At 55.1% G+C, this 115,343-nt stretch carries 96 protein-coding genes, 1 pseudogene and 1 riboswitch (1 of these 98 running past the window's edge); of the genes and pseudogenes, 74 read left to right on the top strand and 23 right to left on the bottom strand.

What is annotated here, in order from left to right:
- Positions 1-500: the 5' end (the start) of an Ig-like domain-containing protein gene (locus QMG93_RS11800; RefSeq protein ID WP_281936600.1), read on the bottom strand. The gene continues 3,433 nt to the left of window position 1, outside the view; 500 of the gene's 3,933 nt are visible here — the first part of the coding sequence; its start codon is at positions 498-500; the stop codon falls past the left edge of the window.
- A gap of 194 nt (positions 501-694) precedes the next feature.
- Between QMG93_RS11800 and QMG93_RS11795 the strand changes: the two genes are divergently transcribed.
- From QMG93_RS11795 to QMG93_RS11775, 5 genes are all read left to right on the top strand, one after another.
- Positions 695-1,372: a response regulator transcription factor gene (locus QMG93_RS11795; protein ID WP_281936598.1), complete on the top strand. Its 678-nt coding sequence runs from the start codon at positions 695-697 to the stop codon at positions 1,370-1,372.
- Entirely contained in the window at positions 1,369-2,754 is a 1,386-nt protein-coding gene (locus QMG93_RS11790; protein WP_281936596.1) for a sensor histidine kinase, read from the top strand. The genes QMG93_RS11795 and QMG93_RS11790 overlap by 4 nt, the downstream gene beginning before the upstream one ends.
- A 364-nt stretch (positions 2,755-3,118) precedes the next feature.
- Positions 3,119-6,226 carry an efflux RND transporter permease subunit gene (locus QMG93_RS11785; protein WP_281936594.1) on the top strand — a complete coding sequence of 1,036 codons (3,108 nt, stop codon included), beginning with the start codon at positions 3,119-3,121 and terminating at the stop codon, positions 6,224-6,226.
- Between the two features lie 21 nt (positions 6,227-6,247).
- Positions 6,248-7,564 carry an efflux RND transporter periplasmic adaptor subunit gene (locus QMG93_RS11780; protein ID WP_281936592.1) on the top strand — a complete coding sequence of 439 codons (1,317 nt, stop codon included), beginning with the start codon at positions 6,248-6,250 and terminating at the stop codon, positions 7,562-7,564.
- Positions 7,565-7,591: 27 nt separating this feature from the next.
- Positions 7,592-9,505, top strand: a complete 1,914-nt coding sequence (locus tag QMG93_RS11775; protein WP_281936590.1) for a hypothetical protein — start codon at positions 7,592-7,594, stop codon at positions 9,503-9,505.
- 88 nt (positions 9,506-9,593) lie between these two features.
- On the opposite strand, the gene QMG93_RS11770 is transcribed toward QMG93_RS11775, so the two are convergent.
- The gene (locus QMG93_RS11770) at positions 9,594-11,138 is read right to left on the bottom strand and encodes an ATP-binding protein (protein WP_281936588.1); all 1,545 of its coding nucleotides are present in this window, start codon (positions 11,136-11,138) and stop codon (positions 9,594-9,596) included.
- Between the two features lie 400 nt (positions 11,139-11,538).
- Positions 11,539-11,730, bottom strand: a complete 192-nt coding sequence (locus QMG93_RS11765; RefSeq protein WP_036686913.1) for a hypothetical protein — start codon at positions 11,728-11,730, stop codon at positions 11,539-11,541.
- A 213-nt stretch (positions 11,731-11,943) separates the two neighbouring features.
- Between QMG93_RS11765 and QMG93_RS11760 the strand changes: the two genes are divergently transcribed.
- The 8 genes from QMG93_RS11760 (at position 11,944) to QMG93_RS11725 (ending at position 24,413) form a co-directional block, all read left to right on the top strand.
- Positions 11,944-13,845 carry a DUF2334 domain-containing protein gene (locus QMG93_RS11760; protein WP_281936585.1) on the top strand — a complete coding sequence of 634 codons (1,902 nt, stop codon included), beginning with the start codon at positions 11,944-11,946 and terminating at the stop codon, positions 13,843-13,845.
- A 382-nt stretch (positions 13,846-14,227) separates the two neighbouring features.
- Positions 14,228-16,378, top strand: coding sequence for a sensor histidine kinase (locus tag QMG93_RS11755; RefSeq protein ID WP_281936583.1), 2,151 nt, complete (start codon positions 14,228-14,230; stop codon positions 16,376-16,378).
- Positions 16,379-16,413: 35 nt separating this feature from the next.
- Positions 16,414-17,139, top strand: coding sequence for a response regulator transcription factor (locus tag QMG93_RS11750; protein WP_281936581.1), 726 nt, complete (start codon positions 16,414-16,416; stop codon positions 17,137-17,139).
- Between the two features lie 160 nt (positions 17,140-17,299).
- Positions 17,300-19,150, top strand: a complete 1,851-nt coding sequence (locus tag QMG93_RS11745) for a sensor histidine kinase (RefSeq protein ID WP_281936575.1) — start codon at positions 17,300-17,302, stop codon at positions 19,148-19,150.
- Positions 19,125-20,759, top strand: a complete 1,635-nt coding sequence (locus QMG93_RS11740; protein ID WP_281936573.1) for a response regulator — start codon at positions 19,125-19,127, stop codon at positions 20,757-20,759. The genes QMG93_RS11745 and QMG93_RS11740 overlap by 26 nt, the downstream gene beginning before the upstream one ends.
- Positions 20,760-21,116: 357 nt before the next feature.
- The gene (locus QMG93_RS11735) at positions 21,117-22,499 is read left to right on the top strand and encodes an ABC transporter substrate-binding protein (protein WP_281936571.1); all 1,383 of its coding nucleotides are present in this window, start codon (positions 21,117-21,119) and stop codon (positions 22,497-22,499) included.
- 111 nt (positions 22,500-22,610) lie between these two features.
- Entirely contained in the window at positions 22,611-23,519 is a 909-nt protein-coding gene (locus tag QMG93_RS11730; protein WP_281936569.1) for a carbohydrate ABC transporter permease, read from the top strand.
- 18 nt (positions 23,520-23,537) lie between these two features.
- Entirely contained in the window at positions 23,538-24,413 is an 876-nt protein-coding gene (locus QMG93_RS11725) for a carbohydrate ABC transporter permease (RefSeq protein WP_281936567.1), read from the top strand.
- A 332-nt stretch (positions 24,414-24,745) separates the two neighbouring features.
- Here QMG93_RS11725 and QMG93_RS11720 read toward each other — a convergent pair whose 3' ends face one another.
- Positions 24,746-26,341 carry a stalk domain-containing protein gene (locus QMG93_RS11720; RefSeq protein ID WP_281936565.1) on the bottom strand — a complete coding sequence of 532 codons (1,596 nt, stop codon included), beginning with the start codon at positions 26,339-26,341 and terminating at the stop codon, positions 24,746-24,748.
- A gap of 162 nt (positions 26,342-26,503) precedes the next feature.
- A riboswitch (cyclic di-GMP riboswitch) is annotated at positions 26,504-26,595 on the top strand.
- A 109-nt stretch (positions 26,596-26,704) separates the two neighbouring features.
- Here QMG93_RS11720 and QMG93_RS11715 point away from each other — a divergent pair.
- The 11 genes from QMG93_RS11715 (at position 26,705) to QMG93_RS11665 (ending at position 36,421) form a co-directional block, all read left to right on the top strand.
- Positions 26,705-28,024, top strand: coding sequence for a globin-coupled sensor protein (locus tag QMG93_RS11715; protein WP_281936563.1), 1,320 nt, complete (start codon positions 26,705-26,707; stop codon positions 28,022-28,024).
- Between the two features lie 74 nt (positions 28,025-28,098).
- Complete coding sequence (locus QMG93_RS11710; protein WP_281936561.1) at positions 28,099-28,374, top strand: hypothetical protein; 276 nt, start codon at positions 28,099-28,101, stop codon at positions 28,372-28,374.
- A 218-nt stretch (positions 28,375-28,592) separates the two neighbouring features.
- The gene (locus QMG93_RS11705; protein WP_281936560.1) at positions 28,593-29,477 is read left to right on the top strand and encodes a BglG family transcription antiterminator; all 885 of its coding nucleotides are present in this window, start codon (positions 28,593-28,595) and stop codon (positions 29,475-29,477) included.
- A gap of 3 nt (positions 29,478-29,480) precedes the next feature.
- Complete coding sequence (locus QMG93_RS11700) at positions 29,481-29,981, top strand: PTS glucose transporter subunit IIA (protein ID WP_281936558.1); 501 nt, start codon at positions 29,481-29,483, stop codon at positions 29,979-29,981.
- A gap of 29 nt (positions 29,982-30,010) precedes the next feature.
- Positions 30,011-31,477 carry a PTS transporter subunit EIIC gene (locus QMG93_RS11695; protein WP_281936556.1) on the top strand — a complete coding sequence of 489 codons (1,467 nt, stop codon included), beginning with the start codon at positions 30,011-30,013 and terminating at the stop codon, positions 31,475-31,477.
- 68 nt (positions 31,478-31,545) lie between these two features.
- On the top strand, positions 31,546-31,827 hold the full coding sequence (locus QMG93_RS11690; RefSeq protein ID WP_281936554.1) for an HPr family phosphocarrier protein: 282 nt from the start codon (positions 31,546-31,548) through the stop codon (positions 31,825-31,827).
- Between the two features lie 2 nt (positions 31,828-31,829).
- Positions 31,830-33,566, top strand: coding sequence for a phosphoenolpyruvate--protein phosphotransferase (gene ptsP, locus QMG93_RS11685; RefSeq protein ID WP_281936552.1), 1,737 nt, complete (start codon positions 31,830-31,832; stop codon positions 33,564-33,566).
- 115 nt (positions 33,567-33,681) lie between these two features.
- Entirely contained in the window at positions 33,682-34,095 is a 414-nt protein-coding gene (locus QMG93_RS11680; protein ID WP_025849161.1) for a BlaI/MecI/CopY family transcriptional regulator, read from the top strand.
- A 3-nt stretch (positions 34,096-34,098) separates the two neighbouring features.
- On the top strand, positions 34,099-34,947 hold the full coding sequence (locus QMG93_RS11675) for a M56 family metallopeptidase (protein WP_281936546.1): 849 nt from the start codon (positions 34,099-34,101) through the stop codon (positions 34,945-34,947).
- Between the two features lie 191 nt (positions 34,948-35,138).
- Complete coding sequence (locus QMG93_RS11670; RefSeq protein WP_281936544.1) at positions 35,139-35,543, top strand: DoxX family protein; 405 nt, start codon at positions 35,139-35,141, stop codon at positions 35,541-35,543.
- Between the two features lie 212 nt (positions 35,544-35,755).
- Complete coding sequence (locus tag QMG93_RS11665) at positions 35,756-36,421, top strand: MBL fold metallo-hydrolase (protein ID WP_281936828.1); 666 nt, start codon at positions 35,756-35,758, stop codon at positions 36,419-36,421.
- Between the two features lies 1 nt (position 36,422).
- On the opposite strand, the gene QMG93_RS11660 is transcribed toward QMG93_RS11665, so the two are convergent.
- A complete protein-coding gene (locus QMG93_RS11660; protein WP_281936542.1) occupies positions 36,423-37,646 on the bottom strand; it encodes a hypothetical protein in 1,224 nt (407 codons plus the stop codon).
- Positions 37,647-37,873: 227 nt separating this feature from the next.
- Between QMG93_RS11660 and QMG93_RS11655 the strand changes: the two genes are divergently transcribed.
- Positions 37,874-38,320, top strand: a complete 447-nt coding sequence (locus tag QMG93_RS11655; RefSeq protein WP_281936540.1) for a hypothetical protein — start codon at positions 37,874-37,876, stop codon at positions 38,318-38,320.
- A gap of 74 nt (positions 38,321-38,394) precedes the next feature.
- Here the strand turns inward: QMG93_RS11655 and QMG93_RS11650 are convergent, their stop codons facing one another.
- Entirely contained in the window at positions 38,395-39,759 is a 1,365-nt protein-coding gene (locus tag QMG93_RS11650; RefSeq protein ID WP_281936538.1) for an MATE family efflux transporter, read from the bottom strand.
- Between the two features lie 129 nt (positions 39,760-39,888).
- Between QMG93_RS11650 and QMG93_RS11645 the strand changes: the two genes are divergently transcribed.
- From QMG93_RS11645 to QMG93_RS11635, 3 genes are all read left to right on the top strand, one after another.
- On the top strand, positions 39,889-40,758 hold the full coding sequence (locus tag QMG93_RS11645) for a helix-turn-helix transcriptional regulator (RefSeq protein WP_281936537.1): 870 nt from the start codon (positions 39,889-39,891) through the stop codon (positions 40,756-40,758).
- A gap of 309 nt (positions 40,759-41,067) precedes the next feature.
- The gene (gene glyA / locus QMG93_RS11640; protein WP_281936826.1) at positions 41,068-42,312 is read left to right on the top strand and encodes a serine hydroxymethyltransferase; all 1,245 of its coding nucleotides are present in this window, start codon (positions 41,068-41,070) and stop codon (positions 42,310-42,312) included.
- Between the two features lie 17 nt (positions 42,313-42,329).
- Positions 42,330-43,526, top strand: a complete 1,197-nt coding sequence (locus QMG93_RS11635; RefSeq protein WP_281936535.1) for an acetylornithine transaminase — start codon at positions 42,330-42,332, stop codon at positions 43,524-43,526.
- A gap of 61 nt (positions 43,527-43,587) precedes the next feature.
- Here the strand turns inward: QMG93_RS11635 and QMG93_RS11630 are convergent, their stop codons facing one another.
- Complete coding sequence (locus QMG93_RS11630) at positions 43,588-44,484, bottom strand: LysR family transcriptional regulator (protein WP_281936533.1); 897 nt, start codon at positions 44,482-44,484, stop codon at positions 43,588-43,590.
- 106 nt (positions 44,485-44,590) lie between these two features.
- On the opposite strand from QMG93_RS11630, the gene QMG93_RS11625 reads away from it, so the two are divergent.
- The 8 genes from QMG93_RS11625 (at position 44,591) to QMG93_RS11590 (ending at position 51,114) form a co-directional block, all read left to right on the top strand.
- On the top strand, positions 44,591-45,349 hold the full coding sequence (locus QMG93_RS11625) for a type 1 glutamine amidotransferase (RefSeq protein WP_281936531.1): 759 nt from the start codon (positions 44,591-44,593) through the stop codon (positions 45,347-45,349).
- An 18-nt stretch (positions 45,350-45,367) separates the two neighbouring features.
- The gene (gene pdxS / locus QMG93_RS11620) at positions 45,368-46,249 is read left to right on the top strand and encodes a pyridoxal 5'-phosphate synthase lyase subunit PdxS (protein ID WP_281936529.1); all 882 of its coding nucleotides are present in this window, start codon (positions 45,368-45,370) and stop codon (positions 46,247-46,249) included.
- A 427-nt stretch (positions 46,250-46,676) separates the two neighbouring features.
- Positions 46,677-47,171 (top strand): hypothetical protein, encoded by a 495-nt coding sequence (locus tag QMG93_RS11615; protein WP_281936528.1) that lies wholly within the window; start codon positions 46,677-46,679, stop codon positions 47,169-47,171.
- Complete coding sequence (locus QMG93_RS11610) at positions 47,168-48,937, top strand: ATP-binding cassette domain-containing protein (RefSeq protein WP_281936527.1); 1,770 nt, start codon at positions 47,168-47,170, stop codon at positions 48,935-48,937. The genes QMG93_RS11615 and QMG93_RS11610 overlap by 4 nt, the downstream gene beginning before the upstream one ends.
- A 24-nt stretch (positions 48,938-48,961) precedes the next feature.
- Positions 48,962-49,420: a TlpA family protein disulfide reductase gene (locus QMG93_RS11605; RefSeq protein WP_281936525.1), complete on the top strand. Its 459-nt coding sequence runs from the start codon at positions 48,962-48,964 to the stop codon at positions 49,418-49,420.
- A gap of 312 nt (positions 49,421-49,732) precedes the next feature.
- A complete protein-coding gene (locus QMG93_RS11600) occupies positions 49,733-50,134 on the top strand; it encodes a hypothetical protein (protein WP_281936524.1) in 402 nt (133 codons plus the stop codon).
- 51 nt (positions 50,135-50,185) lie between these two features.
- Positions 50,186-50,686, top strand: a complete 501-nt coding sequence (locus QMG93_RS11595; protein WP_281936522.1) for a MauE/DoxX family redox-associated membrane protein — start codon at positions 50,186-50,188, stop codon at positions 50,684-50,686.
- Positions 50,687-50,688: 2 nt separating this feature from the next.
- The gene (locus QMG93_RS11590) at positions 50,689-51,114 is read left to right on the top strand and encodes a hypothetical protein (protein WP_281936520.1); all 426 of its coding nucleotides are present in this window, start codon (positions 50,689-50,691) and stop codon (positions 51,112-51,114) included.
- Between the two features lie 114 nt (positions 51,115-51,228).
- Here QMG93_RS11590 and QMG93_RS11585 read toward each other — a convergent pair whose 3' ends face one another.
- A complete protein-coding gene (locus tag QMG93_RS11585; protein WP_281936518.1) occupies positions 51,229-53,526 on the bottom strand; it encodes an excinuclease ABC subunit UvrA in 2,298 nt (765 codons plus the stop codon).
- Between the two features lie 67 nt (positions 53,527-53,593).
- Complete coding sequence (locus QMG93_RS11580) at positions 53,594-54,040, bottom strand: MarR family winged helix-turn-helix transcriptional regulator (protein WP_281936516.1); 447 nt, start codon at positions 54,038-54,040, stop codon at positions 53,594-53,596.
- Positions 54,041-54,325: 285 nt separating this feature from the next.
- On the opposite strand from QMG93_RS11580, the gene QMG93_RS11575 reads away from it, so the two are divergent.
- The 15 genes from QMG93_RS11575 to QMG93_RS11505 all read left to right on the top strand — a co-directional run bounded on the left by QMG93_RS11575 (position 54,326) and on the right by QMG93_RS11505 (position 69,463).
- Complete coding sequence (locus QMG93_RS11575) at positions 54,326-54,748, top strand: DoxX family protein (protein ID WP_281936514.1); 423 nt, start codon at positions 54,326-54,328, stop codon at positions 54,746-54,748.
- A gap of 81 nt (positions 54,749-54,829) precedes the next feature.
- A complete protein-coding gene (locus QMG93_RS11570) occupies positions 54,830-55,159 on the top strand; it encodes an ArsR/SmtB family transcription factor (protein WP_281936512.1) in 330 nt (109 codons plus the stop codon).
- On the top strand, positions 55,156-55,575 hold the full coding sequence (locus tag QMG93_RS11565; protein WP_281936510.1) for an SRPBCC family protein: 420 nt from the start codon (positions 55,156-55,158) through the stop codon (positions 55,573-55,575). The genes QMG93_RS11570 and QMG93_RS11565 overlap by 4 nt, the downstream gene beginning before the upstream one ends.
- 182 nt (positions 55,576-55,757) lie before the next feature.
- Positions 55,758-56,180, top strand: a complete 423-nt coding sequence (locus QMG93_RS11560; RefSeq protein ID WP_281936508.1) for a hypothetical protein — start codon at positions 55,758-55,760, stop codon at positions 56,178-56,180.
- Positions 56,181-56,417: 237 nt separating this feature from the next.
- Positions 56,418-57,710, top strand: a complete 1,293-nt coding sequence (locus tag QMG93_RS11555) for a maltose ABC transporter substrate-binding protein (RefSeq protein ID WP_281936506.1) — start codon at positions 56,418-56,420, stop codon at positions 57,708-57,710.
- Positions 57,711-57,753: 43 nt separating this feature from the next.
- The gene (locus QMG93_RS11550; RefSeq protein ID WP_281936504.1) at positions 57,754-59,052 is read left to right on the top strand and encodes a sugar ABC transporter permease; all 1,299 of its coding nucleotides are present in this window, start codon (positions 57,754-57,756) and stop codon (positions 59,050-59,052) included.
- An 18-nt stretch (positions 59,053-59,070) separates the two neighbouring features.
- Positions 59,071-59,904, top strand: coding sequence for a sugar ABC transporter permease (locus tag QMG93_RS11545; RefSeq protein ID WP_063181504.1), 834 nt, complete (start codon positions 59,071-59,073; stop codon positions 59,902-59,904).
- A gap of 32 nt (positions 59,905-59,936) precedes the next feature.
- On the top strand, positions 59,937-61,679 hold the full coding sequence (locus tag QMG93_RS11540) for an alpha-glycosidase (protein WP_281936499.1): 1,743 nt from the start codon (positions 59,937-59,939) through the stop codon (positions 61,677-61,679).
- A 63-nt stretch (positions 61,680-61,742) separates the two neighbouring features.
- On the top strand, positions 61,743-62,660 hold the full coding sequence (locus QMG93_RS11535) for a LacI family DNA-binding transcriptional regulator (protein WP_281936497.1): 918 nt from the start codon (positions 61,743-61,745) through the stop codon (positions 62,658-62,660).
- A 23-nt stretch (positions 62,661-62,683) separates the two neighbouring features.
- Positions 62,684-64,027 (top strand): alpha/beta hydrolase-fold protein, encoded by a 1,344-nt coding sequence (locus tag QMG93_RS11530; protein ID WP_281936495.1) that lies wholly within the window; start codon positions 62,684-62,686, stop codon positions 64,025-64,027.
- A gap of 5 nt (positions 64,028-64,032) precedes the next feature.
- Positions 64,033-65,385, top strand: a complete 1,353-nt coding sequence (locus tag QMG93_RS11525) for an alpha/beta hydrolase (protein WP_281936493.1) — start codon at positions 64,033-64,035, stop codon at positions 65,383-65,385.
- Between the two features lie 6 nt (positions 65,386-65,391).
- Positions 65,392-65,973, top strand: a complete 582-nt coding sequence (locus tag QMG93_RS11520; RefSeq protein WP_281936491.1) for a hypothetical protein — start codon at positions 65,392-65,394, stop codon at positions 65,971-65,973.
- Positions 65,974-66,225: 252 nt separating this feature from the next.
- Positions 66,226-66,825 carry a class I SAM-dependent methyltransferase gene (locus QMG93_RS11515; protein WP_281936489.1) on the top strand — a complete coding sequence of 200 codons (600 nt, stop codon included), beginning with the start codon at positions 66,226-66,228 and terminating at the stop codon, positions 66,823-66,825.
- A gap of 209 nt (positions 66,826-67,034) precedes the next feature.
- Entirely contained in the window at positions 67,035-68,759 is a 1,725-nt protein-coding gene (gene acsA, locus QMG93_RS11510) for an acetate--CoA ligase (protein ID WP_281936488.1), read from the top strand.
- Between the two features lie 41 nt (positions 68,760-68,800).
- Positions 68,801-69,463, top strand: a complete 663-nt coding sequence (locus tag QMG93_RS11505; protein ID WP_281936486.1) for an adenylate kinase — start codon at positions 68,801-68,803, stop codon at positions 69,461-69,463.
- A 182-nt stretch (positions 69,464-69,645) separates the two neighbouring features.
- Here QMG93_RS11505 and QMG93_RS11500 read toward each other — a convergent pair whose 3' ends face one another.
- A complete protein-coding gene (locus tag QMG93_RS11500; RefSeq protein WP_281936484.1) occupies positions 69,646-71,925 on the bottom strand; it encodes a transporter substrate-binding protein in 2,280 nt (759 codons plus the stop codon).
- A gap of 342 nt (positions 71,926-72,267) precedes the next feature.
- Between QMG93_RS11500 and QMG93_RS11495 the strand changes: the two genes are divergently transcribed.
- The 4 genes from QMG93_RS11495 to QMG93_RS11480 all read left to right on the top strand — a co-directional run bounded on the left by QMG93_RS11495 (position 72,268) and on the right by QMG93_RS11480 (position 76,198).
- Positions 72,268-73,314, top strand: a complete 1,047-nt coding sequence (locus QMG93_RS11495; RefSeq protein ID WP_281936482.1) for an aliphatic amidase — start codon at positions 72,268-72,270, stop codon at positions 73,312-73,314.
- A 1-nt stretch (position 73,315) separates the two neighbouring features.
- Positions 73,316-74,449 carry an AAA family ATPase gene (locus tag QMG93_RS11490; protein WP_281936479.1) on the top strand — a complete coding sequence of 378 codons (1,134 nt, stop codon included), beginning with the start codon at positions 73,316-73,318 and terminating at the stop codon, positions 74,447-74,449.
- Positions 74,446-75,060, top strand: coding sequence for an AmiS/UreI family transporter (locus tag QMG93_RS11485; protein ID WP_281936477.1), 615 nt, complete (start codon positions 74,446-74,448; stop codon positions 75,058-75,060). Before QMG93_RS11490 ends, QMG93_RS11485 begins: the two co-directional genes overlap by 4 nt.
- A 166-nt stretch (positions 75,061-75,226) precedes the next feature.
- Positions 75,227-76,198, top strand: a complete 972-nt coding sequence (locus QMG93_RS11480) for a DUF3829 domain-containing protein (RefSeq protein WP_281936475.1) — start codon at positions 75,227-75,229, stop codon at positions 76,196-76,198.
- A gap of 44 nt (positions 76,199-76,242) precedes the next feature.
- On the opposite strand, the pseudogene QMG93_RS11475 reads toward QMG93_RS11480, so the two are convergent.
- The 3 genes and pseudogenes from QMG93_RS11475 to yhbH all read right to left on the bottom strand — a co-directional run.
- Positions 76,243-76,326 (bottom strand): annotated as a pseudogene (locus QMG93_RS11475) (putative holin-like toxin); the annotation flags it as partial.
- Positions 76,327-76,442: 116 nt separating this feature from the next.
- Positions 76,443-77,873, bottom strand: a complete 1,431-nt coding sequence (locus tag QMG93_RS11470) for a SpoVR family protein (protein ID WP_281936473.1) — start codon at positions 77,871-77,873, stop codon at positions 76,443-76,445.
- A complete protein-coding gene (gene yhbH / locus QMG93_RS11465) occupies positions 77,870-79,030 on the bottom strand; it encodes a sporulation protein YhbH (RefSeq protein ID WP_281936471.1) in 1,161 nt (386 codons plus the stop codon). Before yhbH ends, QMG93_RS11470 begins: the two co-directional genes overlap by 4 nt.
- Before the next feature lie 530 nt (positions 79,031-79,560).
- Between yhbH and QMG93_RS11460 the strand changes: the two genes are divergently transcribed.
- From QMG93_RS11460 to QMG93_RS11450, 3 genes are all read left to right on the top strand, one after another.
- Positions 79,561-79,692, top strand: coding sequence for a zinc-ribbon domain containing protein (locus QMG93_RS11460; RefSeq protein ID WP_413789288.1), 132 nt, complete (start codon positions 79,561-79,563; stop codon positions 79,690-79,692).
- A gap of 111 nt (positions 79,693-79,803) precedes the next feature.
- Positions 79,804-80,826: a DUF6930 domain-containing protein gene (locus QMG93_RS11455; RefSeq protein WP_281936467.1), complete on the top strand. Its 1,023-nt coding sequence runs from the start codon at positions 79,804-79,806 to the stop codon at positions 80,824-80,826.
- Between the two features lie 55 nt (positions 80,827-80,881).
- Positions 80,882-81,607 carry a Fic family protein gene (locus QMG93_RS11450; RefSeq protein ID WP_281936464.1) on the top strand — a complete coding sequence of 242 codons (726 nt, stop codon included), beginning with the start codon at positions 80,882-80,884 and terminating at the stop codon, positions 81,605-81,607.
- Positions 81,608-81,673: 66 nt separating this feature from the next.
- On the opposite strand, the gene QMG93_RS11445 is transcribed toward QMG93_RS11450, so the two are convergent.
- A complete protein-coding gene (locus QMG93_RS11445; protein WP_281936462.1) occupies positions 81,674-82,531 on the bottom strand; it encodes a formate/nitrite transporter family protein in 858 nt (285 codons plus the stop codon).
- 456 nt (positions 82,532-82,987) lie between these two features.
- On the opposite strand from QMG93_RS11445, the gene QMG93_RS11440 reads away from it, so the two are divergent.
- From QMG93_RS11440 to QMG93_RS11385, 12 genes are all read left to right on the top strand, one after another.
- Positions 82,988-89,809, top strand: coding sequence for a non-ribosomal peptide synthetase (locus QMG93_RS11440; protein WP_281936460.1), 6,822 nt, complete (start codon positions 82,988-82,990; stop codon positions 89,807-89,809).
- Between the two features lie 84 nt (positions 89,810-89,893).
- On the top strand, positions 89,894-90,334 hold the full coding sequence (locus QMG93_RS11435) for a DinB family protein (protein ID WP_281936458.1): 441 nt from the start codon (positions 89,894-89,896) through the stop codon (positions 90,332-90,334).
- 70 nt (positions 90,335-90,404) lie between these two features.
- Positions 90,405-90,578: a hypothetical protein gene (locus tag QMG93_RS11430; protein ID WP_010492398.1), complete on the top strand. Its 174-nt coding sequence runs from the start codon at positions 90,405-90,407 to the stop codon at positions 90,576-90,578.
- A gap of 381 nt (positions 90,579-90,959) precedes the next feature.
- Positions 90,960-91,313 (top strand): DUF3870 domain-containing protein, encoded by a 354-nt coding sequence (locus tag QMG93_RS11425; RefSeq protein ID WP_216793244.1) that lies wholly within the window; start codon positions 90,960-90,962, stop codon positions 91,311-91,313.
- A 131-nt stretch (positions 91,314-91,444) separates the two neighbouring features.
- Complete coding sequence (locus tag QMG93_RS11420; RefSeq protein ID WP_253407825.1) at positions 91,445-92,269, top strand: M55 family metallopeptidase; 825 nt, start codon at positions 91,445-91,447, stop codon at positions 92,267-92,269.
- 15 nt (positions 92,270-92,284) lie between these two features.
- The gene (locus QMG93_RS11415; protein ID WP_281936452.1) at positions 92,285-93,217 is read left to right on the top strand and encodes an ABC transporter permease; all 933 of its coding nucleotides are present in this window, start codon (positions 92,285-92,287) and stop codon (positions 93,215-93,217) included.
- 2 nt (positions 93,218-93,219) lie between these two features.
- Positions 93,220-94,137 carry an ABC transporter permease gene (locus QMG93_RS11410; RefSeq protein WP_281936450.1) on the top strand — a complete coding sequence of 306 codons (918 nt, stop codon included), beginning with the start codon at positions 93,220-93,222 and terminating at the stop codon, positions 94,135-94,137.
- 5 nt (positions 94,138-94,142) lie between these two features.
- Complete coding sequence (locus QMG93_RS11405) at positions 94,143-95,198, top strand: ABC transporter ATP-binding protein (protein ID WP_281936449.1); 1,056 nt, start codon at positions 94,143-94,145, stop codon at positions 95,196-95,198.
- A gap of 36 nt (positions 95,199-95,234) precedes the next feature.
- On the top strand, positions 95,235-96,857 hold the full coding sequence (locus QMG93_RS11400; protein ID WP_281936447.1) for a peptide ABC transporter substrate-binding protein: 1,623 nt from the start codon (positions 95,235-95,237) through the stop codon (positions 96,855-96,857).
- Between the two features lie 719 nt (positions 96,858-97,576).
- Complete coding sequence (locus QMG93_RS11395; protein WP_281936445.1) at positions 97,577-98,506, top strand: S66 peptidase family protein; 930 nt, start codon at positions 97,577-97,579, stop codon at positions 98,504-98,506.
- A 21-nt stretch (positions 98,507-98,527) separates the two neighbouring features.
- Complete coding sequence (locus QMG93_RS11390; protein ID WP_281936443.1) at positions 98,528-99,631, top strand: mandelate racemase/muconate lactonizing enzyme family protein; 1,104 nt, start codon at positions 98,528-98,530, stop codon at positions 99,629-99,631.
- Positions 99,628-100,548, top strand: coding sequence for a C40 family peptidase (locus tag QMG93_RS11385; protein ID WP_281936441.1), 921 nt, complete (start codon positions 99,628-99,630; stop codon positions 100,546-100,548). The genes QMG93_RS11390 and QMG93_RS11385 overlap by 4 nt, the downstream gene beginning before the upstream one ends.
- 68 nt (positions 100,549-100,616) lie before the next feature.
- On the opposite strand, the gene QMG93_RS11380 is transcribed toward QMG93_RS11385, so the two are convergent.
- Positions 100,617-101,555, bottom strand: coding sequence for a response regulator (locus QMG93_RS11380; RefSeq protein WP_281936439.1), 939 nt, complete (start codon positions 101,553-101,555; stop codon positions 100,617-100,619).
- Positions 101,556-101,562: 7 nt separating this feature from the next.
- Positions 101,563-102,852 carry an ATP-binding protein gene (locus tag QMG93_RS11375; RefSeq protein ID WP_281936437.1) on the bottom strand — a complete coding sequence of 430 codons (1,290 nt, stop codon included), beginning with the start codon at positions 102,850-102,852 and terminating at the stop codon, positions 101,563-101,565.
- 134 nt (positions 102,853-102,986) lie between these two features.
- Here QMG93_RS11375 and QMG93_RS11370 point away from each other — a divergent pair, with 134 nt between their 5' ends.
- On the top strand, positions 102,987-104,273 hold the full coding sequence (locus QMG93_RS11370) for a cation:dicarboxylate symporter family transporter (RefSeq protein WP_281936434.1): 1,287 nt from the start codon (positions 102,987-102,989) through the stop codon (positions 104,271-104,273).
- 89 nt (positions 104,274-104,362) lie between these two features.
- On the opposite strand, the gene QMG93_RS11365 is transcribed toward QMG93_RS11370, so the two are convergent.
- From QMG93_RS11365 to QMG93_RS11335, 7 genes are all read right to left on the bottom strand, one after another.
- Positions 104,363-105,424, bottom strand: a complete 1,062-nt coding sequence (locus QMG93_RS11365; RefSeq protein WP_281936433.1) for a DUF6612 family protein — start codon at positions 105,422-105,424, stop codon at positions 104,363-104,365.
- A gap of 160 nt (positions 105,425-105,584) precedes the next feature.
- Positions 105,585-106,427, bottom strand: a complete 843-nt coding sequence (locus QMG93_RS11360) for an RnfABCDGE type electron transport complex subunit D (protein ID WP_281936431.1) — start codon at positions 106,425-106,427, stop codon at positions 105,585-105,587.
- A gap of 12 nt (positions 106,428-106,439) precedes the next feature.
- Positions 106,440-107,342, bottom strand: a complete 903-nt coding sequence (locus QMG93_RS11355) for a YqaJ viral recombinase family protein (protein WP_281936429.1) — start codon at positions 107,340-107,342, stop codon at positions 106,440-106,442.
- 44 nt (positions 107,343-107,386) lie between these two features.
- On the bottom strand, positions 107,387-108,328 hold the full coding sequence (locus QMG93_RS11350) for a hypothetical protein (protein WP_413789287.1): 942 nt from the start codon (positions 108,326-108,328) through the stop codon (positions 107,387-107,389).
- A gap of 37 nt (positions 108,329-108,365) precedes the next feature.
- Positions 108,366-109,961 carry a M2 family metallopeptidase gene (locus tag QMG93_RS11345; RefSeq protein WP_281936427.1) on the bottom strand — a complete coding sequence of 532 codons (1,596 nt, stop codon included), beginning with the start codon at positions 109,959-109,961 and terminating at the stop codon, positions 108,366-108,368.
- Between the two features lie 25 nt (positions 109,962-109,986).
- Positions 109,987-111,321, bottom strand: coding sequence for an aspartate aminotransferase family protein (locus QMG93_RS11340; RefSeq protein ID WP_281936426.1), 1,335 nt, complete (start codon positions 111,319-111,321; stop codon positions 109,987-109,989).
- 42 nt (positions 111,322-111,363) lie between these two features.
- Entirely contained in the window at positions 111,364-112,266 is a 903-nt protein-coding gene (locus QMG93_RS11335; RefSeq protein WP_413789285.1) for a glycosyltransferase family 2 protein, read from the bottom strand.
- A 269-nt stretch (positions 112,267-112,535) separates the two neighbouring features.
- On the opposite strand from QMG93_RS11335, the gene QMG93_RS11330 reads away from it, so the two are divergent.
- Genes QMG93_RS11330 through QMG93_RS11320 form a run of 3 tightly spaced genes read left to right on the top strand, consistent with a single transcriptional unit; the run spans position 112,536 to position 114,962 of the window.
- Positions 112,536-112,880, top strand: a complete 345-nt coding sequence (locus QMG93_RS11330) for a VOC family protein (RefSeq protein ID WP_281936422.1) — start codon at positions 112,536-112,538, stop codon at positions 112,878-112,880.
- A 17-nt stretch (positions 112,881-112,897) separates the two neighbouring features.
- Positions 112,898-113,737, top strand: coding sequence for a phytanoyl-CoA dioxygenase family protein (locus tag QMG93_RS11325; RefSeq protein WP_281936420.1), 840 nt, complete (start codon positions 112,898-112,900; stop codon positions 113,735-113,737).
- 31 nt (positions 113,738-113,768) lie between these two features.
- Positions 113,769-114,962: an aminoacyl--tRNA ligase-related protein gene (locus QMG93_RS11320; RefSeq protein WP_281936418.1), complete on the top strand. Its 1,194-nt coding sequence runs from the start codon at positions 113,769-113,771 to the stop codon at positions 114,960-114,962.
- Positions 114,963-115,343 lie beyond the last annotated feature (381 nt).

Raw genomic sequence — 115,343 nt, 5'->3', positions numbered from 1 at the left:
CAATATCCGCTCGGGGACACGCCACCGAAGCCTGGGCTGCCAGACATGCGGGTCGCCGGATTGAAATACCGCATAAATTTCTCGGCGCTGTTATTGCGCTGGTCATCCCATTGCGATTCGTTAATATCGTGATTTCCGGCCACATAGCCGTAAGGAACGTGGTATTTGTCGAGCCATTTCATCGCCTCGTCGGCAGCCTGCCATTCGTAATCTTGATTTCTTCTGTCTACGATATCTCCGACGTGGGCTGTGAATGCAATGCGTTCGTTGAACTGATTTTTTGCGATCCACTCGGTTTGCGACAAGAAAATTTCTTTTTTGTAGCGGGCATACATTTGCGTGTCAGGAAGAACGGCAAGCTGGAAGCTTCCCGCAGATGACGAGCTTGCGGCTAATGCCGACTGGTCTGCGGCCGGTACGAGAACGGCTGTCATCAGCATGACGGCAGCACTGATCAGCGCCAGCAGTTTACCGCTTTTTCTTACAAATCGGGTTAACATCGTGTTCGCTCCTTTAACGGTGTCTTGGGTTATAGATGGCAACCTTTTCTAGTTTAAAAAAGAACTGTTCGTCAAGTGTTAATTGGTTTTTAAAGTTTTGTTTAGATTAGGTTTGCTTGAAATACGGCCTGCGGGTCCATTATCATGAAGGTACTGTGATTTACCGGATTTTTCGGTTTTTGGGGGGACTGTCGATGATTACCGTATTGATCGTGGATGACGACCGGCATATTCGGGAGCTGATCCGAGTCAGTCTGCGCGAGGAGGGCTATCGCCTGCTGGAAGCGGAGAACGGGCAGGACGCATGGAAGCTGCTGCAGGAAAACCGGGTGGATCTGGTCATCCTCGACATTATGATGCCGTTTATGGACGGCTGGGAGCTGAGCCGTCATATTCGGATGCAGCAAACGGACCTTCCGCTGCTGATGGTAACCGCCAAGGGCGAGACGGGAGACAAGGTTAAGGGATTCGAGCTGGGAACGGACGATTATTTGGTCAAGCCGTTCGATCCGCTGGAACTGGTCGTGCGGGTGAAGGCGCTGCTGAAGCGATACCGGATCCATGCGTCGGATACCGTGCAATTCGGCCGGATCGAGCTGAACAAGAAAAGCCATGAGGTTCTGAAAGGCGACGAGAAGTTGACGCTTCCGCTCAAAGAATTTGAGCTGCTCTACAAGCTGGCGAGCCACCCGAACCAAATTTTTACGAGGAACCAGCTTATCGAACAAATCTGGGGGCACGATTATGAGGGAGACGACCGTACCGTGGACGTTCATATCAAGCGGCTCAGAGAACGGTTTGCGGACGAGACGGACAGCTTCTCCATCCGCACCATCCGGGGGCTTGGCTACAAGCTTGAGGTGAACGGATGATCAAAACGCTCTACACGCGGATGGTGCTTGTTTATTTGGCGGCGGTCATCTTCGGATTGGTCGTCGCCTTTGTGATTATGGGTCTTGTTTTCTCGGAGAGGCTGAACGCGCAGCTTCGGGAAGACATGACCCTGGTGGCGCAAGATTTGATCGAAACCTATGAAGCGACGGACAACGTCGATTTCGACTCGTATATGACTAACCGCAAGCTTGCCAAGCCTTTCTTCATCAGGGTATACGATGAGGCAGGCAACGAAGCGTTATACGGATATACCGACGTCGAGACGAGGAAGGCTATTACTCCGCAGGAAATTGCTCAGGTGCTGCGCGGGGAACAGCTTTGGAATGAGTCGAGCATGGATGTCAGCATACTGGGTTACCCGGTGAAGATCCAAGGGCATTCGTATGCGATGTTCTTGCAGCCGGCCTCGAACAAGTCCGACCGGCTCCTGCAAAGCTATTTGAACATCTCGCTGATCAACGCCTTGATTATCGGCAGCGTCTTCATTATGGTGGCCGGCCGCTATTTGGTTAAACCGATCAAGCGCATGACCAAAGCGGCCAGGCGGATGGCCAAGGGCGATTTCAATATCGGCTTCGATTGGAAATTTCGTAAGGACGAACTGGGTGAGCTTGCCCAAAGCTTCACCGAGATGGCCGGAGAGCTGAAGCAGATGGAGCGGATGCGGCAGGATTTCGTGTCCAATGTCTCGCACGAGATTCAGTCTCCGCTTACATCGATCGCCGGATTTTCCAAGCTGCTGCGGGAGAAGGTGATGTCGGAGGAGGAACGAAGGCAATATCTGGAGATCATTCAGACGGAGGCGGAACGGTTGTCCCGGCTCAGCGAGAACTTGCTCAAGCTCGCATCGCTTGAATCGGAGCATCATCCGTTTCACCCGACGACGTATGCGCTGGATGAGCAGCTTCGCAGCGTCATCGTAGCCACGGAGCCAATCTGGTCAGCCAAAAAGCTGGAGCTAGATTTGAGGCTGCCCACGGCGAAAATTTATGCCGATGCGGATCAGCTCAGCCAAGTGTGGATGAATCTGATCACCAACAGCTTGAAGTTCACACCGGAGGGCGGCATGGTGAGGGTACGGCTGCTTCCGGCCACCGACCGGATTCAGGTGCGGATCGGCGATACGGGCATCGGGATCTCCGAGGAGGATCAGGCCCGCATTTTTGAACGGTTTTATAAGGCGGACCGGGCCAGGAACCGGGAGAAAAGCGGCAGCGGATTGGGACTTGCCATCGTAAAAAAGATCGTCGATCTGCATCGCGGCACGATCGAGGTGCGCAGCAAGCCCGGGCAGGGCACCGTCTTTACGGTTACGCTGCCCAGCTTCTCCGGCAAACGTCACGCTCCGGACAAGAAATAACAGCGTGAAAGATCAACCCAAATCGGGTTGATCTTGAGCTTGTTGAGAAAGTGGTCTAAGCAAAAATAGAGAAACATACGTACGTGGGGTATCTACTGGAGAAGCGATAGCGGCCGCCTTTGTCTTCGGGAAATGTCCGCTAGTAAGCGGCTTCCAATCAAATTTCCCGAAGACAAGAGTGGTCGGAAGTGGATACCCCACCCCTTCGTTACCTCTATAATCCCGTTTGACCACTTTCTCAACACTCTGAAGATCAACCCAAAACGGGTTGATCTTTTTTTGTCCGGTTCACGCTCCGTTCATAATTGCAAGGTAAAGTATTTTCCAGAATCGGATGGACATTTATAAAGGAGCGAGGAGTGGAATGAACGGACTGATTAAATTTTCGATGAAGAACGTCGCGGCAGTGATCATCATCGTCGCCATGCTGTTTGGCGGCGGGATGTATTCGGCTACGAAGCTGAAGCAGGAGAACTACCCTAACATCTCGTTCCCTGCGGTTTTCATCAGCACGACCTACCCGGGATCGCCCAAAGATGTGATGGACAACGTGACGAAGCCGATCGAAGATAAGCTGGCGAACATACCGGATCTTGACCAACTGACTTCGACCTCTAACGACAACAATTCTTTTGTTCAGGTGATGTTCAAACATGGAGTAGACCTGGACAAGAAAAAGCGGGAAGTCGAAAACTTGATCCAGGAGGTCAGCTTGCCTTCGACGGCACAAAGGCCGAAGGCTATGACGTTCGGGTTTTCGTCGATGCCGGCCTATTATCTGGTCGTGTCGGCGAACGAAGGAGTAAGTCAAACCGAGCTCGACAAGCTGTATAAGGACAAAATCAAGCCGGCGTTCGAAGGCATTAAAGGCATCGACCATATCACGGCCATTGGCAACCGGGAAACGACGATGGACATCCAACTTAATGCCGACGCGCTGAGCGCCTTTGGCTTGACCCCCTCACAGGTGGCTACTTCGATCGAATCCGCGCTGTCCAAAGGCCCGATCGGTTCCGTCGAGCTGAGCGGTAACGATAAGATGGCCCGCATATCCGGCGATTTAGAAAGCTTGTATGCTTTGGAACAGTTGGAGTTGACCGTGAGCTCCGGTGGAACGGTCCTCTTATCTCAGGTGGCGAAAGTTTCCGCTGTGACGGAATCCAAATTCATGGCCAGACTCGACGGCAAGGCAGCGCTTGGCATTCATTTGTTTAAAACAAGCGGTGCGAACGCTGTGGAATTCTCGGATGCTGCCGACAAGCTGATGAGCGATTGGAAGACGACGATGCCGAACGTCACCTTCCGCTCGATCTTTAATACGGCGGACGAAGTAAAGGAATCGATCAGCGGCATGCTGCGGGAAGGCGTGATGGGGGCGATACTTGCTTCGCTCATGATTCTCATCTTCCTGCGCAACGTCCGGATGACGCTCGTGGTACTCGTCTCGATTCCGCTGTCCATGCTGATCACGCTGATGCTGCTGCATTATTTAAACATCACGCTCAATATGATGACGCTCGGCGGCATGTTCATCGCTGTCGGACGGGTCGTAGACGATTCGATCGTCGTTATCGAGAATATCTATACGTCGCTGGAAAAAGCGCAGGAGCGAAACGAATCGGTCATCCTGATGGCGACCAGGCAGGTGGCCATGGCCATTACGTCCTCGACGATTGCAACCGTAGCCGTATTCGCTCCGATCGGGATGGTCAGCGGGATGGTAGGTGAATTTTTCCGGCCGTTCGCCATTACGATAGCCGTTGCCTTGATGGCTTCGTTATTGGTGGCGTTAACCGTCATTCCGATGCTTGCCAAGCTGCTGGTGCTGCGAGGTAAGTTCAAAGCGCACGACGAAACGAAAGTCGGCCGGTTTACCTCGATGTACGAATCGGTTCTGGAGTGGTCTTTGACGCATAGGATCAAGTCGCTGCTCATATCGGGCCTCCTGTTTATCCTTTCGATTGTCATCGTCGTACCTAATTTGGCTATCGCGCTTTTTCCGGACGGTGCTCAACCGCGCAATATTTATTATACCGTGAAGCTGCCCTACGAGACTTCCTATGCCGCGACCGATCTCAAATCCAAGGAATTGGAAAAGATGCTGATGGAGAGCAAGGATTCGAACGGCGATCCCGTATTCCGTTACGTGGAGGCGCTCGTCGGGTATAACGGCGGAGAAGGAGTTAATAACGACCGGGTGCCATATGCGTTCCAGCTCTTTGTGGAAATGAACGAGAACGTGAAGCCCGATCAAGTCAGGGATCAATTCAAGAACGCGATTTTGGCCGAGCTGCCGAAGGGCTCCGAGGTTCTCCCTTCTTCCCTCGGCGGAGGAGGTCCGGCGACGACGGACTTCGGGTACACCTTGTACGGAAACAATCAGAAGGATTTGATTGCTGCGGCAGGGATCGTCAAGAAGAAGCTGGCGGAGTTCCCGGAGCTTTACGAAGTGAAGGACGCGTTAAGCGACGCCAAAACCGTAGTCGATATCGTCGTGGACCAGAAAAAGGCGCGAACGTACGGCTTGGATGTCAGCACGATCCGCGAAACGGCGCGGGGCTGGGTTCAGAAGCAGCAGCTCGGCGATGTTAAGCTGGACGACGTAACGTACAAGACGACCGTTTCTCTTAGCAAAAAGGACAAAGATACGCTTGAGAAGCTTGGCCGGCTTCCGATATCTACGAAAACGGGAACCGTCTATTTGAACGAAGTGGCCAAAATCCGCGAGGTGGAGGCTCCGGCGAGCATTTCCCGGAAAACCCAAAAGCAAGAGGTCTCGATCACGGCGAAAATTAATGGCGCGAACAAAAACGGCGTCAGTCTCCAGGTGAACGAGGCTCTGAAGACCCTTGAGCTCCCGGAGGGGGTAACCCGCGAGCTTGGAGGAGTCAACAAGGACACCGACGAAAACTTCGGCCAACTGTATATGGCGATGAGCGTTGCGGTATTTATCGTGTATCTGGTCATGGTGCTGGCCTTCGGCAACGCCTCGGCGCCGTTCGCCATTCTGTTCTCGCTGCCGCTTGCGGCCATCGGCGGTCTGCTGGCGTTGCTCATAACAAGGGAATCGCTCAATATCACGTCGATGATTGGCTTTTTGATGCTGATCGGGATCGTCGTTACGAACGCCATCGTATTGCTCGAACGGGTGCAGCAGCTCCGGGAAGAAGGGTACACGGTGCGCCACGCGCTGATGGAAGCGGGCAAGGTCCGCTTGCGTCCGATTATTATGACCGCCGCGGCTACGATCGTGGCTCTGCTGCCGCTTGCGCTCGGATTTGCGCATGGCACCTTGATTTCCAAAGGGCTTGCGGTTGTCGTTATCGGCGGTTTGACGACTTCGACCATTCTCACGCTGGTCGTCGTGCCGATTGTCTATGAAATGATTGAGAACTGGAAAAACCGGATTTCCGGTTGGTTTAATCGAAAAAAACCAGACGACGGTTCGAAGCCGGCGACAATAGAGATGTAACGAAGGAGGAGGCACGGAAAGATGAGAAAGGTTAGAAAAGACGTTGCGATGAAGAAAGCCCTCACGCTTCGGGTCTTCGCCTTATTGGCAGCGGCTGCCCTGCTTGCGGCAGGCTGCTCGGCCCCGGGCGCCAAGGGAGAATCCACGGTTGACCTCAAGCTGGATAACCGCCCGGTGAAGACGGAGGCGATCGCCAAGCGCAAAATAAGCGATCCGCGCGAGCAGGTGGCGGAAGTGGCGGGGATGTCCGCCATGGACATTATCCCGAAGGCGAGCGGTCAGATTACGCAAGTCTTGAAGAAACGCGGAGATGTTGTGCAGGCGGGCGAGGTGCTGTTCCGAATCGACAATCGCGAGGCCGAAACGTCCTTGAAAAAAAGCCAGCTCAAGGTGAAGAGCTCGGAGCAGACGCTTGCGAAAACAGTGGAGGACAACGCCAATTCCCGCCGCAATTTGCAGGACGAGATTATGAAGGCGGAGCAGAAGGCGAGCGACGCGGAGAAAGACTACAACAAATTGCGCAATGATTTTGACGGTGGCGCAGCAACGCAGCGGCAGGTGGAACAGGCCGAGCAGGCGCTGAAGAATGCCCGCATGGAGGTGCAGGCGCAGCGGAACAAGCTGACAGCCCTGGACAAAACGAATTCGCTGGCCGACCAGCAGTCGGAGGTGGAGTCCTCGCGGATCAGCTTGGAGGAGGCTCAGCGGTCGCTTGAGAATTATGACGTCAAAGCGCCTGTCAGCGGGGTGCTGACGGATTATACGATAGAGCTTGGCGGAACCGTTTCGCCTAACGGCAAGATAGGGCAAGTCCAGCAGATCGATCCGATCAAGCTGAAGGTCGAGCTGTCGGAGCCGTCGTATGAGCTGGTCAAAAACAAGCAGGAGCTTGCCTACTACAGCCCGGATAATCCGGCCGAGAAAGGAATGGCCAAAATTACGTTTTTATCGAACGTCATGAGCGCAGCCACCAAATCGTATTCTCTGGAGCTGGAAGTCCAGAACCCGGATCAGAAGCTGAAACCGGGTACCCGGGCGATAGTTCAGCTCACCACCGAGGCGGAGGAGCAGGTCGCAGCCGTTCCGACGCTCAGCATTGTCCGCGAAGAATCGAATTCGTTCGTGTTCGTTCTTCAAGGGGATACGGTCCAGAAACGTAAAATCAAGCTGGGACGCATCAGCGACGCTTATCAGGAAGTACTGGAGGGCGTCAAGGAAGGAGAGCAAATCGTAACGAGCGGGCAGCATCAGCTGAAGGACGGCCAGAAGGTGGAGGTGGCCAAACCGGCCCCTCAAGGCCAATCCTCTCCAGCGGCTCAAGAGCCGGCTAAAAAATAAGATCCACGGCATAAGGAGGAATCATCGATGAAACAACCTTGGAAAACAGCGCTAACCTTCGTCATAATCGGAACGACACTCCTTCCGGCAAATCTGCCGGCGCTGGCGGCCGATACGACCCAAACGACAGTGGCCGCTCCGAGCAACTTCGGCTTAACGGATTCGATCCGTGCCGCGGTGAAAAGTCTGGCGATCGAAACGACCGCCGGCGGCACACGCATAGGCGCATCCGTTCGCTTATATAACGGGGGAACGCAGAAAACTCGGGTTCCCGATCATCAGCTGCACGTCCGTACGACGGGCGGAGTGCAGTATACGCTGAAGGCGAGCGCCGCGAACAAGGCTGCGCTTGAGTCGGGCGAAATCGGCGAACTCGTATATATGACCGTCATTGAGGGCACGCCGGCAATTAAACTGTCGGAGCTGTCCTTCGTCAATGTGGATGAGTATGTTTATCCGAAAAAGGAAACGAACCTGCTGACGATTCCGCTAGGCGCGAGGCAAGTGTGGTACGCGTCGGCGGCAGGAGCGGACAAAGCCGCCGAGCCGAAAGGATGGGGAGAAGCGTTTACGATTCCGGGCTTAAATTCCAGCCTGCGCTATACCCCTGCGGCAGTCAAGGTTCAGTATCCGATAAGCGGTGCTTCTGTCGGAGCGTCCGCGGGAGCCGCGTCCGGCGGGACCCCTGGTGGCGCATCCGTATCGGAAACGGGAGGGACAGCCGCTGCCCCGAACGGTGCAGCGGCTGCGTCTGGCGGTGAGTCCGGCGCACCCAACGGGACTCCGGCTGCCCCACCGAACGCTGCAGGAGAAGCAACGGGGCCTGTTGCGCTCGTCACCTTATTGGTGGAAAACCCTGGCGTTGGGCGGGAAACGATACCCGAATTCCGTATCGACGGGCAATCGGAGAATAAGACGTATAGCGGAAGCCGTACGGAGCATGGCGCCGTGACGGTCGAAGCCGGCGAGAAAAAATATATTCATTATGCCATACCTGTCGAACACAACGTGACGCTGACCTCCTTATTCGTTACGACGACCGAAACATTCGTTTCGGGGGGAGGACAGGGTGCGCCCACTACGGCAACGGGATTTGACGTCGGCCGCGTGCAGATTGCAGTTCCGAGTGGCGCGAAGACGGATACGGCGCCTGCGATTTCTTACCGGATCGGCAGCCCGATCGTCTTCGATCCGTTGAATAAGATGATCGATGCCAATACGGAAGTAACCCTGATGGAAATGCATCTTCATGAGAGTGACAACGGCTTTCATTCGGTAGTCGCCAAATTCCGGATCACGAACAAGAGCGATAAACCGGTGCCGGTGCCCGCTTTCCAGACCGAGATCCTCGGAGGAGACGGAGCCGCTTATGCCGGAGCGCGGCAATCCGGGGTCGCGACTGCGTTGAACCCGAACATGAGTTATGTCGTGAATTATTCGTTCAACGTGCCGAAGACGGAGAACGGCAAGCAGCTGACGATCAAGCTGTTGGATACGCAGTCCGCAGCTCCTTACACAAGCACGATTGCTTCCTTGCAGACGGCTGCAAGCAGCGAGGCGTCGGGGGATACGTTCGCGATGTACCCGTTTGATCTGAAAATCGTCGATTGGACATTGTCCGCTACAACTCCTGGCAGCATGGGTGGGTTGATTTACAGCTATAAAATCTCATTTACGTTGGAAGTGAAGCAGAGCGACAACGTCGTAGTCGATCAAAATTTCTCCAGGCTTTATATGGAGCTGGTAGATACGAAAGGACGCGTTCTAGGCACCGCCGAAGGCTCGTTTACCGGCCCGAATAAACTGGCAACGGGCAAGCAGATTTTGACCTTCAACGCCAAAACGGAGCAGCTCGAAAATCCGTTTACGATCCGTGTCTACGAAGCGTTCGATACGCCAAGCGGGCTGGCCAAAAGATATATCACCACGCTCAAACAATAAGCGGCGCTGCCGCAAAACGCAAAACAGCCTTTCGAATTCTGTCGGATTCGAAAGGCTGTTTGTTTATATCGTGCTTCCGTATCGCTTGCTAAGACCGGATTTTTCGGACGCCCTGCATATATATGTCTACAGTCGTGCCTTTTCCCTGCTCGCTGCTTATCTTCATGCTGCCCCCGTGATTTTCGATAATTTTAAAGGTGACCATGAGGCCGAGCCCGGTGCCTTTCTCCTTCGTCGTATAGAACGGTTCCCCCAGTCGGGGAATTCGGTCTTCCGGAATGCCGCAGCCTTGATCGGTAAATCGCATCAGCAGCTTTCCGCCCTCCATTTTACGGAATTCGGCGCGGATTTGTCCGCCTTCCGGCATGGCATCGATGGAGTTGTTCAAAATGTTGATAAATACCTGCTTGATTTGATTTTCGTCGCAGTTGATTTCGGGAAGATCGGGGTCCGCTTCCGTGACGATGTCGACATTATGAATCATCGCTTGAGAGCCGAGCAGCATAATCGTATTTTCCAGAATGATGAAGGCGTTCTTCGGCTGGTATTTGACGACTTGCGGCTTCGCGATGACCAGAAATTCGCTGACGATAAAGTTGATCCGCTCCAGTTCGTCGATCATGATTTCGAAGTAATTGTCGTAGCCGCTTACCTTGCTTTGGAGCAGTTGGACGAAGCCTTTGAGCGAGGTTAGCGGATTGCGGATTTCATGGGCGACCCCGGCGGCCAGCTGCCCAACGATCGACAGCTTCTCGGAGCGGAGAATCATCTCCTCGGCCCGCTTACGCTCGCTGATGTCCTGGCCGATCATATAAACGCCGGCAATCTGTTTGTTAACGAAGATCGGAAAGTTAAATACGCTGAGCTCGACCGGGTTGCCGTCCTTGCGCACAAACGTAATTTCATAATGGGGTGTCATGCCGTTGAGCGTTTCCTCGAAATGATCGAGCCACCGCGTATAATCCTCCGGGGAAATCAGCGGATTGATCGTGCGGTGAAGCAAATCTTCTTCCGCGTAGCCGGTGACGCCGAACATGGCGGGATTGACGCTCGTAATGAGGCCCGCGAGGTTCAGCGAGCAGATCGGATCGGGATTGTGCTCGAACAGCGATTTATAGCGCAGTTCGCTTTCTTCAAGCAGCAGTTCGGTCTTTTTCTTATCGTAGAGCGCCTTGATCATCGCGTAGGACCGGGCGAACCGATGATCCTCTTCCTGGGCCAGTATGTTCTCGAAGATGCGATCGGCTTCGTCGTCGATGATGCCTTTGTCGAGATCCTTCATCTTTCCTAGAAGATTCATGACGTTGGTAATATGCTCGCCGTGAATCCAGGCGGCGGAAGCGGTTTTATAATGGGTCGTATGGCCGTGCTGCAATGTGACGGTTCCTTTGCGCGGCTCGTACTCCGTTACGTGGTTCATATTGACCACATTCATCTGATCGATCAGGCGAAAGCCTTCCTCGTACAGCCACTCTTCGAAAGCTTCCAGCGACGCTGCCCAGTAATATTTATCAGAAACCGTGTGAATGATATATTCTTTATCCCGTACGCATTCGATTTTAACGACTTCATCAGAAGGGATGATGGTGATGTCAGAACTTTTTTTATCACGAATGACTGGGATTTTTTGCATATTTTGATATCACCTGCCTGTCGCATTCGATTCATTATATCATGCTTGCCCCCATCGTAACAGTTTAAAAATAGGCCCAAAGGCAATCCGAACGGGATTCAGATGCTTCGGAGCGTAAGAGCTAAGCCGGCTTCCAAACGATATCTCAAGGCCGGTAAAGGCGCGGAGAAGCGGCCATTTCATTATATAGCGTGCCGAATCGGGAAGTAAATGCCAAGGCTTGGATAGCGGACTTTTTCGGAGGGAGACGGCGCATAGGCTTTATTTTGAACAGGCAACCGGGGAGATAAGCCGCATATGGAAGCTTGCGGTTAAGTCGCAAGCCTCCGGACGACCTAGGTGAAGAGCTTCTTGGTGGAATAAGGATACGGATGAAGATGAACAGCGGTTGAAGATACCTTTAGTGGGCTGGCGCGCCGGTTTCTTCCGGCAGAAAGGGGACTTGCCTCGCAAACTCGGTTTCAAGCGTAGTCATGCGGTGTTCCATGGCTGACAATTTGCGCTCAAGGGCGGCAAAGCTTAGGGAAATTCCGGCATAACGCTTATGCAGGTCCGTCAGCTCTTTCGTGATCGCTTTCAATTGATTTTCCATGCGTCGAAAGCACCCCTCTCTCGTATTTTTCGTTATTTATATGATTCGGGCGGCGCAGAGCTGTTTAGGTCCGTCGGCAGGGAGAGTGGGGAAATACGGTGATTAAGCCGTGCTTCCATCCCTATGACCACAAAAAAACATACTCGTCCGGCGGGAAATCTGGTACAATTCGGGTGTAGATTTACGCAGCAAGAAGGGAGCTCCGGACACCCGATGATCTATTTGCGCCATTCGAAATGGCTACGTTTTGTTGTTTCCTTAATCGCGCTTACGCTGCTGGTGTCGGCGTATCGGATTTTTACCGTAGAAGGCGAGGCCCGTACTCCCAAATTCGTCTTAATGCGTCTGGAGGACATCGGTCCCGGCGGACAATATGCTTCGCTTGAGGAACTTGGAAAGTTGAGAACCGTGCTGGAATATTTGCGCGACCAAAAGGTGGCGTACCATATGGCGGTCATTCCCCGCTGGATCAATTTGCCCCCGGACGGATCGCGGTACGACGTACCTCTTGACCAAGAGGGCAGTCCGTACGCGGCGGCTTTCCGCAAGGTGCTCCAGCAGGCTTCGGACACCGGCGCGGTCATTGGCATGCACGGTTACACGCACCAAGTCGGCAGCGTGCGCCGGGATGACGGCCACCACGAATCGGGAATCGGCAACGAGTTCCAAGTGTCGGATGTGGAAGAAACGATGAAGACATCGTATGCGGAGCAGCGCATCAAAGACGGGCTTGCGATATTCGAGCGTGCGGGACTGAAGCCGCAGTTTTGGGAGTCGCCGCATTACCGGACCACCGCCGAACAGGATGGGGTGTTCCGCTCCTACTTCGGCCTGAACTATCAGGCGGAGGTACAGACTCACCGCAATGCCGAAAGCGTCTTTTATTGGAATCAGCGTAATTCCGGCTACGGCAGTCCGACGCTTGGCGCGGCTTACGTTCCGACACCTTACGACTACATTCCTTATAATAAAGACGAGAAAATGATTGTGGACCGGGTCGGTCAATCGAATCATTTGGCTTCCTTTTTTTATCATCCCTTTCTTGAGTTTAAATATTTGACCCCCGTCCTGGACCCGGGAGGCGAACCGGTCTTGCGGGACGGACTTCCGGAATTCCGTTACCCCGAGCAGAATAAGAGCGTGCTGCAAAAGCTCATCGCCGGCCTGCGGGCGAAAGGATATGCCTTCCGCTCCATCCACGACTATGTTCCGTTCACGCCTGCTCAGAGCGTCAAGCTGCTGCCGGGCGGCAAACAGAACGTATTTCTCGAAGATGTCGACGGCGACGGGCAAGCCGATACGGTGCAGTGGAATGCGGCGAATGGGGAGATCAGTGTGATTCCCGGTCGGTTCAAGGGACGGCGCAATGAAGCGCAGCCGGCACCGGTGCGATGGGGGCAGGCGGAATATGCGAACGGGGCTGCCGCCGCCGTCAGCGGCAAAGATGCGGAAGGGCTGTGCAGCTTCTGGATGGCGAACCCGGGCGGGCACTTGGAGCGCTATGTATCGGACGGGCGGCAGTTCCATCTGGCGCAGAGCTGGAAGATTGAAGCCAAAGCTTGGAGCTCCTTATATACGCTCCCGTTATCGAACGGCGATGTGATTGTGGCCGGACTAACGAAGGATAGGCTACAGCTATACGGCTGGCGAATCCGGGGGAAGGAGCTGAAGCCGATTAAACCGTACAAGCTCCGAAGCGAAATGAATCAGGAGCTTCAGGTGCGCATGGAGGGCGGCCCAGCGCTGTTTGCCTCTAAAGACGGCGCCTCGGGCGGCATTCAGCTTCAGCCGGATACCGCCGACATGACGTGGAAGCTGACCCGTGTGGATCTCGGTCTCCCGAATGAAGACGGCTTGATTCGGCTCGGGGACTTTAACGGGGACGGCCGGGAAGACGCGCTTCGCTGGGACCCGAAGACGATGCGCTGCACCGTCTATGCAAGGGACGAGGACCGGGAGTGGAAGCTGCTTTCCACCTTCGGGCCGTGGGGGACGCCGGGAAAAGGCGTTAATCTGATGGTCCGGGACGTCGATGGCAATGGAAAAGCGGACCTGGTATTGATCGACCGCTCCGGCGGTACCTTGGATTTCGCCTTATCTTACCAAACCAAATAAGCAAGCTATGGAAATGTACTGACAGAGCGTCAGCTATGATATTGCATATATTATTCATTGAACTGTTACCTGGCCCGGCGAATTACGCCGGGCCGTTTTACATAGGAAAGAAAGCAGCAAGAATCTGCCTTGGAATAGGAAGAAAAGACTATAGTATTTTCTCCCTTGTTCAGTTCGGCAAATTCAGGCACAATGGGAAGAGATAGGTAGGCCGGAGTCTGGAAAAAGCAGGATTTAACGCTTGAGGGGCGAATACACAATTGATCGAACCGATCAGTTTTAAAACATCATTATGTCAACAAGAATACCAAACGAAATTGGCTGAAAGAATCGCAAGCGGCATCCGCCGGTATCTCGAAGCCGGAGGAGCGTGAGGTAGCACATGCCGCTGGAACGAATATCGAGGCGGGTTGCCGCATTTTTCACCATTGTCGTTTTTTTGATCGTAGGGCTGATTGCGGGAGAACGGTTGTTCTTCAACTACGGCAATTCTCCGACGGCAGTTCAGGGCGAATTGGATCTACGGGGATGGGATTGGAACCGGAAAGGGCATCTTCCGCTGAACGGCGAGTGGGAGTTTTATTGGAACGAATTCAAGCACCCCGAAGACTTGGCGGCGGATCGCTTCGGAGCGCCAAAAAGCTACGCCAAGCTTCCGGGTTCCTGGAACGATACGACGAAGGACGGAAAGGTGCTGACGGGCGAAGGATACGCCACTTACCGGCTCAAGATTTTATTGTCCGATCATGATCGGATGTTCGCCCTGCGGCTTCCTCCGATCTATACGTCCTATAGGCTGTGGGTAAACGGAGAGGAAATCGCGTCGGCCGGTACCGTAAGCAGATCCGAGCCGGAAGCGAAGCCTCATTTTATGACCCAGTTGGCTGTGGCCCATACCCATTTGAGCGAGATGGAGCTGATTCTCCAGATATCGAATTATTCGCACGAGAAGGGCGGCATCCGGCAGCCGATCGAGTTCGGCCCGTTTGAGTCGGTAGCGAGAGCGAAGCAACTGTCGGTCGGCTTCGATACGCTGCTGATCGGCAGCCTGCTGATCATGGGGCTTTATCATCTCGGTCTGTTTGTCGTGAGGACCAAAGAGCTGGCCATGCTTTATTTCGGCTTATTTTGCCTTGTATTCTGCCTGCGCATGGCGCTGATCGGGGAAATGGTCGTGACCCAGGCGATTCCCCGCTTCGATTGGACGCTGGCTCTGGTTCTGGAGTATTTGACGGCAGATTTGAGCATGCCGCTGTTCGTCTTGTTTTTCGCCAGCATGTATCCGAGGGAAAGCTCGCGGAAAATCACGACCTTCTTCTGTGCGGTCACGCTGGGTTACGCCGTGGTCATTCCACTGCTGCCAACCGTGCTGTTTTCGAAATGGCTTGTCGTCCTGCAACTGATCGTGGGAGCGTGCATTTGCTACATCATAAGCATCATCGTGCTCGCTTTTTTGCGCCGCAGAGAGGGCAGCGGACTGCTGCTGTTCGCCAGCTTGATCTTCGCGGCTACAATTGTAAACGACATGCTGTACGCTCACGAGCTGGTGCAGACGACGGACAAGATGTCCGCTTTTGGCTTGTTGATCTTTATTTTCTCCCAGTCGGTGCTGCTGTCTGTCAAGTTGTCGCGGGGGTACGGGAGCGAGGAGAAGCTTTCGGCCGCTTTGACGCAGCTGAACAGCGGGCTTCATGACAAGATCAAGGAACGGACGGCCGATCTGGAGCAGGCGAATCTGGAGCTGCAGCGTAAAAACGACGAGCTGTCGCGGATGGAGAAGTCCCGGAGTCGGCTGCTCAGCAACATATCGCATGATCTGGGCACGCCGCTGACGACGATCCAGTGCTATCTGGAAGCCGTGCTGGACGGTATCGTGGATACGGAGGAGCAGAAGGAACGTTATTTGCGGCTTGTTCACAGCAAAGTCGTCAGCATGGACCGGTTGATCGAGGACCTGTTCCAGCTCTCCCAGCTTGAAGCGAGACAGGTGACTTTCAAAAAGCAGCTCATGCGCACCGACCGTCTGATCGAGCTGCTGTTCAGCCGCTACGAACTGGATACGCGCAATGCGGGCATTCATTATATGCTGACGCTTCGGGCCGATGGAGACGATCCGGCGCGTGAATTTTCCGCGGTGGAGGTCGATCTGGAGCGACTGCATCAGGTGTTCAGCAACTTGATCTTCAATGCGATCAAGTTCACGCCGGAAGGCGGCTCCATTCAGGTAGAAATGATCGACGACGGGGAACAACTGCTGTGCCGGTTCAGCGATACGGGGGGCGGCATCAACGAACAGGATTTGCCTTACGTGTTCGACCGGTTCTATACCAGCAACCGATCGCGTAATTCCGCTGCGGGCGGCAAAGGGCTCGGGCTGTCCATATCCAGAGAAATCATAGAATATCATGGGGGACGAATCTGGGTTGACCGGACCGAACCGGGACGAGGAACCGTGTTCTGCTTCACGATACCCGTTGCCAATCCCCAAAAAAAGCTTGACCGGCAACAGTCCAATTGTTTATTCTCTTCTTAGGACCAGGGAACTACATCGATGCGGTGGTGAAACGGATGACGGAGCAAACAGTGTTAGTTGTGGAAGATGATCCCGAGATTCGGGAAGTGATCCGTCTTTACTTAGAAAAAAACAATTACCGTGTCCTGCTCGCAACCAGCGGCGAAGATGCGCTTAAGATCGCGGAGGCGGAGCGGCCGGATCTGGCGATATTGGATGTGCTTCTGCCGGGGCGAAGCGGCTTTGAAGTATGCCGGGAGCTTCGGGCGGTTTCTCCCGTGCCGATCTTATTTTTGAGCTGCAAAAAAGACGAAGCGGACAAAATCGCTGGCTTGAATCTGGGCGGCGACGATTATATTACGAAGCCATTCAGCCCGAACGAGCTGATGGCCCGGGTACGCGCCCATTTGCGCAGGCCGCATCTGGCTGCGGCGGAGCAGGCGGGAGGACAGCCCGACAAGCTGGTCGTCGGACATTTGCGGATCGACCGGTTAAGCCGTGTGGTGAGAGTGAACGGGCAAGAAGTAACGTTGTCCCGCAAGGAATTCGACCTGCTGAGCTTTCTCGCCTCGCGTCCGGAGCAGACCTTCAGCCATGAGCAGCTGTTCCGCGAAATTTGGGGGCAGGAGAGCTTCAACGATACGAGAACGATTATCGTCCATGTCAGCAACCTTCGCAAGAAGATCGAGCCGGACCCGTCGAATCCGAAATATATTATCAACGTCCATGGCGTCGGCTATAAATTCATCGCCGGGGGCGCCAGCCATGCACTGAAACTGTAAACCGTAACCTTGAGCCATTCAAGGCGCGGTTTATTTTTTTTTGGCCGGCGCCAGGGAGGAGAGGCGGTATATTTACGCTGGAAGTGCGGCAGCCTGTAATTTTTATCCCTTTTCGGCCCCCGAGGTTTATGCTACAACAGACTAGAAAGAGGTGGTGGCTATGCCGTGGTTCGGAGCCCGCATGCGCCGGGCGGCGGAGCGTTTCCGCGATTGGGGGCTCGAATGGAAGGTGTTCCTGATGACGTCGGTCGTCATTCTGATCGCCGTGCCGCTGACGGGGGCATTCTCGTTCAATCAGGCGGCCCGCTATATCGAAGAGTACGCCTATAACGCCGCGGACCGGACGGTCAGCCAGCTTAGCGCCAATGTCGGCAATGAGCTGAAGAACGTCAGCGACAAGCTGTACTGGATCAATTCCAGCGACGAGCTGGCAAGGGCGATCGACTGGAGCCAGAACCGGTCGGATGAAGCGTATTCCGTCATCTTCAATAATGTATTTTCGCTGTTCTCGAAAGCGAGTCTGTCCTCTCCCACGATTCGCGGGATTTATTTATATACGCCAAGGGGAGAATTTTTCGAAGGGGTTCCTGCAGCTAGAAAGGAAACCGATTTCAAAGAGACGGTCTATTACAAGGCGATCAAGCCTTCGTCGACGAACCGCTGGGTCTACGCCGGGCAAAATCCGCTCTTTGTCGAGGAAGGGGCGGTGATCGGTTTGGTCAGCCGGCCAGCCACGGCCACCGGGGCGCTGGAGCTGGACAATTATTTGGTGATCACGCTGCGGGCAGACTATTTCGAACGCAACCTGCAAAGCATCCAACTGGTGCCCGACGGATTCTCGATGATTTTGGACGAGAACGGCCGGCCGATTCTGCTGTCCTCCCGGAGCGAGGCGACGGAACAGTTTCTGGAGCAGGCGCAGGTACCGGATGTCTCGGGCAAACCGTCGTTTTTCGAAGTGAAGCTGGGAGATCAGACGTATCTGGTCAATCATAAGTCGATACCGATTGCCGGCTGGCAGGCGCTGGTTGTTCAGCCCAAAAAGCAGCTGCTCGTCAAGATCGCTTACATTAAATATTTTACCGTACTGCTGACGATGGCGCTGCTGGCGTTCTCTTTCTTCATGAACAAATCGATCGCCCGCTGGGTTACCCTTCCGGTACGCAGGCTGCAGCGGCTCATGTCCCAAGCTCAAAAAGGCGACCTCGACGTGCGCTTCGCTTCCGAGAGCCGGGACGAGATCGGCGAGCTGGGGCGGCGGTTCGATGAACTGCTGGACCAAATTCAGCGGCTGCTGAAGCAGGTGGTGGAGGAGAGCCTCGCCAAGCGGAGGGCGGAGATGCGTGCGCTTCAAGCACAGATCAATCCGCATTTTCTGTACAATACGCTCGACGAAATTTATTGGAAATCGCTCGAATTCAACGATTCGTCGGCCAGCGATATTATTTTGTCGTTGTCCCGCTTCTTCCGGCTCAGTCTGAATCGCGGCGAGGAAGCGACGACTGTGGAGAAAGAAATGGAACACGTCGGGCAGTATTTGAAGCTCGTCAATTATCAATACAAGCGGCAGTTCGCGTTCGAGGTGTCGGTGGACGAGCGGACGAAGGAAACGATCGTACCGAAAATCATCCTGCAGCCTTTGGCGGAAAATGCGGTGCTGCACGCGTTTAGAGACAACGAGTATCAAAATAACCGGATCTATGTGAAAACCTTCCGGGAAGGAACGGACACGACGGTGCTGACCGTGGAAGACAACGGCTCGGGGATCGATCCGGAGCTGATCGGACTTTTCAACGCACCGCTGTATGACGCCGACGCAGCGACGGGCGTCGCTTCTCAGAGCGGAGAAGGTTACGCGATTATGAATATCAAGGAACGGCTTCGTTACTTTTTCGGGGAGCGCGCATCGTTCCGGGCTGAGAGCCAGGTAGGGGAAGGCTCGCGATTTGAGATCCGCATCCGCGATGCGAAGGAGGAGGTACCGCATGAAAGTACTGCTGGTGGACGATAAGGAGAGCGTCGTGCAGGGCATCCGCAAGCATATTCCTTGGGAGACGCTCGGCGTGTCGCAGGTCGATATCGCACTCGACGGCAAGGAGGCGCTGCACCGCTATGCAAGCGATCCGGCCGATCTCATCGTGACGGATATCAAGATGCCGAATATGAACGGGATCGAGCTGATGGAGCACATCAGGGCACGCTTCGAGCGGGCCATCCGTTTCGTCGTACTTAGCGGCTACGAGGAATTCGACTACGCGAAGCAAGCACTCGCGCTCGGCGCTTCGAACTATGTTTTAAAGCCGGTTGACATTAAAGAAATGACCGGGATTATCGCCAAGCTGATCAGCGAGCTTCGCAAGGAGCAGGAACGGGATGCGCAGCGGGTGAAGTTTCAGCAAACGATCCGGCGCAGCCTGCCGGCTCTGCGGCAGCAATATTTGAACGAGATGATCCGATTTCGGGACGAGCGGCAGGTACGCTTGCGGGATAAATGGGATTTCGCGGAAATCCCGCTCAAGCCTTCGAGCTTCGGGCTGCTGGCTGTCGCGATCGACCGTTTCGACGAAATTTCGCATAAGTCCGTCGAGGAAGTCGAGCTCAGCCGCTTTATCGTCGAGAACATTATCGGCGACTGCTTGTCGTCGTGGGGGACAGGCATCGCTTTTTATGCCGAGTGGGGGCTGCTGGCGATGCTCGTCAATTACGACCCGGCCGAGACGACCAAAGAGATTAAGGAAAAGCTGTTGAAGTTTGCCGACTGGTGCCGTACTTCGGTGGAGAAGCATTCGGGTCTCACGGTAACGATCGGCATCAGCTCGTTATGTCCGGAGCTGCGCGAGCTGCCTGGCGCATACCGGGAAGCCTGCGAGGCGATCGAGCATGTGTATTTTTTCGGGAACAACCAGGTGGTACACGTGGAGGACTTGATTCCGTTCCGCATGAAGCGGACCGGCTACCCGGCGCTTCAGGAGCAGGAGCTGCTTACGCTCGTCAGGCGGGGCCAGGCGGAATCGGCCCAGGAAGCGGCGGCTTCCTTCTTCCGTGCGCTCGAAGGGGAGGAGGGCAAGCCGGCCGACTTCCGCTTCTCCTGTATTCAGCTTGTCACTGCGCTGAACCGGCTTCTGCATGATCTGGGGATGGCGGAAGGGGAACGCGGCCCGCTGCCCGAGGCGTGGTTTGAGCTGTGCAACCGCGCGAAGCTGGGCGAGTTAAAGGAGCATATTCCGGTCTGGTTCCATCAAGCGGCGCTGCAGGTCAAGCAGTTCGTCCAAGCGGGCTCCAAATCGATTGTCGGCGAAGCGAAGACGTTCATCGAGCAGAATCTGCTGCAGCCAATCGGGTTGTCGGCGGTAGCGGATTATGTCGGCGTCAGCCCCAACTACTTCAGCGGCCTGTTTAAACGGGAGACGGGAATCTCCTTCGTGGAATACGTCACCGATCTGAAGCTGGCCCAAGCCAAAGACTGGCTGGAGGACGCCGCCATTCCCATCTATGAGATTGCCGAGCGGCTTGGATACCATGACCGCAAATATTTCCGCGAAATTTTCAAGAAAAAGAACGGCATCACGCCGTCCGAGTACCGCGAGCAGCGGCTCGGCACCTCGACGGGGGAGGAGTAAATCCTCCCCCTAAGGCTGTTGAGAACGTGGTCTTTATAAAAAATAGAAAATATACGGAGGTGGGGTATCTACTGGAGGAGCGATAGCGTTCGCCTTTGTCTGCGGGAAATACCCGCTGTTAAGCGGCTTCAATCAAAATTTCCCGCTGACAACAGCGACCGGAAGTAGATACCCACCCCTCGTACATCTCTATTACCTCAATTTTCACCACTTTCTCAACAGCTCGAGGAGGAGAAAATCCTCCCCCTCGCTCATGAAAATTCCCTCCCTAGGAAATTCGACACGGTTCGCTATACTTGGAAATAGGAAGATCAACTCACGTATACGCAGAGAATCTTACAGGGGAGGACGAAGTCCGTGAATACAAAAGGCTATGTAAAGCTCGGATTGGCGATGGCACTGGCTTCATCGGCGCTGGCAGGATGCGGCGGCGGCGAACAAACGAAAACCGGCTCCGAAAGCGGCGGCGGGGCAAGCGGACAACCGGTCAAGCTGAAATTTTGGACCAATGCTCGGCATGACGCCGACTTGATGAAAACGAAGCTGGAAGAATTCAATCAGAAGTTTAAAGGCAAGATCGAAGTCGAATCCCAGATCATGACGGACAACTACGAGCAGGCGCTGCAAACGGCGATTCAAGCGGACGAGGCGCCGGACATTTTCAACGCCAAAATGAAGCTCAAGTTAGAAGATTTGGTAAAAATGAAAGCGATTCAACCGCTCGACGAATATTTGACGCCGGAAGTGAAGTCTCGCTTTGGCGACAACCTGCTGAAGGTCGACCGGCAAAACTCGCTGGACGGCAAAACCTACAGCCTTCCGAACTACGGCACAACCTGGAGGCTGGTCTATAACAAAGACCTGTTCGCCAAAGCCGGCCTGAGCGAGCCGCCGAAGTCAATGGCGGAGCTTGTGGACTATGCGAAAAAAATTACCGAAGCCGGCAAAGCGGACAACGTATACGGCTTCGCGTTAAATATGAAGACGCCTGCCTCGGCCTTCGAGCGCGGATTGCTGCCGATGGTTCGTCTCGACGGCAAAGACTACTACGACTGGAAAAACGGGAAGTACGATTTCGAAGTGCTGAAGCCTTACGTCCAAGCGCTGAAGCAAATCGTCGATAACAAAAGCATTCTTCCGGGCTACGAATCGCTGGACATCGACCCGCTGCGCAACCAGTTTGCGGCCGGAAAAATCGGCATGTATTTCTCGCTGTCCGCCGAGCCGGGAGTGTACGATACGCAGTTCCCGACCAAAGTGAACTGGGGCGTAGCGCAGGTGCCGACGCTCGACGGCGGGACGCCGAAGGGCGCGAACTATATCAACGGCGGCGCATCCTGGCTGTATATGTCCGGGAAAAGCAAGCACAAAAAAGAAGCCTGGGAGCTGCTGAACTTCCTCTACAGCGACGACGTGCTCGTTCCTTACTACGAGCAGGGGAAAGGCATCAGCGTCGTGCCCAGCGTCCTCGGCAAAGCGAAAGAGCCTACGCTCAAAAACTTCAAGGAATTCGCACCGAAGGACGATGTCATGTGGCCGGCATACCCCGTGCACAAAATCGAGGGCAAGCCGTGGCAGAACGTCATCTCCGAGTCGATTCTCGGCTTGACCCCGCTTGACAAAGGGATCGAAGATCTGAACAAGCGTTACAACGACGGCTTGAACAACGAAGAAAAGGCCGGCAACATGAAGCGGATCGTCGAGCCGAATTTCGACCCGCGCAGTCAAATTAAAAAATAAAGTTCTCGTTTTGCATAAGCGACCGGGCAGCAGGTGGCTCTCCTATATGGATATCCGGGAGTCGCCTGCTCTCTTTTTGCCAAAAACCGCCTACGGAAGGAGCTGATTTTCGTGCCGCTCAAAAAAAGATTGAAGGAATACACGGGACCTTACATCATGGTTCTGCCAACGGTCGTTCTCCTGCTGCTGTTTGCCATCTATCCTCTGGCATGGGCCTTCAAATATATGTTCTACGACTATGACGGCTTTTCGGATGCGACCTTCATCGGGCTCGAAAACTTTGTCCGGCTGTTCACGCGCGACTCGCAGTACTGGCATTCGGTCTGGAACACGCTGGTGTTTACGGCCGGGAAGCTCGTCATTACTTTGCCGCTTTCCCTTATCCTAGCTTTCATCCTGAACAACAAGCTGTTAGGCAAAAATACGATGCGCGCCATCATTTTCATGCCGACCATCATCAGTACGGCCGTCATCTCGCTCGTCTTCTACCTGATGTTCAACTCGTACAACGGGATTATTAACAAAATGCTTATGTCGATCGGACTAGTCGATCAACCGATCGAATGGCTCGGCGTCAAGTACTCGATGCTCACCGCCATTCTCGTCGCGATCTGGGGCGCGGTCGGGAACTACATGGTGCTGTTTCTCGCAGGCCTGCAGGGCATCTCGAACGATTTGTACGAAAGCGCGGCGATCGACGGCGCCAATAAGGTACAGCAGTTCTGGTACGTCACGATTCCGCTGCTCGGGCCGGTCATGCAGATCATCGTCATGCTGGCGATTGTCAACACGCTGAAGAGCTACGAAAGCATCATGGTCTTGACGGCCGGAGGTCCCGGAGGCAAAACGGAAGTCATGTATTTGTACATCTACAAGCTGTTCTTCCCGGTGTCCGAGGGCGATGCGGTCGTGCAGCAGTACGGCTATGGCGCTGCCGTAGGCTTCGTCTCCGCGCTGATCGTCGGTCTGCTTACGTCGGCTTACTTATATATCTCGCGCAAATCCAGTCAGGCGCATTAAGGAAGGAGGAACCGTATCATGAGCACAATCGCCGCCAAAAAGGGCACTTCCGTACGCGTCGGCCCGCTGCTGGCCTGGACGATCGTCTGGATTTTTCTGCTGAGCATCGTCATCGCGATATTGTATCCGGTCGTCTTTACGTTATTCGGCTCGTTTAAGTCGAATTTCGAGCTGCTGAATAGCACGAGCATCTGGCCGAAGGAATGGCATTGGAAAAACTACGCCGAGGCGTGGGAGCGGGCCAACTTTGCAAAATATACGTGGAACAGCTTGTTTATCTCCATCGCGTCCACGGTCATCAATATCATCGTCTGCTCGATGGGCGCTTATGCGCTTGGCCGGCGGATGTTTCCGGGACGCGGCCTCATCATGGGCGTTCTTGCGGTCACGATGTTCATCACGATCGGGGCTATTACGTACCGTCCGCTCTATGACATGATGCGCGAGGTGCATTTGCACAAGTCGCTGTGGAGCATCGTGCTGATCTTCGTCGGCACGCACCTGTCCTTTAATATTTTTCTGCTTGAGCGGTTCGTACGCTCCATCCCGAAAGACTTGGATGAGGCGGCAACGATCGACGGCTGCGGATTTTTCGGGATCTATTGGCGCATTATTTTGCCGCTGCTTACGCCGGGGCTGGGGGTCGTCGGGCTGTTCACGTTCCGCGAATCGTGGAACCAATACGTGCTCCCGCTTATTTTTACGATGACGAATCCCGACTTGCGGCCGCTGACGGTCGGCGTCATCTCGCTGAAGTACTCCGCCAACGCTGCGGCGGAATGGCACTTGATGCTGTCTGGCTCGATGGTATCGATGCTCCCGATTCTGGTCGTCTACTTCCTGATGAACAAGTCGTTCATCGCGGGCATGACCAGCGGCTCCGTCAAAGGATAAGCCCGAGGGCTGCGCAAAGAAGCCTGCATCAGTCAACGATGCAGGCCTCAGAGTGTTGAAAAAGTGGTCAAACGGGATTATAGAGGTAACGAAGGGGTGGGGTATCCACTTCCGACCACTCTTGTCTTCGGGAAATTTGATTGGAAGCCGCTTACTAGCGGACATTTCCCGAAGACAAAGGCGGCCGCTATCGCTTCTCCAGTGGATACCCCACCTCCGTATGTTTCTCTATTTTTGCTTAGACCACTTTCTCAACAAGCTTAAGCCTGCATCCGGTTAGCGATGCAGGCCTTTTTGTGCTTTTGTGAGTTATAACGAACGATGGAACATCATTACTTCAGCTGCTTGATGATTTCCAGGTGCTGGTCGTTCGCTCTTTTCAACTCGTTGTTGTAATTGTCTCTCAGGAAGTTCAATTGATCTCGCAGCGCCTCGATCCGCTGTTGGGCCGATCCTTTGGCATGGATCTGCGTAATCAGCGTCTGAACATTCGTCAGCTGCTTGTTCAGCTCGGCCTTGGCCGCCTCCGCCGCCTTGGAATAATCGCCGGCCAACGAATTCAGCCTATTCGAAATATCCGTCTGCTTCGTCTCGGCTTCCTTCAGCGCTTTGTTATATTCCGCCTGGCTGGAGTAGGTTCCCGGGTTATCCTTGCGGATTTGGGCGATTTGGTCCTCCAACTGCTTTTTGTTCTGATTGTAGTTCTCCCGGATCGAATTCACGAGCTTGTCGTACCGCTCATTCTCAAGCTTGACTCTGTCCGGCTGCGCCGAAGGATTCGTATTCGGCAGCGTCGTGTTACCGTTGCCCATATCGACTTTGCGGATCAGGACGTCGTTGGAAAATTCGCTGACGGACAGCAAGGTGCCTTTTTTGTCATAATGAGAGATGATTCCGTTCATCATGTTGTTCTTAAAATCCCCGACCAGCTTCTCGCCCTTGGTCGTTGTGTAGGTTCCTTTGCCTTCGCGCCGTCCGTCGAAGAAATCGCCCTCGTATACGTCGCCGTTCTTGTAGACGAGCTTGCCGGCTCCGCTCGGCTTGTCGTTATCGAAAGGACCGGTATACTTGTCGCCGTTGTCGTAGTACAGCGTTCCTTTTTCCCGCTCGCCGACCGAGAAGGTGCCGTCGAATAGCAGCGAGCCTGTGGAAGAGTACTGCTTGCCGGAGCCGGTGCGCACCCCGTTTCTTAAATTTCCGTCGAATTCCAGCTGGCCGTTCTCGTGGTAGCTCTTGAGATGTCCGTCTCCGGGGAGCCCGTTCGACATTGTTCCTTCGAACAGTAGCTTTCCGCCCAGGTTGTACAGCTTGCCCCGTCCTTCGGGATACCCGTTCACCATCTGGCCGGTATATCTGTCCCCGTTCGGATAGGTATAGTCTCCTTTGTCGGGCTTGGTCGTGTCCGTGCCGCCGCCCGGTTTGGTCCCGGAGTCTCCGCCGCCGGGCCTGGAGCCGCCGCCTGTGGTCCCGCCGGAATTTCCGGGCCCTGTCGAATCCGCCGGACTTTTTATATATACCGACATGCTTTTTCCATCCCATGTCACTTCTTTGCCGCTCGCTTCGCTGACGAACCGCAGCGGGACGAACGTATTGCCCTCGACCAGCCGGGGCGCAAGCTCAAGCTCGTTCAGCCGGTCGTTAATATAAGCGTCCACGTCGTCGATAACCAGCTTAATGGAGAGGTCGTCCTTCGTGCCGGTCACGGTTTGCGTAGCCTCGTCCCAGCCGACCGTGAGCCCTATTTTTTCAAAAATCGGCCGGAATTGAACCAGCGTCGTTCCATTGTCCAAGATGGGCTGAACTTCGAATTTGATGGGCTTGCCGTCCAGATACACGCGCACCTGCGGATCGGCTGCGCCTGCCAAGCCCGGTGCCGCAAGCGCCGTCCACAGCAAACAGGCCGGCAGCATGGCGTACCATTTGTTCATACAGAATTTCCCTCCTATTCGTCCTATACTTTTCCATTTTACAATATTCAACAGGATGTGTCGAAAAAAATTAATTCGCCGCCGCTGGTGGTAAAGAAAAATAAATCGTGCTAGAAAACGCTCACAAACTGTAGTAGAATAGATCAAGTATTTACAAATTCATGAGGAAAAAGGCATACCTGTCTGAAAAGCGGGGACGCAAAGCCATGGGTCTGCCCTTCCCGAACGGGAAGAACGATCGCCAGGTTGCCACTGTTGTGACATTCCGCCACTTCAACGCCAACCATAGAAGCCGGGCGCGCCGCTGCGGTTTTTTTTCGTGCGTTCGGGACCGACACAGATAAACAGGAGGGGGTCCGTTTTATGAGCAAGTGTCCGTTTCATACCATTGCCCGTTGGTTTGGGAAAGACGGCGCCGTGCCGGAGGGACATGTTTCGTTATTGCAGCAGGACAAGCTGAACGCAGTTAAGGTCACCTGCAAGGTGAACGATGCGGAGCTGAAGGCGCAGCTTAAAATGATCGCTTTGTCCGAAGAGGATCTGCGCATTCTGGCCATGTTTAAGCCTATGATCGAGGGGCGGATCGACGAGATTGTCGATTCGTTTTACAAAGCCGTGCTGCAAGTGGACAAGCTGGACCGGATTATACGGGACAATTCGACCGTCGAACGGCTGACCCGGACGATGAAGACACATTTGACCGAGCTGCTCGATGGCAAAATGGACCGGGCGTTTATAGAAAAGAGAACGAAAATCGCCCTGATTCACGAGCGGATCGGACTGGAACCAAAGTGGTATTTAAGCGCTTTCCAAAATCTGCAGAACGGATTTATCGACGCTGTCGTCAGCCAGGTTCAGCACAAAGACGACATGGTGGCGATTAACCGGGTATTGACCAAGCTGTTCAACTTCGAGCAGCAGCTCGTGCTGGAAGCGTACGAAAAGGAGAATTTGCGCCAGCGGGAGCTGCAGCATGAAAAATACCGCAACGATCTGCGCATGTTAAGCGAGGAACTCGCCGCGCTGACGCAGGAAAACAACGCGGTGGTCGAGACATTAATCTCGACGAGCAGCGACGTGAAGGAAGCCTTTGCCTCGATGGCGGAGCAGTCAAGGTCGAGCCAGGCGATGGCCGGCACAGGGCAGGAGCAGATTCAGGCGCTGGAAGCGAAAATCGTCGTCATTCACGAACGCGCCGATCATATGCAGCAGTCCGCCGTGCAGCTGAACGAGCTGTCGTCGCAGATCAAGGATATCGTTACGATCGTACAAGACATTGCGGCGCAGACCAATCTGCTTTCTCTGAATGCAGCCATTGAGGCGGCCAGGGCCGGCGAGCACGGAAGAGGGTTCTCGATTGTCGCCGACGAGGTGCGCAAATTGTCCGACGATACGAAGAAGACGCTGACGCGCATTGCGGATATCGTTACCGAATCAGATAAGTGCAATGACCGGGTCGTACGATCGATTCACGAGGTGCGCCAAGTCGTGGAAACGAGCCGTACGGAAGCGCTGGAAGCGCGAAGGGTGTTCAGCGAAATCGTACACTCGATGCAGACGAATATCGATCAGACGGAAGAGGTCGGCAGCGAGATGGACCGGCTGGTACATACGATCGGCGAAATAGGCAATGCGGTAAGCCGGGTAGCATCGACTGCGGAAACGCTGCGGGATAAAGCGTAAAAAAAGGCTGGTGCATAACGGGCGGAAAAGGCGATAATGTCTATAGACAAACAGAAAGGAATGAGCTGACGAAAATGAATGTGAATATCATCGGAAGCCGGATGACGCACAGCAAAGAGAGCGGCTACGTGGGCCATGTCGAGTTTCAATATGAAGGGCATGAAGCGCCGTATGAAATTACGCTGCACAGCAAAAATGCGAAGGATTGGAGCTACAGCCTGATTTTTTCCAAAGAATCGGGATCGGAAGAGGACATTCTTGCGGTAGAAGAAAGGCTGGAAGAAGACGACGATTTCTACGACCTGCTTGTGAACGCCGCGCTGCAAAGCTTGCCTCGTCAAGAAGGATAGCCGTTGGCAATTTGTTCAATAATTCGCCTTTTAATTCCACGCAAATCCTATTGACGAAACGTTTACAAATGGGTATGATGTGACTGTAACCGAATACAAATTGGCGTGTTACCGATAAAAGGGCATGAGCCAGGAAAAGACTATGATCAGAGGTCTTTTTTTGGCTCTTTTTTGTTTGCCGTCAGCTCGGAACGTAAGGAAAGGTGGTGGGTTAGGCTATGCAAGCGAATCGTCTGCTTCGAATCGAGCGGGTCATCAGCAATAATGTGCTTATGGTGTTGGATTCGGATTCCGGGAAGGAGTACGTGCTGCTGGGCAAGGGCATCGGATTTTCCTCCAAAGGAAGCGGGACGATCGAGGCCAAAGACCCCCGTATTGAAAAACGATTTCGGCTGGACGACCGCGATCAGATGAGCGAGTATCACACGCTGCTGGAAGGAATCGACCCCGAGGTGATCCGAATCTCCGAGCGGATCATTGACAGCATTAACGGGCAATTTTCCGAGCCGCTGAACAACAAGGTGTATTTTGCGCTGCCAAGCCATATTCAATTCGCGGTTTACCGGCTCAAGAACGGGATGGATATCGTCAATCCGTTCCTGCAGGAAACGCTGCTGTGGTTTCCCAAGGAGTACGAAATTGCGCGAAGCGCGGCAGCCATGATCAGCGAGGCGTTCGACATCGAAATCCCGGAGGACGAAATCGGATTTTTGACCTTTCACGTCCATTCGGCGGTCACCAGCGTTCCGGTCGGAGAGCTGGTGAAATTCTCCAATCTGGTGAATGAAGCGGTCGCAGTAGTTGAAAGCGAGCTGGGCGTCCCCGTTCCGCGCGACAGTATGGATTATGTCCGGCTGATCACGCATTTGCGGCATGCGATCGAACGGATTGCCCATGGCAAAGTTGTTCGCAATCCGTTTATGAACGAATTCAAAACCCAATACCCCGAGGAATACCGGCTGGCCGCCGAGCTTGGTTCTCTGATCGGGCAGCGGCTGGAGACGGATGTTCCCGAAGATGAGATCGGCTATATGGTCATGCATTTGTACCGGTTGTTTCAAACGTATCCGGGAGAGCGGTCAACACAACAAGGGAGGAAGTAACAGATGTTCTCAAAATGGCTATCGAACAAGGCGAAGACGAACCGGCTGGAAATCGCGTCTCCGATAACGGGCAAGGCCGTAGAGCTGGAGCAGGTTCCCGATGAAGCATTCGCAGGCAAGCATATGGGCGAAGGGGTCGCCATCGAACCGACGGAAGGCAAGCTGATCGCTCCGTTCGACGGCACGGTCGCGCATCGGATCGACACGAATCACGCGCTCATTCTGGAGCACGAATCGGGCGTTCAGCTCCTGGTTCATATCGGGATCAACACGGTGGCGCTGCGCGGCGAAGGGTTTACGTCCCACGTATCGACGGGCGACAAGGTGACGGCCGGCCAGACGCTGATCGAATTCGATATCGAGCGTATTAAGGAAGCGGGCTATCCGCTGATTACCCCGGTTATCATCGCCAACGGCGAAGAAAGCGTGTCGGCCGTGGAATACCGATTGGGGCCGATCCGTGCGGGAGACGCCGGACTGCTGAGCGCGGTTTTAAAAAAATAACATAACCATTTCGAAAGGGTTGAGTGATTATGCTCGCTTCTTTGCAGAAAGTCGGAAAAGCCCTGATGCTTCCCGTCGCCGTTCTTCCGGCGGCCGCCATCCTGATGCGGTTCGGGAATATTGATTACGTCAAAGACTTTCATATGGGGGATAGCGTCGGCGGGTTTCTGAACCAGTATATCGCGCCGTTCCTGAACGCCGGCGGCTCCGCCATATTCGATAACCTGCCGCTGATTTTCGCGGTCGGCATCGCGATTGCTTTCATCGGAGACGCAGTCGCGTCGTTGGCTGCTGTAATCGCTTACTTGGTATTGACCAACGTATTGTCCAAAATTCCCGCGGCTTTCCCGATGCTTGTCGATAAAGACGTGAAGCTGAACATGGGCGTGCTCGGAGGCATTCTCGCAGGGGCGCTGGCATCGTATTTTTATAAAAAGTATCATAATATCAAGCTGCCCGATTGGTTAGGCTTTTTCAGCGGTAAGCGGTTCGTGCCGATCATTACCTCGCTTGCGATGGTGCTGATCGGGATCGTGTTCGGGATTATCTGGGGGCCGATTCAGCATGCGCTGGACGAACTCGGCCGCTTTATCGTAGGCTTGGGCGGCTTCGGGGCCGCGGGGTATATGCTCGGCAACCGGTTGCTGCTGCCGTTCGGCCTGCATCACGTGCTGAACTCGATCGCCTGGTTCCAGATCGGCGACTTTACGGATGCGACCGGCCAAGTGATTCACGGGGACTTGTACCGCTTCTTCAAAGGCGACAAGTCGGCCGGGATGTTTATGACCGGATTCTTCCCGATGATGATGTTCGCGCTCCCGGCCGCTGCGCTCGCGATGGTGCATACGGCGAAGCCGGAAAAGCGCAAAATCGTAGCGTCCATGCTGTTCGGAACGGCATTCGCCTCGTTCCTGACCGGAATTACGGAGCCGTTGGAATTCGCCTTCATGTTCCTCGCTCCTGCTTTGTATGCCGTACACGCCGTACTGGCCGGGGTAGCCGGTTATGTCACGTATGCGCTTGGCATTAAGCACGGCTTCGGGTTCTCGGCGGGATTCATCGACTATGCGCTTAACTACCCGCTGGCAACGAAGCCGCTCTTGATTATCCCGATCGGTCTTGCGTTTGCGGTCGTGTATTACTTCATGTTCCGCATCCTGATCGTGAAGCTGAATTTGAAGACGCCGGGGCGGGAGGACGACGACATCGTCGAGGCTGCTGCGGTAGAAACGGGAGCGGTGCCTGCGGGCAAAACGCCGGTCTCTCAAAAGGCAGGCCAAGTCTTGGCTTCCATCGGTGGCGCCGACAATATCGTAGGATTGGACGCCTGCATTACCCGGCTTCGGCTGGTTGTGAAGGACGAAGTGGCGGTTGACGACAAAGCGCTGAAGGGGCTGGGCGCCTCCGGCGTCATGCGGCTCGGTCAAGGCGCGGTGCAGGTTATTTTCGGACCGCAATCCGAGCAGTTGAAAGACGAGATTAAGAAGATCATGTAGATTTGCCTGCTGCAGGCAATCATTCAGATAGAGAAATATAAACTATACGGAACAAGGAGTGCAGAGCGATGCAAAACGACTATATTGTTCAAAACCTGTTAGGACTTCACGTACGTCCCGCCAAAAAAATTGTGGAGGCTGCCGGACGCTATAAGGAATGCAACATTTCCTTGGAAAAATCGGGTAAGCGCGTCAGCGCGAAAAGCCTGGTAAACGTGCTCACCATCGGCGCCAAGCACGGAGACACGGTCACGCTCATTACCGAGGGGGAGCAGGAAGAAGCGGCGCAAGAGGAGATCGGCCGTATTCTGGCCGAATATTCCGAAGCGCCGGCCCGGAAGGAGGGGTAACCGTGCGGCTGCAGGGAGTTGTCGCGGCGCCGGGGATTGCGATCGGCGTCGCGAAAGTGATGCGGGAGGAGCAGCGGCCGGAGCGGCTTCCGATCCGGGCGGAAGAGACGGACACCGAGCTGGAACGGCTGGCTGAGGCGATCCGCCGGGCGGACGAGGAGCTGCAGGAGATCGCCCGGGACTTGACGGACCGGGGCCGGGAGCAGGAAGCGGAAATTTTTGAAGGCCACCGGCTGTTCCTTCAGGATGAAGAGCTGATCGGCAAGGCTCAGACGATCATCCGCGAGGAACGTATCTGCGCGGAAGCGGCGCTGGACGAAGCGATGCAGGAGACCGTCGCGCTGCTGGAAAGCCTGGACGACGAATATTTGCGGGAAAGAGCTGCGGATATCCGCGACGTAACACGCCGTGTGATCCGCAAGCTGCTCCATGCCGCTGAGCCTGTGGACACGCGCTTGACGGATGAGCCCTTCATTCTGATCGCGGATGAGCTGACGCCTTCGCAGACGGCCCAGCTTGATCCGAAAGCGACGGCGGGCTTCGTCACCGCTTCCGGCGGCAAGACGTCGCATTCCGCCATATTGGCCCGCTCGCTCGGCATTCCGGCGATCGTCGGCTTGGGCGAGAGCCTGTTCCAGGTGCAGGACGGCCAGCGGATTGTCGTCGACGGCCGCGAAGGCGTCGTGCTTGTCGCTCCGGCAGAAGAGCAGCTTACGGCCTACCGCCAAAAAGCAAGCGAGCAGCAGGCGTTGGCCGAGCGGTACCGTGCGTTTGTAGACCGCCCGTCCGTGACGCTGGACGGTGCGAGCGTCGAGCTCGTCGCTAACATCGGCTCGCCGGCCGATGCGGAAGCGGCCGCGCGCGGCGGGGCCGAAGGCGTAGGGCTGTTTCGCACGGAGTTTCTATACATGGGCCGCGACTCGCTGCCGACGGAGGACGAGCAGTACGAAGCGTATGCGGCGGCGGCACGGGCCTTCGGACCGGAGGCGTCGGTCGTGATCCGCACGATGGATATCGGCGGGGACAAGGAGCTGCCGCTGCTGGAGCTGCCGAAGGAAGAGAACCCGTTCCTAGGCTACCGGGCGATCCGGATTTGCCTGGACCGGCCGGAGTTGTTCAAGACGCAGCTTCGCGCCATTTTGCGGGCCAGCGCGGAGGCCAACGTCAAGATCATGTTCCCGATGATCGCTTCGCTCCGCGAATGGAGACGGGCCAAAGCCGTTCTGGAAGAAGCAAAGGCGGAGCTGCGGGCCGAAGGTCAGGCGTTCCGGGACGATCTGGAGACGGGCATCATGATCGAAGTGCCGGGAGCGGCGCTGATGGCGGACCGGTTGGCCAAAGAGGTCGATTTCTTCAGCATCGGGACGAACGATCTCGTGCAGTATACGATGGCGGCCGACCGGATGAATCCGAAGCTGGCGCACTTGAACGATCCGCTTCAGCCTGCGGTGCTGCGTCTGATCGATCAGGTGATCCGTGCGTCGGCGCGGGAAGGCAAATGGGTCGGCATGTGCGGGGAAATGGCGGGGCAGCCGCACGCGGTACCGATTCTGCTCGGCATGGGCCTGCACGAGTTCAGCATGAGCGGCGTCCACGTGGCGCGTACGCGGGCGCTGATTGCGAAGCTGGACCGGAGCGAGATGGGCAGGCTGGCGGAAGCGGTGCTTGAGCTGAGCGATCCGGACGAAGTTCGTAGCGAGGTCGAATCGCAGCTTCCTTGGCTGCGCGAGTATTTATAGAAGCTAAAGCACGGCGTAGGGCGTATGAGCCCGCGCCGTGCTTTTTTTCTGGAATGAACTGTAAACTTGACGATGCCTTTTGCGAACATTACAATAAGTAGTGTGAGGTGCTTTCATGAAAATACATTCATTCAAAACGAACGAAAGCGGATTAAACCGCTTTTTCGGACCTCTGGAAGCAAAAATCATGCATATCCTGTGGAACGGTCCGGAGATGGCGATCAAAGACGTGCAGGCGAGGCTGGCTAAGGAGCAGGCAATCAATTTCAACACGGTGATGACGGTCATGAACCGGCTGGTGGACAAGGGCGTGCTGCGCAAAAGGGCGGAAGGGCGCGTGTCCTTATTCCAGCCTACCCAATCGCTGGAGCAGTTTCTCGAAACCCAATCCAAAGAGCTGACGAACGATTTGCTTGAAGAATTCGGACCGCTTGTCGTGAACCATATGCTGGACGCCTTGGAAGAAGCGGACCCGGCGCTTCTCGAGCAGCTGGAGCAAAAAATTCAAGCTCTGAAAAAGGAAAGATAGCCTATGTGGGAAAAACGTTCCAGGACCCTGTTCCTTACGGGCCTTGGGTTATCGGCCCTGATCATGTCCCAAATTATCGCGTATGCGCTGCATTTGCTGTTCGGCTTGGAACTCAAGCATAACCTGATCCAATTTTGTGCTAGTACGGCGAGCATTTACGGCTTGGACGGGCTGGTGTACGCCTTCGACATTGTCGTGCTCTACACTCTGCTGCTGACCGTCGGACTCATCGTCCAGCAGCAATGGGCGTCGTGGCGCACGTTCCGGCGCTTGCAAAGCAAACGGGACGAACAGATGACGGCGGAATTGAACAAGCAGTACGGCAGCGGCGGCGAGCCGATTCTGGTCGTCGCGTGCGATGAGCCGCGGGCGTTTACGATGAAGCTGCTGAACCCGAAGGTTGTTTTATCGACGGGCTTGATTCGGCTGCTGGATGCGAAGGAGCTGGAGGCGGTCATCCATCATGAAATGTATCACCGGAAGCACGGCGATCCGCTCAAAGCGTTCGTGCTGTCGCTCTGCTCGTCGGTCATGGGATACGTCCCGCTGCTCCGGTGGGTGCACCAGAAATACCGGACCGTTCGTGAGGTGCTCGCGGATAACTATGCCATCGAACAGCTGGGCTCGTCCGTAGAGATCGGCAGCGCCCTGCTGAAGCTCCTGAAGCATAGAAAGTCGGAAACGATGGTATTTTCCTATGTCTCGTTCGCAGACAACTCGATCAACTGCCGCATTCAGTTAATTTTGGACCCGCAATTCGAGATTCCGTTCAAATTGCCGCTGAAGCTGACCATGATTTCATTCCATGCGGTACTTTTGCTTGGTGCGATGTTTTTTTTCGCCACCCTCTAATCGGGCAGTAAAGAACTGCTGCGCGGGCGGATTATTTTTCCGGCCGGCGCATTTTTTTGCGGTCGGACACTACAATAAGTAGTGTCCGGTAGTGAGGAGGAGGTGCGACTCGAATGAAGCAGGGCGGACGAAAGGGAGCAGACCTCAAGTCAGCCTGAAATTAAGATTTATTTCAAGGAGGAATTGGTGAAATGACAATGTTTTCTGAATTGGGAGCTTTGATTGTACGTATCGTCTTGGGAGTGACTTTTCTTTTACACGGGCTGCAAAAATTTCAATCGGGGATTGAAAAAGCCGCAGGCTTCTTTCAAAGCATCGGGTTGCCCGGTTTTCTGGCCTATACGGTTGGCGGCATCGAACTGATCGGCGGCATTTGCATGATTATCGGGCTGGGCGTGCGCGTATTTGGCGCATTGTTTTCGATCATTATGCTTGGCGCGATTCTGACCGTCAAGCTGTCGCAGGGATTTGTCGGCGGGTATGAGCTGGATCTTGCGCTGTTCGCCATGTCCCTGCACCTGCTGATCAGCGGGAACCGTGTGCTGGCGGTGGACAGCTTGTTCCGCAAGCGGAGCGCGGAGGGGGCGAGCGCCTAGCGCGCTTTCGCGATTGTGCAGCATATGGGCCATATACGAGGGCTGTCTCAAAAAAGTAGAGCGATCTACTTGAGAGACAGCCTTTTTTCTATAGCTGTGCAGAAACCGTTCTGTTATGTCGAGCGGATGGATAGAGAAGATGTTGACAACAACTAAACCTACATAATAATATTACTTTGCGTAAAAATTTAATTTTACGGAGGCCTGATATGATGGAAATTTCAAAGGGAGTAGAAATGCTTCATCTCGATTTTCATGGGAATATGATTCACCCCATTCTTTTGTGGGATCGAGAAATGGCTGTTTTAATAGACACAGGATTCCCAGGGCAATTTGAAGATTTACGCGCGGCCATGGAAAAGGTAAAAGTGTCGTTCGACAAACTAAAAGTTGTGCTTTTGACGCATCAGGATGTGGATCATATAGGCAGTCTTCCTGAAATTTTGCAGGAGTGCGGTCATCATGTTAAAGTTTATGCGCACGAACTGGATAAGCCGTATATTCAGGGGGAGATACCACTTCTAAAAGACGGGCACCTTGAAAATCCCCCGAAAGGCAGAGTGGACGATACCTTGATTGACGGTCAGGAGCTGCCGTTTTGCGGCGGGATTCGCGTCATCCATACTCCTGGGCATACTCCCGGTCATATCAGCCTTTATTTAAGGCAGAGCAAGACTCTCGTTGCCGGGGATTCGATGTACAGTGTAAACGGGATTCTTGGGGGAATTCATGTCCCGACCACACCGGATATGAATACTGCTTGTCTTTCTTTAAAAAAGTATTTGGACCTCGACATTGCATCCGTGGTTTGTTATCACGGGGGATTAAGCAATGTAAATGTAAAGGATCAGATATTAGGGCTTTGCCAAAACCGCTGATTCAGCCGAAGAAACGGTCCGCCAGCGGAAACTCCCCGATGAAATAAGTGCCGCCCGCTTCGTAGGTCTCCCCTGCGGCAGCGGTATAACGATCGAATACTTGCGGATACAGCTTCTGCATGCTCGCGTCGCGGTGCTGCAGCCAAACGATCGAGCCGGCGGCTCTGCGTCCCGGCATGCCTTGCCTGAACGTGTTGGCGATGTCGTGAATCGTCATCGCGACCATCGTATCAGGCTCTCCGTTCGTTCCGGCGCTGTTATGCACGTAAGCATAGCTCGACGATTGATCGTTTTCCGTCAGGTCTGTCGTACTGCCATCCGTAGCGACGGCGTCATACGGCCTCCCGCAGCCGGTGAGAAGCTTGGCCGCGAACGAACCGGGCACGGGGAACATCATGCCGTAGCCGGTCGATATCGTAACCGGACGAAGCCATTTGACCTTCGATTTGACCGATACGCCGCTTGCCGAAGCCGTATGCACGCAATGGATCTCGGCAAGTGGATTGCCGGGATCAGAGGGGTGTCTGCCGAGCAGCCGCTGTACGATTTTTACCGATTTGACGGGTCGGAAGGACGTCTCCGGAGTCCAGTCTGCAATTTCTGCATCATCGAAATAGATGCGCTGGGCAACGGCGTAGACGGTGCCGACGTTGACATGCTCGGGCAGCCACTGCGACGGGAGGGCGGAGCCCGCAGGCGTAACAGAGAAGGCAAATTCCTTGTTGCTCCAGGAATGCAGCACGTCAAATTGCTTGCTTGCGCGGACTGCGCCGGATGGGGGATTTACCGGGGTCATGACCGATACGGACCCGTTCATCAGCTTGATGAAATCGTCATTCGGATCTTTGGCGAACGCGTAGTGGGCGCACCGCTTTCCCTTAAACGGAATGAGCACTTCCAGGGCGCGGTTTCCGGAAAGCATCGCATAAAGCGTGACGGCCGTTTCGTTATGCTCCCGAAGCAGCCGGACGAAGTCGACTTGCGGCGGATAAGCAGCGCCTTCTTTCGGCGGGGAATCCGCGGGAGGATTTGTGTAAACGTTTTCGTAAACGCTGGCGCCAGACCCGGCACCGCTTACGTTTGGCCGGAGCAGGGTCCCGCAAGCAAGCGTCGCGCCCGCCATGCCAATGGAAGCGAGCAGCGTTCTCCTTGTCAGACGTTTTCCGCGAATGGGGTTCTTCGTTCCGGCGTTTTCCGGAACATCGGGTTCCAGCTGTTTTTCCATAGGCATCGCTCCTTTTCTTACCGTTATCATACCAGCCCTGCTTGTCTTTTTCTTTGGCGGATTATTCGGAAAATTTGCACTTCAGCATTATTAGCCGAGGGATGCAGGTTCGGAATCGGGCGCTGTCGATCCGGATTGGAGTATGGTATAGTTGGAACGTAGGAGGCATAGGAGCAGCGCCAGAAAAAGAAGTCGCACTACATCACTATAGGAGATCTACTTAAATCATGGAAAAGAAAAACGTACATTTCGGCGGCGTGCTGGCCGGCATTTTGGTAGATCAGGTCACTTCGTTCGTCTCTTCGCTGTTGATCGGCACGATCTACATCACGTCCAACCATATCAGTCCGAGCGAAATTTCCAAGGTGTATGCGAATACGCCGATTTTGGCGATTTACCTGCTTGTCGGCTTGTTCTGCACGGGGCTCGGCGGGTATGTATCGGCATCGGTAGCGAAGCGGGACGCTTATTTCCATGCTTCGATTATCGGCGTCGTGGGAGCCGCGATCGGCTTCTATTATTCATTCGCCAACGCCGAGGTTCCGTTATGGTATCATCTCATCGGCTTCGTGGCCGTCATTCCCGCCGCCTTGCTGGGAGGTCATGCCGCTTTCGTGAAAAGACGGCGGGCCAACCCGGATAAGCGGCCCGGGAGCGGACCGAAGCCGGATTGACCGGCAGTTCGCAAGGTGGCTGCTAAACGAAAGACCGTCCGAATGACGAATCGGACGGTCTTTTGCCGTGCGCGCTAGCTTTGTGCCGAGACGGTCTGATGTCCGGGCGAGGCTGCGGCCGGATGCAGCATTTTGCCGCTTTTCCAACGGCGGAGAACGAGAAAACCGCGTAAATATTCGTCGGCGATCATCGACGCATAAATGCCGGCCAAGCCCCACTCGAGCCGAATGCCGAGGAAGTAGGAAAACGGCGTTGCGAGCAGCCAGAGCGAAAACACTCCGGTAATCATAATGAACCGGGTATCTCCGACTCCCGTTAAGGCGCTACCCATGGCCATATTGATCATTTTCCCCGGCTGCAGCAGCAGGTTCAAGCCGAGCAGCGCAACCCCGAGCGCCACAATCTCCGTATCAACGGTGAACAGGGACAGCGCCTTACTGCCGAATACGTACAGCAGTAAAGCATTGGTCATGACGACCGCAAGTCCCGTCCACATTCCCCGATAAGCGGCGCGGTAAGCCTCCTGTTTCCGTCCGGCCCCGAAAAGATGGGCGATCTGAATCTGCAAAGCCATGGCGACGGAATACCCGAGGGTGAAGCAAAACGACTCCATCGTATTCATATAGGTCCGCGCCGCCAATTCCTTGGCCCCGAGCATCGCAATGAACGAAAACAAAATCAGCTGCGAGAACACCCACGAAGCCGAGTGCACGCCCATGGGCCAGCCGATCTGCATCGTTTCGCGGAACAAAGGGCGATCGAATTGCAGAAGGTCTTTCCAGCCGATCCGGCGCTCGAACGAATGCACGAACAGGAAGGCGAGCACGATCGTAGCCAGCAGCCGGCTGACAAGAGTCGAGACGGCCACGCCGGACAACCCCCATTGCGGGAAGCCGAAGGCGCCGTAAATAAAGGCGTAGTTCAGCACGACGTGAATGACGTTCATCCCGATCGCGATGTACATCGGACCGCGCGTGTTCCCCGTATTGCGAATCGCCGTGCTGAGTGCGGCCATGGCGGCGGTCAGCGTCATGCCTCCGCCGACGATGGAGATGTACGTGTCGGCCAGCGGCAGCAGAGCGGCCGGGACCTGGAGCAGCGCAGCGATATTGCGGGCAAAAAGATAGAGCGCGAGGCTGAGCACGGCGCCGATCACGACCGAGATATTGACCGACATGATGGCGACCGTCCGCGCGTCTTCCGGCCTGCGGGCACCGAGCTTTTGTGCGATCAGCACGCCGGCTCCGTTGGCGACCGTCATGAACAAAATCGTGACGGCGGCAAACAATTGCGTGGAAATGCCCACGACGGCAACGGCGCCGTCCGATATGCGGCTGACCATGAGCGTGTCTGCCGTACCCAGCAAAAACTGCAAAAACATTTCAATAAAAATGGGCCAGGCGAGCACCCATAGCGTAAACTTTTTGTCGTCATTCATGTTCCGTATCCTCCTGATGCCGTATTCCCATATCACATTATAGAGCGTATACTTGAAAGCATGTATCAGTATCCGAACTAAAAATATCAATTTATAAACCTGACTTTATATGATGTGAAGGTGAAAGCGATGCCAATTCTCGAATTTACATCCCCGCCGCTTCCTCACTATTTGGCCAGCGGCTTCTGCGTCATTGCGCCCGGGCGCAAGCATCCGAACCGGCACAACATCGGCGTGTTCGATCTGCTGGTCGTGCAGGAAGGCTGCATTTATATGATGGAAGGCGGCGTTTACTACGAAGTTACGGCGGGCCATGCGATCATTCTCCGGCCTGACCGGCATCATTATTCGCCGCAGGGGTGCACGACGGATACGGCGCATTATTGGCTGCATTTCAACACGACGGGCGCGTGGAGAGAGACGGAAGAGGAAGCACCGCCGCTGCCGTCCGTTTCGATGGAAGAAAAAAGTTTCACGATGCAAACCTTCGCGATTCAGCTTCCCCAGTTTACCAAGCTGCTGAAGCCGACGTCCGCCTACCGGACGATGCAGCAGCTCGGCGAGCTGGAGAAGGAGTCGCACCGCAATTGGGCGCGCTGGAAGCATCAGCAGCTGTTTCAGCAGGTGCTGGAGCAGCTTAACGCTTCGCTGCAAGCGGAAACGCCGCCGCCCGGAGCGGAAGTGGCGGATCAGGCGGCGTCTTACCTGCGCCAGCATTTCAAGCAACCGGTGACTGCGCAGAGCTTGGGGGAGGCGCTTAATTTTCACCCTGTATATATCGCGCGCTGCATGCAGCGGGAATTTGGCTGCTCGCCCTTCGAGTATTTGCTGCGTTACCGGCTGGAGCAGGCCAAGCTGCTGCTGCTGCAAACCGACTTCCCGGTCGCCCGGGTGGCCGAAGAGGTCGGCTTCAACCAAGCGGCCTACTTTACGTCCTGCTTTGTCAAAGTGGAGGGCTTGACTCCGCGCGCCTACCGCAAGCGCTTTTCCCATGCCTGACCGGATCGGTGCTGCTGCCGTAACATAGGGAAAGTGGAGTAACGGAGGAATCGTACATCCATATGCTTCGCGGTAACGCCGTTTCTTCTTCGGAGGAGACGGCTTTTTGCCGCTCGCGGCATCGTTTTGTTTGAGCTTAGGAGCTTGGAAAAATGATTGGGAGCGCCGATGCATGCGGGATGAACGATTGCTCCAGCCTATGATAGCGATAGGGAATTCGTAATTGATGGCTCGGACTACCCTCCCTATAATGAAAATCGTTAGCCGTCATTCGGAGAACGAACGATGGAATCGAAAGGGGGGCAAGCGATGCAGCATTTGCAAAATCAAGACCCTGTGGTGGCCGAAGCCATCCGAAAGGAATTCGTCCGGCAGCGGGACCATATCGAGCTGATCGCTTCCGAGAACTTCGTCAGCCCGGCCATCCTGAAGGCGATGGGGACGGTGCTGACCAACAAATACGCCGAAGGATATCCCGGCAAACGATATTACGGCGGCTGCGAGTATGTGGACATGGCCGAATCGCTCGCCATTCAGCGGGCGATGGAGCTGTTCGGAGCGGAGCACGCCAATGTGCAGCCGCATTCCGGAGCGCAGGCCAATATGGCCGTTTACCTGGCGGCGGTTCGCCCCGGCGATACGATTCTCGGGATGAATTTGGCGCACGGCGGCCATCTTACGCACGGAAGTCCAGTGAACTCCTCCGGTCAGATGTACCGGTTCGTTCCTTACGGCGTGAATGAGAAGACGCACCTGCTCGATTACGACGAAGTCCGGAGCCTGGCGCTCAAGCACAGGCCCCGGATGCTGGTCGTCGGCGCGAGCGCTTATCCGCGGATCATCGATTTCGAACGGCTGGCGCAAGTCGCCGCCGAGGTCGGAGCTTTATTCCTGGCGGATATGGCGCATATCGCCGGTCCTGTCGCCGTAGGACTGCATCCGAGTCCCGTACCGCATGCGCACTTCGTGACGACAACGACGCACAAAACGCTGCGCGGGCCGCGCGGGGGCATCATATTGTGCCGCAAATCGTGGGCGGCCCAGATCGACAAGGCGGTATTCCCGGCGACCCAAGGGGGGCCGCTGATGCATATGATCGCCGCCAAGGCGGTGGCCTTGGGCGAGGCGGCGCAGCCGGACTTCGCCGATTATACCGCGCGCGTGCTGACGAATGCGAAAGCGCTGGCCGAAGGCCTGCTAGCGCAAGGATTGGATGTGTTGACCGGCGGAACGGATAATCACCTGCTGCTGCTCGATCTGCGCAGCGTCAAGATGACGGGCGTCGATGCGCAGGAGCTGCTCGACAGCGTCGGCATTACGGTGAACAAAAATGCGATTCCTTTCGATACGGCCAGTCCGATGGTCACCAGCGGCATCCGGATCGGGACGCCGGCGGTCACGACGCGGGGCATGGGGCCGTCGGAGATGGCCGAGCTTGCGGGCTTAATCGGTACGGTGCTCAAGCACCCGGACCATGCCGGAGTCCGCGGGCAGGCACGCCGAAAGGTGAAGGAGTTGACGGCGTCCTTTCCGCTCTATGACGACATCGATTGAAGAAAGAAGGGAATGCCATGGAGTTACCGTTGCTTGAAGCGAAGGAAAGCGCGCTGTTTCCGACCTATGCGCGGCATCCTCTGACCTTCGTCCGGGGAGAAGGCTCGCGGCTGTGGGATGATCGGGGGAACGTCTATTTGGATTTTATGTCGGGACTTGCCGTATGCAACCTGGGTCATGTTCCCCCACAAGTTAAACAGAGCGTGGAGGAGCAACTGGGGCGTTTGTGGCACGTAAGCAACCTTTTTCAAAGCCCCCAGCAGGAGACGTTGGCAAAGCTGCTGGCGGATCATAGCTGCACGGACCTCGCATTCTTCTGCAACAGCGGTGCGGAGGCGAACGAAGCGGCCATCAAGCTGGCAAGGCGCTATGCCCAGCGGGTGCAGGGCAAAGAGCGGTACGAGATCGTGACGTTCGAGAAGTCGTTTCACGGCCGTACGCTTGCCACGCTGACGGCGACCGGACAGGACAAGGTGAAGGACGGCTTCTATCCGCTTCCCCAAGGGTTTGCCTATGCGCGGTATAACGATATTGAGTCGGTGGATGCGTGCATCAACGAGCGAACCGCAGCGGTCATGCTGGAGCTCGTGCAAGGCGAAAGCGGCGTGCATCCCGCCGACCCGGTGTTTGTCCGGGAACTGGCCCAGTTGTGCCAAGAGCGGGAATTGCTGCTGATCGTCGACGAGGTGCAAACGGGGATGGGGCGTACCGGCAAGCTGTTTGCCTACGAGCACTACGGCATCGAGCCGGATATCGTGACGCTGGCCAAAGGGCTGGCGAGCGGCTTGCCCGTCGGAGCGATGCTGGGGAAGCGCAAGCTGCGCGAGGCTTTCGCGCCGGGCAGCCACGCCTCCACGTTCGGCGGATCGCCACTTGCCATGGCGGCAGGCATCGCCACGCTGCGGACGATGCTGGAGGAACGGCTACCGGAGCGGGCGGCAGCGGCCGGGCGCTACGCGCTGCGGCGGCTTGCGGCGGAGCTGCATCAAGCCCCGCCGGTGAAGGCGGTCCGCGGGCTTGGGCTGCTGATCGGCATCGAGCTGGACCGGCCGGTCGAGCCGTTCGTCCGCGAGCTGCAGCGTAAGGGCTTGCTGGTGCTGCCGGGAGGGCCTTACGTGATCCGGTTTATGCCGAATTTGTACGTAGCCCACGATGAGATCGACCAGGCGGTGGAACGGCTTGCGGATGTCCTTTTTCAGGCTTCGGACAAATAGATTCCGCGAGCGGGCGGGCGCTAAGGATTTTGATGGTCTGCCGTTGTGGGAAAGGATGCCGTTACCCGGGGCTTTGGGTTTTAACCGTAGCGATAAGCTGTTCCATAAAAACCCGGCTTGCCGCGCACAAATATTTATTTTTTCGGTAGACGACCCCGATCTGCGTCGTGATCGCGGGATTCGCGATCGGTACGATGCGGATTCGCGGGTCGGCAATATAGTCGAGGTAAGCCTTGGGCAGGACGGTTACGCCGACGCCTTGAGCGACCATATTGATGATCGACTCCATCGTCGTCATCTCCAGCACCGGCTGCGGAGCGAAGTCGAGCGCCCGGCACCGCTCGTCCAGAAGCTGCCGCAGATGATAGTTACCCGGCAGCAAAATGCTTGGAATCTCCCGCAGCGCCTCGAGCGTCACGGATAGCTCCTGCCCGATGGGATGCTCAAGCGGAGCCGCCAGAGCGAGCTCCTGCTTGCATAACGGTATCGTCTCCAGCTCCTCATGCTCCATCGGCATGAAGACGATGCCGAGATCCAGTTCGTTGTGCAGCAGCCCGTTGTAAATATCGCCGGTGCGGAGGCCCTGAACGGACAGCTTGACGTTCGGATACCGCTCGTGAAACGAGATGACGGTCGGGGGCAGCAAATAATTGACGACCGTCAGCAGCGCTCCGATGGTCAGCGATCCGCGCTTTAGGCCCTGCAGCTCGCTGATGGCGGCGCGGGCTTGGGACAGCTCGTGGAACACGCTGTAGCTGTGGCTGAGTAAAATTTTACCTGCCTCGGTAATGATCGTTTTCTTGCCGACGCGGTCGAACAGGGGCGAGCCGATTTCGTGCTCGAGCGTGCGGATTTGCTGGCTGAGCGACGGCTGGGCGATGCCGAGCTTGTCCGCCGCCCGCGTAAAGTGCAGCTCCTGGCATACGGCCATGAAATATTCCAATTGTCTGAGCTCCAAGGGGCATTCCTCCGGGATGATGTCGAATATATTATCGCTTAATCATAGATTTTGACGATCATTATATAGTAAACGATAGGAAAAAGGAAGGGCAGGTGGATGTTCCGTGAAGCTTCATTTCATTCAGCATGTGCCGTTTGAAACGCTCGGCCTTATTGAAGTATGGGCCCGGGAGAAGGGCCATACGGTTACGGGAACGAAGGTATACGAGCAGGCTTCGTTTCCCGCGCTTGGCGATTTCGATCTGGCCGTCGTATTGGGCGGTCCGATGGGCGTTTACGACGAGCGCCTGTATCCGTGGCTCAGCGCGGAGAAGGCATGGATCGCCGCCGCGATCCGGCAGAAGAAGCCGCTGCTCGGCATTTGTCTGGGCGCCCAATTGATCGCGGAGGCGATCGGAGGCAAGGTTCGCCAGAGTTACTACCGGGAAATCGGCTGGTTTCCGGTCGAACTGACCGAGGCAGCGAAACAAAGCCCGGCGTTCCGGGGCTTTCCCGAGCGGGTTGTCCCGTTTCACTGGCACGGGGATACGTTTGAGCTGCCGGATCGGGCGATGCGCACGGCCAGCAGCAAGGGCTGTCGAAATCAGGCATTCGTTTACGAAGACCATGTGGTCGGTTTGCAGTTTCATCTGGAGATGGACGAAGTGGGAATCGGCCGGATGCTGCAGCACGGCAAGGACGATCTCGTGCAAGGCCCCTACGTGCAGAAGCCGGAGGAGATAGCGGGCCGCACGGAGCTGGTGAGCGCGTCGAAAACGATTTTGTACACGCTGCTGGATGCAATGGAAAGGCGCTGTTCGGAGACGGAGCATAGGCTGTACGCTTCCGACAAGGGGCGCGTTTACCGGACCATCGGAGACTAGAAAATAGGGGGAATCAGGATGGAGACAGGCTCCACACGTGTAAAAAGAGGAATGGCCGAGATGCAAAAAGGCGGCGTCATCATGGACGTGATGAACGCGGAGCAGGCGAAAATCGCGGAAGCCGCAGGTGCAACGGCGGTGATGGCGCTGGAGCGGGTGCCGGCGGATATCCGCGCGGCCGGTGGGGTGGCACGGATGGCCGATCCGACGGTCGTCGAGGAAGTGATGAAGGCCGTAACGATTCCGGTCATGGCCAAAGCCCGCATCGGCCACTACGTGGAAGCCCGGGTGCTGGAGTCGCTCGGGGCCGACTACATCGATGAAAGCGAAGTGCTGACGCCGGCCGACGAACTGTTCCATATCGACAAGCGGGCGTTTACCGTGCCTTTTGTCTGCGGAGCGCGCGACTTGGGCGAGGCGCTGCGGCGGATCGGCGAAGGCGCTTCGATGATCCGCACGAAGGGCGAGCCGGGCACGGGAAACATCGTGGAGGCCGTGCGGCACATGCGGATAATGATCGGCCAAATGCGTAAGGTGCAGAGTATGAGCAAGGATGAGCTGATGGCCGAAGCCAAAGCTTTGGGCGCGCCATACGAGCTGCTGCTGAACGTTTACGAGACGGGCCGTCTGCCGGTCGTCAATTTCGCGGCGGGCGGTGTGGCGACCCCGGCCGATGCGGCGCTTATGATGCATCTGGGCGCGGACGGCGTCTTCGTCGGGTCGGGCATTTTCAAATCCGACGCGCCGGAAAAGTTCGCCGCAGCGATTGTGGCGGCAGCCACGCATTACACCGACTACTCCTTGATTGCACAGGTATCCAAAAACTTGGGTACCCCGATGAAAGGGATCGAAATTGCCACGCTGCAAGCCGCCGAGCGGATGCAGGAACGCGGCTGGTAAGTGATGAAACCCATCCTTTGCGATGGGTTTGAGCTTGTTGAGAAAGTGGTCAAACGGGATTATAGAGGCAACGAAGGGGTGGGGTATCCACTTCCGACCACTCTTGTCTTCGGGAAATTTGATTGGAAGCCGCTTACTCGCGGACATTTCCCGAAGACAAAGGCGGCCGCTATCGCTTCTCCAGTGGATACCCCACCTCCGTACGCTTCTCTACTTTTGCTTAGACCACTTTCTCAACACTCTGAAACCCATCCTTTGCGATGGGTTTTTTATTTTATACAATGTCGAATCGTTGAATTCCAAGTCATGAAATTACCGAATAAAGTAATGAAGTTCCATTGTGAGGGATTCATCCTGAATTATACAATATTACCAGAGGCGAGACGAACAACCGCTCACTCAAGATCACGGCATTGGAGGAGTTAAAGTGGAGCCTAAACGCCCGCCCGGTGATCACAGACGATTTTTAAAGCAATATGTCGAGGAATACAAGCTGGGAACGTATTTTCCCGAAAAGTTGACTTTACTCGCCAAGTCGGAGCCCGTCTCCTTCCAATGGCTTCGAGAAACGGAGCATGGTTCTGTCGTGTTCCTAATGAGCGCTTCCTGCTCGGCTTGCAGCATGGGGCCTGTTCAAGAGTTCACGGAACGGTTCGGAGTTTTCCACTCCTGCGTGTTATTCGAAGGAAGCACGGAAGCGATGGAGCAGCAGCGTGAGATTTATGACTTGGACATGCCGTTCTACCTGTGCGATACCGTTAAGCTGCAGAGTCAACTGAAGGTGGGCGCCGTTCCTTACGCCCTGATTTTGAATAAGCTTGGACAAGCGGTCGGCGCCGGCATCTTCAACGACTGCGAGAAGCTCGAACAGTTGGCGGCTCCGTTGATCCGCGTGTATGAGCGCAGCCTGGCACAAGTATGAAGTCGTTTGCGCGCACCATGAGATGCGCCGGTCAAGCCTTTTGCAAAGTATACCGGTTCAATAGACCCATCGTATTGCTGTCACTGTTCGTTTACATCGTAGTGGCTCTGCAATCAAACATCGGCATTTACTTAAGCAAGCAGATCGTAGACCAGCTCTCCGCGAATAATCTGTACCTGCTCTTGGGTAGCATCGCGCTTCTTCTCTCGTTTCAGGTTGTGCGGCTGCTGCTGGAAACGTACTCCCAGCTCAAAAGCAGACGGATGCATACGGCGTTTGCCGTTCATTGCGAGAACGAATTGGTCGATCTCGTTGCGAGGACGGAGTTGCTGGATAAGGAGCATCCCCAGTTTACGGGTGATTTCTCTTATTGGTCCTTTATTAACGGTAAATATCTGGAATCGTATTCCACCGTGACCGGGCTCGTCAAGCAGGGCTTGATCGCGGCGGTAAGTCTGGGCTATCTGCTGTACTATCACCTGTATATCGGCCTGCTGGCGCTGCTCGTCGGTACGCTCAAGGGCATCTACGACCTTCGCGCCGTCCGGCGAAGGGTAGCGATCAACGAAGAAATGATGAGGCAATCCCGGGGATATCATTATTATTTCGATGTATTGACGGGCTCCCAGACGCAGAAGGAAATGACGCTGTTTCAATTGGTGCCGTATTTCCGGGAGAAGTGGCTGCGCAAGAAGGACGAGGCCAACGCCTTGTCCATGCAGCTCGAAACCTTAAATCTGAAAAGACAAGCTTCCGGCGAACTGCTGTCCATCATCAGCTCGGGCATTGTCATCGTGATCACCGCGCTGCTCATTTATAAAGGCTCGCTGACGATTGGAGATTACGTGGCCATCACGATGGCGCTAACGATGACGGAAAGCAATATTACGATGATGTTCGCCTCGATCTCAAGGCTGACGGAAAACGCGGCCCATATCGAAAGGCTGAATAAGATCGAAAGCGACGTGCATGCCGCCGCCCGCCTGCCGGAGCAGGTCGGGCCCCGCCCATTCCGCTTTCAGGACGAGCTTCAAATCCGCAACCTGACGTTCCGTTATCCGAATCGGGACGAGCCGGTGCTGACCGACATCAACGCGGAGATTCGCAAAGGCGAAATGATCGCCATCCTTGGGGAGAACGGCTCGGGAAAATCGACGCTGATCAAGCTGCTGCTGGGTCTTTACCGGAGCGATACCGACGCCATACTGTACGACGGTGTGAGCGTCCGGACGATGGACCGGATCGGAATGTGGCGCAAAACGAGCGCCGTCTTCCAGGATTACATCCGCTATATGACGGATGTGCGGGATAACATCGCCGTCGGCAATATTGCCGAGGCGCACAACACGGACAAGCTGCTAGCGGTACTCGCGAAGGTCGGGCTGTCCAAGACGTTCAAGCAAGGACTGGATACGAAGCTGGGAACGCTGGAGGATAACGCGGTTAACTTATCCGGCGGACAGTGGCAGCGGCTCGCTTTATCGCGCGTGTTTGTCTCTGAGGAGCACGAACTGGTCGTGTTTGACGAACCGACCTCCGCACTCGATCCGGTCAGCGAAGTCCGGCTGATGAATGAAATGCTTGAGCACTGCCGGGGCAAGACCGTAATTATGGTGTCCCATCGGGTGGGGATCGCGCGGAGAGCCGACCGTATCTTCGTGATGGAGGGCGGGCGCATTGCCGAGGCCGGAACGCACGACGAACTGCTTCACAAGCAAGGACTTTATCATGAGATGTGGCATCAGCAAAAGCAATGGTACGACTAATTCAGGTGAAAAGAGGGAGTAACGATGTCGTTCAACCGTAAGCCCGGCGGATCAGCCGACAGCGGCCCGCCGATCGGTTCCGCGCTAGCGGATCTGCCGCCCCATATCAGCAATATCGGAACGCCGGCGGAGCCGGGCGAAGCGACGGGTACGGTGCTGCTGTTCGTGTCCACCTACTGCTCGCATTGCATCGATTTGCTTCCGTATATCGACACCATGACGCGGAACCACCCGTCCTTTTCCTTCCGGCTCTTATCTACGGGCGACGAGGACGATCATCGAAGCATGATCGAATATTTCGGATGGACATTCCCGGTTTGTTCGCTGGACCAGAGCGACATGGAGGCGTATTTTGCGGTGACGTATCTGCCCTTCGCTATCCTCGTCGACGACTCGGGAAAAGTGGCCGCCAAAGGAGTAGTCTATAGCGCCGACGATTTCGAGCAGTTTGTGAAGGACTACGCCCGTCATGCGCTGGCTTGATAGTGGCATCCCGGTTTTTACACCTTAAGATAAAGCTTCACATTGCAATGAAAGGAGGTGAAAACCATGGCTTGCGACAAACCGAAATGTGATGTTGTTTTGAAAAATGAAACGTTCTGCTACCTCAGCGACTGCACTTCTGGCGGTTCGAGTTATCCGAAAACGATGGGCGCTAATAAGATCGTCGGTTGCGAAGACGGATCTACGTACTCATGCCAACAGCCAAGAATTGGCTGCTGCTACTAAACCGATTAGAGGAGGGGGGACCACCCCTCTTCTCTTTTTATTCTTTCAAGAAACGAGGGATCTTTTTTGAAAGCTCAATTAATCGTTTGCGACCGAATTACCCATAACGAACAGGCGAAGGGGCATCAGTTAGGTACCGTACTAAACCATCAGACGATTCCCGTTCTGCCGTATGCCTTGGATTTGTACATTTTGCTCAAAATCTTTGATTTGCCGCAGGGAAAATTGATAGATACGCATTTTGAATTCAATAATGACCGTGGAGAGCGGCTTGGCAAAACGGCGATGACCGTTCTCAGAAATTACCGAGCAGACGATCAAATTCCAGGCGTCGATAAAGATTTTGCATTTACGCTGGTGCTGACGGAGCCGGGAATTGTCCACATTAAGTGCTTTGCCGACGGTGAAGAAGCGGCATGGTATCCGCTGACGATCCGATTGCAGGAGGAGGAGCATCAAGCCTCCTAACTAATCGATTTTGCAAAAAACGTCTAGTACCGGATGAGGTGAGCGACGACGATGACGGGTTTGATAGCGTATGTTCTGGACGTCACGATAGCGGTTCTGTTCTTCCTGCCCTTTTACATGAAGCTGCGCAGCTTGGAAGGTTTAAAAGTGGAAATTTATGCCTATGGGGTGCTGCCGGCATCCATACTGTCTTTGGCGGCCTATGCTGTGTTGATCACGGAGTTTTTGCTGTTTTTCTTGTTTGCGACGGGATTGGCGGAAGGCTGGAAACAAATCACAGGGATCGGGCTGCTGTCCGTGTTTACTTGGTTGACCTGGAGGAAGAAAAGAAGCACTGGGGCCGAAACCTGCGCCTGCTACGGCAATGTCGGTTTCCTCAACCGGTTTCCTATTTATAGAAATGTTGTTCTGATTGGTATTTTGGTGATCGACGCAGGCTTGAAGCGGGAGCCGGCAGATGCTTACTCCATGCTCCATTCGCTTGTTTTGGTCATGGCGTTGTCGTTTACCGTTGAGCTCATGACGATGCGTTGGAAAAGAAAAGAGGTCTGACCATGGCCGATCCGTTGTTTTTATGTACCTTACTGTGGCTTGCTATAAGTTCAGCCGTACTTACCATCCTGAGAAGGCGGGAGCAAAGAGCAATTCAAGCGCAAGTCCGGCAGGTCGGGCAGCTGGCCAACGAAACGAATGGGCTGATCTTATTTCTGGATTATTCGGCGCCGGGTTTCAAGGATATCGATGCTCTTTTGCTCTCGGACCCGCTGGGCAGGATTACCGTCGTTTTCACCGCTCCCGAATGGCTGATAGCCGCCAAATCCAAAAAGTGGGAGAGGCATTGCGTCGTGAACGCGAGCAGTCTGAACGTACCCTCCTTGGAAGTGAGCACGGCTCGCATCGTGAAGGAAAAATATGGAAAATGCCGCGTGTTCTATGAGGTCCCGGCTTTCCTAAAACTGATGAGCCGGCCGAAAACGTGAAATAGTTCATTTTTGTGTGTAGTAACTCCGTGTAAGGGAATGGCCGGACGCTTGCAGGTCAGCCGCTCTCGAAATCATTGTAACGCCTGCCCTTTGCCGCAGGCGTTTTGTCGTTTAATCGCCGTGGAGATGCCGCTTCAAGTAATGCCCCGTAAGCGAATGCGGATGCTCGATGAGCTGTTCGGGAACGCCTTCGAAGATCACTGTCCCACCCTCTTGTCCGGCTCCGGGACCCAAATCGACGATCCAATCGGCTTGACTGATCAAGTCGAGGTTATGCTCGATCACGATCACCGTGCTGCCGTTGTCCACGAGCCGGTTCAGCAGGCCGATCAGGCGGTCGACATCGGAGAGATGCAATCCGGTAGTCGGTTCGTCGAATACGTAGATTTGACCGCTTCGCTCCAGCTCGGCTGCGAGCTTCAGGCGCTGCCGTTCCCCGCCGGAGAGCGTATTCAGCGGCTGCCCGAGCGTAATATAGTCCAGTCCGACGTCGCCTAGACGCTCCAGTATCGTCCGAATCGCTTCCTCCCCAAAGAAGGTCCGCGCATCCGCTACACTCATCTCCAGAACCTCATCGATCGATTTATCACGCAGCGTATAGCCCAGAACCTCCTCGGTAAACCGGCGTCCTTGGCAGCCTTCGCATCGGCTGACGATCGGGTCCATGAAGGCAAGATCCGTATACGTGACGCCAAGCCCTTTGCATTCCGGACATGCGCCGTTGGAGTTGAAGCTGAACAATGTGGGGCTAACCCGGTTCGCTCGGGCAAACAGCTCGCGGATCGGGTCGAGCATCGCGGTGTAGGTCGCGGGATTGGAACGCTTCGAGCCTTGGATGGCTCCTTGATCGATGAAGACGGCTTCCGGATAATGCCGGGGCAGCACCTTGTTGATCAGCGTGCTTTTCCCTGAGCCCGCTACGCCGGTAACGACCGTCATTACGCCTTGCGGGATGCGGACGCTCACGTCTTTGAGGTTATGCAGGGAGGCAGGGCCGATCACGAGCGAACCTCCCGCGCCCGGTTGTCTCGGCGGCGTCTTGAGCCGGGGCCGGCGGCCGAGATACGTTCCGGTCAGGGTGCCGGAAGCCGCCAGACCATCCAGATCGCCTTCGTAGACGATCCTGCCGCCTTTGGCGCCTGCTTCCGGTCCCATATCGATCACATGGTCGGCGATAGCGATGACATCGGGATCGTGCTCGACGACAAGGACCGTATTCCCTTTGTCCCGGAGACGCTTCATCAGAGAGTTCAGCCGGTGAACGTCGTGAGGATGAAGACCGATGCTCGGCTCGTCAAAAATGTACGTGATATCCGTCAGACTGCTGCCAAGATGCCGCACCATTTTGACCCGCTGCGATTCGCCGCCGGACAGCGTGGACGTTTCCCGGTTCAGGCTGAGGTAGCCTAATCCGACGGAAATCAGATGCTCCAGCCGTTCGACGATGGCGTCGACCATGGTTGCGGCGACAGGCGCGTCAATGGCGCGTATCACGGGGGCAAGCTCGCTGATCTGCATGGCCGTGCAGTCTGCTATGCTCTTGCCGTTGATCTTGCAGCCGAGCACCTCCTGATTCAGTCTGGTCCCCTTGCACAGAGGACAAGCGCCCCGGGTGACGATCCGGTCGAACTCTTCCTTGTAGCGCCTTTTGGCCTCCTCGGATTCCTTGGTCAGAAAGCTCCGTTCGAACCGGGGAATCACACCTTCGTATTTGGAGGTCGGCGGCCATCCGGGACCGGGATGCTTCAGCTTCATATCCGTTTTGTAAAGCAGCGTGTCCCATTCCTCGTCCGTATATTCCCCGAGCTTTTTGTCGTTGTCGAATAATCCGGAACAAACATACCGTTTCCAACGCCATTCGCCGGGGCGGAACGTGGGGAATCGGATGGCCCCCTCGTTCAGCGACTTTTGCCGGTCGAGCAGCCGGTCGAGATCAATCGCCGCTACCGTTCCCAATCCTTCGCATTTGGGGCACATCCCGTGCGGATCGTTGAAAGAAAAGGCATTGGAATAACCGACGAACGGCTTGCCGATTCGGGAGTACAGCAACCACAGCAAGGAATAAATATCGGTGACGGTTCCAACGGTGGAGCGGACGTTGCCGCCGAGCCGTTTCTGATCGACTACGATCGCGACGGACAGATTGTCCAACGAGTCCACATCCGGCTGCCCGTAATGGGGGAGGCGATGCCGAACGAAGCTAGTGAACGTTTCGTTGAGTTGGCGCTGCGATTCCGCGGCAATCGTATCGAAGACAAGCGAAGATTTGCCGGAGCCGGATACGCCCGTAAATACGGTGATCCGCTTCTTCGGTATGCTCACCGTCACGTTTTTCAGATTATTTTCCCTTGCGCCTGTAACGCGGATCAGATCGTGCCGGTTGTCGGAGGCGCCGTTTTGCAGGTTCATCGGTTGGATCTTCTCCTTCTTCAAGAATGATGATTTAAGGATATTAGTTTCCATTTGGAAAATATATTTAAACAGATCGTGACTGGTTGTCGTCGAGAGCGGCCGCTATCTTTTGGCACAGCTCTGCAAAAATACTTTGTTCGCAGGGCGTAAGAACGGAGGCGGCGATTTCGGCAGCCTCGCGCCGGCTTGAGGCCGCACGCTCCAGAAAAGCTCGACCGCTATCGGTGAGCGACGTCGTTTGTTCCCGCCGGTCTTGCTCGCGCGCCGTTTGCTCAATCAACTGCTTATCCTTTAAAACTCGGAGATTTTTTGAGGTGGCCGGGCGGGACATCCCCAGTATTTCGCCGATGAGCGAAGGCATCAGGGGACCACGGATGCGCAAAATCTCCAAGATGTCGTACTGCGCCCAAGTAAGCTGCTCCGGATTGATCCGGGTGCGTCTGGCGACCAGCACGCATTGGAGATGGGACAAAGCGTTTTCCAGCTCACCGGGTTGATCTGGCTGTATCAAAGGAATACCTCCTATCGATATCGTACGTTCTATATTCATCATTGTATCAAAATAGTTTCTTTTTGGAAACTAATTTGCCTTGTTAAGCTAAGTCATGATCACAAAGCCTCGGCATTATTGCACTGAGGCTTTTGAACATGTTGAGTTTAAAAATGTTATTGACACGACACTGAATGGTGTCCTATAATCAAAGCGTCACCAAACGGTGTCCAATTGTGAGCAAGTCATTTTGGAAAATTGGAATCCGAAAAGTTTCAATTGAAACAACGATGAGGAGGAAACAAAATGAGCATGATGATCGGTGCGGAAACAACCTCGAGTGTAGTAACCCAGACCCGAGGAAAAAAGATTGCTTATTGGACAGTCACATTACTGCTCGCAGCAGCTGTTATGTTAAGTGGTATCGGGCAACTGATGCAATTTGGGGGAAACGTCGAGTTAGTGAACAATCTTGGTTACCCTTTATACGTCTTGACCATTCTCGGGATTTGGAAAGTTCTTGGAGCCATCGCTCTTGTCGTGCCAGGCTTTCCCCGGCTTAAAGAATGGGTTCACGCGGGTATCTTCTTTTTAATGACTGGTGCGGCTTTATCTCATGCGTTTGCTAACGATTATGGCGATTACGGGTTTGCTCTTATCCTTCCGCTTTCATATGCTGCGCTAAATATCGCTTCGTGGGCGCTACGTCCGAAGAGCCGCAAACTTTAAGGAGGTGATGAAATCAACGGCTGTCCCTTCGTACCATCAATAGACTTCTACGAAAGAAAATAATATTTAGGAGAGGGTGTTGTGAGCGAGAACAACCGGTTGCGGGATGTGTATGACGCGATTGCAGATCCAACCAGGCGCCGACTGATTCGTCTGTTAGCAGAGGCAAATGAGTTACCGCTTCATGAATTAACGGCACAATTTCAAATGGGCCGTACAGCGGTATCCAAGCATTTGACAATCCTTAAAGAGGCCGGACTGGTCCATGACCGAAAAGTCGGCAGAGAAACGCGATTTAGGCTAAACGCCTCTCCACTCCAAGAAATTCAAGATTGGGTGGCTTTCTACAGCAAGTTCTGGAGTATGAACATGTTGCGCTTAAACCAACTATTAGAGGAGGAAGAAGAATGAGTTTAACATTAACCTTGGATTTTCAGTACACGACATCAATCGAGAAGCTTTGGTCCGCCTTAACCGATTCAAGCAAGCTTGCCAAGTGGGTGGTCAACATCCACACTGGTCAGGCGATGGAAAATGATTTTAAGCCCGTCGTAGGACACCATTTTCAATTTCGCACTCAACCGACCGAGTGGTGGGATGGGATTGTTGACGGGGAAGTGCTTATCGTGGAAGCACCAAACCGGTTGTCCTATACTTGGGCCAGCGGAGGAGAGAAGCACACGGTCACCTGGACGCTGCAGGATTTAGGGGACGGAAAGGTTAACCTTCATCTCGAACAAACCGGAATCTCCAATGAACCCGCACTCAATGGAGCGAAGTATGGCTGGAGTAAATGGGGCGGCGAGCTTGAAAAGGTGTTGGAATAATAACCGCATTCGGTACGAAAACAGCTTCTTCCCCAGTGTTAAACTAACGGGTGACTACAGCTAATAAAATTGCGGAGCAGCTGCCAGCAAAACTCGGCAGCTTCGTTCTGCTTAAAGGCAGGTAATGCTTTGATTTTGACGAATATTAACTAATCAAATACACATAAAGCGGGGCGAGATTGATGCAAAGTAGTTTAGAACAAGATATTATTTTAACGGCAGAAAACTTCACAAAGAACTTTTCTGATAAAGGGAATTTTAATTTTAGCGTAGATAGCCTACGAAACGTAGACGATATTCTTGAAGAATTACGTGACTTTGAATTAGATGATGATATTTTGGATTCTGTCTCTTCTATGGCTGGATGTTATATTTTCGAAGTAGCAAGAAGGAATTATGGCGGAAAGTATTACTGGGTACAAGAAAGCGATCAGCCTGTTTTAGTTACTGGCGAGCCGGAATTTTCAATTTCAATATTTGCATTCGAAAAAGTTAGAAGCAGAATTCAAAATGGAAAAGAAGATGAGATACCCTATTACTTTGATGGGTATATCCAGGCAATTGAAAAAGGTAAAGAAACGGGCTACTGTGCAACAATTGTTTAAGGTAGGATTGAACTAACAGGATGCGTTGCGTTAGCAGTAAAAACAGCAGCAGTCTTCATCCTGGGCTGCCGCTGCTTCTATATTCGAGTCTTGCCGGACAGGGCTATTTTCCATTTTTTATCATTGACTCCTGCGGAAACGAAAAGCTATGATATCACTTAAGCACTACTTAAACGTTTCAGTACTTAAACGATTCAGTTCACGAACAATGCAGTAGACTTAAAAGGGGGACCCCGCATGTCAAAACGATGTTTCATTTCCGCCGTTCTTGTCCTTTGTCTGAGTTCTTCCCTGCTAACCGCTTGCGGAGAGGGCCGTCCTTCGCCTGCTGGGCAGGAGCCGGGGAACGAAGCCGAAGGAAGTGCAAACGCGGAGCCGTTAAAGCCGGAGCAAGGCGCCCAATTGCTCGTATGGGAATCGAAAGGTCCGGAGCTCGATTATTTGAAAGCGGTAGCGGAAAGCTTCGAGAAAGAATACGGCGTAAAAGTGAAGGTGGAGCCGGTTCCTGCGATCGACACCGTTAAGAAGCTGACCACCGACGGTCCGGCGGGGATTGGAGCCGACGTCTTCTCTGCGCCGCACGATCAATTGGGGAATGCGGTGACGGCCGGGCTTGTGCTGGAAAACGACGTGTCGGGCGACAGCATGAAGAATGAGGTGATGTCCTCGGCGCTGGCCGGAGTCACGTACAAGGACGTGCTTTACGGCTTTCCGACGGCGATCGATACGTATGCGCTGTTTTACAACAAGTCCTTGATGGACAAAGCTCCGAAAACGTACGACGACATCGTGAAATTCGCCGAAACCTACAACGATCCGAAAACCAAAAAGTTCGCCTTGATGTGGGACGTCGGACAGCTGTATCAATCGTACTCGTTCCTCGCCGGTTACGGCGGGTATGTGTTCGGTAATCAAGGTACGAACCCGAACGATATCGGTCTCAACAGCGCGAAAACGGTTGAAGGGGCAAAATATTTGCAATCGCTCAAAAAAATATTGCCGTTGAACGCCGGAGACATCAACGACAACATCATTACGGGCTTTTTCCAGGAAGGAAAAACCGCTGCCGTCATCAACGGCTCGTGGCTGATGGCCAGCTTGTCGAAAGTGAATTTCGACTATGGCGTAGCGCCGCTGCCTCTGCTGCCGAACGGCGAGCATCCGGTCAGCTTCTCCGGCATTCGAGCCTTGTACGTCAATTCGTACACGAAGTACCCGGCTGCCGCCAAGCTGTTCGCAAGCTATGCGACCAGCAAGGATAATCTGATCAAGCGGTTCAAGATGACAACCCAGCTTCCTCCGAGGAAGGACCTGATGGACGATCCCATCATTACGCAAGACCCGAAAGCGGCGGCATTTCTGGAGCAGGCGAAATATTCGACGCCGATGCCGTCCATTCCGGAAATGGGCAATGTATGGGTGCCCGCAGGCGCTGCGCTCGCTGCGATCTGGAACGACGGTCAAGATCCGGCAGCCGTTCTGACTACCGCAGTGGAGCAGATCAAGACAGCCATGAAAACGACGAAATAACGCACGGATTCATTCTCAAAACTCGGCTAAGGCGGTTTTACGTATGCAATCACAACCAAGCGCCCGGCGGCATCAGGTCACGGCAGCCGTTTGTTCCGCGGCGTTCATAGGCTTGGGCCAGCTCTACAACAGACAATATATCAAAGGCTTGCTGTTCATCGTCTTGGCCCAATTGTTTTTCTGGAACTATTATTCGATCGCATGGAAAGGCATTCTGGGGCTGATCACGCTAGGTGATGTGCCGACCCGGATCATCCGGGGAAAAATTATACAGGGCGACCATTCGATCTTTCTGCTGATCAACGGTCTCATTACCCTCGTCGTCATCCTGCTGTTCCTCGGGTTTTATGCGATGAATGTTTACGATGCGAAGAAGAACGGGGAGCTTCGGGACGAAGGCGGCCATGTCCTCGGGTTCGTCGAATCCGTGAAGCAAGCGAAGTTCCGGCATTTTCCTTATTTGCTTCTGCTGCCCGCCGCTTTTTTCATTCTGTTCGTTACGGTCATTCCGCTCGTGTTTAATGTGTTAATCGCCTTCACCAACTATTCGGCGCCGTCGCATATTCCGGACCGGGCGCTGGTGGATTGGGTCGGCTTCCGCACGTTTTACGATTTGTTCGCGCAAGAGGCGTGGAGGTCCACATTCTTCGGCATCTCCGTTTGGAATATCATCTGGGCGGCGGCTTCGACCTCCACCGTCTTTCTCAGCGGACTGTTACTCGCAATGATGGTAAACCACCCGCAGGTCCGCTTCAAAAAATTTTGGAGAACGGTGTTCATTCTGCCTTGGGCGATCCCGCAGTTCATCTCGATCCTCGTTTTCCGGGTGCTGCTGAACGGGACGTTCGGTCCGGTGAACGATCTGATCGTGAAGCTCGGCTTCTCTCCCGTGCCCTGGCTTTCCGATCCGACAATGGCGAAAGCATCCGTCATTCTGGTCAATTTATGGTTCTCGACGCCGTTCCTGATGGCGCTGATGTCGGGAATCTTGACGACCCTGCCGCGCGATCTGTACGAAGCGGCGGACGTCGACGGGGCCTCGGGACTGCAAAAGTTCGTCAAAATTACGCTGCCCCTCGTGCTGATGGCGACGGCGCCGATCTTTATTATGCAGTTTGCGTTTAACTTCAATAACTTCAACCTGATTTACTTGCTGACGGACGGGAAGCCGAATAATCCGGATTATTACTACGCCGGAAGCACGGATATTTTGATCTCGTGGATTTTCAAGATGACGTTGAATCAAAGCCAGTTTAATATGGCCTCGGCCGTATCCATCATTATGTTCATTCTCATTGCGGCATTTTCTTTATGGAATTACAAGCGGATGAAGTCCGTTTAAGAAGAGGATTTGATCTGGATGTCCAAATTCAAAAACAACCTGGTCGTCACGGGAATTTACGCGGTATTTGCGGTGCTGCTCGTCACGACGATCTACCCGATCGTGTGGATCGTAGGCACGTCTCTGAATCCGGGCGATAACTTGCTCGTCAGCAAGATGATTCCCGACAACCCGACGATCGCGCATTACATCGAGCTGATCCATACGACCGATTTTGTGCTGTGGTATCAAAATACGATCAAGATCGCGCTGGTGAACGCGGTCGTATCGACGGCATTGGTAGCGGCGACGGCGTATGCTTTTTCCAGATTCCGTTTCAAAGGGAGACAGCAAGGCTTGATGATGCTGCTGGTCCTGCAAATGTTTCCGGGGTTTCTATCCGTCATGGCGATTTTTGTGCTGCTGCTGCAAACGAAGCTGCTCGACACGCATCTGGGGCTGATTCTCATCTATGCCGGCGGGGCAGTGTCCATGGGCACCTGGGTCATGAAAGGGCACTTCGACACGATCCCGAAAAGTCTGGAGGAAGCCGCGTTTATCGACGGTGCAAGTCATGCCGACGCGTTCTTCAAAATTATATTTCCTTTATCGCTGCCGGCGATTACGTTCGTAGCTCTGAACAGCTTCATCACGCCGTTCATGGACTTTATTTTGCCGCAAATCGTGCTTAGGTCCTCGGATAAAATGACGCTGGCGCAAGGGCTGTATGCGATGGTGGCCAACGAGACCAATTCCAGCTTTACGTTATTCGCAGCGGGCGCCGTGCTTGTGGCGCTGCCGATCACGCTGCTGTACATGTATTTCCAGAAGTACTTAATTCACGGAATCGCGGCCGGCGCGGATAAAGGGTAATGCGATTTATACCAAAAAAGGATGGGGATTCCATGTTGTTAGAAGCGGTTTACCACCGGTCCGGCAATGCGGATTGCTACGCTTACGATGACCGTACGATCCATATCCGGCTGCGGACGAAAAAAGACGATCTGCGCGCGGTAAAAGCTCTCTATGGCGACAAGTACGATTGGGAGCAAACCGCCAGCGAGCAGTATCTTCATAAGCTGGCGAGCGACGAACGGTTCGATTATTGGCAGGCGGAGCTCGTCCCCCCGCATCGCAGATTGCGCTATGCGTTTGCATTGATCTCGGAGGACGAAACAGTCTGGTACACCGAGACCGGCTTTCAGAAGGAAAAGCCGCAGGACCCGCTTTCTTTCTTCGATTATCCGTTTCTGTGGGCCGATGAAGTGTTGAAGCCGCCGGGGTGGGTAAAAGAGGCTGTGTTTTATCAAATATTTCCCGAGCGGTTTGCGAATGGCGATCCGTCGAACGATCCGGCCGGCGTTCGTTCATGGGAGGAGGCGGACCCGGGGCCGTATGATTTCTACGGCGGCGATTTGCAGGGCGTATTGGACCGTCTGGATTACCTTGGCTCGCTTGGCGTAAACGCGATTTATTTTACCCCGCTGTTTGCGGCGGAGACGAATCATAAGTACGATACGACGGACTATTTGAAAATCGACCCGCAGTTCGGGGATACCGCATTGCTGAAGAAGCTGGTTCAAGCCTGCCACGAACGCGGGATTCGCGTCATTCTGGATGCCGTATTCAATCATAGCGGCGCGCTGTTCGCTCCGTTTCAAGATGTGGTCCGCCACGGACCGGAATCGCGCTACCGGGACTGGTTCCATATCAAGCAATTTCCGGTGCAGACGGAGCCCAGACCTTCCTACCACTGCTTCGCTTTCGAGGCGCATATGCCGAAGCTGAATACGGCGAATCCGGAGGTCCGGCAATACCTGCTGGACGTGGCGCAGTACTGGGTGAAGGAATGCGATATCGACGGCTGGCGGCTGGATGTGGCCAATGAGGTCGATCACGAGTTTTGGAGGCATTTCCGCAAAACCTTGAAGTCGCTCAAGCCGGACTTTTATATCTTGGGCGAAATTTGGCACGACTCGATGCCGTGGCTGCAGGGGGATCAATTCGATGCGGTCATGAACTATCCGGCGACGGAGGCCGTACTTGACTTTTTTGCCAAGGATGCGATCGATGCGGAGCGGTTTTCTCACCGGATCAACCGGCTGCTGGCCCAATATCCGCAGCAGGTGAACGAAGCGGCCTTTAACATCGTCGGAAGCCACGATACGCCGCGGTTGCTTACGGTCGCGCAGGAGGCAAGGAAAGCCAAGCTCGCCGTGCTGTTTCAGTTTGCATTCCCCGGCGTTCCGTGCATTTATTACGGCGACGAAGTGGGGATGCTGGGCGGGGCGGACCCCGACTGCAGGCGTCCGATGATTTGGGACGAAGCCTTGCAAAACCAGGAGCTGCTTGCGTTTTACCGGACGATTATTTCGTACCGACGGCAGCACCGGGCGTTGCGGGACGGAACTTTTCAGGTGATCTATGCCAAGGATCATCAGCTTGTCATCTGTAGAACGGATGCAGACGAACAGCTTTACATCGGCTTCAATAACAGCGGGAATTCGGCAGTCACGGATGTCACTTTGGACGCGCAGGTACCGCTCGAAATCGCCATGGGCGACGGAAGCTTCGAACTGACGGACGAGCGGCTTTCTATCAGCTTGCCTCCGTACGGATGGCTCGTTTTGAGAGCGCCATTGTCATGATTTGACAAAGACAAGGCCGTATGCTTTAATCGACCTAAACGTTTAAGTAGAGGCGGTTAAACCATGAAAAAAGCAACGATCAAAGACATAGCCAAAGCGGCCGGCGTTTCCATTGCGACGGTTTCGTATATTTTGAACGACGTGAAGACCCAATCCATATCCGATGAAACGCGCGTGAAGGTACTGAAGGCCGCGCAGCAGCTGAGATACGTAACGAACCGTACGGCGCAGTCGCTGAAGGTCAAGAAAACCGGACTTATCGGCATTTTATGGTTTAAAGGGAACGACGATTATCTGTGGTCCGATTTGAAGTATGCGAAAACGATCCAGGCCATCGAGCGGCACTGCAGCGAGCTGGGATATCATGTCCTTTTTATGCAAATCGACAACTTGGGCCCGTCCTCGAAAATTATTATGGAGCGCAATTTGGACGGCGTCTTCTTGATGAACGTGGATCAAGAACAATTCACGACCATATCGAATTATTTCGGATTCGGCGTTCCTGTCTTCGTGGTCGACAGCTATATCGAAGACCCGCTGTTTCACAAAATCGTTCCGGATTTCGCGCGGAGCTTCCAAGCGGCCCGCAGCCTGCTCGGTGAAGCTCCGCAGTTTCTTGTGATGGATTCGTATAACAATGCCGAACTGGTGGAGTTTATCAAGCGGCAATCCGGTCTGGACGAGGAACGGATCCATGTGTGTTGCGATAACATTAAGGACATGCATGAATTCCTGTCCGTGTATGCCGGACGTCCGGGGATCGTGTTGAATGAATTTTTGGCGCATGAAGCGGCCAAGACCCATAACCGGCTCGCTGTCCTGTGCACGAGCCATTGCCCGGAAATCGTTCCGCAAGGGATGGCAAAAGTTGCGTTTGATTTGAATGACTACAAAGAGATCGTCCGTATGATGGATCGCAATATTCAGGATGCGGATGAGGTGAGCCGTGAAAAGTTTTATTGCCTGTCCGTCATCACGTGACGATCCGGTGAGGAGAATGTGGCGTGAGTTCGTCGCGGCTGATCGAAATTAATCATTTTTATTCCGAGATTCTTGATAATTCCAGAAATATATTTATATATTTGCCTCCGGGCTATGAAACGGATGAGGGGCAGCGGTACCCCGTTCTGTATATGCAGGACGGGCAGCACGCGTTCTACCAGGACAGGAAGGGCGAATCCTGGGACGTGCATAAAACGGCCGACCGCCTCATTGCTGAAGGACGCATGCGGGAAATTATCATCGTTGCGGTAGCCCACATCGAGGATGCCCGGATTGCGGAATATATGCATGAGAATCCGTACGGACACCGGGTTTTCGATACGACGAATCAGGGCGAGCTGTACGAGGAGTTTCTCGTCCGTGAAGTAAAGCCTTATATCGACCGGGAATACCGGACGCTGCCGGATCAGGAGCATACGGCGCTGATGGGATCGTCCGCGGGCGGGTTGGTTTCCTACAATATCGGGTTCCGCAGGTCAGAGACGTTCGGGATGATCGGGGCTTTGTGTCCGTTCTTTGCAAGCGTCGATCTCCGCACGATGGAGGACCGCTGGTTGAGCCGCGTCTACACGGAAAAGAAGGCTCTGCGCATTTGGATGGACGTGGGGGATGCCGAAGGCTTCACCGTTATGGAAAAACATGTACGGCATGTCGCGGATACGCTGATCAGCGCCGGATATCGGCCCGGGGACGATTTTGTCTATTATTATGCCGTCAATTCGGGCCATTCGCAGAAGGATTGGGCCGCCAGAGTGCACGCGCCGCTGCTTTATTTTTTTGGTCGCATCGGAACTCCTGTTCGTGTCGATTTGCATGGGCCTGAGGCGGTTGGGATCGAGGGGCCGAAGCGTACGCTCAATCCGGTGGTGCACTACGACAGCGGCTTTATGATGACGGATCTAGACGCCTGCTATGAAGTAGCCGATCCCGAGCTGCTGGACGTGACGGCAGACGGCAAATTGCAGCCCAAGAAAGAAGGGGAAACGACGGTCCGTTACAGAAACGGCAGCCTGACGGCCGAACTGGCTGTTGCCGTCGTCCCGTCGGTTTCGGAGACGGTTACCGTCCAAGCGTACGTGAAGGTGCCTGTCTTTACGCCGCCAACTGCTGCGCTATACGCCGGCATCGAGCTGCCGATGATCCGCGAAGGGCTGTACGGAGGAACCTTTGAGGTACCGCGGGATATGTCCTTCGAATTCCGCATTTCCCGCGGCTTGGGCATGCATGAGACGGACCGGCAGGGCCGGGAAATTCCTTACCGGAAATTTACGGCCAAGGACGGCCTCGTTCTGAATTACGAAGTCGAAAATTGGGTGGACGCGGCGCCCGTGAGCGAGCAGAGGTGATGAGGATGCACAAGAACAAATCAAGCATTTTGAAGGTGGAAAATTTCTACTCTGTCCACTTGGACAATACGCGGGATCTGTTTGTTTACCTCCCCCCGAGCTATTGCTGGGATCAAGCGAAGCGGTATCCGGTGCTGTATATGCACGACGGGCAAAATATTTTCCATCCCGCCTTCAACGGCTATTCCTGGAACGTCCATGAAACCGCGGACCGCTTGATTCAGAGCGGCCTCATGGAAGAAATCATCGTCGTCGGCATCCCGAATCGGGGCGTCGAACGGGCCGACGAATTTACCCATGAGCTGGAAGGGGTACTGTATCCGTCCGACAAAGTGCGAATCCAGCCCAAAGGGCAGCTTTACGAGCGCTTTATTATCGAGGAGGTCAAGCCTTACATCGATGCGCTGTTCCGGACGAAGCCGGGCCCGGAGCATACGGGCTTAATGGGGTCTTCCCGCGGGGGCCAAGTTACCTACCATATCGGCTTTCGCCGTCCGGACATTTTCGGGAAGCTGGCGATCTTGTCGCCGTATTTTTACTACGTCGATCCCGTAACGCTGGAGGAATACCGGCAGTATCATACGTTCGGCAAGAAGCAGCCGATTTCCCGGATTTGGATCGATCTGGGAGGCAGGGAAGGCACGCTGATCATGGAAAAGCATGTCCGCGAAGTCGCGGAGCAGCTTGCCCTCCTCGGATACGAAGCTGATAACGAGCTGATGTATTATTTCGATCCCGAAGCGGCTCATGTGGAGAAAGACTGGGCGGCCAGACTGGCCTCTCCGCTGCTTCATTTATTCGGAGACAAAGGCCAGGCGCGCTCTTTATCGTTGCAAGGCTGGAACGAAGTCGGCATCCGCGGTCCGGTCTGCCGGTTGAATCCGATCGCGGAGTTTGACAGCGGCTTGAAGCTGTCCTTGTTAAGGGCGGCTTACCGGGTGGAGGACCCTCGGATCGTAGAGGTTCAGGAGGACGGAACCGTGGTGGCGAAGGAAGAAGGAGAGACGACGGTTACGGTTAATTACTGCGGTCTGGAGGCTGCTATTTCGATCCGCGTGGTCAAGGAATTGAAGGAGCGGGTTGCCCTCGATTTAACCGTTCATGTTCCGTTGCATACGCCGGAAACCGTCATGCTATACGCCTGGTTTCCTTTAAGCAAGCAGCCGGATGCGCCTGTATATTCCGGGCGGCTTGAGCTTCCGCTTCATACCGAGTTCGTTTATCAAATCAGCAGGGCCGATGGCGTCGCGGAAACGGATCAAGCCGGAAATTCGGTAGTGCGCCATTACCGGGCAGAGGCCGATTCGCGGCTGGAGCTGACCGTCGAACGCTGGTCTAACGACATCAGAGAGGATTGAATTATCATGGTGAAAAAAATTGTGCTCGGACTCGTCTGCGGTTCGATTGTGTTCACAGGGGCCGTGTTAATGAACGGAACCCCGCATGCCGCGCAGGATATCGACAATCCCGTGTCTATTGACAGCAATTATGTTGCAGGAACGGACGGGGGGGACGAAAAATCCGCTCCGAATAAAAGCGGCTCGGAGCCTCAGCTTCAGAAAATGCCGGTCACGCAAACCAATAACGGTGTGGAGGTGACCGTCAATTCCATCCGGCGGACCGGACAAACGACCGACTTTGAAATCACGATCAAGAACGGAACCGAGAAGGAAACTATTACGGTTGACCCAAGCCGTCTTGCTGTGCAGTCGAACCATTCGAGCCAGGGCAAGTTAAGCGAAAAGGTCGGGGCTTCCCCAACCAACCCGGACTTTACCGGGGTGACAATCCTGCCCGGCAAAGAAAGGCACGGCTGGATCAGCGGCCAAGCTTTAACGGAGAAAGATCTGGATAACTTGCTTGTGGAGTTTTCGTTGGATGGAAGCGAGCAAAGAGCTTTCTCATTCGCCATCGACTGCAAAAATCTTAAGTTTCGTACGCTTTGAGCGATTTACTGCACAACGAGCCGTGGCCCCGAATAGGTGCCGCGGCTTATTTTTTTCATATCATCGATGCCTTGCGCTCACTCTTGACGCATCGTCAATTTCGAAGATATTATAGATATAACAACTCTGCAATCGATGACGAAATTCACACAAGCGGCGAACTATGCTCTGCACCCATGCTGCTTTTTTGCTTTATTAAAGACATAGTGAGTCTTTAATGTCCAACACTTCATTCACAGGAGGTAGGTAATTATGGGAAATGTATGGCATGAGCGTTTTAAGTCGGAGGAATATTATTATGGGGAAGAGCCTAACGTATTTATTCAACAACAAGCTTTTCGATTGGAACCATATCGCAAAGTTATTGCGTTCGCGGAGGGCGAGGGCCGGAATGCCGTTTTTTTGGCCAAACGAAATCATGAAGTGACCGCCATTGACTATGCGGAGAGCGGCCTGCAAAAAACGAAAAAACTGGCCCGGAAGCATGCAGTTGAGGTACATACCCAAAAACTAGACCTGTTGGCAGAGGATGTACCGAACGAGGAATACGATGCCGCCATCATGGTGTTCGGACATTTTCATAAAGACGATCAGGCCATGGTTCTCAATAAAATGAAAAATGCGATAAAGCCTAAAGGAATTATGATGCTTGAGGTATACTCCAAGGACCAATTAAAGTATGGTACGGGTGGCCCCCCGGACCCGGATTTGCTCTACGACCCCAAAGAAATTCTTGCCTGGTGCGAAGGCCATGAGGTGCTCCATTTCTTCTATGGCGAGCAAGAGCGGGTGGAAGGGAAGGCGCATACCGGATTAGCCCATGTCATTCAACTTGTATTGAGAAAAAAATGAGAAATCCGTCAGGCACGCAGGCTGCTGTGGATGCCCCAAGTGTCCCATTTTGCATCACTGTATCACATCGAATCGGCGAATGTGTCCCGAAATGGGACACATTTTTTTGTGCGTTTCTTACATTTCCGCACTCCGACGGTTGGCACAATAATTGCTTTACTTAGGCTAAGAAAGGCAATCATCTATTATCGATTGGGAGGGTCTACATCATGAGTTCGTTTACGAATGAGCGCATTGCGCCCACGGCGGCAAGCCCCAACATGGAAAATTACGAGCAGGCGCGGGGACATTTTCGCTGGGAGGAGGTGGAGAGCGAGTTCACATGGCACGAAACCGGAAAAATCAATATGGCGTACGAAGCGATCGATCGGCATGCCGAGTCCTCGCGCCGGGACAAAATCGCCCTATACTACAGCGACGGTCAGCGAGAAGAAGCATACACCTTCGGACAAATGAAAAGCAGCTCCAACCGCTTCGGTAACGTGCTTCGTCAACTGGGCATTGGAAAAGGGGACCGCGTATTTATTTTCATGCCCCGTTCTCCCGAGCTGTACTTTGCGCTTCTCGGGATTATCAAAGTCGGCGCGATTGCCGGTCCTTTGTTCGAAGCCTTTATGGAAACGGCCGTGAAGGACCGCTTGGAAGATAGTCAGGCCGTGGCGATCGTCACGACGCCTTCCCAGCTTCCACGCATCCCGGTTCAGGATTTGCCCCATCTGAAGCATGTGATTCTGGTCGGACACGACCTAAGGCTGGAGGAGGGGCAGGTCGATTTCCACCAAGCAATGGAAAGCGCTTCCGAGAAGCTGGACCTCGATTGGATGGACCGCGAGGACGGCCTCATTCTGCATTATACCTCCGGTTCCACCGGCAAGCCCAAAGGCGTGCTTCACGTCCATGATGCGATGCTACATCATTATTATACGGGCAAAATCGTGCTGGACCTGAAGGAAGACGACGTGTATTGGTGTACGGCCGATCCGGGCTGGGTGACCGGCACGTCTTACGGCGTTTTTGCTCCGTGGCTCAACGGCGCGACGAACGTGATCCGCGGGGGACGGTTCAAGCCGGCGGACTGGTATGCCACCCTGCAAAAGTACGGCATTACCGTCTGGTACAGCGCCCCTACCGCCTTCCGCATGCTAATGGGAGCCGGAGACGAGCTGGTATCCGGGTTCGATCTGTCCAGACTCCGCCATGTGCTCAGCGTCGGCGAGCCTTTGAACCCGGAGGTCGTTCGTTGGGGATTGAACGTATTCAAGCAGCGCATCCATGACACTTGGTGGATGACGGAGACCGGGGGGCAGCTCATCTGCAATTACCCGGGGATGGCAATTAAGCCGGGATCGATGGGCAAACCGATTCCAGGCGTGGACGCGGCCATCTTGGACGACGAGGGCCGTGTCTTGGAGCCCTACTGCATGGGAAATTTGGCGATCAAAACGGCATGGCCGTCCATGATGCGCCGCATTTGGAACAATCCGGCCAAGTACGAAGAGTATTTCCGTTTCCAGGGCTGGTATGTGTCGGGAGACTCTGCTTTCCGCGACGAGGACGGTTACTTCTGGTTCCAGGGTCGCGTTGACGATGTGATCAACACCGCGGGCGAGCGGGTCGGGCCCTTCGAGGTCGAGAGCAAGCTGGTAGAGCATCCGGCGGTTGCGGAGGCGGGCGTCATCGGCAAGCCGGACCCGATGCGGGGCGAAGTGATCAAAGCGTTCATTGCGCTGCGGGACGGTTATACGGCGTCGGAGGAGCTGAAGGACCAGATTGTCCGATTCGTCAAAACCGGCTTGTCCGCTCATGCGGCGCCTCGTGAAATCGAGTTCAAGGACAAGCTGCCCAAAACGCGAAGCGGCAAAATTATGCGCCGCGTGCTGAAAGCGTGGGAGTTGAATTTGCCGACGGGCGACATGTCGACGATCGAGGATTAACCTTTACGGACTCATAAAACAGAAATGGGGGATATAACGGGATGCAGATTATTTTTATCGGATTGCCGGGTGCGGGCAAGGGGACTCAAGCTGAATTCATTCAAGCAAAATTCGGCATACCGCATATTTCAACCGGAGACATGTTCCGTGCCGCGATGTCGGAAGGAACAACGCTCGGTCTTGAGGCCAAAGCATACGTCGAGAAAGGGCTGCTTGTCCCCGACGAGGTGACAATTGGGATCGTTAAGGAACGGCTGAGCCAAGGAGATACGGCGTGCGGCTTTTTGCTGGACGGATTTCCGCGGACGGTGTCTCAAGCGCTGGAATTGGAGCGGGTACTCGTCGAAGGGCGTCGGCGGATCGACCTCGCGCTTCATTTGGATGTGGATAGCAGCAAGTTGCTTGGGCGTCTGACCGGACGGCGGATTTGCCGGTACTGCGGCGAGACGTACCACGTAATGTATCACCCTCCGCAGGAAGAAGGGAGCTGCGACAAGTGCGGAGGACCGCTGTACCAGCGGCCGGACGATACGGAGGAAACGGTAGCCACCCGGTTGGAAATCAATGTAAAGCAGCAGAAGCCGCTGCTGAAATTTTATAAAATGAGAGGCCAGCTCCGCTCGGTGGACGGAGAGGCCGGGATGGACAAAGTATTCGAAGACATTTGCGGTATTCTCGGAGGCTTGCACGTGAGAGTCCGATAAAGCGGGCAGGCCGCTTGTCGAGAAAGTGGTCAACTGGGATAATAGATGTAACGAGGGGTGGATACCCCATCTATGTATGTATCTCTATTTTTGCTAGACCACTTTCTCGACAATTTGAGGGCAGACCTGCTATACGAAGCGGGCCTGCCCTTAGCTTTGTTTGCTCGTAAACCGGCACCGGCTTACGGCGTCATTTGAAATTCCTTCAGCTTCCGGTAAAGCGTACTCCGCGTAATGCCAAGCACCTTGGACGCCTCGGTGATCGTCTTCGTCTCGCTCAGCACTTGCTCGATCATCCTGCGCTCAACTTGCTTGAGCGGCTCGGCCGCCCTCGGCTTTCTCTGGTAATATCCTTTGAGCGCTCTCGGCAGATGCTCTACCCGGATCGCAGCTCGTTCCCGTCCGGCCAGCAGGTAGGCACGCTCCATCACATTTCGCAATTCACGGATATTGCCCGGCCACGGATATTGGACCAAGGCTTGCAGCGCTTCGTCGCTGATGCCATCCGGCCCGTCGCCGTGGACGGCCTGAAATTCGCGGAGAAACTCCCGGCTTAAGTGTTCCACATCTTCCGGGCGCTCGCGAAGCGGAGGGATCGTGATCGACAAGACGTTCAGACGGTAAAACAGGTCCGACCGGAACGAGCCGCTGTAGGCGATTTCTTCTTGCAGATTCCGGTTCGTCGCGGCAATAATCCGTACGTTGACCGCCCGTTCTTTATTTTCCCCCAGTCTCATAATCCGCTTCGACTCGATAGCTCTTAACAGGACGACCTGAAGATCCAACGGCATGTCGCCAATCTCGTCGAGAAAAAGAGTCCCGTCGTTCGCGGCTTCGAATTTGCCGATGGCTCCGCCTTTTTTGGCGCCTGTAAACGCTCCTTCGATATAGCCGAACATCTCGCTCGCGATCAGCTCCCGGGGCAGCAGGCCGGTGTTAACGGCGACCAGCGGGCCATGCTTTCGTTCGCTTTGCTGATGAATCGCTTGAACCAGCACTTCTTTTCCTGTTCCGGTCTCTCCGGTAATCAGCACGTTGGCAGATGATTGAGACGCCAGCTTGGCGACCTCCAGCTCCAACTGGTATTCGGGGCTCAAGGTCCGAATGCGGTCGAACTGATAGGGCGCACCCGAAGAACGGACGCTAGGCTTCGGCTTGAGCAGAAGCATTTGCTGACCGTTTGTTCCATAAGGATACACCTCGAACGCGTGATGGATCTGCTGCAGCATCGTCGGTGTGAGGAGCTGGCCTTCCGTTAACCGGGTCAGCTCTGCCGCTTTTTTGCTCATGTACACAATATGCTGCCGCTCCGACAGGACGACGATCGCTTCATCGCTGATCCGGCCCCACGACTCCAGAATGATCTCATTCAGCTGGCCGGGCTCCCGGCTTTTTTCTTTAAACGGCTTCGGAGCAATATTGCGCTGCGAGTCCCAAACAATTTCGAATTGCCCGTCCGGCATCGCTCTTCCGATTTTTACCGGTCTGGATAAATGGTGATGGTCGCCCTCGACGAGCACCGTCCCGCAAGCGGTTTCAAGCTTCTTGTCACTGAGATGGTAAAAGACGTCCCGGTAATCCAGGCCCCCGGTTTCATGAATGCTGTCCAGGATCATTTTGGTGCCCAGATAAGAATTGAACATGACCGACGAAATCACCTGCTGCGCACCGAAGCGTTCGTGAAACGCGCTGACGAAATGCAGATTGTGCTCATTTTGAAGCGATTGAAAATAGCTGGCCGAGCCGTAATGCCCCGCTCCGTAGTCGGCGCCCATGGCCGCAATTTCCGTTTCCTTCGTGATCGGACTGAAAATAGGCAGGTGATCCGGATTCAAGCCCATTCGCCGGTACGCGCGATAGAACGGGATGATGCTTTGCCCGACGAGCGTTGTAAAGATGGCATCGGGCCGCTTCACAATGATGTCTTCCAGCACGTCGTAGAAGGTCTGATGACCGAACGGCACATAGGCTTCGCCGACGACCGAGCCGTTTTTTTCCGCGAGATACGTGCGGACCTGCTGGTTCGTTTCCCGGGGATAAATGTAATCCGTGCCGATGCAGTAGACGCGCTTCCCGAAGTGCTCGGTTAAGTAATCGAGCAGCACATGAACCTGCTGGTTCGGCACCTCCCCGGTATAAAACACGTTGGAATGGCATTCCCGTCCCTCATACAACGTAGGGTAGACCAGCAGGCAGCCGTATTTCTCCAGCACCGGAAGAATCGCTTTCCGGCAAGCCGAAGTATAACAGCCGATGAACACCTTCACGCCGTCTTTTGCAAGCGCTTCCGCTTCTTTCGCGCTTTTGGCCGGGTCCGAGCAAATATCCCGCACGATCGCTTCCACGTTCATTTCCTTTTGGTTAAAGTGCTCGATGGCCAGGATGGCCGCATCGCATTGTCCTCGTTCCGTCAGGGCGGTCGTGCCAGTTAATGAAAACAATAAACCGACTCTAGTATTCATCGAACTCCGCCTCTCCTTGGTAGGTTTGTGTCTTTATTATAACAAAAATCAAACCGTTTGAAATTGGGGGTTGACTTTTTTCTTATGGCTCGTGTGTAAAAATAAGACAGTGTATCATTTTGCGACAGTTACAGGTTTGTGGAGTGTTTTGACGCTTTTCGCATAGGAACGTGGGCTGCAATTGTCTCAATTTGCGACAAACGGCGGCAATTATTGTAAGCGGTTTCTTTTATCTGGCGGAAAATTTTATTGGCACGGATTTTGCTTTAATCCTGGTCAAGTCGGCCGGACGGCGAGATGAACCTTACCCGGCTGATGTAAAACACCAAGGAGGGGTTTTCGATGAGACATGGAGACATTTCCAGCAGTCAGGACACAGTAGGGGTGGCAGTGGTGAACTATAAGATGCCGCGCCTGCATACCCGGGCGGAGGTTCTGGACAACTGCCGCAGGATCGCCGATATGATCGTCGGGATGAAGCAGGGCTTGCCGGGCATGGACCTCGTTGTTTTTCCAGAATACAGCACCCACGGCATTATGTACGACGAGCAGGAAATGTACGAAACCGCTTCCTCCATTCCCGGAGAAGAAACCGCCATTTTCGCCGAGGCTTGCAGGAAGGCCAATACGTGGGGCGTGTTCTCCTTGACCGGGGAACGGCACGAGGCTCATCCGAACAAAGCTCCGTACAACACCTTGATTCTGATGAACAATAAAGGGGACATCGTTCAGAAATACAGAAAAATTATTCCGTGGTGCCCGATCGAAGGCTGGTATCCCGGCGACTGTACGTACGTAGCGGAAGGGCCGAAGGGGCTTAAAATCAGCCTTATCGTCTGCGACGACGGCAACTATCCCGAAATATGGCGCGACTGTGCGATGAAGGGAGCCGAGCTGATCGTGCGCTGCCAAGGCTACATGTATCCGTCGAAGGACCAGCAAATCATCATGGCGAAAGCGATGGCTTGGTCGAACAACACGTATGTGGCTGTAGCCAATGCGGCCGGCTTCGACGGCGTTTACTCTTATTTCGGCCACTCCTCGATCATCGGCTTCGACGGACGCACGCTCGGGGAATGCGGCACGGAGGAAAACGGCATCCAGTACGCCGAGCTGTCGGTTTCGTTAATCCGCGATTTCCGCAAAAACGCCCAATCTCAGAACCATCTGTTCAAGCTGCTCCATCGCGGCTATACGGGACTCATTCATTCCGGGGACGGCGACAAAGGGATTGCGGAATGTCCGTTTGACTTTTACCGCACCTGGGTGCTGGATGCCGAGAAGGCGAGGGAAAACGTAGAGAAGTTCACCCGGTCGACCGTCGGAACCGCAGAATGCCCGATCGAGGGAATTCCGCACGAGGGCAAGCAAAAGGCTGCCGGAGGCTGACATGTCGTTCATCGCGGAGAAGTTGAAAACGATCCATCAGCGCCAAGAACAGGATACCGGAGAAGAAGAGAACCGTTCTTCTTCTCCCCGGGCCGTGACCCGGTTCCAATTTGACGTCGATCGCGTCATGCAGAAGGTCCGGTTGAAAATTTTCGGGCAGGACGAAGCCGTCGGGCGATTGGAGGAGATGCTAAGGGTCGTCTGGTCCGACATTTCGGAGCCGAATCGGCCTTTGTATGTGGCGTTGTTTTTGGGACCGACGGGAGTAGGGAAGACCGAAACGGTGAGAGCGTTGGCGGAAGCGATTCACGGCAGTGCCGAGGCCTTTTGCCGGATCGATATGAATACGCTGGCTCAGGAGCATTATGCCGCCGCCTTGACCGGTGCGCCTCCCGGCTACGTAGGCAGCAAGGAAGGCACGTCGCTGTTCGATACGCAGCGCATCGAGGGCTCTTACGGCAAACCCGGCATCGTGCTGTTCGATGAGCTGGAGAAGGCGAACGACCAAGTCATCTATTCGCTGCTGGGCGTTCTGGACAACGGGATGATGGTCTTGTCGTCGGGAGAGAAAACGATCAATTTCCGTAATAGTATTATTTTTATGACCAGCAATTTGGGGGCACAGGACATTACGGAATTTGCCGACGGAAGCTTGAAGGCTTTCTGGAAAAAACTTGGATGGGTTGCACAGCCCCAGCATTGGGGGGCTTCCGAACGCGAGCTTCTGCGGACTATCGTACAGAAAAAGACGGAGCGCCGGTTTTCGCCCGAATTTATCAACCGCATCGACGATATCTATGTATTTAACTGGCTCCGGCGCGACGGGCTCGGACCGATCCTGGATTCGCTGCTGGATTCGCTCAACCTCCGGGTCCTGAAGCACCGCTGCATGGTGCTGCTCGACCCGTCCGCCAAAGAACTCGTTGCGTCTCTGGGCTTCGACAAGCAGTATGGCGCACGCTCGTTAAAAAGAGCCGTCAGAACCTGCGTCGAAATCCCGCTGGCCGGGCTGCTCGGAAACCGGCGGCAGGATGATCCGTTCGTGACATATTACGTACGAGGGAAACGGGACGGGCTGGCGTGGTACGAGGACGACGAGCGGCTGGTGCACGAAGCCGAGGAGGTGACAAGATGAGCACCGTTGGTCTGCTGTATGTCGGCGCGGTACTGTTTCTGAACGGCTTGATGCTGCTCGGCCGCATAGACGGCAAGAGCGCTGGCGTGTTCAACCTGTTTATCGGTGCCATGCAGGTGATCACCCCGTTTTATATGATCTTTACTTCAGGGGGAGACGCATGGACGATATTTCAGGCGTCAGGGATATTTCTGTTCGGCCTCACCTATTTATATGTTGGTATTACGAACTTGTTAGGCGTGGATGCGAGCGGCGTCGGTTGGTATTCGTTATGGGTCGCCGTTCTTGCCATAGGCTATGCGGCCATCAATTTCCTTCACTTTCACGATGAAAAGTTCGGCATCATCTGGCTCATGTGGTCGTTCCTGTGGACCTTGTTTTTTGTTCTGCTGGCGCTCAAGCGCAATATTGGCGCATTTGTCGGATGGGTGACGCTTATTCAAGCGTGGATGACGGCGACGATTCCCGCTTTTCTTATCCTCATCGGCGAGTGGGAGCGCATCGGCGCGGGCGTCACGGAAGCGGCAGCGGGCCTTACCGTGGTTGGCTATGGGATTGCGTATGCGCTGACCCGGCGGAAAGCGTCGCACGGAGTAGAGGTGTCGTCGTAAGTTAATTCGAATCATGAAGCCGCGGCGTATTGCTACTACCGGGGCTTTTTTTTACCACTTTATTGGCATTCGCTCTAAAGATTTCTAGTTGTCAAGCCGATATACAAGCTGAGTCCTATCCATTGGGACGCGTTAGGTTTCTAATAGCTTGGAGGCTCAGGAAATATTGAACAAAGTCAGGTTATTTCTTACACTCATTTTATTAAGCGCCCTCATCACCGCTTGCGGCGGACCGAGACCGATGGCGGCAACAGAGCCGGAAAAGGAAAGGGCTTATTGGGCAATGAAGGATTACATCGACTCGCATTTGATAGAAAAAGTGCTGTCCGATTACTTCGAAAATCTGGGTGACGGCGAGCAGCCGGTGATCCCAAAGGATTTCGACTACAAGATGCGCTCGTTCTCAACGTATAAAGGAAGTCGAACGAATAAGACTGAGCTTCTTGACAGGAGCTTAAGCTATGTCGACAAAAAACCGGTCTTTCCAACCGTCGATCCGATCGTGATCCGAATGAGGCCGGTGATCAATGAGTTGAAGGCCGCGTTGGCTGAAGCATACGATTACTACGAGATGAAAAACTATGTCGACGATAATTTCGCCAAGGGCAAGGAACTGCATGCGAGAATAAGACAGGCGTGGGCGGCGCTATACCCAATCAGAGAAGAATTTTCCGCAGCGATGAGAAATCTGGGCGCCGAGCTCAGAAAAGCGCACCTGGAAAGCTATACGAGCGACAAGCAGGATTTCCGGTACAGTACCTTAAAATTGGTGGTCGATGCCGAAGCGATGTCCGTGGAGTTGTCACGTCAGGGCATTACGGCCGACAACGTGCTGGATTTGGATATGAATGCTTTCAAACCGAAATACGACGTGCTTGTGGAAGATCTCAAGATTGTCACCCAGCAGTATCAGGTCATGGTCGACAAAGATAGTTCCGATAAATATAAATATGAAAAATACGTAAATGCAGCCAAGGAGGTTAAGGCTGCTGCCTCGGAAATGGTTGAGCGGGTGAATAAGCAGGAAAAAGTAGAGAAAGTCCCTTCACCAAACGACTACCAGTATCCAAGCGGTACTCCCGAGAAATTCAGCAGTAAGGTTGGTAGCGTTGCCTCGGAGTATGAACATATTTTTTAATGTCGTAAATGAGCAGGGGACGGCTTGCAGGTATGAAAAAGAAGTTTCTTTTTGTTTTGGGTAAGCACGATGACGATGGTCACAACCAGCGTCAGCAGCGCAATAAGAAGCGAACCGAAGCCGATCATGAGCGTCAGAGCGGGCAGCAAATAACAACATTTATTCTCCGGCAATCTACTATTTCTGTTCTTTCAGCAGACAGAAGCCGCAACAGCATTTGCCGCTGCGGCTTCTGTTATTTTTTTTACAAAAACTTCCTATTCTGCTTCTTCCCGTCGAAGGTGAACAGCACCGGCTTCGTTTCGATGATCGATTCCAGATGCACTGTCTTCCCCCACAGCCGGTGAATATACGGGAGGGTCCGTTCCACATACTTCAAATCGAGCTCGATGCCTTCGTACATATGCTTCAAATACAGCTCGCCGTTCTTCTCGAAATCCCCGTTCTCGACCACAATATAAGGAAAGCCGCCGTTCACCCGGGAGTACACGAGCTGGTCGCGGATATGTTCCCAAGACTTGTCGGTAATTTTCCACTCCGGCCCCTTTTTCTCGAAAATGTACAAATCGAGCTCGTCGCATAGCTTCTTGGTCATATAGTTGCGAATGAACGATAGATCGGAGTCGAATTCGCGTACCTCGAAAATCTTCTGCCGGCCTTCGCCGCCTTTATAGCCGAACCGGTCGCGGTCCTCCTGCGACGGCTTATCCCAACGCTTCTCGATGTCCTCGAAAATTTTCAGTCCCAGGTAATACGGGTTGAGCGTATGGCGGGAAGGGACGACGACGGAGGAATTCAGCTTGGAGTATTCGATCGTCTCGGAGTCGGTCAGATCGAGCTCTCGCATAATACGCTGATGCCAGTAGGAGGCCCAGCCTTCGTTCATAATTTTCGTCTCCATTTGCGGCCAGAAATACAGCATTTCATCCCGCAGCATCGTCATGATGTCGCGCTGCCAATCCTTCAGGTAAGGGGCATGCTCTTCGATAAACAGCATCAGATCCTTCTCCGGCTCGGCCGGAAACTTGGCCGGAACTTCTTTCTTGTTGGCGGTCTTGGCCGCGGGCTTCTCATCCAAATCCCACAAATCCTCGTAGCCGAATTTGCGCTCCGAAGGTTTTTTCGGATCGTCCGCCGCTTCTTCCCGGCCGCTGCCGCGTCCGCGGTACGGCTTTGTGATCAACGGATCGACATGCTCTTGAATGGCGAGCACGGCATCGATAAACCGTTCTACCTCGTCCGTCCCGTATTCGATCTCGTACTGGCGGATACGCTCGGCCGTGGCGGACATGCTCTCGACCATGTTGCGGTTCGTTTTGGAAAAGCGGACGTTGTTTTTGAAAAAGTCGCAGTGCGCCAGCACGTGCGCCACGATCAGCTTGTTCTGAACGAGCGAATTGCCGTCGAGCAGGAAAGCGTAGCACGGGTCGGAGTTGATGACAAGCTCGTAAATTTTGCTGAGTCCAAAGTCGTACTGCATCTTCATTTTATGGAAAGTTTTTCCGAAACTCCAATGACTGAAGCGGGTCGGCATCCCGTAAGCGCCGAATGTGTAGATAATATCGGCAGGGCATATCTCGTAGCGCATCGGGTAAAAGTCAAGACCGAAGCCGCTGGCGACCTCGGTAATTTCCGCGATGGCGTATTCCAAATGCTTGATATCATCCGCATTCACTGGGCGATCCTCCCCTCCGCGCCCTTCGGGAAAAAGGTTTTGAGCGCCTTGTACACCTCGCCTTTCTCACGAATGACGTAGTGCACGAATTTCGGATCGTGAATGTTCCGGTAAGCGGACATCAGCGTGCTGCTGCGGTTATATTGATTTACTTCGCCGTATCCGAACAGATTCGCCCGCTTGATTAATTCGCCGATCAGCCGCACGCACCGCTCGTTGTCCGATGTCAGGTTATCGCCGTCGGAGAAATGAAACGGATATATATTGAAGCGGGACGGCGGATAGCGCCGGTCGATCAAGTCGACCGCAAGCTGATAGGCCGAAGAGCAGATCGTGCCGCCGCTTTCGCCTTTGGTGAAAAATTCTTCTTCCGTCACTTGCTTGGCCTCGGTATGGTGGGCGATGAAAATGATTTCCACCTGCTCGTATTTCGTCCGCAGGAATCGCGTCATCCAGAAGAAGAAGCTGCGCGCGATATATTTCTCAAAGGACCCCATACTGCCGGACGTGTCCATCATGGCGAGCACCAGCGCGTTCGAGTGAGGGGTGACGATTTCGTCCCACGTCTTGTAGCGCAGATCGTCCGGGCTGATATGATGAATACCGGGAACCCCCGAGGTGGCGTTCCGTTTCAGATTTTCGAGAATCGTCCGCTTCTTGTCGATGTTGGACATGATTCCTTTTTTACGGATATCGTTGAAAACGATTTCTTTGGTTGTGACATTATGTTTTTCCTTCTGCTGCAGGTTCGGCAGCTCCAGTTCTTCGAAGAGCAAGGACTGCAGCTCCTCCATCTGTACCTCGGCATCATAATAGTCGTCTCCCGGCTGATTGCCGGCGCCCTCGCCCTTGCCCGGACCGGAAGCGGGCTGCGGGTCTACCCCGAGCACGTCCCCGACCTGGCTGTCCCCGTCGCCTTGCCCCACATGTTTGCTCTTGTTGTAGTTATAGCGGAAACGGTACTCATCCAGACTGCGGATGGGCACTTTGACGATTTGCTTGCCGTCCGACATGATGATGCTTTCGTCCGTCACCAGATCAGGCAGATTTTGTTTAATCGCTTCCCGGACTTTCTGCTGATGGCGGGTCTGATCCTGATATCCTTTCCGGTGCAGGGACCAATCCTCGCGGGATACGGTAAATAAAGGCTCTGTCATGCGGAACACCTCCTGATAGCTTTTGGATCAAAGCTGCTTCGATAGCGCGGTCAAAAGCGGCTGAGCCGGCGTCGAATGCTTGAACGGTGTTGGGGAGCGGATGGACGATAGCGTGTAAAGCAGCATGTAACGAATCATGACAAGTACTTGAAAAAAAAGTGCTTGTTACTAAATATATTCAAGTCCCGGAGGGATATGTGAACGGGGGAGGAGCGGATTTTTTGGCAGCTGCATTCAAAAGGTCTCCATTTTACAGGAGCCGATTCTAGTTTATACTGTCTGATAGAAAGGTACAGTGGCGTTGTAGAGGTGAGGATTCCCTTGTCAGGGCGGCAGGACGCTAAAAGTAGATTGGATGATTCACCACGATTTTCTGGAGATTCAGTTTAGCGGGAAGCTGCCGATGCTCTTATTTACGGAACAGGGCTGGACCATAGAGCGCAGCTAAATAGTAGAAGAGTTTCGCGATCCCTGGATTGGAGCCAGAGCTTTTGAAATGCCGGGAATGCGGAGAACGTTTTCGGTTTGAAGTGGAGGAACAGAAATTTTATAAAAGCAAAGGCTTCGCACCGCCCAAGCGATGTCCGAAATGCCTCGAGAAGAAATGGTTCCGCAGCATGGGAATTGAGCTGCCCGATGACGATCTAGAAGAGGAATCGTGAGGGGGAAGAGAAGGCTCACTTGGATAAGTATGGTATAATCATGGGAGGCAAAGAGCTTTTATCGAATAGGGACGATAGTTTTACCATTTTCAAAAATGAGGAAGTGTGCCGATGAATCCTACGATAGAGCAGTGGAAAGCATTATACGAAGAGGCTATATCTTTCAAGCAAAGCAAGTGCTGGGAATGGATGACCAACGCGCATATGTTCGGCGTGAAAAATCCGGAAAGCGGAGAAGTCGGGTACTGCAGCATTTTAGGCAACGGAGGCGAGGTTTTCGGGCTGTCCGTTTATATGGGGACCAAAGGCTTGAATTCAATTATGAGGATGTTCTCGGGCGAATCGGATGAGGATCCCAGATTTACCCAGGATGCGCTGCTGCTTTCCTTCGACAATCGGGACGAGCTGTATCCGCGGGAGCTGAAACAAATCAAGGAGCTTGGGCTCAAATTCCGCGGCGCTCATGCTTGGCCGACATTGCGGGTGTACGAACCCGGCTTTGTGCCGTGGCCGGTCTTAACGCAGGAGCAAGCGCTTTTCTTCACATGGGCGATTCAGCAGGCGCGTGAAATCGCAATGGAGCATCGCCATGACCCGGATGCGTTGTTTCATGAAGACGAAGAAACGTTCCTTGTCCGAGTGCCTTCCCGAACCGAAGGCGGGATCGTCTGGTCGAATCAATGGCTGCAGCCGGAGCCCTTGGAGGAAATGCCTGCGCTGCAAGCTGATCCGATCGACGAGCTTCGTTTGACCAAGGCGAAAAAATCAGCGAAAGGTTCGGCGGGCATTTGGGAGATCGACTGCTTCTTCGCACCCATACCTGTTGATGAGGGAGAGCGTCCCTTTTATCCGAAGATGTTTCTGATCGTAGACCAGAGCTCGGGCCAAATTTTAAAACACGGCTTAAGCGATAAAACGCAAATTGCGAACGAGCTGGTTGACGCTTTTCTTGCTCTGGTCGAACAGCTAAAGTTTGTTCCCGGCGAAGTATGGGCTACCAATGAAGAAGTTTACGTTTACTTGCGGCAGGTTCTCCGGGCTTTTGAGCCGCAGGCTTATTTGACTGACGAATTGCCTGCGTTGGAAGACGCCAAAGCAAGCATGCTGCATTATTTTGGAGCCGGGATGCGGTAGGTTTCTTTCGTTCAATCATCAGAAATGGTGGATTCTATATTTGGAGTGGATGCTCATGTTCGAGCTTATTGATGAGAAGAAACGTCGATTGGATCAAAAAAGGCCTCTGCCGACGCATACCTTACGCAGCATCCGGGAGCATCTTATCGTGAATTGGACGTACCATTCCAACGCTATCGAAGGAAATACATTAACCCTCTCGGAAACAAAGGTAGCATTGGAAGGAATCACAATTGGCGGGAAAACGATTAAGGAACACTTGGAGGTCATTAACCACAAAGAGGCCATTCTTTATGTCGAGGACATTGTTCGAAGACAGGAACCTTTATCCGAGTGGCAAATCAAAAGTATTCATCGGCTGATCCTCAAAGGAATTCAGGATGATTTTGCAGGCATTTACCGGAAGGAAAATGTGCTGATCAGCGGAGCCAAGCATATTCCGCCGGACGCCCTGCAAGTTCCTCTTGCCATGGAGCAATTCATCCAATGGTACGATAGTGAGGGGGAGCAGCTCCACCCTGTAGCCAAAGCGGCAATGGTGCATAGCGACTTTGTGAAAATTCATGCGTTCATCGACGGGAACGGTCGAACGGCGCGATTATTGTTGAATTTTGAGTTAATGAAGAACGGGTATCCGCCCATTGTCGTTGAGAAAGAAAACAGACTCGCTTATTATTCTGCGTTGGATGACGCTCACACGACAGGCGATAATACCCGTTTTATTGGTCTGGTTAGCGATATACTAAGTCGAACGTTCGATTTGTATCTTAAGCTTGTGTGAAGCTGGCTGGAGATTGGCGGGCATGTTTTTCCGTCTGCGACCATGACCCGCCCCTGAGCGCTTCCTTCAGGCTTTACCTTCCGCCACTGCTCGCTCGTTTGTCGGTAGAGGCTGCGACTGCGGAAGAGCTGCTTCTCGGTTTAGCACCGCTTTTTCATTGGCTCTCAGATATGCTAACCAATAGGCGGTGGCGACGAAGACACTGCCTCCGACGGCATTGCCGAGAAAGACGGGGACAAAGTTGCCCAGGTATTCCAGCCAGGTATAGTGTCCTGCGAAGATCGCGGCAGGGATCAGGAACATGTTTGCTACGACGTGTTGGAAGCCGATGGCGACGAAGGTCATCGTCGGGAACCAGATGCCGAGCATTTTGCCCGCGACGTCGTCTGCGCCGTAGGCGAGCCAGACGGCCAAGGCGACAAGCCAGTTGCAGCCGATCCCCGAAATAAAGGCTTGCAGGAAGCTCTCGTCAAGCTTGGCGCCCGCCACCTTGACCAGTTTGGACAAGTACGGCTCAGCCTCCGTTAAGCCGACAACATGACCGAACAGGTAAGCGACAAAGAGCGCCCCGGCAAAGTTGGACAGCGTAATCAGCAGCCAATTGACGGTCAGCTGTTTCGTCGTTATTTTGCCTTGGAGCCTCGCCAGCGGCACTGCCATCATATTTCCGGTCAACAGCTCGCCCCCGGCAATAATGGTGAGGATCAGGCCAATGGGGAACAACGCCGCGCCCAGAAAGGAGCCGAGCCCGCTCCAAGCCGCAGGAACGCCCGCAGCTACTCTCAAATATAGAAGGAAGCCCAGGGCGATAAATGCCCCTGCCAAAAAGCCCAGCGTACAAGCTTGCAGCGGACGCATATTCGCTTTCTTCTCGCCCATGGCTGCGGTAATATGCGCAATTTCTTCCGGTTTGCGGTACGACATGCCTAGACACGACCTTTCCATACTATTTGTGAAAATATTCACAATCAATGATGTGCTAACGCCCAGTTTCTACTGTCGTCTCATTTTACCGCAAAAAAAGGGGAACGAAAGTGGTATTTATCACATTCGCGTTGGATGGTTTGCACAGACAGCGCGGTTAAGGGAATAACGGCTGAAACCTAAAAAAGTATGTTGGATATTCGACGAAATATGGTAAAATATAACTCAATACGCAATATTATTTAACGAATCGACACAAATCGATAGTTCTGCCAATTGAATAAAAAGGGCTCCGCCATTTCATTGCAGGAGGGAGCCATGGAGGGGCCGTATGCGTCAACGCACGGGCTTGACGGTTGCAGGGAACGCCTTCGTTTGGAAAAGCAACTCGTTTCGGATTTGGAACGGGTTGCTTTTTGTCTTCACAGCCAATTTCATTTGGGAGGGACAAAGAGGATGTCACAGAAAGTGGATGAAGGGACGATCCGTATTATTGACCGCTGGATAACGGAGATGCAGGATGCGGAGGAGGCTACCGTTCTCCGTTTGGATCGCTGCCCGGCGGGCGATCCGGATGCGCATCAAACTCTTAGCCGCACGTTTGAAAATGCGCCGTCCGATCGTTTGCGTCAGCTTTGCGGCATGCATCGGGTCCAAGTAAGCACCGTGCTTTATACGGCATGGGCCGTGTTGCTGCAGCGCTATTTGCGTACCGAAGAGATTCGGTTTGCGGCGGTCACGCCCGAGGAAGACCGGATCATCCTTGTCCGAATCTCAGGCGCAGCTTCGCTGTCGTTCGAATCGCTGGTCGCCCGTGCGGAGGATACGCTGGCCCAAGGGAAGGCTTACGCGCTTACAAGCAGCGAGCTTCGCGATCTGAGTAGGTCCGCCTCGCCGCAGCTTCCTTTCAATACGGCCGCAGCCGTGGAAGCTCCCGGCGCCGTCCGGGCGTGGCCCGTCATTCCGGGGTGCGACCTTATGATCGGCTTCGTGCTTTCGGACGTTCTCGAAGTCCGCGCGGAGTACAAGCCGGACGCGTTTCAGCCGACGACGATCCGCAGGCTGCTGGGGCATGTGGAAAATATCGTCATGGCCTGGATCGAATCTCCCCATACGCCTGTCGGCCGTATCGCTTTGCTGAGCCAAGACGAGAGAGAGCAGCTGCTGGTCGGGTTCAATCAAACGGCTGTGCCCTTTTCCTCCGATGCGACCATTCACCGGCTGTTTGCGGAGCAGGCGCGGCGTACGCCGGATCGCCTAGCGATCATCGACGGGAAGGACTGCTTGACTTACCAGCAGCTCGACGAACAATCGAACCGGATAGCCAGAACGCTGATCGAACTCGGCGTACAAGAAACAAATACCCTTGTTGCCGTCATGACCCGCCCTACGCTGTCGATGTTCGCCGGTGTGCTGGCGGTGCTGAAAGCGGGTGCGGCGTATGTACCGATCGATCCGAATTATCCGCCGGACCGCATACGCTACATTTTGGAGGATAGCGGAGCGAAGCTGCTGCTCACGGAGGGGCAGTCGGAGCTTCCATTTACCTTTAATGGACAGGCGGCTGTCGATCTCGCGGACCAGCGGATGCATGACGGGGATGCGTCTCCTTTGCCGGAGCTTGCGGAACCATCCGGCTTGGCTTATGTCATCTATACGTCCGGCTCCACCGGGCAGCCGAAGGGCACGCTGATCGAGCACCGGTCGCTGGTCAATTTTTGCGAATGGCATTGCTCGCATTTTCAGGTCACGATGGAGGACGTCAGCAGCAAATATTGCAGTGTCGGGTTCGACGCCTCGATACTGGAGATTTTCCCCTATCTTATTTCCGGAGCGGCGGTTCATGTCATTCCCGAACACATCCGGCTGGATGCTGTGGAGCTAAACGGGTACTTCAACCAACATGGCATTACCGTCAGCTTCTTGCCGACCCAGCTTGGCGAGCAGTTCATGAAGCTTCCCAATCGCTCGCTCCGTGTGCTGATGACGGGCGGAGAGAAGCTGAAGACGTTCCAACCGCAAAGCTACCTTATTTACAACGTATACGGGCCTACCGAAAATACGATCTTCACCACGACGCAGCTAGTTACGGCGCACTCGGATAACATTCCGATCGGGAAGCCGCTGAACAATGTTCGACTGTATATTTTGGATGCCTGCGGCCAGCCTCAGCCAGTTGGGGTTCCCGGGGAGTTATGCATTTCCGGCATCGGTCTGGCCCGAGGATATTTGAATCGACCCCAGCTGACGGAGGAGAAATTCGTCGCCCATCCGTTCTGCGAGGGAGAGCGGCTGTACCGGACGGGGGACTTGGCCCGGTGGCTGCCCGACGGGTCCGTCGAATACGTGGGACGCCTCGATCATCAGGTGAAAATTCGCGGCTTCCGGGTCGAAACGGGCGAAATCGAGCATCGGCTCCGGCTGCACGACCGGGTGCTCGATTGTATCGTGATCGCGCGCGAAGACGATGCCGGCCGTGCGTACCTATGCGCATATCTCGTATCCGAAGAGCCTCTCGCCCGCAGTGAGCTGTCGTCGTTTCTGGCGGAGCAGTTGCCGGATTACATGGTTCCGTCCTGGTTCGTCATGCTTCCGAGGCTGCCTGTGAATGCGAACGGCAAGGTCGACCGGCGCGCGCTGCCCAAACCCGAGAGAGAAGCGGAGTCGGCTTCTTACGCGCCTCCGGACAGCGAGACGGAACTGGGGCTGGCGGAGCTGTGGAAGGAACTGCTCGACTTGCGGACAGTCGGCGTTCATGATCGCTTCTTCGACGCCGGAGGCCACTCGCTGCATGCCGCCGTCCTGCGCGGACAGATCGAACGGCGCTTCGGCGTCCGGCTGTCGATTGCGGAGTTGTTCGAGCATGCGACCATCCGTAAGCAAGCGGAGCGGATCGGTCAAGCGGGTAAACCGGCCGGAGGCGGTCAGGCGATTGAAAAGGCGCCCGAGCGGGAATATTACCCCCTTCATCCGGCGCAAAAGCGCCTCTTCTTCATCGGGCAGATGGAGCAGGTGGGAACGGCCTATAACACCCCGCTGCTGCTCAAGATCGAAGGGAACGTCGACCGGCGGCGGATGGAGCGAGCTTTCGAGCATATGATCGAGCGTCATGAACCGCTTCGTACGGCTTTTGCATGGGTAGATAGGGAGCTCGCGCAGACCGTCTGGCCCCGTGCGTCGTTTCAAATGCAGTTTCATGCGGCGGCGGAAGAAGAAGCGGAGCGGCTGATGTCCGCGTTCGTCGTCCCCTTCGATCTCGGGAAGTCGCCGTTATTCCGGGCCGGACTCATTAGCTGCTCCGAGGAGCTGCATTTTCTGATGCTGGATTTTCACCATATTATTGTGGACGGCGTCTCGATGCATGTGTTTTTCGAGGAGTGGAGCCGATTATACCGGGGGGAGGAGCTGCCTCGCCCGGAGATCCAATTCAAAGATTACGCCTTCTGGCTGAACGGCCGCAAATCGGAGGAGGAGGTGGAGAAGCGCGAGTATTGGATGGCGGCCTTGTCCGGGGAGCTCCCAGTCCTGCAACTGCCGACCGACAAGGAAAGAGCGAGCTTCCAAAGCTTCCGGGGCGACACTTACCTGCTTCGGCTGGATACCGGTTTGACCGAACGCTTGAAGCAGTTTGCTCTTCGGACGGACACCACCATGTACATGGTCCTGCTTGCCGCTTACAAGGTGCTGCTTGCCCGGTATTCCGGCCAGGAGGACATCATCGTCGGTGTTCCCGTCGCCAGCCGCCCGCAAGCTGAACTGCAGCCGCTGATCGGCATGTTCGTCAACACGCTGCCGATCCGGAGCTTCCCGGAGCGAATGATGACGTTCGCCGAATATTTGCAGGAGCTGAAGTCGATCCTGCTAACCGCCTTCGAGCATCAGGACTACGATCTGGAGCGGCAGGTGCAGTCGCTGCGCATTCCCCGAGTGCCGGGGCGCAGCCCGCTGTTTGATACGATGTTCGTCATGCAAAATACGGGCCGCACGACGACGCCGTCGATCGAAGGGAGCCGAATCACCGTTCAGCGGTACGTGGACCCGATCTCCAAGTACGATCTGATGCTTGATGCGATGGAAACGGAAGAGACGCTCCGGATCGATTTCCAATACTGCACTGATCTGTTCGTGCGGGATACGATTGAGCGGATGGCGAACCAGTATGTGCGGATATTGGAGGATGCGTTGACTTCGGAGGAAAAGCGGCTGCCCGAGCTGCGATTGCTTTCGGAAGCGGATATAAAGGAGCAGGTGGAGGGGCGGAATCAAACCGAATCCGCGTACGACCGCGACTTGACGATTCACGGATGGTTTGAGGAGCAAGTGCGGCAGACGCCGGACCGGCCGGCTGTCGTATTCGGGGACGAAGCGCTCACTTACCGGCAGTTGAACGACCGGGCGAACCGGCTGGCGGCCGCCTTGATTCGCCACGGCGTGCAGCCGGAGCAACTCGTCGGACTGATGACCGAGCGGTCTCCGGACATGATTGTCGGCCTGCTTGGCATTTTGAAGGCGGGAGGGGCCTACCTTCCGATCGATCCGGAATATCCCGCAGACCGTATAAAATATATGCTGGATAACAGCCGGGCCCGTCTCTTGCTGACACAGACGCAATTGGCCGACCGGGTCGAGTTTGACGGCATGAAGCTGTGCCTGGATACGCATGCCGCCTATGAGGAAGCGGCGGACAACCCACCTCCCCGCACCCGTGCGAGCCATTTGCTGTATGTGATTTATACGTCGGGAACGACCGGCAAGCCGAAGGGTGTCATGATCGAGCACCGCAATATGGTCAATCTGCTTCACCATCAGTTTCGGCATACGAACGTCGATTACAGCGGCAGCGTGCTGCAATTTACGACGCTCAGCTTCGATGTAAGCTCGCAGGAAATATGGTCCGCTCTGCTGGCGGGGGGCACCTTGCATCTCGTGACGAACGAAACCCGGCGAAGCCCGGACATGCTGCTGCGGCTTATCGGAGAACGTCAGATTCACGTCTTGTTCCTACCCGTCTCGTACTTGAAGCTCGTCCTGAACGAAAGCGCGTATGCGGACAAGCTTCCAGCGTCGGTCCGCCATATCATAACGGCCGGAGAGCCGTTGACCGTACCGGACAAATTCAAGACGCATCTGCGGCGGCATCGGGTGTTCCTGCACAATCATTACGGCCCCTCGGAAACGCATGTCGCGACGGCTCATACGATCGACCCGAACGGACAGATCCCGGAGCTTCCGCCGATCGGAAGGCCGATTGCGAACACGCGCATCTACCTGTTGAACGACCGGTTACAGGTTCAGCCTTCCGGCGTGCCGGGAGAGCTGTACATTGCGGGGGATGGCGTCGGCAGAGGGTATTTCAACGACGAGCGCCTGACGGCGGAGAAATTCGTGCCCGACCCGTTCGCCAGGGAGGGACGCATGTACAAGACAGGCGACCTCGCGCGCTGGACGCCGGAGGGCACGCTGGAATTTTTGGGCCGCCTGGACCATCAGGTGAAAATACGCGGTTTTCGGATCGAGCTCGGGGAGATTGAGAACGCGCTGCTGAGCCATCCTTCGATCCGGGAAGCGGTCGTGGTTGCCCTGGAGGACGGCAGCGGCGGCAGAGAGTTATGCGCTTATTTCGCCGTTACGGAAGAGCTCCCGGTTAAGGTTATCAGGGAGCACTTGTCGAAGGCGCTGCCGGAGTATATGCTGCCCTCGTATTTCGTCCCGTTAAAGAGCATGCCGCTCACGCCCAACGGCAAAATCGACCGCAGAGCGCTGCCCGAGCCCGATCCGGGCGAGCGTGCCGCAGCGGGGCGCGATCGCGTCGCTCCGCGTACGGACATCGAGAGGAAGATCTCGGCCGTATGGGAACAACTTCTGGACGTTTCCGGCATTGGCATTCACGACAACTTCTTCGAGCTCGGCGGACATTCGCTGAAGGCGGCTGCGATGACCGCAAGGCTGCAGCAGGATTTGGATATCGGGGTCAATGACGTCTTCGAGCACCAGACGATTGCGTCTTTGTCCGCCAAGGTGAAGCCGAAGGCCAACTATTTGACCGCGAAGCTGGAGCAACTGAAGACAGCCCGCCATGACGAGCCGATGGAACGATTCGACGAAGAGATCGCCGCATACCGGGCGAGAAACGAACGGTACGCCCGGCTTGATCTGACGCAGGAAAGCGGGTACAGCGACATTTTGCTGACGGGAGTCACCGGGTATTTGGGCATCCATCTGCTGCGGGAGCTGTTAGCCGGAACTGCGGCGACGGTTCACGTTCTTGTGCGTGCGGCGACAGAGGCGGAAGCGCGGGAACGACTGCTTGCGAAGCTGGCCTTTTATTTCGCAGACGATGCCGTGGAAGCGCAGCTTGACCGCCGGATTCGGATTTACCGCGGAGATCTGTCGCAGGATAGCTTGGGGCTCGCAGAGGAAGCGTATCGGGAGCTTGCGAGCACCGTCGACTGCATCGTGCATTCGGCGGCGACCGTGAAGCACTACGGCAGCTACTCGCACTTTGAAAGCCATAACATCGCTTCGACCGAACGGCTGCTGGCCTTTGCCGGTACGCACCGGGCCAAAGACGTGCATCATATTTCCACTTTGGGTGTCGCGACCGGACATATTTCGGGACAGGCTGCGGCTTATTTTACCGAATACGATTTGGACCGGGGGCAGCAATACGAGAACTATTACGCCAAATCCAAGTTCGAAGCGGAGAAGCGGGTCGTTCAGGCGCGGGCTCAAGGGCTTCGAACAAGCATCTATCGGGTGGGGAACCTTGTTTTTCAATCGGATACGGGTAAGTTCCAGCAAAACATCGAGGAAAACGCCTTTTACGCGACGGTCAAGTCGTTTGTCCGTCTCGGCATGGTGCCCCAACTGGCGGCCGATATCGATTTTTCCTGCGTCGATCGGGTCAGCGAAGCGATCGTTCAACTGATGAAGCCCGCTGCGCTGCGGGACGAAATATTCCATTTGTACAACCCGCATTACGAGAGTATGCACCGTGTGCTGGCCGACGGCCGCTCGGGAGGAAGAATGGCGTCAGGGACGCTCGACGAGTTCATCGATTACATGAAGAGCAGGTACGAAGAAGGCTTTTGCCGGGAGGAGATTGAGAGCCTGATGCTTCATTACGGCTGGCTGGAGCAGCAGGAGCAAACCAGGTTTACGCTCGCTTCGGAGAAGACCGTCTTGCTGCTGAAGAAGCTCGGCTTCGAATGGCGGGTGATCAGCGATAAGCAGATGGACGATATGATGCGATACTGCCGGGAAGTCGGATTTATTTAAGTTAGAAAAAGGGAGAGTCAGGACGAACGGAGAAATAGTATGTAGAGAAGGCTGTCATTCATTTGAGATGAGGGAGGGAATACGATGGAGAATACTGCGGAACGTTTAAAGCATTTGCTGCGCACGGTTCCGGAGCAGTTCGGCCGGATGTCCGAAGAGGAGGCATCCGAGCGGCCCATGCCCGGTAAATGGTCTCCGAAAGAAGCGCTGGGGCATTTATGCGATTCGGCCGTCAACAATCTTCCGAGATTTATTAAAATCCAATATGAAAAGCAGCCGTATGTCCTCATCCCTTACGATCAGGATCAATGGGTGACATTGCAGGATTATCAGGAGGCTCCGGCGGAAGAGATCCTGAATTTATGGTCCCGCTTAAATAACCGGATCCTGAAGGCCATTGAAAAAATACCGGCGAAAAAACTATCTTACCAATGTGTCACCGCCAATCAGGAAACGAAAAGCTTGCAGTGGCTCATTGACGATTACGTAGAGCATATGGAATACCATCTGGGCCGTCAATTTTGAAGAACAACGTTTAATCGGCCGCTTATTTTGGCATCACTATAAAATACGCTTAGTTGCTGGAGGTTCTGGAATGAAGCTGTATGTCATCCTCTCGTTCAACGAAGACGGGATGGAAAATGTGTATGTGGGCGAGGACGAGGAGAAAGCTCTTTCGTTCAAGCCGTCCGATTTTGAGGATTGCGACGCCTTGTTCGTCGAGGTGTGGGAAGACGGGGAGAAGATCGACGATTACCGTCTGGAGTAGCGTGTGAAGCGGAATGCCGGTCGTCCTTGTGGGAGGGTCGGCTTTTTTTCTGCACCCTATCATCGTCGTATCATCGACAAATCATTGATAAAATTGTGAAATAAAGCTATTCAGACGCAGCGGAGTTTATTATAATAGAATTGGTTACGGGAAATTTCACGAAAGTTTAACAATTGTTCCAGAGCGTTCCTTTGATAAGCTTTGGGATTAAAAACGTAAGCGCATACAAAATATTTTATTTCATGTTTACAATATGTTAGTTTGTTGTTAGAATAAGTTACATATTCTTCATTGGGCGTCCGAAGGCGGCAGGTCGTGGGAAGCTTCCCTTCCCTCATCCCTGTTCGTCCGGTCCAAGGACGCCGATTAAGGGAGACGGGTATGGATTACGATAAAGACACGGTTTACGTGGTCGGCGATGCGCAGACATCTCTCAATAATCCGATTACTCAGCAGTACAGCGCATTTTTCATCGGACTTGTCGTGGATACGACCAACCACAAAATCGTGGATGCGGGCTGCTCGTCCACTATTCCGCTAACCTCGCAATTTGTGCGCTCCTTATTCGTCGGGCAGAGCATTCTGGCCTTCGAGCCGGTCGCCGACGAAATCAAACGAAGGTACCACGGTTCGTCGCAGAAAGCGATCATCGTCGCCTTCAAGGATGCGCAAAAAAAATACAAATTGGCCTTGAACGGCCGGGATTGCGATTCCGGTGCGTCAGGGACCGGATAACGCTGCTTTGTTTATTAGTATGGCGACATACGCGTAAATAAAATCCAGCAAACGATACGCTTGGAAGCCTTGTGGCTGCCGGTTGTCGTTTGCTGGATTTTTTTATACCTATCACATTGGAGGATTGAGCGATGAAACTGTACATTTCGATTGACATGGAAGGCATTACCGGACTGGTCGATGCGACGTTTGTCGATTCCAGCAAGCACAACTATGAAAGAGGCCGGCTCATCATGACTGCGGAGGCCAATCATGTCATTGAAACGGCATTCCAGGAGGGATGCGGGGAAGTCGTAGTCAACGACAGCCATTCCAAGATGAACAACCTGCTGATTGAGAAGCTTCATCCGGAGACGCAGCTGATTTCGGGAGACGTCAAGCCGTTTTCGATGGTGCAGGGGCTTGACGCCAGCTTCGCCGGGGCCGCTTTTTTGGGCTATCATACACGGGCCGCAAGGAAGGGCGTGCTCAGCCACACGATGATTTTCGGCGTGCGAAATATGTACATCAACGATACGGCGGTCGGAGAGCTCGGCTTCAATGCGTTCGTCGCAGGTCATTACGGCGTGCCGGTACTGCTCGTGGCGGGTGACGACGAGACCGCGGAGGAAGCGGAGGCGTTGATCCCGGGGGTGACGACGGCTATCGTCAAGCGGCGCATCTCGCGGACGGCGGCGCTCTGTTTGACGCCGGAGAAAAGCGGGCAGCTGTTGCGCGACAAAACGAGAGAAGCGCTTGAGGCCCGGGGCCGCGTGAAGCCTTTGACGCCCCCGGAGAGTCCGGTGTTGTCGATCGAATTCGCCAATTACGGGCAGGCGGAGTGGGCGCATCTGATGCCGGGAACGACGATCGAGCAGGGCTCGCCGGTCGTTTCCTTTCAAGCCAAAAACATTTTGGAGGCGTACCAAGCTATGGTGGTCATGACGGAACTGGCCATGCGAACTTCATTTTGTTAAAAAGCGGGTGATCGAGTGGCGCCGTATCTATTGAAAAGATTCGTGTCCATGCTGGTGACGCTGTGGCTTATCGTCACGATTACGTTTTTCCTGATGCATACGATTCCGGGCTCGCCGTTCGATCGGGACGGCAAGGAAGCCAATCCGGCCGTCGTCCAGAATATGATGGCGTTCTACCATTTGGATAAGCCGGTGTACGTCCAGTATGCGCTTTATTTGAAGTCGTTGCTCACGCTGGAACTCGGGCCGTCGATCTCGCACTATCCGGAAAGTGTGAACGCGATGATTGAGCGCGGCTTCCCGGTCTCGTTTCAACTCGGCATCGTGTCGCTTCTCCTTGCGATCGTATCGGGCATTGCGCTCGGAACGGTCGCCGCGCTCCGGCAAAACGGCCTGATCGACTACATCGCCATGGTGCTCGCCGTCATCGGCATTGCGGTGCCCAATTTCGTCGTGGCTCCGCTGCTGATCAAATACATCGCGGTCGAATGGGAGCTCCTGCCGGTGGCGACGTGGGGGACATGGAAGCATGTGGTGCTGCCTGCGGTCGCGTTGTCCACCGGACCGATCGCGATCATCGCAAGACTGACGCGGGCCAACATGGTCGAAGTGCTGACGCAGGACTATATCGAGACGGCAAGGGCCAAAGGGCTTTCTCCGGTGACGATCGTGTTCAAGCACGCTCTGCGCAACGCGGTGCTGCCGGTCGTTACGTTAGTCGGCGCATTACTTGCGAACGTGCTGACGGGCAGCTTTGTCATCGAGAAAATATTTGCGATTCCGGGCATGGGGAAATATTTTGTGGACGGGATCAACAACCGGGATTATGCAGTCATCATGGGGACGACGGTGTTTTACAGCGCCTTGCTCATCTTCATGATGTTCCTGGTCGATATCGCGTACAGTCTAATCGACCCCCGTATCAAGCTGCATGGAAAGGAGAGGTGAGGATGTCGGTTCCCGATCATTTGTTTGTGCCGATGCAAAAACGCGTCGGCCCTATGGAAGCGATCGTCCGGCCGCAGCTGACGTTCTGGCAGCAGGCGCGCATCCGGCTGTTTAAGAACAAGCTGGCTCTGCTCGGGCTTATTTTCATCGTTGCGCTGGCGGCGCTTTCGATCTTCGGGCCTTGGCTGACGGACCAAAGCTATTCCAAGCAAAACCTGCTGAACGGCAATCAGGCTCCGTCCGCCGAGCATTGGTTTGGCACCGACGAGCTTGGCCGCGACGTGTTCGCGCGCATTCTGTTCGGCTCCCGTATATCGCTGACCGTCGGCGTCGTCGCCGCGCTCATCGATTTTCTCATCGGAGTCGTTTACGGGGGCATTGCCGGCTATTTTGGCGGGCGGGTCGACAACATCATGATGCGGATCGTTGACATTCTGTACGGCATTCCGTACCTGCTGATCGTGATCCTGCTGATGGTCGTCATGGGCCCGGGCTTGTTCACCATCATCATCGCGCTGACGGCTACCGGCTGGATAGGCATGGCCCGGATCGTGCGCGGGCAGGTGCTTCAGCTGGCGTCGTCCGAGTACGTGCTGGCTTCGCGGACGCTCGGAGCAGGGGCGTGGAGCATTATCCGCAGACATCTGCTACCGAACGCTTTTGGCGTCATTATCGTGCAGGTGACGTTCTCCGTCCCGTCGGCGATCTTCGCGGAAGCGTTCCTCAGCTTCCTCGGTCTCGGCATTCAGCCTCCGCTGGCCAGTTGGGGCACGATGGCGAACGATGCGCTGCCGACGATTTTATCCGGCTATTGGTGGCGGCTGTTCTTTCCGGCGTTTTTCATCTCGCTGACGATGCTGGCGTTCAACCTGCTCGGCGACGGGCTGCAAAACACATTTAATCCGAAGCAGAGGAGGTAAGTTCCATGAATGGACCCGATTCGTCGTCTCCCCCGGACGTCCTGCTCGAAGTGAAAGACCTGCATGTCTCCTTCGCCACGTACGGCGGCGAGGTGCAGGCGGTCCGCGGCGTGAGCTTGACGCTTCGCCGCGGCGAGACGCTCGCCATCGTAGGCGAGTCCGGCTGCGGCAAAAGCGTCACCGCCCGCAGCTTGATGCGGCTGCTGCCCCCGCAAACCTCGAAGATCAGGCAGGGCAGCATCCGGTTTCAGGGACGGGAGCTGACCGGGCTGTCGGAGAAGCAGATGCGGGAGATCAGGGGCTCGGCGATCACGATGATTTTTCAGGATGCGATGACCGCGCTCAATCCGACGATCACCATCGGCGAGCAGATTATGGAGGGCATCATCCGCCATCAGAAGCTGTCGCGGTCCGAAGCCCGCAAGCAGGCGGTGGAGATGCTGGAGCTGGTCGGCATTTCGAATCCGGAAAGCCGGCTCAAGCAGCATCTGCACCAGTTCAGCGGCGGCATGAGGCAGCGAATCATGATCGCGATCGCAGCGGTCGGCAAGCCGTCGGTGATCATTGCCGACGAACCGACCACGGCGCTCGACGTGACGATTCAGGCGCAGATTCTCGATCTGTTCAAGCTGCTGCAGCGCAAAACCGGCGTATCCATCATCATGATCACCCACGATCTGGGCGTGGTGGCGAATATCGCGGACCGCGTGAACGTCATGTACGCCGGCAAGGTGGTCGAGTCGGGCACAGTGGACGAGGTGTTCCAGCATCCGCAGCATCCTTATACGAAAGGGCTGCTCGCATCCATGCCGCGTCTGGATAGCGACCGGAATACCCCGCTCCAATCGATCCCGGGGACTCCGCCGGATCTGTTCGCGCCGCCCAAGGGCTGCGCGTTCGCAGCTCGGTGTCCTTACGCCATGGAAGTGTGCGCCGACTTCCAGCCGGGCACGACCAGCTTGTCCGGCGGGCACGGCGTCGCCTGTTGGCTGCAGGACGCGCGTGCCAAGCAGATGGATCCGCCGGACGCGAATACTTTTATCCGAACGGCAATAGGTTAGCGAATCCTATCATACAATGTGAAGGAGAGACGTTGCATGAAGAAAAAAACGGCTTTACTCCTCGGCTGTATCCTGTTATCCGGAACGGCGCTGGCAGGCTGCAGCGGCAAAGAAGGGGCAGGCACCGATCCGGCCCGGGGCGAACAACAGGCCAAAATCCTGCTGTACAACAATCTGCGGGAACCTACGTCGCTGGACCCGCCGGTCGGGTTCGACCAGGTGTCTTACGATATCCTGAACAACGCCATGGAAGGGTTGACGCGCCTTGGCAAAACCCAATCCCCCGAGCCCGCGATGGCCAAGGAATGGAAGATTAGTCCCGACGGCAAGCAGTATACGTTTACGCTGAGGGACGGCATCAAGTGGTCCAACGGAGATCCGGTGAAAGCATCCGATTTCGAATTCGCCTGGAAGCGGATGCTCGATCCGAAGAAGCCTTCGCCGGCCGCGCCTCTGGCTTATGTCATCGAAGGAGCGGAAGCGTACAATTCGGATAAAGGCCCGGCCGACGGCGTCAAAATCAAAGCGACGGACGACAAGACACTGGAGGTCGTGTTGACCAAGCCGGCCCCGTGGCTTCTCGGGATGGTGTCCAACCCGGCGTTTTTCCCGGTACATAAAGCAACCGTAGAGAAAAACGACAAATGGGCAAGCGAAGCCGCTACGATCGTAAGCAACGGTCCGTTCAAAATCACCGAATGGAAGCACGATTCCGAGCTGAAGATGGTCAAAAACGACCAATACTGGGATGCGGCCAGCGTCAAGCTGGACGGCGTTACGTTCAAAATGGTCAACGACACGAATACGGAGTATCAGCTGTATCAGAGCGGAGGACTGCATATTGACGGCGTCATTCCGGCCGATTTAAGCCAGAAGCTGTTCGCGGATGGCAAGGTCAAGGTGGAGGATTCGGCGGGAACGTATTTTTATCGTTTCAACACCAAGATGCCGCCGTTCGATAACGTCAATATCCGCAAAGCGTTCCAGATGGCTGTAGATAGCCAGAAAATCGTCGACCTCGTTGTCAAGCAGAAGCAAAAAGTGGCGGACGGGTTCGTCTCGTACGGCCTCAAAGATCCGGCAGGGGACGACTTCCGCAAGGTTGGAGGAACGCTGGTGAAGTTTGACGCCGCGGAGGCGAGAAAGCTGCTGGAGAAAGGGATGGCCGAGGCCGGCTACGAAACGCTCCCGCAGGTGACGCTGACCTACAATACGAACGACCTGCACCAGAAAATTGCCGAAGCAGCTCAAGCGATGTTCAAAGAAAGCCTGGGTGTCGACGTGAAAATCGAGAGCAAGGAAGGCAAGGTGCTGACGGCCGAGCAGAAGAAGCTGCAATTGCAATTTTCCCGTTCGTCGTGGCTGCCGGATTTTGCCGATCCGATCAATTTCCTTGACATCTTCCAGACTGGCAATCCGAACAACCGGACCGGCTGGAGCAACGCGCAGTACGACAAGCTGATTCAAGACGCTTACAATGAGCCGGACAATGCCAAACGGTTCAAATTGCTGCACGAAGCGGAGAAAATCTTGCTGGATGAAGCGCCGATCACGCCGCTGTACTTTTACAACTCGGCCTATATGCAAAGCGACAAGCTGGAAGGAGTCGTCCGGCACGCTTACGGCTATATCGACTTCAAGTGGGCCGATTTGAAATAGACGGCAGCGTGGCGGTGCGGCCTGTTGCGTGGATGCTTGCAGGTTGCAGGGCGAGCAGCTCCGTTGCTCTAAGGTTGGAGGGAGCCGGTGGGCTGGCGAATCTTTGGGGCAGCTGAGCTACACTTGATATTAAAGGAAGTACGATACGTTAAAGGGTAGGATACAGCGTCCGTTGGAATATAGCGGAAGACAGGTGCTTTAGTTGTGTCGAAAAATGTTCATGCCCCGCGAAGTGGGAGTGATAGCGAACGTCAGTTCCTCTATTTGGCACAAGGCGCCGATATCAGGCCAAATAACGCATCGCAGTTCCTCTATGCTGAATACGGTAGTACATGGGGACTGACCACCCGCCGAGCAGTGCCGCAACATAGCGCCTCTCCCGGCAAGCGCAAGGAGAACAGAACTGTCGCGCCAGTGCCAGCGATGCTGAAAAAAGCGTCCAATGGGGCATGCGATAGCTCTTGCGATGCTACATAGACTGATCGATTGGCAATCGTACCACTGATACTGTAAAGCATGTAATCTGCCTGTCGCCTAGTATCAAGCAAGCATACTGAGTAACCGTCAAGCCCGATATCGGGATAGTTTCTGTGATGTTGAGTGGGTTAGATAGCCCGTCACGCCAGTACCTGCATTATGCCGGGCATGGTTCTGGCAATACCGCATGATCGACCAATCCGTGCCATCGTCGGCTCCGCTAACGAAGGGAGGAAGATACCATGCGCAATCGCATCAAACCCCCACGTCTCGCCGTGGGCGATACGGTAGGCATTACGGCCCCGGCCAGCCAGGGCGACCGGAGCAGAATCGAGCAGGCGGCCGGTTATTTGAAGCAGATCGGCCTGAACGTCCGCTTCGGCGGTACGCTGTCCCGCCAGTACGGCTATTTGGCGGGGACGGACGAGGAGCGGGCGGCGGAGCTGAACGCGATGTTCGCGGATCCGGGCATTCGGGCCGTCGTATGCGCACGTGGCGGATACGGGTCGGCAAGAATAGCCGACATGCTGGATTACGACCGCATCCGCGATAACCCGAAAATTTTCTGGGGATACAGCGATATTACGTTCCTCCACACCGCCATCGGAAATCGGTCGGGGCTCGTTACGTTTCACGGTCCTATGCTGACCTGTCTGGCCGAGGAGCCTGTCCATCCGTTGACCTTGCAGGGCTTTGAGCAGCTGTTTCATCCGAAGCCGGTTGTCTACGCGGAAAACATCTCGCCGCTTGTCGCCTTGGTGGAAGGGGAAGCGGACGGGCCGCTGGTCGGGGGCAATCTGACCCTGCTGGTCAGCACGCTCGGGACGCCGTATGAATTGGATACCCGCGGACGTATTTTGTTTATAGAAGAGATTGACGAGGAGCCGTACCGCGTCGACCGGATGTTGAACCAACTGCGACAGGCCGGAAAGCTGGCCGATGCGTCGGGCATTCTCGTCTGCGATTTTCACAACTGCGAGCCGAACAAGTACAAAAATTCACTAACGTTGGAGCAGGTCATCCGGCATCATCTCGTTCAGACAGGAAGACCCGCACTCGCAGGGTTTAAAATCGGTCATTGCTCGCCGAACATCGCCGTGCCGTTAGGCATAGAGGCGAGGATGAATACCGCACAAAAGAAGCTGGAGTTTATCGAACCGGCTGTAAAGTAGAAGCGTAAGGAGGCGCCCTGGATGCAAATTCAAAAAATAGACGTAATGCGCCAGTCCACCCCGCTCGTCAAACCGTTCAAAACCGCGCTGCGGACCGTATTCCAAGCGGAATCCGTATTGGTTCGGATCACGGCGGACGATGGCCGGGTCGGCTGGGGCGAAGCGCCAGCTACGATTGTGATTACGGGGGACAGCTTGGAGAGTATCGAATCCGCCATTGTCCATACGTTCACACCGCTGTTAGTCGGCAAAAGTCTGCTGGCCTACGAACAAATCATTCAATCCGTCCATCAGGCAATGGTCGGCTGCAGCAGCGGCAAAGCCGCGGTCGATATGGCAGTCTACGATCTGGTGGCGCAGGCCTGCGGGGTGCCGCTGTATCAATTTCTCGGAGGCTACAAGGACCGGATCGAGACGGACTTTACCGTCAGCGTCAATTCGCCGAAAGAAATGGGCGACGATGCGGCCCGCTATGTGGAATCCGGGTTCAACGTGCTGAAGATCAAGGTAGGGAAGGACGATATCGGCGAAGATATCGAACGGATCAGAGAAATCCGAAGCCGCGTAGGCGACCGGGTCAAAATCAGACTGGATGCGAACCAAGGCTGGCAGGTGAAGGATGCGGTCAAATCGATCCGGCGGATGGAAGACATGGGTCTTAACATCGAGCTTGTAGAGCAGCCGGTGAAGGCCGGAGATATCGAAGGCTTGAAGGCCGTCACGGACGCGGTCGAAACGCTGATTATGGCGGACGAGAGCGTATTCTCTCCGGTGCAGGCGCTTGAAGTGCTGCAGCGGCGCGCAGCCGATCTGATCAATATTAAGCTGATGAAATCGGGCGGGATCTACAAAGCGCAAATCATCAACCAAATTGCGGAGGAATACGGCGTGGAATGCATGGTGGGCAGCATGATCGAATCCCGTCTTGCGGTAACGGCGGCGGCTCATTTTGCAGCGAGTAAAAAGAACATTACCCGCTTCGATTTCGATGCGCCGCTCATGATGCTTCACGATATTGTCGACGGCGGCGTCCGATACGACGGGCGGGTCATGACGTTCCCGGACGAGGCAGGACTCGGCATCCGGAACGTGCGCTGCCAGGAGGGAATGGGTGCCGTGTCATGAACGGACCGAAGCGAGTGAGAGTAGCGGTGTCCGTCGCCACCGTGTGGACGTCTCCCGATTCTCCGTGTCCGCTGGACGAACCGGCGCTGCGGCATCCAGCGGCCATAACGGAATGGCTCGGGGCTATGACCGTTAAGGATAAGCTGGATTTGTACGGCGCGAATCGGATTCAGACGCAAATGCTGTACGGAACCGAGGCGGTAGCTGCCGAAGAAAGCGGCGACTGGGTCAAGGTGCTCATTCCCGAGCAAAGCACCCGGAAGGAAGGGGCGGGCTATCCCGGATGGGTGCCGAAGCGCCAGCTGACGGAAGCAAGTGCCCAATCCTCCGTGGACCAATGGGCGGAGGTGAGCGCTCCCCGGGCGATATTGTCTCTCCGTTCGCTTCAAGCCGAAATCGAGCTGAGCTTCTTAACCCGGCTGCCTGTCATCGAAGAGACGACCGACGGCGTCGTAGTGGATACCCCGCACGGAGCGGGCTTTTTGCCGAAGGATCAAGTGCGGATCGCCGGCCGTCCGGCATCCTCCGTCATGGAAGAAGAGCATACGGGCAAGCGGCTCGTCCGGCAGGGGATGCGGTTTATCGGTCTGCCTTATCTCTGGGGAGGCATGTCTTCCTTCGGCTACGACTGCTCCGGCTTTGCTTACAGCATGCATAAATCGCAAGGCATTCTCATTCCGCGGGACGCTTCCGATCAAGCCGATCGGGGGCAGATGGTGGAGCGGGACCGTCTCGAACCGGGGGATCTGCTCTTCTTCGCCTATGAAGAAGGCAAGGGGCGCGTGCATCATGTCGGAATCTATGCGGGTGATAACCGGATGCTTCATTCTCCCGATTCCGAAGGGTGCATAGAGCTTGTCGAACTGGACGGCTACAAGCTGGCGAAGGAGCATTGTATTTCCAGAAGGTATTGGTAAAATGATTACCTGAGAAAAAGGGCTCTCCCAAGGTCCGCTACAGACCTAGGCAGAGCCCTTTCCTCGCATCAATGTTCCCGCATGTGCTGCTTGGCCTCCAAATAAAGGACCTGAATGAATTTCTTAACGTTGATCCGCACTTGCGAGACGGTGTCCCCGCTCTCGTCCTCCAGTTCCATCATCCGCTTGCGAACCTCCGTAAAATCAAAAAATTTCGATGCGTAATTTTCGAACTTGATATTCGAATAATCCGTCAATCCGAGCGAAGCCAAGTGGCTCAACGCTTGATGAATCGTCCGGCGCACGCGCTGTTCGGCTGCTTTGATTTCTTTCTTGATCACCGCTTCGTCCGCCTTATCGCCCAGCTTGCGCACGGCCGCTGCGCGAAACAGTTCCCTCAGCTGGGGGAAATCGCGTTGGCCCGAAGCGTCGTCGTCATGCTCCGCCAAAATTTGCAGCATCGCCAGCAAATCTTTGCAGCCGATTTCCCCGGTGATGCCAAGCTCCGAGAACAAATAACGGCCCGCCGAGCCGATTCCGGCAGAACCGCGATCCTGCTCGCGCGGGGCTGCAGGCTTCCCTAAGCCGCCGTCGTCCAGTCCGAGCAGCGACTGGCGAATGTTCTGAATGGACCGTGCAAGCCGCATCCGCTCCTCGACCTTACGGATGACCGACAGCACCTCCAACCGGTTGATTGGCTTCGTTATGTAATATTCGACGCCCAAGGCGTATGCCTCGCCGATCATCTCTTTCGATTCGACCTGCGACAGCATGATGATTTTGCCGGGAAACGACGGGGCGATCTCCCGCACCGTCTCAATCCCGTCCCGCTTCGGCATCAGCAGGTCGATGAGCCAAATATCGGTCCGCGTGACCGCCAGCAGCCCGGCATCCACATCCGCTCCGTCCTCGGCTTCGCCCGCCACCTCGCCGAGATCTTCGTCTTCGACCAACTGCGCCAGCATCCGGCGTACCGCCGGGTCATCATCGGTTATAAAAAATCGCACTCCTTTTTCACCCGTCCTTATTCGTCGTTAAACTTGCTAACGGCAATTGTATGATAAATTCCGTTCCTTTTCCACCGATTCCTTCCCGAATCGTGATCGTTCCGCCGAGCCGCCCCACCGTTTCCTGCACGTAGGAGAGGCCGATGCCCGTCGACGGAACCCCGGCGGAATCGTATTTGGTCGTATAGCCGGGATGAAAAACGATATCCCGCGAATGCCCCGGAATGCCCGGGCCGTCGTCTCGGACGCGCAGCTCCGTCGTCCGCTCGTCCGCACGGTCGATGACGACTTCAATATCCCCATCCTTCGCAATCGCCTCTACGGCGTTCGAGACGAGATTGTTCAGCAGCGACAGCAGCGTGTAGGCGTGATAAGGGGGATGCACCCCCTTGACCTTCAACGCAATGCGGATCGATTTTCCGTGCAGGAGGGCGTATTTTTCATTTGAGCGGACTACCACGCCGCCAAGCTCTTCCGCCAGGCCGTAGTCGGCCCGCTGCTCGCTTGTAATGAGCTGCGACAATCCGGCGTAGATGCGCTGATTGTCCTTCTTGATCTCATGCACTTGTCCGGCAATTCCCAAGGCTTGCCGGGCAAAATCGGGCTCGGTCGCGTCTTTCAGCCCCCGGTACAGCTCATAGGACGAGCGGGTGATCTGCTCGGCCTGCTGCAGCGTTTTTTGAAGATGCACCGATTCCTCGTACAGCGTCGAGATCAGCATCAGCCGATGCTCGTTTTCCTGCCGCTCCCGCTCCTGCAGCGCACGCACCTGTCTCAGCTGGATGATGTTGAAGATCGCCAGCACGAACGAGCTCCGGAATACGGCGATCACGATAATTTGCTCCAGCTCGTGCAGAATGATCGTGCGGCCGGGAAGCGAATAGCGAAAAAACAGCTCCGCCACATTGGAGCCGATTTCCAATCCCATGCCGATCAGCCCGATCAGCAGCGGACTTTGCCGGTAGTTGTTGACCTGCGCCGCGGCGAACAAGGCCCCATATGAGAAATAAAAGAAGAAAGCGGGAACATGCTGATAGAAAGAAGACTCAACCGCCGCTCCGCCCAGCGCATCCAGTCCGATCCGGAAGGCCGGCACGGTGAGGCCGGTTACGAATCCCGCCGCAAGCGGCGTTAACCCGCGAAGCCACAGCAAACTGAAAAAAAGCACGGGAGGCCCCATGCCGACGCGGAACGAATCCGAGAACGGATAAAATTTCAGCTCGGCGGCCAGCGGTACGAGAATGGCGACAAGGGCGAGCTGGAGCAGGCGGCTTTGCCAAGATATGGCCTTTTTCAAAATTCGCATCAACTCGCAATTGTAGGTTTTTGTAGTTTAGTGTAGACGATCCATATGATAATATTCAAACCTATTATTTCATAGACGCCACTGATTTGGAAGCGCTTTTAGTAACAAAAGAGGGGGAAACAGTCATGAAAAAATTCGGATTGGCTCTGCAAATCGTGATCGGTTTAATGCTCGGGATCGCCGTTGGAGCCATCTTTTACGGGAATCCTGCTGTCGAAACGTACCTGAAGCCGGTTGGGGACATCTTCATCCGCTTGATCAAAATGATCGTCGTGCCGATCGTTATCTCTTCGCTGATTGTCGGCATCGCCGGGGTAGGAGATATCAAGAAGCTGGGCAAGCTCGGCGGCAAAACGATTTTGTATTTTGAAATCGTTACCACAATTGCTATTATCGTCGGCCTGCTGTTTGCCAACATCTTCAAGCCGGGCGCCGGGATCGATATGTCGCACCTCGCGAAGACCGATATCAAAACCTATGTCGATACGGCAGAGAAAGCAAGCCACAGCATCGCCAGCACTTTTGTGAACATCGTACCGAAAAACATTTTCGAATCTTTGATGAACGGCGATATGCTCGCGATCATTTTCTTCTCCGTCATGTTCGGACTTGGCGTTGCGGCCATCGGAGAACGCGGCAAGCCGGTACTTAGCTTCTTCCATGGCGTTGCCGACACGATGTTCTGGGTGACGAATCAAGTCATGAAATTCGCACCGTTCGGGGTATTCGCCTTGATCGGCGTCACCGTTGCCAAATTTGGCGTAAGCTCGCTAATTCCGCTTGGCAAGCTCGTCATTGTCGTCTATGCCAGCATGGTGTTCTTTATTCTCGTCGTGCTCGGGGCCATCGCCAAAATGTCCGGCACCAGCATTTGGACGATCATCAAGCTGCTTAAGGACGAAATCATTCTCGCTTATTCCACGGCCAGCTCTGAATCGGTCATGCCTAAAGTAATGGAGAAAATGGAAAAGTTCGGCTGTCCTAAAGCGATTACGTCGTTTGTCGTCCCGACCGGGTATTCGTTCAATCTCGACGGGTCGACTTTGTATCAGGCGCTTGCGGCGCTGTTCATCGCTCAGATGTACGGCATCCACATGCCGATCAGCTCGCAAATTACGCTGATGCTTGTGCTCATGGTGACATCCAAAGGCATCGCCGGCGTGCCCGGAGTTTCGTTCGTTGTTCTACTTGCGACGCTCGGTTCGGTGGGAATTCCGGTCGAAGGACTCGCTTTCATTGCCGGGATTGACCGCCTTCTCGACATGGCCCGCACGGTCGTTAACGTGCTTGGCAACTCTCTGGCTGCGGTAGTCATGTCCAAGTGGGAAGGCCAATACGACAAGCAAAAAGGACTGGCTTACGCCGCTGCAGTCAAGGAAACGTCCAAGCAGGCGCTGAAGCCGACGGCTTAAGTCCACTAGTGCTAGATTTTCCAAGATGAGTCGATACTATGTACAAAAAAAGCCGCGTCTCCGATTAGAGGCGCGGCTTTTACGTTGAATTACATGCCGTTTGTTTTGGCCATCAGCTGCTCGAGGGTAATAACGTCTTTCGGGATGCCGATTTTGAACTCCGGCTTTTCGTTGATCTTGGAATATTCCGCTTTGATGTTGGCGCCGATTTGAGACGGTTTGCCATTTTCTTTGACTTCCAGGCCTACGTTTACATCGTGGTAAACCGGGAATCCTTTTTTGTTGACGGCTGTCGTGATTTGCAGGTCCTTGATTTTGACGTCTTCCTTCATTTTTGCGATATCGGATTTGAGCTTTTCTCCGGAATTGGCCGTCAAATCTTTCTTCGCTTGCTCCAGGTCTTCTTTCTTGAAGTCAAACACTTTCGCGTATTTGTCGCTCATCATCAGATCGAGCACTTCCGGCAGCACTTTTTCGGCGACCGTCGTGATGAACGGTTCCAGGTTTTCGTTCGTAACCGCGAATTTAACGATCTGATTCGCTTCAACCGTTTCCGGCAGCTTGGCGTCCTTCTTGTCCACGGAGGAGAGGAACGTTTTCTCGTCCACGTGCTTGAAGAAGATTTTGCCGATTTCTTGGCCCAGCTCTTGCTGCTTCTTAATGGTAGCGGCGTCGAAATTCACTTTTTGGTCGGATTGCTTCGCCAGTTCCTTCGGATCAAGCTCCACAAATTTGCCTACCACATCTTTCGGCAGCGGCAGCATCGGAATGTTCGGTACCTTCACCCAAATTTTTTGATCGGTCATCACGATCGGCAGATTGATGTTCATCGCCATATCGCCTTTGAGCTTGGCTTCGATGTTCATTTCCATCTGGAACGGTTCTTGCTGGTAAGCGCCGGTTACGGCCACTTCCATGTTTTTCAGCATTTGCGCTGTTACGGCAAGCTGCGGATTTTCTTCCAAAGCGTCGGCAGGGAAGTCCATGTTCATCGCGAAGGTCATTTTATAATCAGCCGATTTCATATCCGCAGCCGTCTGGAACGCCTTCTCCAGCGTTTCCTTCGGTGCTGGCTTTGCTCCGCAGCCGGCTAGGACTGCCATCACAACCAGCAGCGCGCAAAGAGCAAGTGCAATTTTCTTCCTGTACATCTGTGTTGATCCCCTCTCCAAATCTGACTCTATTTTTGCAACATTGCTTATTCTATTACAAAAAAATAGATTTGAAAAGGAATGATTGGTAAATCGTGTCGAATTTCATAGTCTAATGGAACGAATGTCCTACTTTGGAACTAGACGGCGAATAGGCGACTCAAGATTGGATTGCCGCCTCGGCCTTTGCTTTCCGTTCGGCCCACAGCCGGTAAGGGATAAGCATCAGAAGACAAACGACAAAGAGCGCATAAAATTGCGGGTTCGGAATGCGGTTGATACGAAAAACGGCATCGAGCGCCGCCACGGAAAAAGCAAACAGCATTCGCCCTTTGCAGGTTGTCGGGGACGATTTCGGATCCGTAATCATGAAGAAGGCGAAGAGCTGCAGCGATGCGCCCAGAAGCGGTCCCAAAGCGGCGTACAGCGGGGCGCCGAAATAAAAATGTCGGATCAGCGCAAACAGCGTGAAGCTGCCGAGGAACGTAAGCACTGAGTCCAACCGGTTTGCAATGTAGCAGACGACGATGCCAAGCGCCAAAATCACCGCCATGACGGGCAAGCCGTTCGTCCACTGCTTCGGAGTGCTGACCGCGAACTCGGGAAGCATGAACAGCATGATTACCATCGCGACATTGTTCGGGTTGAAGACGTGTCCGCCTTTGAAACGTATCGCATATTTGATGGCAATGGCGAGAAACGAAGTGACCGCGTAAGCCCATACGACATGAGAGCTGAGCAGCAGGCTGACCCCGATGCCCGTGATGACTGCGCTGAGGGGGAACTGCCAGGTTCCCCTTTTCAGCCGATGCAAGACCAGTTCAGTACCGGCGGAGGCGATCACAGAGACGATGACGGCGTCCCATTTCTGGAAAAAGCCGAGATACACTTGACCGGCGACGGCGAAGCTGCTCAAAAACAGCAGGACGAAATACCGGGGGTCGATTTTGTAATCCGACCAGGATACGACGGTACGCAGTTTGGTAGATAGTTCGTTGCGCATACAATCCTCCGTTCATTTGGATATAGGTTGGATTTGAAACCGCCGGTACGCCGGTTGACGGCCGGACCTCGGCCGGATCGTCTTCCATTCGACCCGGTGACGGGAGGTGACCCCTTGTTCGTGCTCTCCAAGCATGCCCTTCAACCGGTTTTCGGCTTCCGCCTTTTGCAGCGCGGCCGCCTTCTCCGCGAGGTCGGCCCGTTGATACCGCTCGATCCAGTCTTCGGCGTCGTTCAAGAGCGCTACGGGATGCGAATGCGAATGTGTCTCGTCCGGGGGAAACATCCGGAGCAGCAGCGCCGAGGAGGCGGGCGAACCGTCCCAAGCGGGCGGTCGTGTAGACAGCACATGTCCGTGCCAGAAGCGGGCTTCTTTCTCGATCAGCTCCGTTACCCGTCTCTCCTCGCGCTCCAAGCGGAACGAGCGAAACTTGTTGCCTCCGATCAGGACCGCGATCCACCAATGGTTCGCTCCGGTGACAGCCATCAGATGGTGACACTGTAGGACGATGCGCTCCGGCAGGACGGCCTGCTCCCACTCGTCCTTGCGGTATTCGCCTGCGGTCTTGCAGAGCAGACCGGCTTGTTGACCGACCAGCCAGCGATCGACGGTCGCCAGCATAAACGGGTGGTGCGGATGCTGGAAAAGCGAGTGGCGGCGAATCGCCTGAAGCCCGGTCCGCTCCATGAACCGGCGGGCGATAAAATCTTTCATTTGCTTTCCCAGCCGCATCGCTTCGGTTTCGGGAGGGGAGAGCGCTTCTCCAAGTTTGTCCATATACACGTCCATCGGACCTTTCCACGGGTCTGCCCCGCAGACGGCCGCGGCATCGCTTCCTCCCAGGCCGCGGCGCCGCCAAGCCAGCCATTCCTCATGAGAGAGGTCCTTGGTACGCACGAGCGTTTTGGCCCACATGTCGCGAAGCGGCCTCCTTTCGTCGGAAATTTTTTGTACGATGGTCATTCCGGCAGCAGTTCGCGGAGGAGCCGGGCCCCCACCGCATATAGGGCAAGCTGACGGGAGCGGCTTTCCTCGTGCAGCGGAAGCATGGAGAGGTAGAGCAGACATTCGATCCCGCGCACCGCTTCCAGCTTGCTGCCGAGCCTTGCGTCCCATTCGTCGCGCAGGCTGGTCTGAAGCGGCGTAAACGGAATGTCCAGCTCAAGCCGGCCCGGCGCGAGGACGAGCGAGAAGCGGTTATGGGAAATATGCTCGTAGCCGCTTAGGCTGTGCCGGATTTTGGCCAGATCGTACCTTTGGTCGCCGTATAGCCCCCGCTTGCCGAAGCTTCCGCGGGGATCGATCAGCTTTAGTTCGCGTGTTGCTGAGTGGTACAGTATATTCCCGAAGCACATGTCTCCGTGCAGAAGAGCGGGAACGGAATCCGTCAGCAGCTCTCGGAATACGGCGATCTCGCTTTCGAACAGGCGGACCGGGCAAGGAAGATCGGCCCCGTTCAAACGAAGCCGCCCCGCCCGGTGCACGTCCGCCGCCCAATGGCTTCGCGCCAAAAAGGAGGCGAGCCGCTGGCGCGTTTTGCGGATATACATGTCCGCGAGCTGATGCCGGGTTACGCCGGCCGGATACCGGGCAAAGGTGCGAAAGATGTCGTCGATCCGCTCCCACACGGCCTCCCATTCCGGCTGCGCAGCCTCGCCGTTCAAATAAAGCTCGGAGAGCGTCGGGCCGGGAACGTGGCTCAGGCGGAGGAAAGGCTTGCTGCCCAGCGAATAATCCACAACTTCGGGAATGAGACTGCGCAGCTCTGCGGGCAGATCGAGATACCAGCGGATTTCGTCCTTCAGCTTCGCCGCGGCCCGGCTCGTTTTGGTAATGATGCCGGTTTCCGGATCGTATTCGACGGCGTTGAAAAATCGGGAGCGCATCCTAGTCAAACTCATCATCACCTCGCCTTCATTGTCCTGTTGTCCCCGCAGCTCATTCCCTTCGTTCCTCGTGTGTTGTCGTATTCTGGAGATGCTTGATCAGAGGCAGCGGGTCCAGCCTGCCGGAGAACCCTTCGGCCAACAGGCCGGTCCAAGGTCTGGTAGCCCCCGGACGGAATAGGCTGTCCCGCAAATACCCGAGCGCTTCCGCGGACCGCCAAGTGCCAAAACGGGCCGTAAGCTCATGCTGGAATTGGGAAGCGGCCACTTCGCCAAGCAAGTAATTGTAATAATGGACAGGCAGCGTGGTCAGATGGGCTTTGGCCGCCCAGTAGGGGAAGTCCCACTCTTCCGGCCGGGGGATTCCTTGAATCTGCTCGACCGTCTCCCACCATAGCCGGTTCAACGGCTGCCTGGGGTTTTCGTACATCCGCTTCTCGAATTCGACGACGGTCATCGTCCAGTACAGCTTCACGAGCAGTTCTCTGCGCAGCGCGGGGCCCGTATCCTGTTCCTCCGACACGAATGAGATTCCGCCGTTCAGCTCCTGAAGCCAGCCCCGGTCCCACGCCAGTCGCTCGAACAGCAGCGCCGTTCCCTCGCTCAGCAAAGGATGCGCGGGCTGATGAAGCAGAAAAGGAAGCGCGGGATCGATCTCCTGCTCGTAGACGGCATGGCCGAGTTCGTGCAGAAACAAGGAAAGTCCTTTACGGTCCGGCGTTAAATGGCAGGAGAGCCGGATATCGTCTCCCCGGTTGACGTTCAGGCAGCAGTTGGCCTGGCTTTTGCCGCTTCTTGGGGCCGTATCCGAGCGGAGGAGCACCGGCCCGATATCGAACCCGTGGCTGTGAAGCCAGGAGGCGACCCGCCCCTCGATGCCATCGGGATCGATCGTCTCCCCCAGCATGAACGGATTGTGCGATTGCACGAAAGGATGGGCGTAGTGCCAAGAGCGGAGAGCGCTCTTGGACACGCGAAACGTCTCGGCGAGTTCCTCGTCGATACGCTCCTTCTCCCTCCGGTATGCCGCGTCAAGTCCGCGCCGGATCGTACGAATGAGCTCCTCCAGCAGCCGGGGCTCGGTTTCCTGGGCATACAGCTTCATTTCGTAAAAGTTGGCGAAGCCCTGCTTGACGGCAACCTCGTTGCGCAGCGTAACAAGCTCGATCAGCCGGGGGGCGACGGAAGCGCCGACCTGCATTCCCGCAAGCCACACTTTCCGGCGGAGCCCGGTATCCCGCAGCGAACGGAGCAGGACGAGCATGGAATGCTCGGACAGCAGCGCGCCGTTTACTTCCGCTTGGAACGTCGCCAGCGTATAGTGCAGATCGTTCCAGAGGGAAGCCATCCGTTCGCGTTTAACGGGGGAGGTCCGGTGCTCTAGCATCTCCCGTCTCAGCACGTCAAGCTGCCGACGCAGAAGCGGCTCTGCGGAGTTATCGTCCATACGCCGCAGCAAGTTCCTCCGGAAGAGCGGGGACGAAAGCGTCTTCTGGTAAGCTTTCTCGTGACGCACCGATTCCTGCACCCATTTCCATTCCCCGGTCGTCATCACCATCCACAATGCGTGCATCATCGGCGAGTATAACGATCTCAAGAGATCGTTCGTATCCTGCGCATAGCGGGCCAAGCTGCGACTCGTTCTCATGCCTTTCCTCCGTTTCCGCAACTATTCATGACAACTTGCTTACCGCATCTATCACGGCGTTTGTCAGCTGTCGGGCTTCGTCCTGCCCGAGCGTCAGCGGCGGATACAGCGTTAATACGCCGCTCAAGAAGCTGCCGAGGACGCCCGCTTCGCGCAGCAGCTTGGACAGCTGCAAGCCAAACGCATCGTCTACCGGCTGCTTGCTGTCCTTACATGCGACGAATTCGATAGCGAGCATCATGCCCATGCCCCGGATGTCGCCGACAAACGGATGATCTCCCAGCCCGCTTTTCAGCTCGGACAGCATCGCGTCTCCCTCATGGCGGGAGCTCTCCACAAGCCCTTCTTCCTCCAAAATGTCCAGTACGGCCATAGCGGCGGCGCAGCCGACCGGATGTCCGCTTAGCGTCACCCCGTGCAGAAAAAACCCGCCCCGTCCGAAGAGAAGCCGGTCCATCTCCGCGGAGAGCAGTGTGGCGGTTAGCGGAAAATAGCCACCGGTCAGCCCTTTGGAAACCGTCAGCAGGTCCGGCTGGATGCCGAAATGCTGAGATACGGTCCAATGCCCCGCCCGTCCGAGTCCCGTCCCGATCTCGTCCATCACGAGCAGAATACCGTATTTGCGGGTCAGCTCCCGTACCCCCGCCACATACTCCCGGGGAAGAGGAACAATGCCGTTCACCCCTTGCACCGGCTCCAGCAGCACGGCAGCCACCTCGTCCGGTCCGGCTTCGAAGATAGTTTCCTCCAGATGATCGAGGCAAAACGAAACAATCCATTCCGGCCTTCCTTCGACCGGAGGACGGTATAGATTGGGCGTCGCGGCGCTGTAACACCCCGCAAGTCCCGGTCCGAACATTTCGCGGATGCCCAGATGCGTGACCGAACCGGAACCGAACGTCGTCCCGTGATAGCCGCCCTCCAGCGAAACGAACTTGGAGCGCTTGGGCTGGCCGGCCGCGATCCAGTATTGTCTGGCGAGCCGCATGGCCGATTCCACCGCACCGGAGCCGTCGGCACTGTAGAACGCTTTGGCGTAGTGCCCGCCGCACAGTCGAATGAGCCGTTCGGCGAGCGGGACTGCGAGCGGATGGCTTTGCGCGCACGTGGAGGCAAAGCTGAGCGCCGCGTATTGCTTTGCTATGGCTTCCAGAACGCGGGGATGTCCGAGCCCGACTGACGTGGCACCGGTCGTTGCGTACAGGTATGCCCGGTTCTGCTCGTCGTACGCCCAGCATCCTTGGGCGCGGCACAGACGGATATAAGGGCTGCCCGAATCGAACGCGGATGGCTCGGGCATATACGTAAATGGATGAAGCACCGGATATGGCTTGGTACCGTCTTCTGTCATATAGGTCATGAGCGCAGCTCCTTTTTTCTATGGACTTGGAGAGGGTATTCGTTAAAAATTCGTGATCCGGACAAATCCGTCCGGAACGGAAGCGGCGCTGCCGCTTCCCTCGCATGCCAGCGCCGTCTGCTCGAGCTGCCGCAGGCTCGTATGGCCCAGCATAAAGCCGAGAAACTGCCGGATCACTGGCCGGGGGTGCTTTTGGTAAAAGTAGGCGTGGCTCTGGCGAATGAGCGCTTCGTACGAGGAGCCGCTTCGCGGATGGGCCAGATGCACGTTGACCGCCTGGCGCGTATATCGGAACCGGCAGCCTAGCAAATGCGCCCGGTAGCCGAATTCCATGTGCTCGAACCCCCACTCGTGAAAATGTTCGTCGAACCCTTCGAGCCGCCGGAACAGCTCCACGGGAACGGACAAGTTGCCGCTTAAGGTCGACACCCAGGCCGCGGCCGCGGAGGTGCCGCCGTCGGCATCGAACAGGCCGTACACCAATCGGCAAAATTGGGGCACCCGGTCGTGCGTTTCCCGTCTAATTCGTTCCAGCACCAGCTCCCGGTTTCGCTCCGGGTCCGAAACGTACAGCTCGCGGACATGGCCGACGACCATCCTCGTTTCCGCGCCAAAGTGCGCCTCGTAATGGGCTTGCAAGAAGCCCGGCCGCGGGATACGGTCCGCATCGCAAAACACGACGATCCCTTCGCCCACTCGGCGTACGCCTTCATTCCTCGCCGTCGCCCGGCCTTTGCGGGGGAGCCTTACATAAGCGATATTCAGTCGGTCGCGGTAGGACTCGACAACCGCTTCGATCGGCTCGGACGAGCCGTCATCCACCACGATGATGCGGCAGCGGTCGAACGGCGGCGGCTGCCGCGTAAAGCCGTACAGGGTTAAAGACAGGGGGTACGCCTGATTGTATACGGGTATGACCACACTGATTTCGCGCAACGGAATCACCTCTTTTCGTCAGTTGGCCGCCGGCCCGGCGCCGCTGTTACGGATTATAGCCGCTCGTCCGCACGGGCGACTCGGCTTTTGGCGAGCGATCGGTTTTTGGATGCGGCCGGAAAAGACGGCAACAAAACCCGATTAGCGGACAAGCTAGGCAGAGAAAGCGCTCGCCGGACGGTGCTACAATTCGGAAGGAAAGGGAACGGAGGCCGGGGGAGATGGCGAATGTGCGGACTTCGCGCACGGCAGTTCCGATAACAGGAGGTTGGATTCAGGTGAAGCATCGGTTGGAACGGATAGATACGGTGCTGCTGCGCGTGCCCGATTTGGAGCGGACGGTACGGTGGTATACGGAGACGCTCGGTTTGAAGATCAAGTGGCGCACCGATTTGATCGCCACGCTGAAGGCGGGCGACGGAACGCCGATCACCTTCGTGCCGCAGGAGGCGGTGAAGGAGGAGTGTCCGTTTTTCAATTTTTACACGTCCGACCTTCGGGAGGCCTATGAGGAAATGAAGCTTCTCGGAGTGGAGGTCGGGCCGATTCGTGATTACGGAACCGTACAAACGTTCGATTTCAGGGATGACAGCGGGCAGCTGTTGAACGTGTGCCATTTTTAACGCGGAGGAGGATGAAGATGACCCAATCGCTTGTCCGTACGAAGGAGAAGGCGTTTTTTGAAGAACAGGGCTATCTGGTCGTTCGCGGAGCGTACGATCCAGAGCAATTGGAAGAAATAAGCGCCGAGTATTTGTCCATCTGGCTCGGGCTGCTTGCGTCGGGCGAAATTGTGCAGCATCCGGGTCGGCCGCTGGAAAGCTTGTACCCGAACCGGCTGCGGGATTTTCACCGGGGAAACGAGAAGATTGTAAAGTTTATGCTGGAGCCCCGGGTTATTGCCACGCTGGAGGAGCTGATCGGGGAAGAGCCGGTTGCGGTTCAATCCAGCTATTATTACAAGCCTCCGGGCACGCGGGGACTCGGGTATCATCAGGACAACTACCATATCGGCGTGTGGCCGGGCACGTCCTATGCGGTATGGGTAAGCATCGACCCGGCCGACGAAGAGAACGGCAGCCTGCTCTTCGTGCCGGGAACGCAGAAGCTGGACCTGGTCTCCGCCGAGGTGTTGCCAGGAAGCTGCAACGCGTACGGCAGTGAAGTTTTGTGCGTGCCGGAAGGGTATGAACCGGTTCAAATCCGCACCTCACCGGGCGACGTCGTTATTTTCAACGGCAATATATATCACGGTTCGACGCGCAACAAGTCGGCGTACCGGTATCGCCGTTCGTTTGTCACGCATTTTGCCGGAGCGAGTCTGGAGAAAGTAACCTTGAATTACGGGTATCTGGTGGACAAGCATGGCGGGAGGGTAAGGCGCAAGCTCAATTCGTCCCCGAAAATCATCGAAATGCAGCAATCGATTTTTACGTACAAGGACACGGCTTTGTACGATCAATATATTAAGCGAAACTAATTCAGGCACGAATGGAGAGGAGGAGACGCAGATGCGCTTCCGTTATGCTTTGTCCAGCCCTAAAGCCAGGGAAAAGGCAAAAGAAGTGGCGGAGTCGATGTATTACTTGTCCGAACGCATCACGGCGGTGTGGGTCGGCGAGACGGAGGTTGAGGTCGACTACGAGGGGGACGACGAGGAAGCCTTTCGCCGGAAGGCCGAGCGCTTCCTGCATGACAACCTAAAGATCCGGCTTATCCCGCGCAAGACGCTGAAGGACAACCGGATGGCCAAGCCGCCTCGTCCGTGCCGGGAGCAGGCCCCGCTCGCGCCGGTCGGCAGCCTGCGTTTGACCGGGGATGCCGCTTTGGCCGAGCAGGCGCTGGACCGGTTGTTTTTTGACATGGCGGCAGGCTACGGCGCGCAGATGAGACGCTACCCGTCCTTTATGACGATGGAGCACATGATGCGCAGCGGCTATATGTACCATTATCCGCAAAACGTGTACGGCGTTTCGGAGGTGGAGCATGAGCAGGAAACGTTGGAGCGCTGCCGCTCCCATTTGAGCGAGCAGCAGCCGCTCGGGGAGCTGATGCGTCATAACGAGCTGTATTTGCAGCCTTGCGTCTGCTACCACGTGTATGCGGAGTTAGCCGCCGAACGGCGGAAACCGGGCAAGCTGGAATTGTTCTCCGCCGCCGGTCCGTGCTACCGTCATGAACACCGGGCGCGCCTGTCGCCTGTCCGGGTGCGCGAATTCCGGATGCGCGAAATCGTGTTTCTCGGGGAGGAACAGCCGGTGGAGCAAATGCGGGCCACCCTTGTGGAGGATTCGTGGGCGCTGTTCGAGCGGCTGGGGCTGCGCGGGTATCTGGAAACGGCGACGGACCCGTTTTATTTTCACGACGACGGCGCCATGCTGTTCTACCAGCAATCCGGCGCGCTGAAGTACGAATTGCGGGTGACACCGGACGACCAGACTGGCGCTGCCATTACGTCGTTCAACTTATGCGGCTCGATTTTATGCCAATCGTTCGGGATCGACGACGGCAGCCATACGTTCCAATCGGGCTGCGTCGGCTTCGGCATCGACCGCTGGGTACAGGCGCTGCTCATGACGCACGGGCCGGTCATCCAGGAATGGCCGCAGACGGTGCGGGAGACGCTTTTTCCCATCCCGTCGAATGGCCGGCACCGGGGGGAGCGTCCCTTGATCGGCGGGGCGAGAGCTTATCGGCCGCACTGACGACTGCTCAGGTATAGAAAACAGGCGCTAACCACGTTAGCGCCTAAGCTTGTTGGGGAAATGGTCATTGAGGTAATAGAGGTTACGATGGGGTGGGGTATCCACTTCCGACCGCTGCTCCACCCCACAAAGTGAAGTTGAATCAGGGAAGCTTAGTCCGAGTACTTTGCGGGGACCCCGGGCCCGCAGGAAATTTTGATTTGAAGCCGCTTCGCAGCGGATATTTCCCGCGGACAAAGGCGAACGCTATCGCTCCTACAGTGCATACCCCACCTCCGTATGTTCCTCTATTTTTTTAAAGTCACTTCTCAGCAGCCTGAGGCGCTAACCAAGTTAGCGCCTCAGGCTGCTGAGAAACTCTAGAAGAAGAAAATCTCAGAG

It is taken from the genome of Paenibacillus tyrphae, from assembly GCF_027925525.1.
Taxonomy (GTDB): Bacteria; Bacillota; Bacilli; order Paenibacillales; family NBRC-103111; genus Paenibacillus_G; species Paenibacillus_G tyrfis_B.
This window is presented reverse-complemented; position numbering and strand designations above follow the sequence as displayed.

What these genes read in the sequence shown, in the direction of transcription:
- QMG93_RS11595 (WP_281936522.1), top strand. Translation starts at nt 50,186, where the DNA reads ATGACGGGTTTGATAGCGTATGTTCTGGACGTCACGATAGCGGTTCTG.
- QMG93_RS11395 (WP_281936445.1), top strand. Translation starts at nt 97,577, where the DNA reads ATGCGCAATCGCATCAAACCCCCACGTCTCGCCGTGGGCGATACGGTA.
- QMG93_RS11520 (WP_281936491.1), top strand. Translation starts at nt 65,392, where the DNA reads ATGGTGAAAAAAATTGTGCTCGGACTCGTCTGCGGTTCGATTGTGTTC.
- QMG93_RS11320 (WP_281936418.1), top strand. Translation starts at nt 113,769, where the DNA reads ATGCGCTTCCGTTATGCTTTGTCCAGCCCTAAAGCCAGGGAAAAGGCA.
- QMG93_RS11450 (WP_281936464.1), top strand. Translation starts at nt 80,882, where the DNA reads ATGTTCGAGCTTATTGATGAGAAGAAACGTCGATTGGATCAAAAAAGG.
- QMG93_RS11575 (WP_281936514.1), top strand. Translation starts at nt 54,326, where the DNA reads ATGAGCATGATGATCGGTGCGGAAACAACCTCGAGTGTAGTAACCCAG.
- acsA (WP_281936488.1), top strand. Translation starts at nt 67,035, where the DNA reads ATGAGTTCGTTTACGAATGAGCGCATTGCGCCCACGGCGGCAAGCCCC.
- QMG93_RS11675 (WP_281936546.1), top strand. Translation starts at nt 34,099, where the DNA reads ATGTGGGAAAAACGTTCCAGGACCCTGTTCCTTACGGGCCTTGGGTTA.
- QMG93_RS11385 (WP_281936441.1), top strand. Translation starts at nt 99,628, where the DNA reads ATGAACGGACCGAAGCGAGTGAGAGTAGCGGTGTCCGTCGCCACCGTG.
- QMG93_RS11590 (WP_281936520.1), top strand. Translation starts at nt 50,689, where the DNA reads ATGGCCGATCCGTTGTTTTTATGTACCTTACTGTGGCTTGCTATAAGT.
- QMG93_RS11765 (WP_036686913.1), bottom strand. Translation starts at nt 11,730, where the DNA reads ATGGAAAATCAATTGAAAGCGATCACGAAAGAGCTGACGGACCTGCAT.
- QMG93_RS11720 (WP_281936565.1), bottom strand. Translation starts at nt 26,341, where the DNA reads ATGAACAAATGGTACGCCATGCTGCCGGCCTGTTTGCTGTGGACGGCG.
- QMG93_RS11760 (WP_281936585.1), top strand. Translation starts at nt 11,944, where the DNA reads ATGATCTATTTGCGCCATTCGAAATGGCTACGTTTTGTTGTTTCCTTA.
- QMG93_RS11445 (WP_281936462.1), bottom strand. Translation starts at nt 82,531, where the DNA reads ATGTCGTACCGCAAACCGGAAGAAATTGCGCATATTACCGCAGCCATG.
- QMG93_RS11565 (WP_281936510.1), top strand. Translation starts at nt 55,156, where the DNA reads ATGAGTTTAACATTAACCTTGGATTTTCAGTACACGACATCAATCGAG.
- QMG93_RS11680 (WP_025849161.1), top strand. Translation starts at nt 33,682, where the DNA reads ATGAAAATACATTCATTCAAAACGAACGAAAGCGGATTAAACCGCTTT.
- QMG93_RS11540 (WP_281936499.1), top strand. Translation starts at nt 59,937, where the DNA reads ATGTTGTTAGAAGCGGTTTACCACCGGTCCGGCAATGCGGATTGCTAC.
- QMG93_RS11635 (WP_281936535.1), top strand. Translation starts at nt 42,330, where the DNA reads ATGGAGTTACCGTTGCTTGAAGCGAAGGAAAGCGCGCTGTTTCCGACC.
- QMG93_RS11780 (WP_281936592.1), top strand. Translation starts at nt 6,248, where the DNA reads ATGAGAAAGGTTAGAAAAGACGTTGCGATGAAGAAAGCCCTCACGCTT.
- QMG93_RS11355 (WP_281936429.1), bottom strand. Translation starts at nt 107,342, where the DNA reads ATGTGGGCCAAAACGCTCGTGCGTACCAAGGACCTCTCTCATGAGGAA.
- pdxS (WP_281936529.1), top strand. Translation starts at nt 45,368, where the DNA reads ATGGAGACAGGCTCCACACGTGTAAAAAGAGGAATGGCCGAGATGCAA.
- QMG93_RS11455 (WP_281936467.1), top strand. Translation starts at nt 79,804, where the DNA reads ATGAATCCTACGATAGAGCAGTGGAAAGCATTATACGAAGAGGCTATA.
- QMG93_RS11790 (WP_281936596.1), top strand. Translation starts at nt 1,369, where the DNA reads ATGATCAAAACGCTCTACACGCGGATGGTGCTTGTTTATTTGGCGGCG.
- QMG93_RS11710 (WP_281936561.1), top strand. Translation starts at nt 28,099, where the DNA reads ATGAATGTGAATATCATCGGAAGCCGGATGACGCACAGCAAAGAGAGC.
- QMG93_RS11440 (WP_281936460.1), top strand. Translation starts at nt 82,988, where the DNA reads ATGTCACAGAAAGTGGATGAAGGGACGATCCGTATTATTGACCGCTGG.
- QMG93_RS11365 (WP_281936433.1), bottom strand. Translation starts at nt 105,424, where the DNA reads ATGTACAGGAAGAAAATTGCACTTGCTCTTTGCGCGCTGCTGGTTGTG.
- yhbH (WP_281936471.1), bottom strand. Translation starts at nt 79,030, where the DNA reads ATGACAGAGCCTTTATTTACCGTATCCCGCGAGGATTGGTCCCTGCAC.
- QMG93_RS11360 (WP_281936431.1), bottom strand. Translation starts at nt 106,427, where the DNA reads ATGCGCAACGAACTATCTACCAAACTGCGTACCGTCGTATCCTGGTCG.
- QMG93_RS11560 (WP_281936508.1), top strand. Translation starts at nt 55,758, where the DNA reads ATGCAAAGTAGTTTAGAACAAGATATTATTTTAACGGCAGAAAACTTC.
- QMG93_RS11585 (WP_281936518.1), bottom strand. Translation starts at nt 53,526, where the DNA reads ATGAACCTGCAAAACGGCGCCTCCGACAACCGGCACGATCTGATCCGC.
- QMG93_RS11555 (WP_281936506.1), top strand. Translation starts at nt 56,418, where the DNA reads ATGTCAAAACGATGTTTCATTTCCGCCGTTCTTGTCCTTTGTCTGAGT.
- QMG93_RS11425 (WP_216793244.1), top strand. Translation starts at nt 90,960, where the DNA reads ATGGATTACGATAAAGACACGGTTTACGTGGTCGGCGATGCGCAGACA.
- QMG93_RS11655 (WP_281936540.1), top strand. Translation starts at nt 37,874, where the DNA reads ATGGAAAAGAAAAACGTACATTTCGGCGGCGTGCTGGCCGGCATTTTG.
- QMG93_RS11695 (WP_281936556.1), top strand. Translation starts at nt 30,011, where the DNA reads ATGCTCGCTTCTTTGCAGAAAGTCGGAAAAGCCCTGATGCTTCCCGTC.
- QMG93_RS11700 (WP_281936558.1), top strand. Translation starts at nt 29,481, where the DNA reads ATGTTCTCAAAATGGCTATCGAACAAGGCGAAGACGAACCGGCTGGAA.
- QMG93_RS11750 (WP_281936581.1), top strand. Translation starts at nt 16,414, where the DNA reads ATGACGGAGCAAACAGTGTTAGTTGTGGAAGATGATCCCGAGATTCGG.
- QMG93_RS11705 (WP_281936560.1), top strand. Translation starts at nt 28,593, where the DNA reads ATGCAAGCGAATCGTCTGCTTCGAATCGAGCGGGTCATCAGCAATAAT.
- QMG93_RS11610 (WP_281936527.1), top strand. Translation starts at nt 47,168, where the DNA reads ATGAAGTCGTTTGCGCGCACCATGAGATGCGCCGGTCAAGCCTTTTGC.
- QMG93_RS11670 (WP_281936544.1), top strand. Translation starts at nt 35,139, where the DNA reads ATGACAATGTTTTCTGAATTGGGAGCTTTGATTGTACGTATCGTCTTG.
- QMG93_RS11430 (WP_010492398.1), top strand. Translation starts at nt 90,405, where the DNA reads ATGAAGCTGTATGTCATCCTCTCGTTCAACGAAGACGGGATGGAAAAT.
- QMG93_RS11550 (WP_281936504.1), top strand. Translation starts at nt 57,754, where the DNA reads ATGCAATCACAACCAAGCGCCCGGCGGCATCAGGTCACGGCAGCCGTT.
- QMG93_RS11605 (WP_281936525.1), top strand. Translation starts at nt 48,962, where the DNA reads ATGTCGTTCAACCGTAAGCCCGGCGGATCAGCCGACAGCGGCCCGCCG.
- QMG93_RS11725 (WP_281936567.1), top strand. Translation starts at nt 23,538, where the DNA reads ATGAGCACAATCGCCGCCAAAAAGGGCACTTCCGTACGCGTCGGCCCG.
- QMG93_RS11350 (WP_413789287.1), bottom strand. Translation starts at nt 108,328, where the DNA reads ATGAGTTTGACTAGGATGCGCTCCCGATTTTTCAACGCCGTCGAATAC.
- QMG93_RS11500 (WP_281936484.1), bottom strand. Translation starts at nt 71,925, where the DNA reads ATGAATACTAGAGTCGGTTTATTGTTTTCATTAACTGGCACGACCGCC.
- QMG93_RS11340 (WP_281936426.1), bottom strand. Translation starts at nt 111,321, where the DNA reads ATGACCTATATGACAGAAGACGGTACCAAGCCATATCCGGTGCTTCAT.
- QMG93_RS11490 (WP_281936479.1), top strand. Translation starts at nt 73,316, where the DNA reads ATGTCGTTCATCGCGGAGAAGTTGAAAACGATCCATCAGCGCCAAGAA.
- QMG93_RS11775 (WP_281936590.1), top strand. Translation starts at nt 7,592, where the DNA reads ATGAAACAACCTTGGAAAACAGCGCTAACCTTCGTCATAATCGGAACG.
- QMG93_RS11785 (WP_281936594.1), top strand. Translation starts at nt 3,119, where the DNA reads ATGAACGGACTGATTAAATTTTCGATGAAGAACGTCGCGGCAGTGATC.
- QMG93_RS11770 (WP_281936588.1), bottom strand. Translation starts at nt 11,138, where the DNA reads ATGCAAAAAATCCCAGTCATTCGTGATAAAAAAAGTTCTGACATCACC.
- QMG93_RS11545 (WP_063181504.1), top strand. Translation starts at nt 59,071, where the DNA reads ATGTCCAAATTCAAAAACAACCTGGTCGTCACGGGAATTTACGCGGTA.
- QMG93_RS11435 (WP_281936458.1), top strand. Translation starts at nt 89,894, where the DNA reads ATGGAGAATACTGCGGAACGTTTAAAGCATTTGCTGCGCACGGTTCCG.
- glyA (WP_281936826.1), top strand. Translation starts at nt 41,068, where the DNA reads ATGCAGCATTTGCAAAATCAAGACCCTGTGGTGGCCGAAGCCATCCGA.
- QMG93_RS11665 (WP_281936828.1), top strand. Translation starts at nt 35,756, where the DNA reads ATGGAAATTTCAAAGGGAGTAGAAATGCTTCATCTCGATTTTCATGGG.
- QMG93_RS11715 (WP_281936563.1), top strand. Translation starts at nt 26,705, where the DNA reads ATGAGCAAGTGTCCGTTTCATACCATTGCCCGTTGGTTTGGGAAAGAC.
- QMG93_RS11660 (WP_281936542.1), bottom strand. Translation starts at nt 37,646, where the DNA reads ATGGAAAAACAGCTGGAACCCGATGTTCCGGAAAACGCCGGAACGAAG.
- QMG93_RS11745 (WP_281936575.1), top strand. Translation starts at nt 17,300, where the DNA reads ATGCCGTGGTTCGGAGCCCGCATGCGCCGGGCGGCGGAGCGTTTCCGC.
- QMG93_RS11405 (WP_281936449.1), top strand. Translation starts at nt 94,143, where the DNA reads ATGAATGGACCCGATTCGTCGTCTCCCCCGGACGTCCTGCTCGAAGTG.
- QMG93_RS11645 (WP_281936537.1), top strand. Translation starts at nt 39,889, where the DNA reads ATGCCAATTCTCGAATTTACATCCCCGCCGCTTCCTCACTATTTGGCC.
- QMG93_RS11495 (WP_281936482.1), top strand. Translation starts at nt 72,268, where the DNA reads ATGAGACATGGAGACATTTCCAGCAGTCAGGACACAGTAGGGGTGGCA.
- QMG93_RS11535 (WP_281936497.1), top strand. Translation starts at nt 61,743, where the DNA reads ATGAAAAAAGCAACGATCAAAGACATAGCCAAAGCGGCCGGCGTTTCC.
- QMG93_RS11345 (WP_281936427.1), bottom strand. Translation starts at nt 109,961, where the DNA reads ATGAGAACGAGTCGCAGCTTGGCCCGCTATGCGCAGGATACGAACGAT.
- QMG93_RS11400 (WP_281936447.1), top strand. Translation starts at nt 95,235, where the DNA reads ATGAAGAAAAAAACGGCTTTACTCCTCGGCTGTATCCTGTTATCCGGA.
- QMG93_RS11795 (WP_281936598.1), top strand. Translation starts at nt 695, where the DNA reads ATGATTACCGTATTGATCGTGGATGACGACCGGCATATTCGGGAGCTG.
- QMG93_RS11420 (WP_253407825.1), top strand. Translation starts at nt 91,445, where the DNA reads ATGAAACTGTACATTTCGATTGACATGGAAGGCATTACCGGACTGGTC.
- QMG93_RS11525 (WP_281936493.1), top strand. Translation starts at nt 64,033, where the DNA reads ATGCACAAGAACAAATCAAGCATTTTGAAGGTGGAAAATTTCTACTCT.
- QMG93_RS11515 (WP_281936489.1), top strand. Translation starts at nt 66,226, where the DNA reads ATGGGAAATGTATGGCATGAGCGTTTTAAGTCGGAGGAATATTATTAT.
- QMG93_RS11650 (WP_281936538.1), bottom strand. Translation starts at nt 39,759, where the DNA reads ATGAATGACGACAAAAAGTTTACGCTATGGGTGCTCGCCTGGCCCATT.
- QMG93_RS11690 (WP_281936554.1), top strand. Translation starts at nt 31,546, where the DNA reads ATGCAAAACGACTATATTGTTCAAAACCTGTTAGGACTTCACGTACGT.
- QMG93_RS11755 (WP_281936583.1), top strand. Translation starts at nt 14,228, where the DNA reads ATGCCGCTGGAACGAATATCGAGGCGGGTTGCCGCATTTTTCACCATT.
- QMG93_RS11325 (WP_281936420.1), top strand. Translation starts at nt 112,898, where the DNA reads ATGACCCAATCGCTTGTCCGTACGAAGGAGAAGGCGTTTTTTGAAGAA.
- QMG93_RS11485 (WP_281936477.1), top strand. Translation starts at nt 74,446, where the DNA reads ATGAGCACCGTTGGTCTGCTGTATGTCGGCGCGGTACTGTTTCTGAAC.
- QMG93_RS11410 (WP_281936450.1), top strand. Translation starts at nt 93,220, where the DNA reads ATGTCGGTTCCCGATCATTTGTTTGTGCCGATGCAAAAACGCGTCGGC.
- QMG93_RS11370 (WP_281936434.1), top strand. Translation starts at nt 102,987, where the DNA reads ATGAAAAAATTCGGATTGGCTCTGCAAATCGTGATCGGTTTAATGCTC.
- QMG93_RS11740 (WP_281936573.1), top strand. Translation starts at nt 19,125, where the DNA reads ATGAAAGTACTGCTGGTGGACGATAAGGAGAGCGTCGTGCAGGGCATC.
- QMG93_RS11505 (WP_281936486.1), top strand. Translation starts at nt 68,801, where the DNA reads ATGCAGATTATTTTTATCGGATTGCCGGGTGCGGGCAAGGGGACTCAA.
- QMG93_RS11390 (WP_281936443.1), top strand. Translation starts at nt 98,528, where the DNA reads ATGCAAATTCAAAAAATAGACGTAATGCGCCAGTCCACCCCGCTCGTC.